General features: G+C 43.9%; 74 protein-coding genes, 5 tRNA genes and 2 pseudogenes. 28 read left to right on the top strand and 53 right to left on the bottom strand.

Annotated features, from left to right (window positions below; translation table 11 throughout):
- Window positions 1-68: 68 nt before the first annotated feature.
- The 6 genes from AB4263_RS04725 to orn form a co-directional block, all read right to left on the bottom strand.
- A tRNA-Met gene (locus tag AB4263_RS04725) sits at window positions 69-145 on the bottom strand.
- A 35-nt stretch (window positions 146-180) separates the two neighbouring features.
- Window positions 181-256: transfer RNA gene (locus tag AB4263_RS04720), tRNA-Gly, on the bottom strand.
- A 56-nt stretch (window positions 257-312) separates the two neighbouring features.
- Window positions 313-389 (bottom strand) — tRNA-Met (locus tag AB4263_RS04715).
- A 51-nt stretch (window positions 390-440) separates the two neighbouring features.
- A tRNA-Gly gene (locus AB4263_RS04710) sits at window positions 441-516 on the bottom strand.
- Window positions 517-569: 53 nt separating this feature from the next.
- A tRNA-Gly gene (locus AB4263_RS04705) sits at window positions 570-645 on the bottom strand.
- 180 nt (window positions 646-825) lie between these two features.
- The gene (gene orn, locus AB4263_RS04700) at window positions 826-1,371 is read right to left on the bottom strand and encodes an oligoribonuclease (RefSeq protein ID WP_010434065.1); all 546 of its coding nucleotides are present in this window, start codon (window positions 1,369-1,371) and stop codon (window positions 826-828) included.
- A 150-nt stretch (window positions 1,372-1,521) separates the two neighbouring features.
- Here orn and rsgA point away from each other — a divergent pair, with 150 nt between their 5' ends.
- From rsgA to AB4263_RS04675, 5 genes are all read left to right on the top strand, one after another.
- The gene (gene rsgA, locus AB4263_RS04695; protein WP_017061306.1) at window positions 1,522-2,577 is read left to right on the top strand and encodes a small ribosomal subunit biogenesis GTPase RsgA; all 1,056 of its coding nucleotides are present in this window, start codon (window positions 1,522-1,524) and stop codon (window positions 2,575-2,577) included.
- A 125-nt stretch (window positions 2,578-2,702) separates the two neighbouring features.
- Window positions 2,703-3,623 (top strand): archaetidylserine decarboxylase, encoded by a 921-nt coding sequence (asd, locus tag AB4263_RS04690; protein WP_017063172.1) that lies wholly within the window; start codon window positions 2,703-2,705, stop codon window positions 3,621-3,623.
- A gap of 308 nt (window positions 3,624-3,931) precedes the next feature.
- Window positions 3,932-5,347 carry a DASS family sodium-coupled anion symporter gene (locus tag AB4263_RS04685; RefSeq protein WP_017061303.1) on the top strand — a complete coding sequence of 472 codons (1,416 nt, stop codon included), beginning with the start codon at window positions 3,932-3,934 and terminating at the stop codon, window positions 5,345-5,347.
- Window positions 5,348-5,639: 292 nt separating this feature from the next.
- Entirely contained in the window at window positions 5,640-7,520 is a 1,881-nt protein-coding gene (locus AB4263_RS04680; protein WP_372097716.1) for a methyl-accepting chemotaxis protein, read from the top strand.
- 162 nt (window positions 7,521-7,682) lie between these two features.
- On the top strand, window positions 7,683-8,570 hold the full coding sequence (locus tag AB4263_RS04675) for a DMT family transporter (RefSeq protein ID WP_017071213.1): 888 nt from the start codon (window positions 7,683-7,685) through the stop codon (window positions 8,568-8,570).
- An 85-nt stretch (window positions 8,571-8,655) separates the two neighbouring features.
- On the opposite strand, the gene epmA is transcribed toward AB4263_RS04675, so the two are convergent.
- Window positions 8,656-9,627 carry an elongation factor P--(R)-beta-lysine ligase gene (gene epmA, locus AB4263_RS04670; protein ID WP_371725427.1) on the bottom strand — a complete coding sequence of 324 codons (972 nt, stop codon included), beginning with the start codon at window positions 9,625-9,627 and terminating at the stop codon, window positions 8,656-8,658.
- A 451-nt stretch (window positions 9,628-10,078) separates the two neighbouring features.
- Here epmA and frdA point away from each other — a divergent pair, with 451 nt between their 5' ends.
- From frdA to frdD, 4 genes are read left to right on the top strand one after another with little or no spacing between them, the layout of a single operon-like run.
- A complete protein-coding gene (frdA, locus tag AB4263_RS04665; protein ID WP_017063169.1) occupies window positions 10,079-11,920 on the top strand; it encodes a fumarate reductase (quinol) flavoprotein subunit in 1,842 nt (613 codons plus the stop codon).
- Window positions 11,920-12,684: a succinate dehydrogenase/fumarate reductase iron-sulfur subunit gene (locus tag AB4263_RS04660; RefSeq protein WP_009847917.1), complete on the top strand. Its 765-nt coding sequence runs from the start codon at window positions 11,920-11,922 to the stop codon at window positions 12,682-12,684. The genes frdA and AB4263_RS04660 overlap by 1 nt, the downstream gene beginning before the upstream one ends.
- Before the next feature lies 1 nt (window position 12,685).
- Complete coding sequence (gene frdC, locus AB4263_RS04655) at window positions 12,686-13,069, top strand: fumarate reductase subunit FrdC (protein ID WP_017061300.1); 384 nt, start codon at window positions 12,686-12,688, stop codon at window positions 13,067-13,069.
- Window positions 13,070-13,081: 12 nt separating this feature from the next.
- Window positions 13,082-13,468: a fumarate reductase subunit FrdD gene (frdD, locus tag AB4263_RS04650; RefSeq protein WP_017063167.1), complete on the top strand. Its 387-nt coding sequence runs from the start codon at window positions 13,082-13,084 to the stop codon at window positions 13,466-13,468.
- Between the two features lie 76 nt (window positions 13,469-13,544).
- Here frdD and AB4263_RS04645 read toward each other — a convergent pair whose 3' ends face one another.
- The gene (locus AB4263_RS04645) at window positions 13,545-19,361 is read right to left on the bottom strand and encodes a hypothetical protein (protein ID WP_372097713.1); all 5,817 of its coding nucleotides are present in this window, start codon (window positions 19,359-19,361) and stop codon (window positions 13,545-13,547) included.
- Window positions 19,362-19,784: 423 nt separating this feature from the next.
- A complete protein-coding gene (gene efp, locus AB4263_RS04640; protein ID WP_017067165.1) occupies window positions 19,785-20,351 on the bottom strand; it encodes an elongation factor P in 567 nt (188 codons plus the stop codon).
- A gap of 33 nt (window positions 20,352-20,384) precedes the next feature.
- Between efp and epmB the strand changes: the two genes are divergently transcribed.
- From epmB to AB4263_RS04625, 3 genes are all read left to right on the top strand, one after another.
- On the top strand, window positions 20,385-21,407 hold the full coding sequence (gene epmB, locus AB4263_RS04635) for an EF-P beta-lysylation protein EpmB (RefSeq protein WP_136987099.1): 1,023 nt from the start codon (window positions 20,385-20,387) through the stop codon (window positions 21,405-21,407).
- 13 nt (window positions 21,408-21,420) lie between these two features.
- Entirely contained in the window at window positions 21,421-21,948 is a 528-nt protein-coding gene (locus AB4263_RS04630; protein WP_372097711.1) for a prepilin-type N-terminal cleavage/methylation domain-containing protein, read from the top strand.
- A gap of 105 nt (window positions 21,949-22,053) precedes the next feature.
- The gene (locus AB4263_RS04625) at window positions 22,054-22,542 is read left to right on the top strand and encodes an MgtC/SapB family protein (RefSeq protein ID WP_004733333.1); all 489 of its coding nucleotides are present in this window, start codon (window positions 22,054-22,056) and stop codon (window positions 22,540-22,542) included.
- 65 nt (window positions 22,543-22,607) lie between these two features.
- On the opposite strand, the gene AB4263_RS04620 is transcribed toward AB4263_RS04625, so the two are convergent.
- Window positions 22,608-24,086: a diguanylate cyclase gene (locus AB4263_RS04620; protein WP_372097709.1), complete on the bottom strand. Its 1,479-nt coding sequence runs from the start codon at window positions 24,084-24,086 to the stop codon at window positions 22,608-22,610.
- Window positions 24,087-24,278: 192 nt separating this feature from the next.
- Window positions 24,279-24,836: a VC2662 family protein gene (locus tag AB4263_RS04615; protein ID WP_017068001.1), complete on the bottom strand. Its 558-nt coding sequence runs from the start codon at window positions 24,834-24,836 to the stop codon at window positions 24,279-24,281.
- 441 nt (window positions 24,837-25,277) lie between these two features.
- On the opposite strand from AB4263_RS04615, the gene AB4263_RS04610 reads away from it, so the two are divergent.
- The gene (locus AB4263_RS04610; protein WP_136975773.1) at window positions 25,278-27,698 is read left to right on the top strand and encodes an ATP-binding protein; all 2,421 of its coding nucleotides are present in this window, start codon (window positions 25,278-25,280) and stop codon (window positions 27,696-27,698) included.
- 269 nt (window positions 27,699-27,967) lie between these two features.
- Here AB4263_RS04610 and ltrA (AB4263_RS04605) read toward each other — a convergent pair whose 3' ends face one another.
- The 3 genes from ltrA (AB4263_RS04605) to AB4263_RS04595 form a co-directional block, all read right to left on the bottom strand.
- Entirely contained in the window at window positions 27,968-29,620 is a 1,653-nt protein-coding gene (ltrA, locus tag AB4263_RS04605) for a group II intron reverse transcriptase/maturase (protein ID WP_372097707.1), read from the bottom strand.
- Window positions 29,621-30,752: 1,132 nt separating this feature from the next.
- Window positions 30,753-32,390 (bottom strand): chaperonin GroEL, encoded by a 1,638-nt coding sequence (groL, locus tag AB4263_RS04600; protein ID WP_371722035.1) that lies wholly within the window; start codon window positions 32,388-32,390, stop codon window positions 30,753-30,755.
- 206 nt (window positions 32,391-32,596) lie between these two features.
- Entirely contained in the window at window positions 32,597-32,887 is a 291-nt protein-coding gene (locus tag AB4263_RS04595; protein ID WP_010433998.1) for a co-chaperone GroES, read from the bottom strand.
- A 218-nt stretch (window positions 32,888-33,105) separates the two neighbouring features.
- Here AB4263_RS04595 and AB4263_RS04590 point away from each other — a divergent pair, with 218 nt between their 5' ends.
- Window positions 33,106-34,455: an MATE family efflux transporter gene (locus AB4263_RS04590; protein ID WP_102320023.1), complete on the top strand. Its 1,350-nt coding sequence runs from the start codon at window positions 33,106-33,108 to the stop codon at window positions 34,453-34,455.
- Window positions 34,456-34,517: 62 nt separating this feature from the next.
- Here AB4263_RS04590 and AB4263_RS04585 read toward each other — a convergent pair whose 3' ends face one another.
- Both AB4263_RS04585 and AB4263_RS04580 read right to left on the bottom strand, forming a co-directional pair.
- Window positions 34,518-34,814, bottom strand: coding sequence for a HigA family addiction module antitoxin (locus AB4263_RS04585; RefSeq protein WP_017067998.1), 297 nt, complete (start codon window positions 34,812-34,814; stop codon window positions 34,518-34,520).
- Entirely contained in the window at window positions 34,814-35,092 is a 279-nt protein-coding gene (locus AB4263_RS04580; RefSeq protein WP_017067997.1) for a type II toxin-antitoxin system RelE/ParE family toxin, read from the bottom strand. Before AB4263_RS04580 ends, AB4263_RS04585 begins: the two co-directional genes overlap by 1 nt.
- A gap of 155 nt (window positions 35,093-35,247) precedes the next feature.
- Between AB4263_RS04580 and AB4263_RS04575 the strand changes: the two genes are divergently transcribed.
- A complete protein-coding gene (locus AB4263_RS04575) occupies window positions 35,248-35,733 on the top strand; it encodes a methylated-DNA--[protein]-cysteine S-methyltransferase (RefSeq protein ID WP_372097704.1) in 486 nt (161 codons plus the stop codon).
- A 171-nt stretch (window positions 35,734-35,904) separates the two neighbouring features.
- Complete coding sequence (locus AB4263_RS04570) at window positions 35,905-36,030, top strand: hypothetical protein (RefSeq protein ID WP_258183539.1); 126 nt, start codon at window positions 35,905-35,907, stop codon at window positions 36,028-36,030.
- Window positions 36,031-36,045: 15 nt separating this feature from the next.
- On the opposite strand, the gene AB4263_RS04565 is transcribed toward AB4263_RS04570, so the two are convergent.
- The 3 genes from AB4263_RS04565 to gpmM form a co-directional block, all read right to left on the bottom strand.
- Window positions 36,046-36,369, bottom strand: a complete 324-nt coding sequence (locus tag AB4263_RS04565) for a nucleotidyltransferase family protein (protein ID WP_102427676.1) — start codon at window positions 36,367-36,369, stop codon at window positions 36,046-36,048.
- On the bottom strand, window positions 36,359-36,805 hold the full coding sequence (locus tag AB4263_RS04560) for an HI0074 family nucleotidyltransferase substrate-binding subunit (RefSeq protein WP_372097702.1): 447 nt from the start codon (window positions 36,803-36,805) through the stop codon (window positions 36,359-36,361). Before AB4263_RS04560 ends, AB4263_RS04565 begins: the two co-directional genes overlap by 11 nt.
- Before the next feature lie 350 nt (window positions 36,806-37,155).
- Window positions 37,156-38,688, bottom strand: a complete 1,533-nt coding sequence (gene gpmM, locus AB4263_RS04555; RefSeq protein WP_372097700.1) for a 2,3-bisphosphoglycerate-independent phosphoglycerate mutase — start codon at window positions 38,686-38,688, stop codon at window positions 37,156-37,158.
- A 350-nt stretch (window positions 38,689-39,038) separates the two neighbouring features.
- Between gpmM and wecA (AB4263_RS04550) the strand changes: the two genes are divergently transcribed.
- Window positions 39,039-40,103, top strand: a complete 1,065-nt coding sequence (wecA, locus tag AB4263_RS04550; protein WP_372051586.1) for a UDP-N-acetylglucosamine--undecaprenyl-phosphate N-acetylglucosaminephosphotransferase — start codon at window positions 39,039-39,041, stop codon at window positions 40,101-40,103.
- Between the two features lie 408 nt (window positions 40,104-40,511).
- Complete coding sequence (locus tag AB4263_RS04545) at window positions 40,512-40,709, top strand: hypothetical protein (RefSeq protein ID WP_372097698.1); 198 nt, start codon at window positions 40,512-40,514, stop codon at window positions 40,707-40,709.
- A 67-nt stretch (window positions 40,710-40,776) separates the two neighbouring features.
- On the opposite strand, the gene AB4263_RS04540 is transcribed toward AB4263_RS04545, so the two are convergent.
- Entirely contained in the window at window positions 40,777-40,935 is a 159-nt protein-coding gene (locus AB4263_RS04540) for a hypothetical protein (protein WP_170962346.1), read from the bottom strand.
- Window positions 40,936-41,292: 357 nt separating this feature from the next.
- Here AB4263_RS04540 and AB4263_RS04535 point away from each other — a divergent pair, with 357 nt between their 5' ends.
- From AB4263_RS04535 to AB4263_RS04515, 5 genes are all read left to right on the top strand, one after another.
- Window positions 41,293-41,508, top strand: a complete 216-nt coding sequence (locus tag AB4263_RS04535; protein WP_017070995.1) for a type II toxin-antitoxin system RelE/ParE family toxin — start codon at window positions 41,293-41,295, stop codon at window positions 41,506-41,508.
- Window positions 41,509-41,510: 2 nt separating this feature from the next.
- Complete coding sequence (gene nadS, locus AB4263_RS04530) at window positions 41,511-41,795, top strand: NadS family protein (protein WP_017067989.1); 285 nt, start codon at window positions 41,511-41,513, stop codon at window positions 41,793-41,795.
- A gap of 696 nt (window positions 41,796-42,491) precedes the next feature.
- Window positions 42,492-44,123, top strand: a complete 1,632-nt coding sequence (locus AB4263_RS04525) for a site-specific integrase (protein ID WP_102420256.1) — start codon at window positions 42,492-42,494, stop codon at window positions 44,121-44,123.
- Window positions 44,120-47,044 carry a hypothetical protein gene (locus AB4263_RS04520; RefSeq protein WP_372097696.1) on the top strand — a complete coding sequence of 975 codons (2,925 nt, stop codon included), beginning with the start codon at window positions 44,120-44,122 and terminating at the stop codon, window positions 47,042-47,044. The genes AB4263_RS04525 and AB4263_RS04520 overlap by 4 nt, the downstream gene beginning before the upstream one ends.
- The gene (locus AB4263_RS04515; protein WP_104216288.1) at window positions 47,041-48,270 is read left to right on the top strand and encodes a hypothetical protein; all 1,230 of its coding nucleotides are present in this window, start codon (window positions 47,041-47,043) and stop codon (window positions 48,268-48,270) included. The genes AB4263_RS04520 and AB4263_RS04515 overlap by 4 nt, the downstream gene beginning before the upstream one ends.
- A 268-nt stretch (window positions 48,271-48,538) precedes the next feature.
- Here AB4263_RS04515 and AB4263_RS04510 read toward each other — a convergent pair whose 3' ends face one another.
- Window positions 48,539-49,045, bottom strand: a complete 507-nt coding sequence (locus AB4263_RS04510; RefSeq protein WP_372097694.1) for a GNAT family N-acetyltransferase — start codon at window positions 49,043-49,045, stop codon at window positions 48,539-48,541.
- Window positions 49,036-49,302 carry a DUF1778 domain-containing protein gene (locus AB4263_RS04505; RefSeq protein ID WP_102449476.1) on the bottom strand — a complete coding sequence of 89 codons (267 nt, stop codon included), beginning with the start codon at window positions 49,300-49,302 and terminating at the stop codon, window positions 49,036-49,038. Before AB4263_RS04505 ends, AB4263_RS04510 begins: the two co-directional genes overlap by 10 nt.
- A gap of 583 nt (window positions 49,303-49,885) precedes the next feature.
- On the opposite strand from AB4263_RS04505, the gene AB4263_RS04500 reads away from it, so the two are divergent.
- Together AB4263_RS04500 and AB4263_RS04495 are read left to right on the top strand one after the other, a co-directional pair.
- Window positions 49,886-51,049: a tyrosine-type recombinase/integrase gene (locus AB4263_RS04500; protein ID WP_372097692.1), complete on the top strand. Its 1,164-nt coding sequence runs from the start codon at window positions 49,886-49,888 to the stop codon at window positions 51,047-51,049.
- The gene (locus tag AB4263_RS04495) at window positions 51,046-51,633 is read left to right on the top strand and encodes a hypothetical protein (RefSeq protein WP_136975782.1); all 588 of its coding nucleotides are present in this window, start codon (window positions 51,046-51,048) and stop codon (window positions 51,631-51,633) included. Before AB4263_RS04500 ends, AB4263_RS04495 begins: the two co-directional genes overlap by 4 nt.
- 126 nt (window positions 51,634-51,759) lie before the next feature.
- On the opposite strand, the gene wecA (AB4263_RS04490) is transcribed toward AB4263_RS04495, so the two are convergent.
- The 24 genes and pseudogenes from wecA (AB4263_RS04490) to AB4263_RS04375 form a co-directional block, all read right to left on the bottom strand.
- The gene (wecA, locus tag AB4263_RS04490; protein ID WP_372097690.1) at window positions 51,760-52,839 is read right to left on the bottom strand and encodes a UDP-N-acetylglucosamine--undecaprenyl-phosphate N-acetylglucosaminephosphotransferase; all 1,080 of its coding nucleotides are present in this window, start codon (window positions 52,837-52,839) and stop codon (window positions 51,760-51,762) included.
- A 102-nt stretch (window positions 52,840-52,941) separates the two neighbouring features.
- Entirely contained in the window at window positions 52,942-53,808 is an 867-nt protein-coding gene (gene galU / locus AB4263_RS04485; protein ID WP_372097688.1) for a UTP--glucose-1-phosphate uridylyltransferase GalU, read from the bottom strand.
- 185 nt (window positions 53,809-53,993) lie between these two features.
- Complete coding sequence (locus AB4263_RS04480) at window positions 53,994-54,998, bottom strand: NAD-dependent epimerase (RefSeq protein ID WP_372097686.1); 1,005 nt, start codon at window positions 54,996-54,998, stop codon at window positions 53,994-53,996.
- A 10-nt stretch (window positions 54,999-55,008) separates the two neighbouring features.
- A complete protein-coding gene (locus AB4263_RS04475) occupies window positions 55,009-56,175 on the bottom strand; it encodes a nucleotide sugar dehydrogenase (protein WP_372097684.1) in 1,167 nt (388 codons plus the stop codon).
- 498 nt (window positions 56,176-56,673) lie between these two features.
- Window positions 56,674-56,889, bottom strand: a pseudogene (locus tag AB4263_RS04470) (transposase); the annotation flags it as partial.
- A gap of 79 nt (window positions 56,890-56,968) precedes the next feature.
- Window positions 56,969-57,190 carry a group II intron maturase-specific domain-containing protein gene (locus tag AB4263_RS04465; RefSeq protein ID WP_372097682.1) on the bottom strand — a complete coding sequence of 74 codons (222 nt, stop codon included), beginning with the start codon at window positions 57,188-57,190 and terminating at the stop codon, window positions 56,969-56,971.
- A gap of 5 nt (window positions 57,191-57,195) precedes the next feature.
- Window positions 57,196-58,026, bottom strand: coding sequence for a group II intron reverse transcriptase/maturase (gene ltrA, locus AB4263_RS04460; RefSeq protein WP_372097680.1), 831 nt, complete (start codon window positions 58,024-58,026; stop codon window positions 57,196-57,198).
- Window positions 58,026-58,226, bottom strand: a complete 201-nt coding sequence (locus AB4263_RS04455) for a hypothetical protein (RefSeq protein ID WP_241815097.1) — start codon at window positions 58,224-58,226, stop codon at window positions 58,026-58,028. The genes ltrA (AB4263_RS04460) and AB4263_RS04455 overlap by 1 nt, the downstream gene beginning before the upstream one ends.
- Window positions 58,227-58,517: 291 nt before the next feature.
- A pseudogene (locus AB4263_RS04450) lies at window positions 58,518-59,429 on the bottom strand (ISAs1 family transposase); the annotation flags it as partial.
- Window positions 59,430-59,989: 560 nt separating this feature from the next.
- A complete protein-coding gene (locus AB4263_RS04445) occupies window positions 59,990-60,748 on the bottom strand; it encodes a glycosyltransferase family 2 protein (protein WP_372097678.1) in 759 nt (252 codons plus the stop codon).
- Window positions 60,745-61,740 (bottom strand): acyltransferase family protein, encoded by a 996-nt coding sequence (locus AB4263_RS04440; protein ID WP_372097676.1) that lies wholly within the window; start codon window positions 61,738-61,740, stop codon window positions 60,745-60,747. Before AB4263_RS04440 ends, AB4263_RS04445 begins: the two co-directional genes overlap by 4 nt.
- The gene (locus AB4263_RS04435) at window positions 61,724-62,812 is read right to left on the bottom strand and encodes a glycosyltransferase (protein ID WP_372097674.1); all 1,089 of its coding nucleotides are present in this window, start codon (window positions 62,810-62,812) and stop codon (window positions 61,724-61,726) included. The genes AB4263_RS04440 and AB4263_RS04435 overlap by 17 nt, the downstream gene beginning before the upstream one ends.
- Window positions 62,796-63,872, bottom strand: coding sequence for a glycosyltransferase (locus AB4263_RS04430; RefSeq protein WP_372097672.1), 1,077 nt, complete (start codon window positions 63,870-63,872; stop codon window positions 62,796-62,798). The genes AB4263_RS04435 and AB4263_RS04430 overlap by 17 nt, the downstream gene beginning before the upstream one ends.
- Window positions 63,872-64,936 (bottom strand): EpsG family protein, encoded by a 1,065-nt coding sequence (locus tag AB4263_RS04425; RefSeq protein ID WP_372097670.1) that lies wholly within the window; start codon window positions 64,934-64,936, stop codon window positions 63,872-63,874. Before AB4263_RS04425 ends, AB4263_RS04430 begins: the two co-directional genes overlap by 1 nt.
- Before the next feature lie 2 nt (window positions 64,937-64,938).
- Window positions 64,939-65,436 carry a serine O-acetyltransferase gene (locus tag AB4263_RS04420; RefSeq protein WP_372097668.1) on the bottom strand — a complete coding sequence of 166 codons (498 nt, stop codon included), beginning with the start codon at window positions 65,434-65,436 and terminating at the stop codon, window positions 64,939-64,941.
- A complete protein-coding gene (locus AB4263_RS04415; RefSeq protein ID WP_372097666.1) occupies window positions 65,405-66,676 on the bottom strand; it encodes a polysaccharide biosynthesis C-terminal domain-containing protein in 1,272 nt (423 codons plus the stop codon). The genes AB4263_RS04420 and AB4263_RS04415 overlap by 32 nt, the downstream gene beginning before the upstream one ends.
- Window positions 66,663-67,589, bottom strand: coding sequence for a UDP-N-acetylmuramate dehydrogenase (gene murB / locus AB4263_RS04410; protein ID WP_372097664.1), 927 nt, complete (start codon window positions 67,587-67,589; stop codon window positions 66,663-66,665). Before murB ends, AB4263_RS04415 begins: the two co-directional genes overlap by 14 nt.
- Window positions 67,590-67,627: 38 nt before the next feature.
- Window positions 67,628-68,908, bottom strand: coding sequence for a UDP-N-acetylglucosamine 1-carboxyvinyltransferase (locus AB4263_RS04405; RefSeq protein WP_372097662.1), 1,281 nt, complete (start codon window positions 68,906-68,908; stop codon window positions 67,628-67,630).
- A complete protein-coding gene (gene rfbC, locus AB4263_RS04400; protein ID WP_146493051.1) occupies window positions 68,883-69,419 on the bottom strand; it encodes a dTDP-4-dehydrorhamnose 3,5-epimerase in 537 nt (178 codons plus the stop codon). The genes AB4263_RS04405 and rfbC overlap by 26 nt, the downstream gene beginning before the upstream one ends.
- A 4-nt stretch (window positions 69,420-69,423) precedes the next feature.
- Window positions 69,424-70,305, bottom strand: a complete 882-nt coding sequence (gene rfbD / locus AB4263_RS04395) for a dTDP-4-dehydrorhamnose reductase (RefSeq protein WP_372097660.1) — start codon at window positions 70,303-70,305, stop codon at window positions 69,424-69,426.
- Entirely contained in the window at window positions 70,305-71,192 is an 888-nt protein-coding gene (gene rfbA, locus AB4263_RS04390; protein WP_372097658.1) for a glucose-1-phosphate thymidylyltransferase RfbA, read from the bottom strand. Before rfbA ends, rfbD begins: the two co-directional genes overlap by 1 nt.
- Window positions 71,192-72,289, bottom strand: a complete 1,098-nt coding sequence (gene rfbB, locus AB4263_RS04385; protein ID WP_372097656.1) for a dTDP-glucose 4,6-dehydratase — start codon at window positions 72,287-72,289, stop codon at window positions 71,192-71,194. Before rfbB ends, rfbA begins: the two co-directional genes overlap by 1 nt.
- Window positions 72,290-72,702: 413 nt before the next feature.
- The gene (locus tag AB4263_RS04380) at window positions 72,703-73,023 is read right to left on the bottom strand and encodes a hypothetical protein (RefSeq protein ID WP_372097654.1); all 321 of its coding nucleotides are present in this window, start codon (window positions 73,021-73,023) and stop codon (window positions 72,703-72,705) included.
- A gap of 167 nt (window positions 73,024-73,190) precedes the next feature.
- Window positions 73,191-74,273 (bottom strand): helix-turn-helix domain-containing protein, encoded by a 1,083-nt coding sequence (locus AB4263_RS04375; RefSeq protein WP_372097652.1) that lies wholly within the window; start codon window positions 74,271-74,273, stop codon window positions 73,191-73,193.
- A 286-nt stretch (window positions 74,274-74,559) separates the two neighbouring features.
- On the opposite strand from AB4263_RS04375, the gene AB4263_RS04370 reads away from it, so the two are divergent.
- From AB4263_RS04370 to AB4263_RS04360, 3 genes are all read left to right on the top strand, one after another.
- Window positions 74,560-75,033 carry a hypothetical protein gene (locus AB4263_RS04370; protein WP_372097650.1) on the top strand — a complete coding sequence of 158 codons (474 nt, stop codon included), beginning with the start codon at window positions 74,560-74,562 and terminating at the stop codon, window positions 75,031-75,033.
- Window positions 74,985-75,590, top strand: a complete 606-nt coding sequence (locus AB4263_RS04365; RefSeq protein WP_171732249.1) for an N-acetylmuramoyl-L-alanine amidase — start codon at window positions 74,985-74,987, stop codon at window positions 75,588-75,590. The genes AB4263_RS04370 and AB4263_RS04365 overlap by 49 nt, the downstream gene beginning before the upstream one ends.
- Window positions 75,591-76,381: 791 nt before the next feature.
- Window positions 76,382-76,717: a hypothetical protein gene (locus AB4263_RS04360; RefSeq protein ID WP_004733275.1), complete on the top strand. Its 336-nt coding sequence runs from the start codon at window positions 76,382-76,384 to the stop codon at window positions 76,715-76,717.
- A 464-nt stretch (window positions 76,718-77,181) separates the two neighbouring features.
- Here AB4263_RS04360 and AB4263_RS04355 read toward each other — a convergent pair whose 3' ends face one another.
- The 7 genes from AB4263_RS04355 to AB4263_RS04325 all read right to left on the bottom strand — a co-directional run bounded on the left by AB4263_RS04355 (window position 77,182) and on the right by AB4263_RS04325 (window position 86,157).
- On the bottom strand, window positions 77,182-79,350 hold the full coding sequence (locus AB4263_RS04355) for a polysaccharide biosynthesis tyrosine autokinase (RefSeq protein ID WP_372097648.1): 2,169 nt from the start codon (window positions 79,348-79,350) through the stop codon (window positions 77,182-77,184).
- A 141-nt stretch (window positions 79,351-79,491) separates the two neighbouring features.
- Window positions 79,492-79,932, bottom strand: coding sequence for a low molecular weight protein-tyrosine-phosphatase (locus AB4263_RS04350; protein WP_372097646.1), 441 nt, complete (start codon window positions 79,930-79,932; stop codon window positions 79,492-79,494).
- Window positions 79,933-80,015: 83 nt separating this feature from the next.
- Complete coding sequence (locus tag AB4263_RS04345; RefSeq protein ID WP_372097644.1) at window positions 80,016-81,149, bottom strand: polysaccharide export protein; 1,134 nt, start codon at window positions 81,147-81,149, stop codon at window positions 80,016-80,018.
- Between the two features lie 733 nt (window positions 81,150-81,882).
- Complete coding sequence (locus AB4263_RS04340) at window positions 81,883-84,147, bottom strand: YjbH domain-containing protein (protein WP_372097642.1); 2,265 nt, start codon at window positions 84,145-84,147, stop codon at window positions 81,883-81,885.
- Window positions 84,147-85,073 carry a capsule biosynthesis GfcC family protein gene (locus AB4263_RS04335; protein ID WP_198598970.1) on the bottom strand — a complete coding sequence of 309 codons (927 nt, stop codon included), beginning with the start codon at window positions 85,071-85,073 and terminating at the stop codon, window positions 84,147-84,149. Before AB4263_RS04335 ends, AB4263_RS04340 begins: the two co-directional genes overlap by 1 nt.
- 21 nt (window positions 85,074-85,094) lie before the next feature.
- Window positions 85,095-85,799, bottom strand: coding sequence for a YjbF family lipoprotein (locus tag AB4263_RS04330; RefSeq protein ID WP_372097640.1), 705 nt, complete (start codon window positions 85,797-85,799; stop codon window positions 85,095-85,097).
- Between the two features lie 112 nt (window positions 85,800-85,911).
- Window positions 85,912-86,157: a hypothetical protein gene (locus AB4263_RS04325; protein ID WP_372097638.1), complete on the bottom strand. Its 246-nt coding sequence runs from the start codon at window positions 86,155-86,157 to the stop codon at window positions 85,912-85,914.
- Window positions 86,158-86,407: the final 250 nt, after the last annotated feature.

Raw genomic sequence — 86,407 nt, 5'->3', positions numbered from 1 at the left:
AGCTAGTATCGCATTAGTTATTCGCTGCTCTTACTGCCTTGGGCAACAGATAGCGCTTAACTGTAATGTGGTTGCGGGAGCCGGATTTGAACCGACGACCTTCGGGTTATGAGCCCGACGAGCTACCAAACTGCTCCATCCCGCGTCCGGATGCATTGTTTAAGACAATGAGGCTTAAATTGGAGCGATACATCGGGTTCGAACCGATGACCTCAACCTTGGCAAGGTTGCGCTCTACCAACTGAGCTAGTATCGCATTAGTTAATCGCTGCTCTTACTGCCTTGGACAACAGATAGCGCTTAACTGTAATGTGGTTGCGGGAGCCGGATTTGAACCGACGACCTTCGGGTTATGAGCCCGACGAGCTACCAAACTGCTCCATCCCGCGTCCGGATGCATTGTTTAAGACAATGAGACTTTTCTCTAACCGAGAAGTATTTGGAGCGATACATCGGGTTCGAACCGATGACCTCAACCTTGGCAAGGTTGCGCTCTACCAACTGAGCTAGTATCGCATTATAAAAGGTCTTTCACCTTTCGATTACCGCTTTCGCCGTAACCTACAAATTGGAGCGATACATCGGGTTCGAACCGATGACCTCAACCTTGGCAAGGTTGCGCTCTACCAACTGAGCTAGTATCGCAATCTGAAAACGTCTTTCGCCGTTCAGGGCTGCGAATTATAAGAGCATTTTTTTGTGATGCAAGTCCTTAATGCAAAATTACGAAACTTTTTACTCAACTGCTGTAAAAGCACACAGATTTGCAAAAAAAACGGCTCTTATGTCCCTGAAAAGTTAGATAAACGTGATCATTTTATTCGACTAGATGTTAATAATCGTTTTTCGGTAGTACTGCAGCTCGGCGATCGACTCTCGAATATCGTCTAACGCAAGGTGACTTCCCGACTTAGAAAAACCATCTAACACTTCAGGTTTCCAACGACGAGTCAGCTCTTTCAGAGTGCTTACGTCAACATAGCGGTAGTGGAAGTACTCTTCTAACTCTGGCATGTGCTTGTATAGGAAACGGCGGTCTTGACCAATGCTGTTGCCACAAATTGGTGACTTACCTTTTGGTACCCATTTTTCAAGAAACTCAATCGTTTGTTGGATGGCATCTTGCTCTGAAACCGTGCTTTCTTGAATTCGCTTCACGAGGCCGCTGCCAGTGTGAGTCGTTGTGCACCACTCATCCATCTTGTCCAATTCACTCTGAGGTTGGTGAATAGCCAAAACAGGTCCTTCAGCCAGGATGTTAAGCTCACTATCAGTAACGATAGTAGCAATTTCAATGATTTTATGAGTTTCAGGATCAAGTCCTGTCATCTCTAGATCAACCCAAATAAGGTTCTGATCGCTAAAGGACATAAGGCGTCGCCTATTTGTTTATGTGTAAAAGAGGTACTATACCCAAATAACTATACTCAAACTAGCTTTAGGACCATCGAAATCACGTGGTACCAGCAACATCCTGTTTGAGTCCCCAATCATCAAGTTAGATGTGTTAAGTGAAAAATTGTGGCTAAAAAAAAGAAGTTAACCAAAGGTCAAGTACGTCGTGTACGTAGCAACCAGAACAAGCGACTCAAGAAAGAAGATTCTATCCAATGGGATGAGAACATGCTTGGCGGAACCAAAAGCGGACTCGTGATTACGCGCTTTGGCCAACATGCTGATATCGAAGATCTTGAAACTAACGAAGTTCATCGTTGTAACTTACGCCGTAGTATCGAGACTTTAGTTTCTGGTGACCGAGTGACTTGGCGCGCAGGCTTAGAATCAATGGCCGGTATTTCTGGCGTTGTGGAAGCGGTTGAGCCGAGAACTTCAATGCTGACTCGCCCTGATTACTACGATGGCCTAAAGCCAGTAGCTGCGAACGTCGACCAAATGGTTATCGTATCGGCTGTGCTACCAGAGCTATCACTTAATATTATCGACCGTTACCTAATTGCTTCAGAAACGGTAAACATCGCGCCGCTTGTTGTACTGAACAAGGTCGATCTACTGACTGATGAGCAGATTGCTGAATACCGTGAAACACTTAAAGAGTACGAGAAGATCGGCTATAAAGTGATGTTCGTGAGTAAAGAGTCTGGCTACGGCATCAAAGAGCTGGAAGCTGAACTCAAAGACCGTATCAACATCTTTGTTGGTCAATCGGGTGTGGGTAAATCAAGCCTAGTGAATGCATTAATGCCTACGCTAGACATTGAAGAAGGCGAAGTCTCTGAGAACTCAGGTCTTGGTCAGCACACAACCACGGCAGCTCGTTTATACCACTTCCCTTCTGGTGGTGATCTGATTGATTCACCAGGAGTGCGTGAATTCGGCCTATGGCACCTAGAGGCCGACGAAATCACTGAAGCCTTTATCGAGTTCAAGCCTTACCTTGGCGGTTGTAAGTTCCGTGACTGTAAACACATTGATGACCCAGGCTGCATCCTGCGCGAAGCGGTAGAAAACGGAAAGATCAGTCGATTACGTTTCGACAACTACCACCGCATCATTGAAAGCATGGCGAGTAACAAAGATAACCGTCAGTATTCACGCAACAAAAAAGCCGATCTCTAATCGCGTTTTTGTGAACAAATGTGTGCATTTACTGACAATTGGCGCGAATTTAAGTAACATCTCGCGCCCTAAACCGTCATCGACAGATTTAATTGAAAAACAATTAGCATTGGAAAATTAATACAATGGATAAGATTAAAGTTGGATTGCAGTACTGGATTCCACAACATGGATTAACTCGCCTAGTCGGCAAACTTGCGTCTGCTAAAGCGGGCGGCTTAACGACAGCGATCATCAACTGGTTCATCAAGCAATACAAAGTGAACATGGATGAAGCTCTGCATAGCGATCCAAAACACTTTAAAACATTCAATGAATTCTTCGTGCGTGAATTGAAAGAAGGCATGCGCCCTATCGCCGAAGGTGAATCTGTTATTGTTCACCCTGCAGATGCACGTGTGAGCCAATTTGGCCCAATTACTGACGGTCAACTGATTCAAGCGAAAGGCCATAACTACTCAGCTCGCGAGCTATTGGGTGGTGATGCTGCGCTAGCGGATGAATTTAAAGACGGTGAATTCGCAACGCTTTACCTGTCTCCAAGTGATTACCACCGCGTGCACATGCCATGCGACGGCACACTGCGCCAGATGATCTACGTTCCAGGTGACCTTTTCTCAGTTAACCCGTTAACGGCAGAAAACGTTCCAAACCTATTCGCACGTAATGAGCGTGTCGTTTGTATCTTCGATACGGAATTTGGCCCAATGGCACAAGTGCTGGTTGGCGCAACGATCGTAGGTAGCATCGAGCAAGTATGGGCAGGTACCATCACCCCACCTCGTGGTAACTCGGTTTACAAATGGGATTACCCTGCACAAGGTGACAAAGCAATCATCTTGAAGAAAGGCGAAGAGATGGGCCGCTTTAAGCTTGGTTCAACCGTTATCAACCTGTTCGCTAAAGATGCGATCAAGTTTGACGACACTATGCAAAATGGCGAGAAAACGGTTCTTGGTACACCTTTCGCGCACATTGCTGGCAAAGAAGCGCAAGCAAATGACGATGTTGTTACCGATTCTGCTGAGAACACTGACCAAGCTTAACAATTTGAGTTAACTCATTTAAGCTTTCAAGGCGCGTTACTTTTTCTATTTCAGAGAAGAACGCGCCTTTTTCTTAACTCTACCGATTCATTTGCTACTCAAGCTCTAACAACTCAATCTTTCAAACCCTGCCCAGCCACCTGCTGCTTCTCACTCTTGTCTCTAATTGCCCAGATAAAAGATTGACCAAAAACAAAACAACTGTCGAAACCTTAAACAACTTTTTGATTTTCCAACCCGTCTCCAAGTACCAGAAATCCAGATAACTTACTCTATTTGAAGATATTTTATTTATAGGGTCTTTGTACATGCCTAAACTCAATGTTGGCGTTCTGGTCAAGCTGTTGATTTGTTTTGCGATTCCCTTAGGCGTGTTATTCATGCCGATAGATTCAATACCAATCGATGATCTCACGCTGATTCAACACCGCCTGTTGGCGATATTCTTATTAGCAGCCCTGCTGTGGGTGCTTGAACCTGTTCCGGTATTCGCCACTTCCATTTTGATCATTGCGCTTGAACTGGTGATGATATCTGACAAAGGTTTACACCTATTTAGAAATCCACCAGCGGGGCACGACCTCGGTGAGTTAATCAAATATACCGACATCTTCGGTGCATTTTCGTCACCGATCATCATCCTTTTCATGGGTGGTTTTGCTCTTGCGATATCCGCATCCAAGTATGAACTCGATAACAACCTAGCTCGAGTGCTACTTAAACCATTTGGTACAGAACCGCGCTTCATTATGCTCGGCTTAATGCTGATCACCGCCGTGTTCTCAATGTTCATGTCAAATACCGCAACGACGGTAATGATGCTTGCGCTGCTCGGCCCTATCGTGGCATCTGCACCAAAAGGCGATATGGGTATCAAAGCGCTCGTGTTGTGTATTCCAATTGCTGCCAATACTGGCGGTATCGCAACCCCAATCGGTACACCGCCCAATGCCATCGCGCTGCAATACCTAACGGGTGAAAATACCATCGACTTCCTCAGCTGGATGATGATGGGCTTACCCTTTGTGATCATCCAACTCACCATCGCTTGGTTTCTTCTACAAAAACTCTTCCCTTCTAAAGAAAGAAACATGGTGCTCAAGCTTGATGGACAATTTAGAAAGAGCTGGCGAGCGATTGTGGTTTACATCACCTTCGCTGCGACAATCTTATTGTGGATGACCACCAAACTGCACGGCATGAACACCTATGTCGTGTCTATCATTCCACTGGCTGTGTTTACGCTCACTGGCATCATGGGCAAAGAAGAACTCAAGCTGATTAACTGGGATGTGTTGTGGCTGGTCGCAGGTGGTATTGCGATTGGTATTGGCTTAGATAAAACAGGCTTAGCCGCTGCACTCGCACACGCAATTGACTATGAATCGCTGTCTCCTGCAGCTGTGGTACTGACATTGTCTATCGTGTGTTGGTTAATGGCGAACTTCATGTCAAACACTGCGACGGCCAACTTGCTGATGCCGATAGCCGCTGCAATTGGTGCTTCCATGGAAAGCCTAGTTGCGATTGGTGGTCTGCAAGGCTTGCTGGTTGTGGTCGCCTTCTCTGCGTCACTTGGCATGATTCTGCCAGTATCGACACCACCAAACTCACTGGCCTACTCGACCGGGCTTATCGAAAGCAAAGACATGGCGAAGATGGGCATCATCTTAGGTATTGTCGGCTTGCTGATGGTTTACCTCGCCCTGTTTATCATCACCTAGTAAGCGTTAACGCTCCCCTTTAATCCTAACTAAAGCGCTGAATGTAAATTTGGCGCTTTTTTCGATCTATACCACTCCACCTCAAGCAATTAACTGACATTTCAATCAATAGGTAACTGTGATATTACTTCACTGTTTTACAAAAAGCAGAGTAAATATATTTAGAATTTATGATTTTAAACACAGTCATTCAACTTAAGACAGCGGCACTATACGCCAATCAAAGACACATCAATTCATTATTAAGTACGTCAACGTAGTTAGGTTTTGTCTAATCAGAGAGGAATGGACCTTGAGACATACTATTAAGTTTAAAATTCAGATCGCCATTGCGATCATTATCGCCGTCGTGAGTGGTACCCAAGCTTGGATATCAGTTACCCAGCTCACTCAAGAGACTGAAGTCGCGATCAACCAAGAAATGAAAAATGTCAGTGCTGGCACGACGAATTATATTGCCGATTGGCTCTCGACTCGCAGCGATATGATGCTTGCTAATGAACCGACCATTTCAAGCAACAGTAACTCTGACCGCGAGTTGCTAATCACCAAACAAGCTGGACAATTCTTGTCTGTTTATGCCGGATTCAGCGACGGCACTATCGCGTATGGCGACAAAGGTGAAGATTGGCCAGCAGGCTACGACCCACGCGCCCGCCCTTGGTATAAAGATGCCAACGCAACATCAGACCTCGTCATTACTGAACCTTATCAAGACTTTGACGGCAGCATTGTCATCAGCTTTGCAAAAGCATTCAACGGTGAAAGACAAGGTGTCCTCGCGGCAGACCTAACTGTAACCAGCATTATCGACACCGTACTCAACGTGAAACTGGATAACGATGGCTTTGCGTTTTTAGTTGACGGTAACAACAACATCGTTGCCTACAGTGATGAAGAGCTAAGTCAGAAACCACTGACCAGTTTGAATCCGGAACTAACAGCCAACAAAGTGTCACAACTGATCCAAGGCCAAATGATCACTACGCTAACTTGGCCTGGCCAAGAGGATAAAATGGTCTACATTGCCAATGTCCCGAATACCGATTGGTCACTGGGTATTGTTATCGATAAGGAAATGGCGTTTTCCGCAGTATCTGACGCGATTCAGTTCATCGCTCTTACTTCTTTGATTTTGTATATCGTCATTTCGATTGCGAGCACAGTGGTGATCAACCGCCTGCTTTCCCCACTACAAACCTTGTCTGACGCACTGACTCAGCTGGCTCAAGGCAGAGGTGACCTCACTCAACGCATTGATATCACACGCATGGATGAGATCGGTAAGCTTGCCGAGCTCGTAAACCAATTCTTGAGTCAGATGCAAAGCATGCTGAAAGGCGTTATCGAGCACAGCCATGATTTAAATAATCACGCAGAAAAAGCCAACCAATTGGCCACTCAATCCTCCATTCGAGTGGAGAATCAACAAAACGATATCAACCAGATAGCGACCGCGATTCATGAGATGTCAGCCACGGCAGCAGAGGTGGCGAGTCATGCAGAATTAACCGCATCCGCTTCTCAAGCTTCGGCGACCGCGTGTAACGATGGCCAAGAGGTTATTCAACAAAACCGCGACGCTATCACTAGCCTTGCGAGCCAAGTGGAAGACGCTGCCAATGTTATCCGAGAGCTGGAAAACAACGCGCAAAGCATCAACCAGATCCTGTCCACCATTCAAGGCATTGCCGAACAAACCAATCTATTGGCATTAAATGCTGCAATTGAAGCGGCTCGTGCAGGTGAACAAGGTCGTGGGTTTGCGGTTGTCGCCGATGAAGTGCGAGTGCTTAGCCAAAGAACGCATGGCTCGACCGAAGAAATCCGCGTGATGATTGATACGTTACAGAAGAATACCGAACATGCCGTTGAAAGCATGACCACCAGCACCCAACTGGCAGAGAACAGCGTTGGCTTCGCAGAGCAAGCTCATGGCAGCCTCTCTAAAATCACCCAAGCGATCACTGAAATCAACGATATGGCGCTGCAAATAGCGAGTGCTGCAGAAGAGCAACGCGCAGTAAGCGAAGACATCAGTCGTAATACGCAAGGAATCAAGGATGCCTCCGACGATCTTGCACAACAAGCTGAAAGCAGCCGCAATAGCTCAAATGAAATGAGTAACGCTGCCGAGTCGATGCGCCGAGATGTGGAGCGCTTTAAGGTATAACTCATCTCAAGCAACATAAGTTAAACCTCACCACCAAGCGGCAGGTGACGTAAACCGATAACTGAAACAAAGTGACTCTTTTCACAAGAATCACTTTGTTCTCAGTCCGGTTTAATGCATATTGATGAGCTAATTTATCCCAGACACAAGGATGTTATTCAGATGGGATTCGAATGGTTGGCTCTTGCTGCCGCTTTTCTTTGGGCTATCGCGAGCCTGATGTCAGTAAAGCCTGCTCAACACTTAGGTTCTTTCGCCTATAGCCGTTGGCGCATGGGTTGCACTGCTATCATCTTATCGAGCATGGCTTGGTTTACTGGTGGCTGGTCAACGGTCGAAGCAGACCTAGTCACGCCGATGATGCTGTCTGGGCTAATTGGCATCTTCATTGGTGATACCGCCCTATTTGCTTGTTTGAACAGAATGGGACCGCGCCAAGCAGGTTTGCTGTTCTCTTGTCACGCCGTGTTCTCGGCAATTCTTGGTTACTTCCTATTTAGCGAAAGCATGACTTCGGTGGAGCTGATTGGCTCGGCTTTGGTGTTCAGTGGCGTTTTAACCGCGATATTCTTTGGTCGTCGAGGACAAGCCAACAACCAACTCGAAACCATCAAGGGCACCGTGTGGATTGGTGTAGCTCTCGGAATCACTGCCGCTATTTGCCAAGCCTTGGGCGGTATTATTGCAAAACCCGTGATGCAAACCAGCATAGACCCTGTTGCCGCTTCAGCGATTCGTATGATTACCGCTTTTGTTGCTCACTCCGCATTTCGTCTAACTGGCGCTAAGCTCTCACGCGCAATTAACCCGATGAATGGTCAAATATTCGCGATTACCGCAGTGAACGGCTTTCTTGCTATGGCGGTGGGAATGACGCTGATTTTGTATGCACTGCAAGAAGGAAATGTCGGCATGGTTGCTCTGTTGTCTTCAACCACACCTATCATGTTGTTACCAATACTTTGGCTGTACACCAAACAGAGACCAAATGCCTACGCTTGGATCGGTGCCATTGTTGCCGTAGTGGGTACTGGTATTCTAGTCAGCTAGCTAGTGAAGTTAATTGGCAGCTGATTGGAAACTGAGAGTGAATAGCTAATGACTATTCACTCTCAGTAAAAACAAAAGCAAAAAGTTAAGAACGTGGGAAAGGAAAAGCCGTCACGTCATCGATGTGGTCATAACCTAACGCCAGCATGATCAGACGATCAATACCTAAAGCAACACCCGCACAGTCTGGTAAGCCCGCTTTTAATGCCTCAATCAAGTGATGGTCAATCGGTTGAGGCGATAAACCCATCTCAATACGTTTGGCATTGTCATCTTCAAAGCGCTTGAGCTGCTCTTGTGGTTTATCTAGCTCATGGAAGCCGTTTGCTAACTCGATGCCTTTGAAATACACCTCAAAGCGATCCGCCACTCGCGAATCCTCAGGATTAATCTTAGCCAATGCCGCTTGTGAAGCCGGAAAGTCATAAACAAACGCAGGGACTTGTTGGCCTATTTTGGCTTCAACCCCAATACTAAACAGCAACTGCAGCAAGGTGTCACGGTCTTGTTCTGGATCTGCAATGTCGCTGAGCCCAAGTTTTGCTGCGGCTTGCTTTAGCGTAGCCATCGAATCTTCCAGTGGACACACACCTAACACGTCAATAAAGGCTTGTTGGTAAGTCATTCGCTCTGCTGAGCCCGATTTAAGTACCTGCTGTAACAGCAAATCCATTTCATCCATCAGGTCATGGTGATCAAAGCCAACGCGATACCACTCCAACATGGTGAACTCAGGGTTGTGGTAACGGCCATTTTCTTCGTTACGGAAAGACTTACAAATTTGGTAAATACAGCCACTGCCCGCCGCTAATAGACGTTTCATATGAAACTCAGGGCTAGTCATAAAGAACAGAGGCTGACCGTGCGCATAACCCGGCCCTACGAATTCAGTTTTGAAAGTATGCAAATGCACGTCCGTCACCGTGGCGTGGCTCATCGCAGGCGTATCCACTTCCATCACGTTTCGCTCAGCAAAGAACTGACGAATTTGATTAAGGATATCAGCACGTTGCTTTAACTGTTTAATGGTTGCGGCCGGTTGCCATGTAGAGTGCATTATTGAGTTCCATATTACTGAATTCTAGGCGACGAAAATTACCACCTTTCATCGCTTTTGTAAGCTTCTATCTTTCTATTCGTGAAAGCAAAATGTTGTTTTAATGAAGCCAGAAAATTACGTTCTACAATACAATTATCAATACAGATTTCACATCAACATTGATAACAAAAATCATACTCAACAAGCCGTTAACACCCGTCCTGTGGGTTAATCGTTATCAACGATTCATTGCCGTGATTGCAGTCACATAACCTATAATTTCTATGCCTCCATATGCATTACCGACCTAAAAACCCAAATGCATCAACTTTTCGAATACCTTCCTCTCTTACACTGAACCTACCACTTAAGGCTTAGGGGTGCTAAATGGTTCCTACAATTTAGAACCTCCTAAATAGGCTTTTTATAATAACAAGCGGAATACTCCGCATCACACTGGAGAATAACTGTGAAGACAATTACCACAGATATCGCAGTCATCGGCGCAGGCGGCGCTGGTCTTCGTACAGCTATTGCTGCGGCTGAAGCTAATCCTGAACTGGAAGTAGCACTGATTTCTAAAGTTTACCCAATGCGTTCGCACACGGTAGCGGCAGAAGGCGGTTCAGCAGCGGTAATTAAAGACGAAGATAGCCTAGATAACCACTTCAACGATACTGTTGGCGGTGGCGACTGGCTATGTGAACAGGATGTTGTTGAATACTTTGTTGAAAACTCGACTCGCGAAATGATCCAAATGGAACAATGGGGCTGCCCATGGAGTCGTAAAGAAAACGGTGAAGTAAACGTACGCCGATTCGGCGGTATGAAAGTAGAGAGAACGTGGTTCGCAGCGGATAAAACCGGCTTCCACATGCTTCATACTCTGTTCCAGACTTCGATGAAGTACGACACAATCAAACGATTTGATGAGTACTTTGTGGTGGACCTTCTCGTAGAAAACCAGAGCGGCGTTGAAGATGGCGAAGTACAAGGCCTAATCGCGATTCACATGTCTGAAGGTGAACTTGTTACGATCAAAGCGAAATCTGTTGTGTTAGCAACCGGTGGCGCAGGTCGTGTTTACCACTGCAATACCAACGGCGGCATCGTAACGGGCGACGGTATGGCAATGGCTTATCGCCACGGTGTGCCACTGCGTGATATGGAGTTCGTTCAATACCACCCAACAGGCCTACCGGGCACTGGCATCTTGATGACCGAAGGTTGTCGTGGTGAAGGCGGTATCATCGTCAACAAGAACGGCTACCGTTACCTGCAAGATTACGGCATGGGCCCTGAAACTCCAGTGGGCGAGCCGAAAAACAAATACATGGAACTGGGTCCACGTGACAAAGTTTCTCAAGCATTCTGGCACGAGCAGCAGAAAGGCAACACCATCAAGCACCCACTTGGTGATGTCGTGCACCTTGACCTTCGCCACCTTGGTGAAGAGTACCTGCAAGAGCGTCTACCGTTCATCTGTGAGCTTGCAAAAGCGTACGTAAACGTAGACCCAGCAAAAGAGCCAATCCCAATTCGCCCGACCGTTCACTACACCATGGGTGGTATTGAGACTAACGGTACCTGTGAAACTCGTATTAAAGGCCTATTCGCCGTTGGTGAATGTGCTTCAGTTGGCCTACACGGTGCAAACCGCCTAGGTTCTAACTCACTGGCTGAGTTCGTAGTATTTGGCCGCGTTGCTGGTGAAGAAGCGGTGAAACGCGCTGCTGAATTCAAAGGCTGGAACGAAGAGTCTATCGCTAAGCAAGTGAAAGCGGTTGAAGAGCGCATCGCAGGTCTACTAAACCAAGAAGGCGACGAGAACTGGGCTGACATCCGTACTGAAATGGGTCACACCATGGAAGCGGGTTGTGGTATCTACCGTCAAGAAGACTTGATGCAAAAGACCATCGACAAAATCACTGAACTGAAAGCTCGCTACAAGAAGATCAGCATTAAAGACAAAGGCAAAGTATTCAACACTGACCTACTTTACGCTATCGAAGTGGGTTACGGTCTTGAAGTTGCAGAAGCGATGGTTCACTCAGCGATCCTTCGTAAAGAGTCTCGCGGTGCACACCAACGTCTAGACGACAACTGCACAGAACGTGATGACGTAAACTTCCTGAAACACTCTCTATCTTTCTACAACGAAGATGCAGCACCAACCATCGACTACAGCGGCGTTAAGATCACCAAATCTCAACCTAAAGCTCGTCTGTACGGTGAAGCTGCAGAGAAAGCCGCTGCCGCTGAAAAAGCAGCAGAAGAGAATGCTAAGAAGAGCGAAGAGGAGCAAGCATAATGTCAGCGAATCGAATCCAAAAAATTGAAATCCTGCGTTATGACCCTGAGCACGATGCAGAACCTCACTTTCAAACCTTTGAAGTTCCGTTTGATGAAACCATGTCAGTACTTGATGCGATTGGTTACATCAAAGATAACCTAGATAAAGACCTGTCTTACCGTTGGTCTTGTCGTATGGCGATTTGTGGTTCTTGCGGCATCATGGTTGATGGCGTGCCAAAACTGGCATGTAAGAGCTTCTTACGTGATTACCCGAATGGCTTCAAGATTGAGCCTTTGGCTAACTTCCCAATCGAAAAAGATTTGATTGTCGACATGACGCCGTTCATCGAGCGCCTTGAAGCGATCAAGCCTTACATCATTGGTAACGACCGTAAGCCAGAAGACGGCACGAACATCCAAACTCCAGAGCAAATGGCGAAATACAAGCAGTTCGCTGGCTGCATCAACTGTGGTTTGTGTTACGCAGCATGTCCTCAGTTTGGTCTAAACCCTGAGTTCATCGGCCCTGCGGCACTTGCTCTTGCTCACCGCTACAACCTAGATAGCCGTGACAATGGTAAAGCCGAACGTATGAAGCTTATCAATGGCGACAATGGCGCTTGGGGCTGTACGTTTGTAGGTTACTGTTCTGACGTATGTCCGAAGAAAGTAGACCCAGCAGCGGCAGTAAACCAAGGCAAAGTTGAGTCTTCAATGGACTTCGTTATCTCGATGTTCAAGCCAGACGGATCGCAAGTAAAAACAGCAGAGGAGGCATAATATGAGCAATCGTAAGCCTTATGTTCGTGAGATGAAGAGAACGTGGTGGAGCAACCATCCGTTCTACCGCTTCTACATGCTACGTGAAGCGACTGTACTGCCTTTGATTCTATTCACTCTGTTCCTAACCTTCGGTTTGGGTGCACTAGTGAAAGGCCCTGAAGCTTGGGCTGGTTGGTTGAGCTTTATGGCTAACCCTATCGTTGTTGGTATCAACATCGTGGCACTGCTAGGCAGCTTACTGCACGCTCAGACCTTCTTCAGCATGATGCCTCAAGTAATGCCAATCCGTCTTAAAGGCAAATTGGTTGATAAAAAAATCATCGTACTGACCCAGTGGGCAGCGGTGGCTTTTATTTCTTTAATCGTTCTTGTTGTGGTGTAAGGAGCTTTCGTTATGAACACAAATTACAAAGTAAAACCTGTTAACCACAACCCACAACGCTCTGATGAGCCAATCTGGTGGGGTCTATTCGGCGCTGGTGGTACTTGGTTCGCGATGATCACACCAATCACGGTTCTAGTGTTAGGTATCTTAGTGCCAATGGGCATCATCGATGCGGACGCAATGAGCTACGAGCGTGTGTCTGAATTTGCCACCAGCATTATCGGTGCGCTATTCATCATCGGTACGCTAGCACTGCCAATGTGGCACGCAATGCACCGCCTTCACCACGGCATGCACGACCTTAAGTTCCATGTCGGTGTTGCGGGTAAAGTTGGCTGCTACTTCGTTGCAGGCCTAATCAGCGCATTGTCTGTTATCTTCATTTTTATGATTTAACAGTTAAATAGAAAACGCCTAGGTTTGACCCTAGGCGTTTATTCTATGCTAGATGATAAGTCTATATGCGTTACGGCTATTCAAACCCCACAAATCGCATCACACCTGAGGTTATCTCCGCTTCTCCCTCTGCCGGCGCAGGGTTGCTCCAGGTTGGATCGCTCCAGAAGGATTTAGTCGTAATATACTCTCCATCTTGATCAACCTTATTCCAGGTGTCTTTGGCTCCTATAAATTCCTCTTCGGTTATGGTTAAGGTCACCTCACCATTCAAAATCACCCAATCGAACCCGAACAATCCCTCATCATCGTCAAAGTAGCCAGTACCGTTACTATGGAACACAACCTCTTCTTCAACTACAGCCATGACGGTGCCATTTATCTCCCAAAGATCGATGAGCTCCCAACGAGAACTTTCACTGCCATTACCTGTGAAATCAGACTCTATAAACTGAGCACCACCAACGGTACAGTTGGCGACTGCGCTGTCATAGTCCGAACGAGTGCCAAAGTCAGAGGGTTGGTCCGTAAAATCATCCCACGGTGAATCACCATCCTCACAGACCGTTACTGTTCCCTCGTAGGTAACATTTGTAAGCACCTCCTCGGAACCATCCCTAGAGATACTTAATTCGTCATCAGTTTGTGATACAAGTACCCATTGCTCGGTTGAGGTATTTTCATAAGTTACCACCATGGTATTAGCTGAAGTTTGCATCCAACTGTTCCCATAGGTCTCAGTGCCGTCATTGCCGATGTAACTCATACTGCCATCAGCATGGAAGAAGAAGTTGTTACTATCGTACTCCCTCAATACCAAGTTAGTCGGGTCAAACTGCAGAGCGTTTCTATCTTGTTGCACCACGGTATCTGCCCATATCCAACTTTCAGTCACACCGCCTAACGTTTCTTCCTCGAAGAACTTAATTGACCAAGTTTGCTCCATTGACTCTAATAACGCCCAGTAAGTCGTGAAGCTCTCCGATTCATCAGAATAGCTAACCTTAATAAAGCCATCTTCTATGGCCCAGTCATCGATATAGTCACCACCCTCACTCTTCAATACATGTACAGTACCATCAGCATTGAACAAGTAATCACGAGTATCTCCATTGCCTTTAACGCGTTGGAAGTTTAGACCCTCGACCATCTCACTGGTAATGTGAGTTCGACCGCCACAATCCGTGATCGCCGTTTCATAGTCACTCATACTCGGGATAGGTTGCCCCTCAACAGGTTCTGCATCACCGATGTAGCACTCTTCAAGCACAATCGGACGATCTTGTTGAATAATAGTATCCATCCAGATATAGCTACTTGATTGACCGTCCACAACTTCGTTCTCATAGAACTTGATTGACCACGTATCATCCAACGAATCTAACAGTGCCCAGTAAGTCGTGAAGCTCTCCGATTCATCAGAATAGCTGATCTTAACCAAGCCATCTTCTATGACCCAATCGTCAGTATAGTTACCGCCCTCTCCCTTCAATACATGCACTGTGCCATCAGCATTGAACAAGTAGTCACGAGTATTTCCATTGCCTTTAACGCGTTGGAAGTTTAGACCCTCGACCATTTCGCTGGTAATGTGAGTTCGACCGCCACAATCCGTAATCGCAAGCTCATAGTCAGCCATGATTGGGCTTGACTGATCATCGCTATCACCCAAGTAGCAGGTAAATAGGTAATCGCTCAACACTACACCATCTTCTATAGACTGTGCGGCAATACCATTGAAAGCGTACATAGTATCGTCCGACGGTTCAGCACTTGGCGCCTCAATCTCACCTACCGTAAGTTCACCATTGTACATGCTAAAGATCATGGTAGGCGTATCCCCCTCTCCCATGTAGGGCATAGCCTCAACTGGTACGGTAAATTCGACGATATCTTCACCGTGTAATGTGTAACGTAAGTAATCCGCAGTAGCGACGCGACTTGCCGTTCCTGCGTCCCAATCAAAGAAGTAATAATGCGCCGTGCCATCACTCACTAACTCGATATCAAAGTCTAGATAGAGGCCAACAGAGGTAGTAAGATCTGTGGAAACCGACTCACCGACCGACTGCGACACAATAATGTCGTCCAGACTTGTAATAGAGCTACCATCCGTATCATAACCGACGTCAGAGAACCTCACGTACGGACTACCACCCTCCCATAGGAAGTACTGGTTTACGGCTGGAGAGAAGGTAAACATTACCGCTTGTGAGCCTTCAGCGAACCTCGCCTCTTCCATGAAGTCGAACCACTCAAAGTAGACTTCATACAATGCCATACCCGATAGGTTTACCACTTCTGATTCTACTGAATAATAGAAACTGGAATTGTCTTCTGGATAGGCAATAAGTTGCTCTCCAGAGAAGTCTATCGTATAACCTACCGGAGTTTGCCAGCCGTTTTCAGTGAGCTGTACGTCCCCCTCAGCTTCAAGTGGTAGCTGGATAAAGGATTGATCACCACGGTACTGTATGAGTTCTGTAAGGGTTAACGTATCACCGCCATAACTCAAGGTTTCTTTAAACAGAATATCTACGAACGATAGTTCGCTCCAATCGCTGAAGAATCCGTAAAGAGTCCCCTCTTGCTCCGCAAACTCTTGGGCGGTAATAGTCCACTTATTTGGGTCGGTTGGATAAAGGTCTTCACCGTCATAAACGCCGTCTTCATCTGAATCAGCATTATTCGGATCTAAACCTTCGGTTGCATTCTCATGGTTATCGCCTAAACCATCACTATCAGAATCCGCCCACTCTAATGAGTCATAAGGGAAGGCATCGCTATTGTCGCCAACATAGTCACCATCACTATCATCCCATTCATTTGGATCATTAGGGAAAGCATCCTCGTAGTCTTTAAAGCCATCGTCGTCGCTATCTTGATTTAAAAACTCTGCAAGATAATCTTGCGCAGCTGTCTCGTCTAAGAAGAACACTCCTAGACTGTTATGCCAACTAAACGCTTCCTCCGTTAGATCCATGCTCCAAGTGTCTATGCCCCTGCGATAGTAAGCATTGTGCCAAGGCCAAGGATTCTCAACATCCGGGACCATAAGCACCATATCAACGTCATTCACTCCGGTGAACGAACCAGGAACCACACCACTATCACCAAGATCCAGTGTAACCAGTGTTGGAATACCAGTATCAGTGAACAGATAGTCTTGTGTTACGACGTGCCATTGAATTGGCCCATTGTCATCGTATTGGAAACTGCTTGTAGGTAACAGCGTAGCGTATCGGCTCAGGCCTGGAATGATTTGGTCATCAATAAGCTCCAACTCTGTGCCAGCAACACGGGCATCCTCTACCTGTTGTGGTAGATCCACAACAGCTTGTGTTCCCCACTCATCAAATGAGGTAGCAACCCAAAGGCCATTAGATTGTTTCTGGTAAACGCGATAGGCCTGTCCGACGTTATCTGTGTCAGTCGTAAATGAATAATCCGCTAATGGGTAGTGCTGCCACTCTATGTGTTTATTTTTTTCCACATCACTGACAGAACGAGACACGGCATTCCATTCTTGGAACAAGGTATTGATTGGATCACTATCGACAATGAGTAGTGTGTTCGTTTCCTCGTTTAGAACCGAACGCTCTCCACTTTCAAGAACATCACCATTGATTAGCACCTCTTTGCGGTAATAGTTCCAGTACGAGGTGAGCTCGTCCCACTTACCATCGTTAAAGTTAAAATCGGCGTATTCATGGAACTCACCATCCTCCGGATTCGCCCATACTGGTGTCGAATATTCGTAGACATAGCTGCCATCAAGATGACTTGTAAAGCGAAGTTCAACGTTGATATTGCCGTCTGCATCCCAATCCTGCTTAGACTCCACGAAACTCTGCACGTAATCCTGCGTTACAGTGGTTAAAGTCTGAGCCCATTGAGCTTGATGGGTTTGAACATCGTCGATATCAAAGCCATTTACCGTGTATTCGGTTAACGTTTCGACCGCTTGAACGCCCTCTGCGACGTCCTCAAATTCCACTGATACACTATGTATTGTATCTATTTGAGATAAGTCATTTGGGTGAACTCTAGATGTTAAGGCTACGCCTTGTTCATAGACACGACCATTACCGCCGAAACCGCCCTCAAGAGATGCATCACCCTCATCGATATAGCGCCAATACGTCTCGCTTGTTTCGGTTCTAGTACCAATTTCAAGAGACATGCCTTCGTAACGTGCAGTACCATCGAGGTTATAGTCGTACGCAAAGGTCTGGATACGAGTAAAGTCATCATTTAACAGGTGATCGACACTTTGTGTCGTGCCATATACCACGTCATCAGCAGTAATATATTGAGTAGTTATGGTGGTAACAATCTCTCCGCTATTCAGTGTCTCAACCATTTCTTCGACCTCAATATCCAGTGTAATGATATCGCGATCTGTTATGTTTAAAACTGCTACATCAGTTGCACTAACATTGGCCACAACATCAGCAATTGACTTATTTCCATCCTCTGGATGAACATCGGCATTATTACCAACGCCATCACCGTCCACATCGACCCATTCGGTCGCATCGGTTGGGAATTCATCAACATCATTGTTGTAACTGTCGTTATCCGTATCGTTTGGATACGGGTCATCCTCGTTATCGCCTAAGCCATCATCATCCGTATCTGCCCATTCGGTCGCATCGGTTGGGAATTCATCGGCATTATTACCAACGCCATCACCGTCCGTATCTAAGGACTCGTTGGGATCCGATGGGAATTTATCGGCATTATTACCAACACCATCACCGTCCGTATCTGCCCATTCGGTTGGGTCATTATCAAATACATCTTGATTGTCACCATAGCCATCAGAGTCATTATCAGCCCACTCAGTTGGATCTTGTGGGAAGACATCATCAATACTGTCTACCCCATCCGAGTCATGGTCACCAGCACGAGAACGATCCGTTGGAAACGCATCATTGGCATCAGGGTAGATGTCATCTTCTCCGTCCACCGTATCATCATTTAGGTCGGCATTATTGCCGATCTCATCACCATCGGAGTCCAGACTTTCATCGGGATCATTCGGAAAGTCATCTAAGTCATTGGGGACGCCGTCATCATCTGTGTCATTAGAAAAATCGACACCCTCTGTCGCACCACCAACATTATCAAATGTCTTATCGCTATCACCTGCAACTTCTTCAATTTTCTTTTTGATTTCATTATTCACAGATGCAGTCACAGAGAGAAACTTAGTCCCTTTATCTTCACTTTCAGCAACTTCTTGCAACTCTTGAGGAGATGAAGGCAAAACATTTGAATCAACCAAGTTTTCAGCGGCATAAGCGGCAGCCTCAACACCTGACTCAACAAAATCACCTAAGATTTCATCTTCATCTAAGCCTAGCTGATCAGCGACTTGCTGAATGGCAGCTTGCTTTGCTGCTTCAACCGCAGCAGCATCGTCAGAATCTGTAGTGTTTTGCTCGATCAATACGTGAACTAGCGTACTCAAAGGGGTGACATATTTTTCACCTGGAGGGGCTGACATAATATAGTCGTCAGACACCGTAACATCAGGTTCATCTTCATCAATCGTCTGCCCGGAGATCGCTTGCACAACGACAGGGTACTGTTCAGGGTTGTCGACATCGGTGACGTCTAAATCTGCAACTCCGCCATCACCAGAAATAGCATTAGGCTCACCGTCGTCTAAGACGTAGTTACCGTTAAGGTCTAACCAAATTCGAGCATGACGTAAATAACCATCAATTGCAGTCACACTGTATTTAGTCGTTTCAGCTGGGGAGCTGGGAGTCGAGGGAGTCTCACTCGGAGTCGTGGTTGACACGGTTGTATCATCGTCATCACATCCTGAAAGCCCGACGATACTAACCAAACCAAGAGCCAACGTAATTGCATTAAGTCTCATATTAATATCCACATAGTTGCTTAATAACATCGCGTATAAAGCTAGTAGACTCTACTCATTCTAACAATATTGTAATCAGCTTCCCTTTCCACCACACATATTCACAAAATCAATATTAAACAGTCACATATTGAATTGAGCGATTTTTGTTGCGATATATAAACGCCAACAACACCTTGTAAATCTATAAGTTAGATAAAATTTTTGATTTTCATCCAGAATACAACCAAAATATGACACTAGTCACACAATGTAGCCTTGTAACCAAGGTGAATCGCATCTGGCTTACTCACTCTTGATTTTCCAGCTCTTCGTATCTCGCATCCCGCATCTCGTTTACGCGTGTCTGCTCTTCTGCTTTTCCCCGATCTCCAGATACAAAAAAGGCCGCCTAAGCGACCTTTTTCAGATACTTGAAGTCAATTACTTCACACGACCAACGTATTCGCCAGTACGAGTATCAACTTTAACAACTTCACCGATTGCGATGAATAGAGGTACGCGAACTACCGCGCCTGTTGCTAGAGTTGCAGGCTTACCGCCAGTACCTTGTGTGTCGCCTTTAAGGCCAGGATCGGTTTCTGTTACTGCGATCTCAACAAAGTTTGGTGGAGTTACTGTGATAGGGTTATCATTCCACAACGTTAGAGTACATACGTCGTTTTCAACTAACCATTTAGAAGTCTCGCCTACTGCTTTTGCATCAGCAGCGATTTGCTCGAATGTTTCGTTGTTCATGAAGTGGTAGAATTCGCCATCGCTGTATAGGTAGCCTAGTTCAACGTCTACAACGTCCGCTAGTTCTACTGTATCGCCTGACTTAAATGTTTTCTCTAACACTTTGCCTGACAGCAGTTTACGAAGTTTAACACGGTTAAACGCTTGGCCTTTACCTGGCTTAACGTATTCATTTTCGATAATTGAGCAAGGCTCGTTATCCATCATGAATTTTAAACCGCCTTTGAATTCATTGGTGCTTACTGACGCCATGATTTTCTCTTCCACATCTTTGAGTTAATTTCAATGCCGCATATCATAACCCGAAAAGTCGAATCTGTTGAGCAAAACTGGCTCAAACAACTATCGAATGCGATCTCTGACCCGACAAAACTGCTTGAGGCATTGGAAATAGACCCAACACCATGGCAAGCAGGCTTCGCTGCTCGTGAGTTATTTGCACTTCGGGTACCTCTTAGCTTTGTCGAACGAATGGAAAAAGGCAACCCACACGATCCATTGCTACGACAAATTTTACCGCTAAGCGAAGAGTTTGAGGTACACCAAGGCTATTCCGCTGATCCACTGGAAGAGCAAGACAACGCCATTCCTGGGCTACTGCACAAATACAAGAACCGTGCACTGATGATTGTGAAAGGCGGTTGTGCGATTAACTGCCGCTACTGCTTTCGTCGTCACTTCCCTTACCAAGATAACAAGGGCTCGAAGTCGGTTTGGCAAACCAGTCTCGACTATGTGGCGGCTCACCCAGAGATCAACGAAGTTATCTTGTCGGGTGGCGATCCACTGATGGCAAAAGACAGCGAACTAGAGTGGCTAATTCATGCTATCGCACAAATTCCACATGTGAAAACAGTTCGAATTCATAGCCGATTACCGGTTGTGATTCCCGCTCGAGTAACGGATGAACTATGCCAATTGTTAGCTCAAACTCGCCTTAATGTGGTGATGGTGAGTCATATTAACCATGCCAACGAAATTAACTTAGAGCTCAAACAAGCTTTCCACAAGCTTAAGTTAAGTGGTGCGACTCTGCTCAACCAAGGCGTGATGCTTAAAGGCGTAAACAACAGCGCTAACTCATTGAAAGAATTAAGCGAAAAGCTATTCGACGCCGGTATTTTACCTTACTATATGCATGTACTTGATAAGGTTCAGGGCGCAGCGCACTTCTATATTTCAGATGAAGAGGCGAAGCATCACTTTAAAGGATTAATCTCTGAGGTTTCTGGCTACCTAGTACCTAAGTTAACCCGTGAAATTGGCGGACGCAGCAGCAAGACACCGCTCGACCTACATATTGAATAAAGAAGTCGTATCAATGAATCCCAATGCCTTAAACGCTCGCTCACAATCACAGACTCAACAGAAAGGCTTCACCATTATCGAACTGGTTGTGGTGATCGTGATTCTAGGCATTGTGTCGGTCACTGCAGCTTCTAAGTTCCTCAACCTGCAAACTGATGCGCGCATCTCGACATTAAATGGCCTTAAGGGCGGAATGGAGGGCGCAAGTGCTATGCTTTATGGTAAGACATCAGCATTGGGCTTAGATAAAGCAGCTAGCGCATCGATTAATGTTGAGGGTGACAATATCTCAGTGGTCTATGGTTATCCTGCAGCGATGAACGATCAAACTTGGTCACAGCTCATCGAATCAACCTTTCTAGATGCTGTTTGGGATACGGGTCGAGCTGACTGGTTCTTTACCAACACAGATGCAAATGATGGCATTATTCTTTATGCGCCTTCTAGCCGAAAAAAACAGGCTGATAACTGCTACCTTGAGTACCAAGAAGCGACAGAGACCACGACACCAGCCTTCACCTTAACAACAAGCGGCTGCTAGGTTTTAAGTAATCTTTATCAATCGTTAAGACAAAAAGTTTTTGTTCGATCGTCCGGTCTATTATTAGCATACTCGGCTCTATTCTAAATTTTTAGGAGGGGTGATATGTCACAATTTATAGAACAAACTCTCAACCTTGCCCCCTTTAGCTGGGCAGGCCTCGCTGCATGCATGCTGTGTGGTTCTTTAATCGGAATCGAAAGGCAAACACGCGGTAAACCCGTCGGAATCCGAACGTCGATTCTGATCATCAGTGGTACCTATTTCTTCCTCACCATGGCGATCAGCCTATCACCCAACACACTCGATCAAGCTCGTGTGCTTGGTCAGATAATTACGGGTGTTGGATTTCTTGGGGCTGGTGTAATGATGACACTGGATGGCAAGATTCATGGCGTGACTTCAGCCGCAATTATCTGGGTACTCGCAGCATTAGGTATGATGATCGCACTAGGGCATCTTTCCCAATCAGTCATCATCACTCTAATGGCACTTGTGATACTGCTTGGTGTCGATAAAGTGGAAAACAGCTTCCAGAGCCTGCGTCGTGGTGTGCATCAGAAGTGGATGAGAAAAGGCCGCGTGAAGAAGTAACCTCAACCTGAAACAGACATTAAAAAGGCCTAGTCACACGACTAGGCCTTTGTGTATCCAACTAATTAATACACCTGAATACACACCTGGTTCTTACCTGCAGCCTTTGCCTTATAGAGCTGCTCATCAGACGAACGAATACTCTGGTTTTCCCACAAGTGCCCTACGCTGTCGAACTTATACAAAGAGTAAAGCGTCGCGCCACCAGACACTGAGATACTAATCTTGTCACCCGTAGGGCATCGATAACTCTGTAGGCTAATGTCGTTTTGAATTCGCTCAAAGATCGATGAAAGCAACTCAGAAGATTCACCCGTGAGCGCGACAACAAACTCTTCGCCACCAAACCGTGCCACGATATCTTGCTGTCTAACGCTATTCAGCATCACCTGAGCAACATGGCAAATCACCTCGTCCCCCACTTTATGGCCATGCTGATCATTAACGACTTTGAAATCATCAATATCAAACACGCCAACACCAATAATCGGATCCTCATCCAGCGCCAGCAATCGAGCTTCAAAGCCACGTCGATTCAGTAAGCCCGTTAGTGGGTCGCGCATTGCAAGATCATTTAGACGCTGGTGCTCTTGTCTTGTATAGAAGCGCCATAGCCATAAAACCGAGAGCAAGTACAAAACCAACAGTATCGAAAGCTGAATCTTCTCCATCTCTAAGACATGCAGAAAGTGCTCGCTCTTATCTTCTTCAATACTCAGATATAGCTGGGTGTCAATGTCATCAACGTACAGAGGCTTGGAATACGTAAAATCCATAAACCCGTATTTGTTTGCGCCTCGAGTACTTGTGACTTTATAGCCATGGGTAGGGTTCGATACTAGGTTCGAGACATAACCATCGACACCCAATACCCCTTTAAACTCACCATTAACGTAGATTCCTTTGGTTAAGGTCACCACTTTCTGACCTGTTAAGTAATCATCATATTGGCCGGTATACACCACTTGGTCTTGCCCTTGAGCTAAGCCAAAGCGAATCGTGTTCACCCAATAAGGCCTGCTATTCACAACCGAATCAAAGGTGTCGCCCTTAATGTAACTGGCAAAATCAGAAGGCGAAGAGATAATGAATTTCTCTTTTGAAATGAAATAAATCGCAGAGATGGTATCAATGGTATTGGCAAAATAAGCCATGGTCGGCGCGATGAACAGGCGCTTACCCGCTTCGGTATAAAGGTCCGATTCCGGGTTGCACATCTCGCGAGGGCCAGAGAACATAAAATCAAAACGAGGGGCATGTTGCTCCTCACTGGTGAAGTAACACGTCTCACCCTCGATCTTTTTGTCATGCGAGAATACGTAGGTATCCCCATGCAGTGGATAAAGCGCAGTGATGTTGTACTCAAGCGCATTTATGATCTGTGTGAGCTCCGCTAAAGAGCGTGTTACGCCTTGGTTTTCCATTCCATACTGTTTATCTGATTCTTCCGCTGAATCAACGAGCAACAAGCTCAAAACTACTAAAAAACTGGCGGTCAGGCCTAAGAAAGCCTTTTTAAAATCGACGGTATGGTGGTTAATCAAAGCATATAAATCATCATTGGGAATTTATCGCACATTGTACTCATAAGTAAAAATACTGCAATAGAATATATAAAACAATATGCTTATCTATTTTGGAGGGGCGTTTGGATATCTATAAGAAAATGTTGAGTTGCAATAACGCCTAAGTCAGATGCACTTAGGCGTTATGAATCACTATAGTAACACTAAGCCTTACTTAGCAAAGTTTACAATCGGGAAGCACGGGAAGAAACCGTTGTCAGCACAGTTGATCAGACCAACTTGTACGCCTTCGATTTTGTTGGTTTTGTTGAAGATACCAACCTGAACCGTAGACACTTCTGAAAGGTTCGCTGCACCAACATCAACCATAGTGTTACCTTCTGAGTAGTTTACAAAACTCACGTTCGCGCCTTTCACATCATTAGTAATGTTCACAGCACCCAGGTTAACACCGGTTGTTTTACCCGTATTCCAGTTGAAGAAACCCAGAGATGCACCGGTCATTTCTTGGTTCACTTTTGATGCACCAAAAATACCAAGGTTCACACCTGTGGTCGTTTGCGTCTCAGACATACCAACAACGGCAAGATCGACACCTTTAAGGTCGTTTACTTGTCCGTGAAGCAGAGCCAAACGCACACCGCCAACCGCATCTGAATCAGGTGCGTTGAAACCGTTAATCGTTGAAAACATAACAGGCGAAGAAGCAAATGCTGCCGGTGCCATTACTGCTGCCGACACAGCAAGTACTGAAAGTAGTTTTTTCATTGGGGAGTCTCCACTGACTTATTGTTAACTTGATTAATCCATTTTTAATCAAGCATTTATTGTCCTTTATTCAACAGCTACCCATGTTAAATCAATGTAATAACTGTACTGTTGAATATAAGCCGCTAAATCATAAAGAGCAATGGTTAAGAGCAGATGCGGGATTCGAGTGAACGAGATGCGAAAAGCAAAAAAAACAGAGACCGAAACCTCCGCTCTAACGCTTATTATTCCAAACAAAAATCTAGGCGAGAAAATCAACATGTTTCACAAGCTTATAGCCCACACACTTATTGCCGCATCTAAAGCGATGTCATCCTAAAAAATTTATTGATAAAAGCTCAACAGACCTCAGGTATTCAAAAACTAATGTTCGTAAAATTCTGAAAATAAACTAAATTCTAATATAGGAATAGAACGATATGAAACAGCGGGAATAGCATGATTAAGGAACCTACGAATAAACAGACCATTAAAGCGATTATTTCGCGTGGTTTTTTGGCTATCGTGTTATTTTTAGGCCTCTATATCTATGTTAGCCATGCTCTGAAGAACAAAGAGCAGGACATGATTAATCTCCAGCTCAGTCTTTCTGAAGCTTATAGCGTTATGCTCTCTGTCAGACGACAAGAGCAGCAGTTTGTTTCCACAAGGCAACCAGAGATTCAAGAACAACTCAATATAAAGCGAAGTCAGCTGATCGAAAAGCTGGCTGAGATCGATGGGAAAATCGTACGAAGCGACCTCAATATTTCTTTTAATTATGCCAAAGTTGTCGAGTATCTCGACGAGTACCACACCGCCTTTACATTATTAGCCCTTGAGTTAGTCAGCATACATGGCAAGAGGGACCAAATTGGGCTCATTGAGAAACTAAAAAATGCAGCGTTGACACTTGAGCGCTTCGTACATGAATCCAATAATGTGCAGCTTGAAGAATTGACTTTAGAAACACAAGATCTCATGTATCAGTTCTTTACCGATTTTGATCAGACAACATTAGATAAGATTGTCGATTCATTGTTCAAAATCCAAGATGAAATAGAACAGAATTCCCGAACGATCAGTGCATTAGCTTCGTTTAATAATTTTAAACGCCACTTTTGGCGATTGCAGCGAGGGTTAAAGAGTGTCGGGTACAGCTCTGATAGCGGCCTCAAAGGAGAACTCACCAGCAGTATTTATCATGTTGAAGATGAGCTCAACTTACTTTTCACCGAAACACCCAAGCAGATCGCAGAGAGCCTGACGCAGATAAAGTCGTACAGCTACTTATCGACAGCCGCATTAGGAGGGGTGACGTTACTGGTGCTGCTTTATGTTGTGTGGCGTGCCAGTCAACTTGAAACTCAATTGATTGTTTCACAAGAGAAAGCACGACAAGCAAACCGTGCAAAAAGTGCCTTTCTTGCCAATATGTCTCATGAGATACGGACACCGCTTAATGGCGTGATTGGTATGTCAGAAATACTGGCAGAAACCAAACTATCCGCAGAACAGAAAGACTGCCTTGGGACTATCTATACCTCTTCTCAAACCTTACTTATGTTGATCAACGATGTTCTCGATCTGTCCAAAATTGAATCGGGTAAACTGGAAATTAATCCACATACGACAGACTTAAGAGAGCTGCTGTTTGATAGCGTGACTCTGATTTCTTCTAAAGCTTATCAAAAGCAGATTAAGTTGGAAGTTGAAATTGATGGCGAGCTCCCAGAGTACATTCATGTTGATGGGAATAAAATTCGCCAAGTGTTGATGAATTTAGCCTCAAATGCGATCAAATTTACAGAACAAGGCTCTATCGTATTCACCGCTAAACGGCTTCCATCATTGGAAACAGAGTGTGTGGTCGAGTTTTCTGTTCGAGATACGGGTATTGGTATCGCAGCAGACCAACAAGAGCACATTTTCAAAGCGTTTTGCCAAGAAGATACCAACATCACCTCCAATATTGCGGGGACCGGATTAGGGCTTAGTATTTCGTCACGTATGGTGGAAATGATGGGAGGCTCGATAAACGTTGAGTCAGAGAAGGACGTGGGCAGTTGCTTTCATTTCCAATTAACCGTAGTGCCATCAGATCATTCTGAACATAAAAATCGTAAACAAACCGTTGTCTATTATTCAGATGCGCCATCGAAACTTTTACTCGATGACTTGTTCCGCCTTGGTTACTCACCACAACTAAAATCAATCGAAACAAACTTGGCGGCAACTGACCTCCCAGAGATCGCTTTGATGGAAGATATTAACCAAGCCAAAACACTGCATCGCTTAGCACCAGAGGTGAAAATCATCATAGTGAAAGATAATCTTAGTGATCCTATGAGTGAGTGTCATTTTATCTCAGGCTATGTGACTCTTCCTATGCTCGGTTCCCGCTTAAGTAGCATGTTGAACTCCGTGCTTGAAAGGTCACAGCCACAACCCCCTCAACATCAACCTGAGCCGATAGAAGCGACTGTACGTCAAAAAGTCCTCATAGTTGAAGATAACCGCGTAAATCAGAAGGTGGTATGTATCAATTTAGATAAGTTAGGGATTGACTATTTGATTGCCAATGATGGACAAGAAGCGATTGATTTATATCGAGAGCATCATCAAGACATCGGCCTTGTTTTGATGGACTGCATGATGCCGAATGTAGATGGCTTTGAGGCAACAGAGCGAATCAGGCGCTATGAAGAAAACCTGCAACTTCAGGCAACACATATCCTCGCTTTAACGGCATCCGTGCTCGATGATGATATTAAACGTTGCTTCGAGTGTGGAATGAACGATTATCTTCCAAAACCATTTAAGCGTGACATGATGCTGCAAAAAATTGATGAACAACAGTTTACGCACAAGGCAGGCTGACCAAGGAGCTTTGGAAAAAAGAGTGATGGTGAAGCTGAGATACAGATACGGGATGCGAATAAATAAGACTTTAAGAGCAAAAAAAACGGAGACCGAAGTCTCCGTTTTCTAAAGCTTATGTGTGACTTTCTCTGCTATAGAGAAAGGGGGATGATGTAGGGTAGCAGCGACGCATTACTGCGACACCGCCCCCTAAGAACCGTACGTGCGAGTTTCCCCGCATACGGCTCAAGCCTTTATAAGCACCTACCTAAGTAAATGCCAGCAACTCAAACATGTAATTGCCTATGACAATTAATATGCAACATCATAAGATTTTCGCTATTGTCCGAACCACCATCGACTCGTCGAATGATATGGTGAACATCCCATTCATCTTCAGAGGCAAACTGCCGGTGGCATACCGCACACTGGAAACCCTGCCTTTCGGCAATCTTCCAAAGCTTCATGTTACCTGATAAAGATTTCTTCAATCTTCTGATCGTCAAACTTTCAAAATATTGCTCATCTTCTGGTAAGTAACAATTCGCTAATGCCTTAATCTTTACATGCTTGTCGATTTTCACTCTCGATGCGTAAAGCAAACGGTAGTAGCCATCTTCCTCTTTTGGTCTTGGTGCACTGAATACCCAACTCCTATCCCCTACTGACTTAAAGTATTTATCTTTAATCCAGCGTTTTCGGCGATTAGAATGGATACGTCGACACCAACGCCAAAGCATCTTCCAGATTCGGTAATCTACATACTTGAATGTCTCACTAGCACAGATCCAACGATGGTAATTACACCACCCTCTGATCATCGGGTTCAACTTGGCAATGATTGCACTCGCTGGAGCCGTTTTGTGACTATCGAGATAATCTTTTATGTTTTTCAAAAAGACTTTCACATTCTTTTTCGCAGGCTTGATTAACATCTTGCCTTTGTATTTCCGAACGTTCTGCCCTAGGAAATCAAACCCATTCTCTATATGTGTGATTAATGTTTTTTCCTTCGACAGTTCTAACCCACGATCCGCCATAAAGGCTTCAACTATTGGCAGTACTTCTTGCTCTAACAACTCTTTCGAGATGCCAGTGATGACGAAGTCGTCAGCATATCGCACATAGTTAACCTTAGTTTTATAACTAGCTTTGGTGTTTTTCTTCCCGAAATGAGATTCCAGCACCGCATCTAGCCCGTCTAAAGCCATATTCGCAAGTACAGGAGAAATAATTCCTCCTTGCGGTGTACCTGCTTCTGTTGGATTCCAACTTCCAGATTCCATAAATCCGGATTTAAGCCACTTCTTGAGTATCACTTTATCCATAGGGATATTAGCGATTAACCAATCGTGACTAATGAAATCAAAACACCCTTTAATATCCCCCTCTAATACCCATTGGGCACTACTCTTGCGACTGAGGTTTACGAAACATTGTTCAATAGCATCAGCACAATTGCGGTGAGGACGAAATCCATAGCTATGTCTGTCCGCTTTGGTTTCCGATACAGGTTCTAGCGCTAACAGGTGCAGTGCCTGCATTGCTCTATCACGCATGGTCGGTATTCCTAGCGGACGTTCTTTACCATTAGATTTAGGAATGTAAACCCTCCTTAACGGCATTGGCTTGTAGCCTTTACTCGTTAGAGATTGAATAGCATCCCATTTCAAAGTTGGTGTATTCCAAAGTACTTTGTCGACACCTGATGTTTTCTTTCCACGGTTTTCGGTTACCCGTTTTACCGCTATCGCTTTGGCAGAAAAAGAGCGTATTAACATGCGCTGTAGCTTTTTAATTTGCCTGTTATCGCCGTGTTTAGTTGCCTTCGCAATCCGTACTTGTAGCTTCTTTACTCTTTGATGGCATAGCTTCCAATTAATGGTTTGCCAGCTATCGTTCGAGTATGAGAATGCAGGTAGACACTGTGCCTTACTCATCTTGCTTTCCTCATGGTGGATCCCCCATGTGGAGTGAAGATAGATCTCCCCTAAGGGTGAAGTATCATTCACCCTTAGGGGGACAAGTATCAACCAGCGAACGAAGTTCGCTAGTCATCCTTCGGCTTTACAAGCCTTCTTACGATTAAAGACCTAATGGAAGTCTGCACTCTTTCAAGTTGAGGCAAAGTCTGAACCTCTATCTTGGCGATTACAGCCAAGCATTCGCTTTATCCATCGCTCCCATACCCACTCATCCAACAGCTCCCCTTACGGGTTACCTGCCTCGAGGGCGAATAATTGGGCTTACCAAGTTCCTGTATTTGTACAATTAGTTACTTAGGTTCTACCTATTCAACGGTGGCACAACAGTAGCGTAATCCCAGATGTAAAAGGAATAACCTGTCCACATACCTTTTGGTCAGAGCGCCTTGCAGTAATCAACCTAGATTGATTGCTACAAACAAAGACATTTCGCTCGTCGCGGCTGACGTTGTTTATCAGTAGTTCACATACGTTAACCTTATAACCAAGCCTAGCCTCTCAATCGGTCGTCATTACCGATATCTGTATTATTTGCTCGCGCAAACGACACACCTTTTCAGGGAGTACATTGTCAGGAAGCTTCGCACCAATCCGTTACCAGATTCGCACTATCCCTAGGCTACTACTTGCTACAAAGTAGGTCTTATCACTCAAACTGTTGTTGAGAGTAAGACAATACAAACACAAGCTTCAGTCAATTGACTGTTGAAGCACCTCTTCTTGTTCTGTCAGTGAGGAGTACTCACTTTCAGCTAAGAAGCCGAGAGCTGCAGTTTATGAGGGCATGCCAAACCATTGGCATGTCGGTCCCATGTCTTTCCTTTTTAAAGGCAGTTTCCTGCGCGTTGGTGCCAAAGATTATTACTTTGAATGCACATCGGCATAGTTAACTAAGAGGCAGCACGCTGCCTCTGACATATTTCCGTTTCGAAGACCCTTTCGGGTATGGAGGTTGGGTGAGAGGAACTCTAGGCAGAGCGTTATCATTACATCCTCGGAGTTGATAACTAGGGCGGTTATATCCAACGATATTTCCGCCCACCTCAGTACATTATCCTAAGGAACAGTCAATGCGACCCTTGTCGCACTACATCATGCCACCCATACCGCCCATGCCACCCATATCAGGCATTGCAGGGCCAGAATCTTGTGGCTTATCAGTGATCATCGCTTCTGTTGTGATCATAAGACCAGCAACTGACGCTGCGAACTGAAGTGCAGAGCGAGTTACCTTAGTTGGATCTAGGATACCCATTGCAATCATGTCGCCGTATTCGCCAGTCGCCGCGTTGTAACCGTAGTTACCTTCGCCAGCACGAACGTTGTTAGCAACAACAGATTCTTCATCACCTGCGTTCTTAGTGATTTGACGGATAGGCGCTTCCATTGCACGTAGTGCAACACGGATACCGACGTTTTGCTCTTCGTTGTCGCCTTCAAGGCCAGCAACTTTAGATGCAGCGCGGATAAGTGCAACACCACCACCAGCAACCACACCTTCTTCAACGGCAGCGCGAGTTGCGTGAAGTGCATCTTCAACGCGGTCTTTCTTCTCTTTCATCTCAACTTCAGTTGCAGCGCCCACTTTGATTACTGCAACACCGCCAGCTAGCTTAGCTACGCGCTCTTGAAGTTTCTCTTTGTCGTAGTCAGACGTTGCATCTTCGATTTGTTGACGGATTTGAGAAACACGACCTTGGATCATTGTTTCTTCGCCCGCGCCATCGATGATGGTTGAGTTTTCTTTAGTGATAGTTACACGCTTAGCTTGACCTAGGTCTTCTAGCGTTACTTTCTCTAGGTCTAGGCCGATCTCTTCAGAGATAACCGTACCGCCAGTTAGGATAGCGATGTCTTGCAGCATAGACTTACGACGGTCACCGAAACCAGGCGCTTTAACAGCAGCCACTTTAACGATGCCACGCATGTTGTTCACAACTAGAGTTGCAAGCGCTTCGCCTTCTACATCTTCAGCGATGATAAGAAGTGGACGAGATGCCTTAGCAACCGCTTCTAGAGTCGGAAGAAGTTCACGGATGTTCGAAACTTTCTTGTCGATAAGAAGAATGAATGGGCTTTCTAGATCAACAGAACCCGCTTCTTGGTTGTTGATGAAGTAAGGAGATAGGTAACCACGGTCGAACTGCATACCTTCAACTACGTCTAGCTCGTCTTGTAGAGCCTGACCTTCTTCAACCGTGATTACGCCATCACGACCTACTTTTTCCATCGCTTCAGCAATGATGTTACCTACTGTCGAATCAGAGTTCGCAGAGATAGTACCTACTTGCGCGATAGCTTTTGTATCTGCACATGGAACAGAAAGGCCTTTTAGCTCTTCAACTGCAGCGATAACTGCTTTGTCGATACCGCGCTTAAGATCCATTGGATTCATGCCAGCAGCAACGGCTTTTAAGCCTTCAGTGATGATTGCTTGAGCAAGAACTGTTGCTGTAGTCGTACCGTCGCCCGCCGCGTCATTCGCTTGCGAAGCCACTTCTTTAACCATTTGCGCGCCCATGTTTTGGAACTTGTCTTCAAGTTCGATTTCACGTGCAACTGAAACACCATCTTTAGTGATCGTTGGTGCGCCAAATGATTTGTCTAGAACAACGTTACGGCCTTTAGGACCTAGCGTTACTTTTACTGCGTCAGCCAGAACGTTTACACCTTCTAGCATTTTAATACGTGCGTCATTACCAAATTTAACGTCTTTAGCAGCCATCTTAATTTCCTTTCAAATTCTTTGTTTCGGGGCGTCTCAGCGTTATCGCGTCATTCTGAACAGTGAGGGACGAACGTGATTCAGAATCTACTCAAATCGCACTCTGTTTAGATTCCAGATAATTCGTTCCTCATTTCTGGAATGACGATATGAATCATCCAATACTGGCTCTGATAACTTTTACTGAGAGTTAAATGAAAAATAGATTACTCGACGATCGCCATGATGTCGTTTTCAGACATAATCAGAACTTCTTTGCCGTCGATTTTTTCAGTTTTCGTGCCGTAACCTTCAGCAAAGATAACGGTATCGCCAACTTTTACGTCCAACGGTTGCACTGAACCGTTTTCTAGAATGCGGCCTTTGCCGACAGCTAGAATGATACCGCGAGTCGATTTTTCTGCGGCAGAACCAGTTAGAACGATGCCACCAGCAGATTTAGATTCAACTTCTTGGCGCTCAACGATAACTCGGTCATGTAGAGGACGGATATTCATCGGTCTTATCTCCTGATAATTTCCATTTAAATTTTGATAGTTGCCACGATTAGCGTGGGTCAAACAATATGTTGGGGGCGATGTGAAAGATCCCAAGGGGGGAACGAAAAAATTGTGAGCTAAAGTGCAGATTCTCACCCCTCATCTTTCCCTGCTTTTCGTTTACTCGTATCCCGCATCTGTTTATCCTACGCTTTTGGTTTCTATCGGCGTTTTGCATGCAAGATAAGCACGGGCTATTAACTGCCCCAATTGAGAGTACATTGCGTACCATGACCATACCGACCATATTCGGTATGGTGGCGATCTTGATGTTTAACCTCGTCGATACTTTCTTCATCTCATTGCTTGGCACCCAAGCCTTAGCCGCGGTGAGTTTTACCTTTCCAGTCACCTTTGCGATTAACTGCATCACCATGGGGATTGGTATTGGCTTATCGACATGTATCGGTCGATTGCTTGGCCAAGGCAGCGCACAAAATGCAGCACGCTTTACCTGTCATGGCTTATTGCTGGCTCTGCTTCTGGTCGGCTGCGCGTCTACATTAGGCATTATCGCCTTAGAACCTATGTTTACCCTGTTAGGGGCAAAGCAAGAGTTGCTGCCGCTGATATCGGAATACATGTCGGTGTGGTATCTCGCGATCCCATTGTTGGTCATCCCTATGGCAGGCAACAGCGCGATTCGAGCGACCGGTGATACGAAAACACCCGCCAAGATCATGCTACTGGCTGGGCTTATCAATGGCGTTTTAGATCCGCTACTCATCTTCGGGTATGGGCCTTTTCCTGAACTGGGGATTCAAGGCGCTGCGATTGCCAGTGGTTTCAGTTGGTTTGGTGCTTTGTGTGGCTCACTCTACGTATTGATGGTGCGAGAAAAACTGCTTGCGCCGCCTAAGCTGACAAACATCGTCAGTGACTGGCGACAGATCTTAAAAATAGGCACCCCAGCGGCTTTGTCTAACGCTCTGAACCCACTTGCCGGCGCTATCATCATGATGATGCTGGCCAAACAAGGGACTGAAGCCGTGGCGGCGTATGGCGCAGCGCAACGTATCGAGTCCATTCTTATCATTGTGTTGATGTCTCTTACTTCGGCGCTTACGCCTTTCATGGCGCAGAACTTTGGCGCAAACAACCCACAACGCAGTTTTAAGGCACTGTTTCTGAGTATGCGTTTTGCTGTGATGTTCCAAGGTTTGATTTTCTTAATGATGGTGCCGTTGAGCATTCCTTTGGCTGCCCTGTTCTCTCAAGAAGAATCCGTCCGAGGCATTTTGTGGCATTACTTGTTGGTCGTCCCCTTTAGCTATGGATTCCAAGGTATTGTGATGATGCTGATCAGTGGAATGAATGCCATGCATCAACCACTCAAAGCCTTTCAATGGAGCTTCATGCGTTTGTTTGTGTTTACCTTGCCCTTTGCGTGGATAGGCAGCCAAATTGATGGTGTCGAAGGGTTGTTTATTGGTTTAGCCTTGGGGAACATCATGGGTGGTATTTCAGGGTATTGCTTTGCACTTCGTGTGAGGGCTAAAGCAGATGCGGGATACGAAGAGGGATAGTACAAACCAAAAACTGAAAGACAAACGCTGACTACGCAGCGCTTAGTCCATCTTCGTTATATTTATGTCGCTAGAGCAAAGTTGATCGTATTTACCTTCGCTAGATTAACGTTCTGTTTTGCTTGCCACAGATCATAGTGATCCTGCATTGTTAACCAACTCTCCGGGGTTCTACCCAGTGACTTAGAAAGACGTAAAGCCATTTCAGGAGAAACTGCACTTTGGCCTTTAAGAACACGATTCAGCGTAGAAGGGGATACATCAAGCTGCTTTGCAACAAAACGACAGCTATAACCAAACGGTTCCATATATAGGTCATAAATAAACTCACCTGGGTGAGGAGGGTTGTGCATACTCATTAGTGATAATCCTCATAATTTAAAATATAGGCATTACCATCAATAAATTCGAAAGTAATACGCCAATTACCATTTACTGTGATTGACCAAATACCATCTCTATCCCCTTTTAATGGGTGAAGCTTAAAGCCAGGTAGATCAACATCATCAATAATGGTTGCAGTATCTATAGCTGCCAACTGCATCCTAAGCTTACGCTCATGCTTAGCTTGAATACCGGCTTTACTGCCAGTCTCAAAAAACTTTTTGAGACCTTTATGCTTGAATGTTTTAATCATACAGAGAGTGTAGCGTGTTGCGCATCATGAATCAAATTTCAAGCAGCTTAAGAGCAGATGCGAGATTCGGGTAAACGGGATGCGAAGAGCCTCAAAAACAGATACGAGATTCGAAGAGCTTGAGAGCAGAAAAAGACTAAAAGAAGGAAGATGACATGGAAGACACCACTTACAAAATGCTTTATGACGCACCAATTGGCAAGATGATCATTGTGAGCAATGGTGTGTCGATTATTGAAATTGACCATATAAATCATGAAGAACTCATTACTAACAATCCAGATGACCTTTGCCAACTGGCAGCGAAACAGTTAGATGAGTACTTCGCAGGTCAACGAATAGAATTCGATTTGCCATTAAGAGCGATAAAAGGCACTGAGTTTCAAAAAGTAGCTTGGCAGGCTTTAACAACCATTCCTTATGGCGAAACCATCAGTTACGGTGAACAAGCAAAGAGAATGGACAACCCAAAAGCAGTAAGAGCTGTGGGTGGTGCAAATGGCAAGAACCCATTTAGTATTGTTGTACCTTGCCATCGAGTCATCGGCGCAAATGGCACATTAACCGGCTACACCGGCGGCATGAACCGCAAAGAGTGGTTACTGGATTTTGAGCGTTCGGTTGTAGATAGAACGCAATAAGCCTTACCTCGCTAGATCAATAATATAAAGTTTCACCATCAAGAAGCGCCATTATCACCAGACAACATATAGTCTATATTTAAAATTTCATACAAAGAGGTGATGGTAATGTCCACTGATACGATTGAATCTTATGAAGATCGAAAGCGTAGAGATGGAGCTATAGCGCTAATGAAACTATTATCGTTTTCTATTGATGATAAAAAACATGGCCGAGTCAATTCAGGTACTCAGATTCGAGATAAACTGGCAAAACGTAAACAATCGGTTCAAGAATCAACATCACCGTTACGCTGATAATAATACGTTCGGTTACTTTAGTTTAATCCCATAAGTGTCAATATGGGCAAGTAACTCGCTTGATGTAATTCTATGCTTAACGAGCAAGTCAACCTTGAATGGAAGCGACGACTGTTCTAAACGATCTTGCAAGCCTGCGACGACACTTAACGAAATCCCATGCCCCTCGATAACAATATCGATGTCGGAGTTATCTTTATAAGTTCCAAGGGCTCTAGAACCGAATACCCAGGCATGAATGACTGAGACATGGTTCAAAACAATATCCTCAATCAGCTGATACTGATGAGGCTTAAGGCCGACCGAGTCTGGTTTACCCAAATAACTATCGATCACATTTAACCTCTTGTTCGCATTGACCCTCTTGATCACATTTAAGCTTTAAATAGAGTGTGACTTGCCCTATCACTGGTGAAAATGACTCTAAGATCAGTGACTGAGCTTCACGGACATTTTCCTCATCATAGGTGTGGGACAATAAATTTCGTTTTATGAGTGCTTCAAGCATAATCTCACACTGCTCCGAAGACAGGTGCTTAGCTTCTAAGGCCGTACGAAAAACGCTCCTCGGCGAAGCCACATCAAACCCTTCAAACTCAAGTAAGTCTTTAAGGGTCTTCCATGTCAGTTCGAAAGAAAATTCAAAAGTTTGTACTAACCCAGCGAGCTCTAACTCATTGTAGCTATCTTGTGAGCACGCTCTCTCAAGCCTTTGCTGCGCTTTCATTAAGTTTTGCAGTCGTTGCTTCCAACGGTCTGGGTTTGAGTTCATATAAACAGCCTAAATATAAGGTAAAAGACAAGTATAGTATGAGCCTTAAGCTACCTAATCATTCAAGAAATGTCACTCTTTCGATATTCATCAAGACTGTTCTTTTCGTCTTTTGTTTAAGGTCGTGCCCTTATGTTCTCCCCTGCATGTTTTTCTTACCCAATACCTGTCCTTAAGCTCTTCGCTACTCGTTTACCCGTATCTCACATCACGCATCCGTTCTTAAGCTCTTCTCATCTCGCTTACTCGTATCTCACATCTATAAAAAAGCCCGCACTTTGAAGTGCGGGCTTTCAAAATCGTTAAAGCTCAACGTGAGCCGCTGAGCCAAACAACTATTTAACTACTGACTATTTAACGATCACATCGCCTGACATCTCAGCCGGAATTGCGATACCAGACAGAGAAAGCATCGTTGGTGCTAAGTCAGACAGTTTACCGCCCTCTTTGAACTCAACGTCTTTGTTACCTACATAGATAAGTGGAACAGGTAGGTTAGTGTGCGCTGTGTGGATGCCGCCCGTTTCTGGGTTAACCATCATTTCTGCGTTACCGTGGTCCGCTGTGATAAGCAGTTGGCCGTCCGCTTCTTTGATTGCTTCAACCACTTTACCAAGACATTCGTCTAGCGACTCTACCGCTTTAACTGCTGCATCGTAAACGCCAGTGTGGCCAACCATGTCACAGTTAGGGAAGTTACAAACGATAGCGTCGTATTTGCCGCCTTTGATTGCGGCAACAAGCTTTTCAGTTAGCTCTGGTGCGCTCATTTCTGGCTGTAGGTCGTAAGTTGCTACTTTTGGAGAAGCAACAAGTTGACGCTCTTCACCTTCGAACTCGTCTTCGATACCGCCATTGAAGAAGAAAGTAACGTGCGCGTATTTCTCTGTTTCAGAGATACGTAGCTGCGTTTTACCTTCCTTCGATAGCCATTCACCGTAAGTGTTCTCTAGAGAAGCCGGTGGGAATGCACATAGAAGCGGGATGTCTGCTGCGTATTGAGTCAGCATCACGAAATCGATCGCTGGGAACACGTTACGAGCAAAACCATCGAAATCAGGAACGAATGCACGTGTAATTTCACGAGCACGGTCGGCACGGTAGTTCATGAAGATAACTGCATCGCCATCTACGATAGCGGCAGACTCTTCGCCTTCTGCTTTGATTTCAGTCGCTTTTACAAACTCATCGTTTTCATCACGAGCGTAAGCCGCTTCTAGGCCAGCAACCGCTGTGTCGAATGTGAATTCTGCTTTTGCTTGAGTCAGCAGGTCGTAAGACTCTTGAACGCGATCCCAGTTGTTATCACGGTCCATTGCGTAGTAACGACCAATAAGCGAAGCCACACGGCCTTTGCCTAGCTTAGCGAATAGCTCTTGGAAACGTGCAAGTGTATTTTCAGCGCTACGTGGCGGCGTATCACGGCCGTCTAGGAATGCATGCAGGTAGATTTTCTCTGCGCCACGCTCTGCTGCCATTTCAACAGCCGCGTAGATGTGATCTTCATGAGAGTGAACGCCACCTGGAGACATAAGGCCCATGATGTGAACCGCTTTCTCAGCTTTCACCGCTTTATCGATAGCGTTCACTAGCGTTTCAGTTTGGCCGAACTCACCATCTGAAATTGACTTAGTAATACGAGTAAGATCTTGGTATACCACGCGACCCGCACCAATGTTGGTGTGACCTACTTCAGAGTTACCCATTTGGCCATCAGGTAGGCCTACATCTAAGCCAGAAGCCGAGATTAGCGTGTTAGGTTGGTTAGCAATAAGACCGTCTAATACTGGTGTATTAGCGTTCGCGATAGCGTTGTCTTGGTTGTCTTCACGGTAACCGTAACCGTCAAGGATCACTAGAGCCATTGGCTTCTTAGCTGACATAGGACTGACCTCGTTCAATTCAAAATAAATCGGTATAAAAACAAATTAGCGTAATTTTACTACAGTTTACAGTCAAAACTGTAGCGGAAGATCAAGAAAGGGCGCAGGTAGGATGATCGAATGTGAAAAAAAGCGTCATTTTGTGTTTAAGGCACCTACAAAGCTTAAGCAATAATACTAGCCAAAACATCGTAGCCACCATTCTTAATCAACGTTCAATTACATACTAAAACCAAATGTCACATTCAAAATGCACAGAACAAAACATACTCAACCAGGTGTACATATTGATAGTTTTAGCGTAAGATACACGCAAATAAACTCCTACAAAAAATTGGCTAGAGTTCATCATGTTATTAGAGCTATCATTTGTTGGCTTCTTCTCCTTTTCCTCACTCTTTTTGATGAGAAAAGTGGCAAAATCCATTGGCTTAGTGGATAAACCGAATGAGAGAAAGTTACACACTGGTGCGATCCCATTGGTAGGTGGTATAGCGATCAGCTTAACCATTGGCCAATTCATCGTTACCCATCCAGACGTCATCCCGCATAGCCCACTCTTTTTAGCTTCTGTTATTGCTCTTATTATTATCGGGGCGCTTGATGACAAATTCGACATTAGCTTCAAAATACGACTGGTGGTGCAAGCAATTCTCTCCATCGGCATGATGTATTTCGCCGACATTCGATTAGATAACATTGGTAACCTGTTTGGTACTGGCGACCTGCATTTAGGCTTCCTGAGCCCTGTAGTAACCATACTCGCAGTGATTGGCGCGATTAACGCGTTCAATATGGTCGACGGCATTGATGGATTGTTAGGTGGGCTTGCTATTGTAACTTTTGGCGGTATCGCCGTTTTACTTCAAGTCGACAGCCAACATGGCTTAGCGTATTTATGCGTGGTGTTCATTGTCGCAACCATTCCTTATATCTTAATGAACTTAGGCATTCTTGGGCGAGAGCGTAAGGTCTTTATGGGCGACGCTGGCAGCATGATGATTGGCTTTACTGTGATTTGGTTACTGCTGGGCGCAAGCCAAGATCCATCAGAAGCTATGATGCGACCGATTACTGCACTGTGGTTAATTGCTGTTCCGCTGATGGACATGGCTGCCATCATGTTCAGACGCGTACGCCGCGGTGACTCCCCTTTCAAGCCCGACCGTGAACACCTACACCACATCTTCCAACGCCTTGGTTTTACATCGCGTCAAACGCTCGCCATCATTTGTGCTATCGCAAGTAGCTTCGCTGGCTTCGGTATCTACGGAGAGTTCCTAGAAATTGCTGAATCGACCATGTTCATCCTGTTTATGATTTGTTTTGCTTCATACACTGTAGCTATGAGCTATGTTTGGCGCATCACCAGCTGGATTAGAAGTTTGCGTAACCTTCCAGAAAAAGTCTACTAGTGATTAACAGTGTATTAATAGTTTAGTTTCCAGAAAGCACGTTCAATGAACGAGCTTTCAAATCAAAACTTCTTAAGCAAAACGTAAAAAGGGCCCAACCTCATATTGAGATTGGGCCCTTTTTCTGTGTTTATTTTGGTTTAAGCGATTGTGATTTAACTCTGAAGCACGTCACGATGACGAAGAACACACTAAGCTCTGGCACTTGGAAGTATTCATCTCATAGGCCCAACGTTGAATAAACTAATAGCAACAAGCAAATCAAAACTAAAGACCCGCGTGGAGTAAAACTTGCGCCGTTAAGCCGCTATGCTAATCTCATTTTGTTAGGTGGTTACTCGGCCCTCAGGTAACCTTCAGTGAAAATCGAGCGTTGGTGATAGGCGCTTACATCAAGAGGACAACATCATGTTAGCCCCAATTCTCAGTGCGTTGTTAATGACGATTCCCTTTATCGCGGTCAGTGATAAGGTTCCTTCTTGGCTCAATGTCACCGGCTGGACGTTGATCGTATTGATGCTGTTGCTAGGCTGGGCAACATTAAAAGCCGATAACATCATCGCTTGGTGTGAAAAGCAACGGGATAACGACCGCCCGACTCGTTAACACGAAGGCTTACCTTTTACTCACATTAACGTATCGAAAGCCGCCGCCTTAAAACGGCGCATTTTCGCTAGGGCTTGTCTTTCACGTCTTGTATTTTCTTCTCTTCAGCGGCATCGGGGCGTCTTGAACACACCTCTTCAAATTGATTTAACGTCGTTTCATCGATCGCGCCTGATTGGTGTAAATCATTGACGGTCTCACTCACTGTCTTCAATACATCGCTCATCTCATCCTCACTTTGATGCTCACAACCTTTGCTTTTGTCCTCTGAGCTTAACAGAAACGATACCAAAACGAACTCATAAGATCAGTCGCAACTGGCAAAGTGAATCAGCGCTTTTCAACGTTAAATAAACCTTAACTTAAAGACTCAAGTTTGCGACAGAACCGCGGATTCGCAAGAATACGGCGTTGATATGTGTCTTAATCAAAACTTGCAAAAAAGTAATCCATTGGCTTACACTTCATTTATGCAATCGTTGAATTACCCGAATACAAGAAACGAGTTGAAAAGCTCCTTTCTGAGGAAGAGAACAAGCAAATCATTAATTATCTAGCAGAGCACCCGAAAGCCGGTGTGTTAATGCAAGGGACAGGTGGAATTCGTAAGCTCAGGTGGGCAAAAGAGGGCAGTGGTAAAAGTGGTGGTGTAAGAGTTATCTATTACTACCATAGTGAAGAAATACCATTGTTTATGCTTTCTCTCTTTGGCAAAAACGAGAAAGCTAACTTATCTAAAGCTGAATGTAATGTTCTTAATAAACTAACCAAAATACTTGCAGACAGTTACGGGAGGTAATCATGACTAATGCATTTGAAAGTATCCAGCAAGGTCTCATGGAAGCCATTGAATTCGCAGATGGCGAAAACAAAGAGGCTACAGTTCACAAGTTTGACTCTGTTGACGTTAAAGCGGTGCGTAATAATGTAGCAATGACTCAGACTGAGTTTGCATCTACATTTGGTATCAGTCTAGGTACATTACGTCACTGGGAGCGTGGAGATAGAACACCAAGAGGTCCTGCTTTAGTGTTACTGAATGTACTTGCGAAAGATCCCCAAGCAGTAATCAGAGCTCTTGCTTGAACTACTACACCTCTAAAGGAGTATTAATCCCTATCGCTCTACCATTAGAATTGAATCGGCTTACATTGTCTCTTATAGGCGTTTAACGTGTTGGTCGTCCCTACCACCAAAAGATTTATGCTGGTGACCTTAACCCCTCAAGTGGAAGCGGGTACACCTAAAATGCAATGAGATTAAATGCATTGCAATGCAATGTGACATCACACATAAAACACAGATAACGGCTTGACGTCACCACTGAACATTGGCTAACTTTATAAAAACAGCCGTACACGGTTGTCTTTAAACTCAATATTGCCATGTTCTGGCACTAAGCGAGATAAGTATTGCGGTCTCGCTTCAACCTCGCCATTAAGGTACTGCCTTATAAATAACGGGAAATGGCCGTCCCCTTTACACTCAACTGCACCATGACCGCACCTCTTTGTGCGTCATGCAGTGTCACTCGCGAGACTTTCATACTCTCGCTCACTAACTGGCGACACCGCTTGTATTGCTGTGTTGCAGTACTGCTGATTGTTACTCAGCGCTGAGATGGGATTGCCCATCAAGGACCTGATAACCTCACACGCAGACTTGATCATGTTCCATCCTGATCACACTTAACTCTCTATTTTCTTACTGAAACGTACAGCATTCGGATTATCGAATCACGTACGTTCGGCTTACTTTTATCATGCCTAAAGGATTTTACTTATGGGTAGACAATCAAATGAAAAAAAGCGCAACCGAGCCAACAATGCTGGCGGCGTTCCCGTCGATGCGTATAACGTCGGCCTTGCCATCGCCAATGTATTGCATGAACTCAGACCCAAGACGTCGGGCGTGCTGACTGAACCCACGACACCCCTCAACCTTTATCACATTTACTTTCTGTATTTATGGATCGCAGGCCACCTGTCTGGCATCGAAAGAGAACAGGATATTCCCGATCTGGTGTTGGTCTCAGGGCGAGTCGATTGTGCGCTTCATCACCTTCGCCGAGTGCGTGAAGGTGGCGTTTCATGGGTCGAATATGCCATACCTTGCGCCTTGGCAAAGGAAACCGTGTATTTATGGCAACCCATGCCAGACGCGCTCAATGCCGTCTTTAGCTATTGGCTTACTCATCATGACACGGAGCTTCACCTCAATAAAATGCAAAAGAAACAGCTCTTTTGGCGATTAAAAAAGAGAAAGCTACGCACGCCGGAGGCGCTCAGAAGCCAACTTGTGCTGCGAAAAGACCTCTTGTATTCCTACATCGAGCGAATGGCACATTGCGATCCTTATCTCTCACTTCCAGCCCAAAAACTCATCACCGCCAAGAAAGTCCACCATCACAGTGCACTGAGTTACCAAATGTTGAACTGCGATCAAATTCGCTATGAGATTTTTTGTGCGCACAACCGCTATTTGCAGAGACTCATTCCCCAAATAAACCAGCGTCATATTAAACCCTTTTGTGATGTCAGGCTTCCCACCACTGGCGCACTTATTCCCGTCTTTACAACGCTTAACGAGCGTCCCCCTTACCTGAAAAAAGCAGGCGCGATCGTGGCTTTCACTCTCGAACTGACCGAGGGCGCTCGAACCTATATTCCAATACCGCCCATCTCCATTGGCTCTACGCGCGCGATCCCGATTCCCAAGCTGAGTCTCTTCTTTGGTCACCTTCGCCAACAACTGGCAACGGCGCCAGAAAAAAACGCCTCCCAAGACGCGCTTCGTGAGTATTACAACGCGCGCACCTACGAACTGGCGTTGTTATTTGTCCTTCTTACCGGCACTCGCCCTACTCACCACATCTCGATAGAACGGGAAGCCTGCTTTGATTTACAACGCGCCCTTATCAAAGACAAGGGACGCTATCGCCTTATTGATATTCCGAACTACTTACGACAAGCGATTGAGTCTTACCTTAAACTTCAAGCGCGCGTGCTCCAAACGTTAGCGCCCAATGGCGCCTCTGCCATGGGCCCCCTATGGTACTTGATTGATGAGAACAACGTCGCCGTCCCCCTCACCGCAAAAACCTTGAGGTTGTTTATGCATGCACAGTGGCAGCATTGCTTTCAACAAAGGTTGGGTTCCCCCGAAGAAAAAGTCGTCCCTTACCAGCTTCGTCACAGCTTTGCCCAACACGCCTTGATGGCCACTCACCCACGCTTAACCACCCAACAAATTGATGTCCTGATGGGCCACAGCGAACTGGGTGAACACCTTGGCAGCGCTTATGCTTTTCAAGCTTGCAACCAAACATTGATTGCACATTTGAACCATTGGCCATCGCGGCTGCAGCTCTCTGCCATTACGCCCTGCCCTTCAAAAAAGGACCGTGCCTTATGAACCGTCAAAGCCACACCGCAAAACACATCCATCACTTCTACCAACAGCAGTCGCTAGCGTGCGCTGAAGTTGACGCCTTCGAGGCCTTCTTAACGCTGCTTTCCCAAGAGAGGGGCCAAGAAAGTGAGCATGAACGCCAATTGACCGAGTCACAAATGGCCTCGATAAACCGAGCCATTTCAGGCATCCCAACAGGCAGGCAAAGAGCTTTAAAACGGGCGCGTGATGAGACCCTTTACTACCTAAACCAGGTGTGCGGCTGGGACTTACCACCGGTAAAGGTGCAACAATTTAACGATCATGAACACTTGTGGTTGGTCTCGCTGTATCAACAAAGTGCAAGGGCCCATGCTATCTCTTTGCATTACCAACAAGAGAGCCTGCATCGTATCAAGCACAGAGGTAGCCCAAACTTGGCGTGGACCGTGTTGACCTTGATGAGAGAAGTGGCGCCTCTGCCGCTCAACGCTTGGTGTGAAAGACTCAATGATCCTACCCCGCTGGAGCGCATTGGCGATCAACTCACCCTAACCATCACGCACCCTGTTAACCTATCGTATTTTGATGATACCGAACCCGTCAGTTTTACGCGCTACGCCGTATCACCGCTTGCTGCCCGCGCCTTCTATGACTGGCAGTGCCAGCAAGAGCCGGGCAACCCAAAGGTGACACTTAACCGATTGCTCAACTCACTCGATGATTTTTATCCCTCTGCGCAGCGCAAAGCGCTTACCCCTCATCAATGGCAACAATCTGTCCAAACCTTATGGCTTCATCGCTTCGCCATCCCCCCTGAAATATTAAAAGATTTCTCTGATCCCATGCGCCATGTAAGTGCGTTACCACAAGAGGCGGCCTCATCGCGCGTAGCCAAAGCGCAAGATATTTATCAGCCGCCATCGTTTGCAAAGATAAAACCCAAAGATGCGAACCAAGAGACTCCGTTTCATCGCTGGCCTCACGCCATGCTCATCAAGTCGCTCAATACGCCCCAACAAGCTGCGCCCACTCAGCCCGAGTGGCAAGCCGACAACCTGTTACCCCGCTTATTGTTTGATTATGTGCAAGAGCTGAAGCAATTTGGCGGCGTGAAAAAAAACACCCTCAGCCCCGCCACCTTGCTGCGCTACACCAGTTTTAAAAATGAACTGTCGACGACCCCACTCCCTCTCTCGATCGCCAATGACAGGGAAGCCCTGCAACAATGGGCCAAAGACCGATACCGCCTCATCCAAGACGAGACAATGGAAAAATGGACTCTGTATCAATTCTTCCGTTTTCTCACTCAGCAATCCATCACTGAGCACTTAGATCTCTCGACTTTCATCAAACCGACCCAAAGCCTAAAAATTGATGCCCTTTCTCTTAGCGCTGAAGAGGTGCACCACCTGGTCACTCAGTTATTAACGCACAGCCTGTCCCCGATGCAGGCGTTATTTGCGAGTGTCAGCGCGTTATTGAGTTATTACGGCGCCCTTCGACGAGGGGAACTCTTACGCCTGCGCCTTCAAGATATTCGATGCACCCACGAAAAAGGTCAGTTATTTGCGATCTACATTACCAATACAGAGGAAGGCAAAACAAAAAGCGGAGACGCGCGCATGGTTCAGGTTGTGATGCCCGAAATCGGCGCCAAATTAATACGGTTGTTACTGGCGTTCAAAGCCAACCGTCCTCCTAGCGAGCCATTCATTGGCTTTGAAGGCGAGTCCATCCATTTACGAGCGCGCCACTACCTTTTGCCTATCACGAAAGTGCTCAAACAATTACACGGTAAAAAAGCGCGCTTTCATCACCTTCGCCACAGTGGCGCCAAGCTGCTCTATCAACAAGCACTTTGCCTTGCTAACGGTGCGGCGCCAAAGGCTTGGCATAAAACGCATCAACCCGTCACCGCGTCTCTCTTCTCAACATCCGTTGTAGAGCAACGATTTCAATACTGGTTGCAAGGGCGTTCATTTTCAGAGTTAAACAATATGCTGCTGTTTGATGAAATCGGTCGAATGCTGGGCCATCAACACTATGCGACAACCCGACTGCATTACCTGCATGGCATGGAATGGGTCGCGCCTGCCTTTCTCCCTCAACAGCGAGAATACACACATGCCGAGCTGAGATACCTCTGGGGAATGAAACCAGGTTCCAATGACATCACTCGTCTTCTGATGAGACTCAGCCCTCAATACGCCCAGCTTTCACCCTCTGAAAAGCAGCGCCACCTGCCGAGCTTTACTCATGCACAGCTGGCGGAGGCTCTGAGCCAACGTTTGGGCAGCAAGCGCAAACCAAGTGGTGCTCAAGAACGACTTCAAAAGGCGGAGTCAAACGACAACGAGTGGATTGGACTTTGGACAAAAGGCGTCTCAAGTGTAGCCCAAACCCGCCCTTATCGTTTTCAGTGGGAAACTCGAGAACAAATCAAACGCTTAAAAGAAACGCCTTTGGCTTTTTCCATGGTGAGTGACGCATGGCGCGCCTTTGGGCAATACCAAGGCATTGAATGGAATAAAGCCGCACGAACCGCCCTACGTCCCCTTGGCGAACTACACCTCGAAGAAAAACCGCCGCAAAGCAATGACGAGGGAATGAACAACGGCAAGCAATTGTACTTTCTTAGCCCATGCAACCAAAAGGTGGAAAAAGCGCTCCACACCCTCAAGCAATCACCGCTCAAATACCATTGTCATATCACGCTGCATCAAAACCGAAAACGTCTCGACAGTAAAAAATGGGACTTTATACAGGCGGCTTTACTCACAGCAAAAGACACCGCGAATAAAATCATCATCCCCACCGGTCGCACTCAACTCAAGATAGCGTTGGGGTTAGAGGTCACCGATCCACTTCTTCTAGAGCAATTTCAAACATGGTGGAACACCATGATACTTAACGCCTCACAGCAAAAAGGACACACATTATGAACACACTGAACTTTCAACCAGAAGTACACGCACGCATTACCGAGCTAGTTAGCGGCATCAAAAAAGGCAGCGAGCACCCCTTTGTCACCTTCATTGTCACTGATAAATCGCTTCACCTCATTGGCGGCGCGACGGAGAAGCTCATCATGACCACGTTGGACAGAGCGTCGGATTGCACATTGGACAACGCTGCTTTCTCGTTTAGCGCCACCGCTTTTGCCAACCTATGGCTGTGCCAAACCAATCATATCGTCCAAAAAGAAACGATTTCATTGCAGCTCCGTCATGACAACCAACAAGACGGCGTCGTGCTGGAAGGGCGAACCGAACTGAACTCCTTTCGCTACGCCCTCGCGCAGCCCGCTTGTGAACATCATCTGGCCTTCTTTGATAGCGTCATGACGCACCCCAAGCAAATTATTGAGACCAAGCAAGCGCTGGCGATATGTCAACTGGCCAATACCTGCACCCCTTTCTCAGTGTTTGAGGTCAACAAAGACAGCAACCGCGTTCAAATAGAGCGAGACAACGACATCATTCCTTTCGCGCTCCCTAAGGGTATGAACATCGACATCGATATGGCCCTGACTCCAGAGGCCAAGCACTCACTGGAATCGATCGCGCAAACAACACAAAGCGAGACCTTGTCTGTCTATATCGATGATGAGCAAGCGATGTTTAGCGATGGAGAGCAGGTGTATTGCCACTCCCTGGCGCCATTGCGCGCCTACCGAGAAAGACAGCAGCAACATTTTGAGTTAGAAGCCAAAGTGGTGATTGATGTTCTTGAATTTAAAGCCGAAAGGGACAATTTTCAAAAAATCGAAGAGATTAAAAAAACCAACCAAGCCTTACTTTACCTCACCCCTGAAAGTATGTATTTCGCGAGCTTAGCACCCAAAGTGGGCGCCTTAATGGCACTCACGACCAAGAGTATCATTACTTCACAAGAACAACTGTATAGCGTCAACCTCAACGCCTTATCAAATGTACGTATCAAAGACATCACATCGGCTGATCAAGTCAAGATGACGGTGCTGCGCAGCGCGCAAGGTGAACTCAAATTGGGGTTTCACAATGACGAAGATGGGAAGCACCCTTATTACAGTGTGCCTTTGGAGCGTGCTTTGCCACTCTTACCTGAGCTAAAACGGATCATCGATATCTCACAGCTCTCAAGTGATAAGCCTGAACAAAACGATCTGTTTGGATTTGATGACGTGTAATGCCATTAATGATAGTCAGTAAGTGCTCAGACGTCGCGCTGGGAAAAGGCTTGATAACAAGATCGGGGGCGTCGATAAGTAATGATTCTACAATCAACATGCTAACGAAGTTATCAAGTGTTTTACCCGCTATTTGTGGGCATTATTTACTGCAATTGGGATTTGGATGAGCGTTTTACTGTTCAATAAACCAGCAAGCCTTTTCCGGGGCGCTAGAGAGCGCCTCAACGCTGTCCTCGATAGCGCTACTCGACTTTCACGTTTATACTCAGGGGGCCTGGAGTGATTGGGTTAAATCGCTGATTCTTGCCATCAGCACCAACCTATCTATACTCGATTCTTTAAAGCCAAATTTTGTATAGAAGGACTGAGCTTCATCGTCTAAAGCATGAACTAATATACCTGCCCCACCGACCACTTCCATTGCTGCCATAGAGCGCAAAATACAATCTTTGAGCAAACCAACAGCGATATGTTTACCTTGATATTTCAAATCAACGGCAAGTCTCGCCAATACAACCATTGGTATTGGATCGGGGCTATTGCGTTTTAAAGCACTAAAAGCGATATCTCTTGATACCGACCCCATTGCGATAGCGTAGTAACCCACTACCACGTTTCTTTCTGAATCAATGACGACATAAGTTTTCGCACTACCACGGTTTTGACTTTTTAGCGCTTGTTTCTTAAGCCACAGATCGAGAGATTCAACACCACAACAAAAGGAATTGATGTGATCACTGCCTGTAAGTAAGCGAGGTTTAATCAATCCCAAGGCGACTTCCTTTGGAATAAATCTTGAACACCCTCAAGAATTTTAGGTGGTTCATCAAACGCTTTTTCAAAAGCATCAAATGCCGCTTGTTCTAATCTAAAATCTTTCTGATCTGCCAGTATTTTTTGAGCTTCATTCAAAGCGGCTTGCTGAATGAATACGGTTCTATCCACTTTCTGTAGGCTTGCCGCTGCATCAATAACATCACGGACGGAAGGAAATACTCGCATATTGATCGGGGCTGATTTGGTAGCCATAATAATTACCTGTGTATATCTATCACGTATACAAGCATATCACCACAAACCGTATAGTCAATAGATACACAACCTATCAACTATGCATACTTTTACCGTTCTTGAACATCAAGCTTTTTAGCCGAGCCCACCGCACAGCGAAATTTGACACCAAACCGTACTCAGGGCCCAAAAAACGTCAAGAGAAAATAGACGAAGACGGAGAACAGGCTGACATATTTGGGTTTGATGGCACATCAGCGGCGCACCAATGAACCGTCATTTCTGATGAAAAAACCACCAAAGCACTGGACATCGATCCAGTAAACTACTAGAGTCAATATTGAACGTTTTATAGGCTATCGGAAGAAATAGGCGTGAAGACACGCTTTAGGATTTGGAAGATACCGTGAAATACGTTGGCAGATGATGACCTTGCGTCACACCGCCACACACAATATGCAGTTGGGATAGGAAGGCGGCAACCTCCCTACCCCGTACCGGCTGCGACACGTTTAAGCACACCCAGCCGATGGCTCGATTCTAGCGAATTCCATTGGTGAGGGACAGATCTATTTAAGATCTGATATCAATGGAGGCCGCTATGGCTCATCTTCGCATCCGTCCTAACGGGCGCATTCAGTTCGATCTTCATTTGTACGGCCAACGCTTTCGCGAAGGTACCCAGCAAATGGCCACCCCAAAAAATGTCAGGCTTGCTCAAGCCACGCTCAAACAAATGAACGCCGAGATTGACCTTGGCACCTTTCAATACCGTGATTACTTTCCACACAGTAAAAAAGTGGCCTTGTTTGAACGCTTACAGCGCGAGAAGTACCCCGACCACCTGTATCCTTTTTTCAATGACTTTGCGAATCAGTGGTATGAGCGTCAAAAAGGCAATTGGAAAGCCAGTTATAAAGGCGTGGTAAAAAACACCCTTGAGTACTACCTCATTCCGCACTTTGGCAATACCTTAGTCTCTGAAGTGTCGCTCTCTCAAGTGGAATTTTTTCGTCAGACCCTGCAAGAAGCTCGTAAGGCCAATGGCGAGCGACAACTCACCAACAAGCGCATCAATAATATTTTATGGCCGCTGATTGCCATTCTGAGCCTCGCCGCCGAAGAGCATCACTTTGATTACCCATTTCGACGCTACAAATCCCTGAAAGAGGAAAAAGCGGATTCGAAACCGCTGACCATGGATGAAGTCCGTACTTTCTTAGAATGCTGTGATGAGCAATGGCATGATTATTTTTTACTGCGATTTTGGACGGGCATGCGAAGTTGTGAAGTGCATGGCCTGTATTGGGAGCACATTGATTTTGACCATCGATTGATTCGCGTGAGACAAAATTATGTGAATGGAGAGATTTGTGATGTGAAGACGCCGAAGTCACGTCGTGATTTGCAGATGTGCGACACCTTGTTCGCGGCGTTAAAACGTCAGTGGGAAAAGAGAGATGAGTGCAGCTCATTTGTGTTTGCCTCAAAAAGTGGGCGTGGTCTTGATACCCATTACGTTAGCCGAAAGATATGGCACCCCACATTGAAAAAGGCCGGTCTTAAACCTCGCCGCGCCTACGAGACACGCCATACGGCTGCGGTACTGCACATTGCCGCGCATGAAAATCCGATCTATATCTCACACAAACTCGGGCACAGCGACACCAAATTGCTGTTTGAGGTCTACGCCCCGTACGTGGCGAACGCTGCTGGTCAAGATGGACTGGCGTTCAATGACATGATGTTAGGAGGCGAAGCATGATGATACTGACCTTTAACCGCGCTCAATACTTCCATCAAAACCTAACCGATAATGATCAACTGTGCGCCTTTGCATTAGGCTCTGAACTGCCTTCGGTTTATACACTCATCGGCAACAAACAAGAAATGGCGTTAAGTTCATTGAGCGAACAACACCGTTTAGAAGCGATAGCCAAGCAATGTTATGAGCGTTTTATGGAAGATCCAGCGTTGCAATCGGTACTCGATAAGTACGCCGACAGTATGATGACCTCAGGCATGGTTATGTTTCACGATGTTCGATTACACGCTCAGTCCCCTGGGCTGACTTTAGCGAAGTACTATTACGCACTTAAACAAACAGATGGGCATTTGGATAGGTCAATAGTGTGGGAAAAACACCTTCAATGGTGCCAAACGTTATCTTTTGCTTTATATGAACATTGCCAAGATCCACGCAGTGATATTTGTTATGGCGAGAAGACCGTCATTATCGATAAGCCGCATAACAGGCAGTGTTACAGCTATACGACCATTAAGAAACCGGTGTCGTTTCAGCTCAACCGATATCAGTACAGGCAGCAGCCTTGGCAGTGGCAAGACTAACGATACCGATAGGATAGCGATAACAAGGGCTAGTGCTTTCTAGCCCTGATTCACCCGAGATCAAATAGCAGGCGAATCATCGTCGTTTCACCGAGTTATTTAAGTTATTAGGTGCTGGCTATTAAGTTATTTTGCAGCGGGCTTCTTCCACTTTCTTACTATCTTCGCCATCTTAAATGAGTGGGTCATCGCATAAGTGTGGCATAAGAAACACACAACAATGGTGTAGAACATGATGTATTCTGGCACTTGGAAGTATTCGCCCAATAACCCCAACGTTGAGTACAGCAACTGCACCAAACAGATCACCACTAACGACTCACGAGGGGTAAAGCCGATACGCTGCATAATGTGGTGAAAATGCTCGCGGTCAGGTTGGAACGGAGAGTGCCCTTTTCGAATACGACGGATCATAATGGCCATCATATCAATCAAAGGCACCGCAATTAACCACAATGCCGTCACCGGACGAATCGTATAGTGGCCGTGTTCAGGCTGTGTTCCTCGGATTAAAATCCAGATCACGAGAAAGCCGATCATCATGCTACCGGCATCGCCCATAAACACTTTACGTAGTTTGCCAAAATACCCCAAATTAAACAGCACGAAGGGAAGTAAGATAACCACCATCACTGCCATAAAGAAGGTATAAAACTCAAGGCCATGGGCATAGAACAGCACACCTAACGAGGCAAACACCACTATGCTTAAACCACCCAATAGCCCGTCAATACCATCAACCATGTTAAAAGCGTTAATTGCACCGATCACAGCTAATATGGTAACAACATAATCGATGGCAACCGGAAAGTCCCAAACACCAAACCCAAACGCATTACCAACATGAGAAAGCGTTAGCCCGGTATAATGCATTACGATCAGCGTCAAGACAGCTTGCACACCCATGCGAAGTTTAAAACTGATATCGAAGCGGTCATCTGCCACACCGATCAGCACCAGTATCGTTAAGCACGTGGCGATTACCTCTATGTTATTGATTTCTGACGCACTCACGTAGAAGAAGTACAACAAGGTAATACAAAGGGAAATACCGCCCACCAAAGGGACCACACCCTCATGATGTTTTCTAGCATTCGGTTTATCAACTAAGCCAATGGCGTAGCCCACTTTGCGCATGCAGTACAACACCGCCAACGAAAGAAAGAAGAACAGAGAAAGTTCGACAAAGTATTCAAACAATGACATTAATTTAAGCCTTGGGGTTTGTTAGAAAAAGGTGATTCCGTGGAACAATGAAGCGACAGCAATAAAGATAAAAACTATCACGATTGATCGAACTTATATGCGCTACACCTTTTCAGTAGCGGTTTGATCCATTTCAGCTTTGCTGCCTTTCAGATAGACATTTTTATAACAGTAGTTCGTCGCCTCGATGTAGCCATCGACGCTACCGCAATCAAAACGCTTACCTTTAAACTTGTACGCAATCACACAACCATTTTTGGCTTGCTCTAAAAGCGCATCCGTAATTTGGATTTCGCCGCCTTTACCCGGCTGCGTTTCTTCCAAAATATCGAAGATATCTGGTGTTAGAATATAACGACCAATGATCGCGAGGTTACTTGGCGCTGTACCTTGCTCAGGCTTTTCAACCATATCGGTAATGCGAATCAAATCATCACTTAAGTGCTCACCGGCAATCACACCGTACTTATGCGTTTCCGATTCTGGTACTTCTTCCACCGCAACAATAGAGCAGCGGAACTGACGATACAACGCCGCCATTTGTGCTAACACACCTATATCATCATTAATGCAAAGGTCGTCAGCTAGAACCACAGCAAATGGGTTATCACCCACCAGTTCTTTGCCTGTTAAAATGGCGTGCCCTAGCCCTTTCATTTCACGCTGGCGAATAAAAGAGAACTGCGCCGAATCAATCAGAGAGCGAATATCATCCAATAAAGGCTCTTTATTGGTGCCTTGAATTTGGTGCTCAAGCTCGTAGTTCTTATCAAAGTGATCCATTAACGAGCTTTTACCACGGCCAGTAACAACGGCCATGCTGGTCATGCCCGCTTGAATCGCCTCGTCAACGCCATATTCAATAAGCGGCTTGTTAACGATAGGCATCATTTCTTTTGGCATGGATTTAGTTGCAGGTAAAAAGCGCGTGCCATAACCGGCTGCAGGGAATAAGCAGTGTTTGATCATTATTTAAATTCTTATGTGTTATTAACTAACGTATATATAAAAATATTGCGGATAAAACAGATATAACGAAGAAAAGTGCCTCTAACCAGTATGGAATGAGGCACTTTAGGTATCAGAAGGTGTTATTGGTAGACAGGGTATTACTTGGAACAAAGCGAGTCGTTTCCAAGTGGAGACTTGAAACTCTACTTGTTGTAGAACTCGCGGTACCACTGAATAAACTCAGCGACGCCTTCTTTAACGGTAACTTTAGGCGTGTAACCCGTTGCTACAAACAAGTCTTGGGTGTCGGCATAAGTTTGGTATACATCACCAGGCTGCATTTCACGGAAGTTTTTCTTCGCTTCAATGCCTAGCTCGTCTTCAATCGCCTTAACAAAATCCATTAAATTGATTGGAGAGCCGTGACCAATGTTATACACCGCATAAGGCGCAGAGCTGGTTGCTGGAGAGCCCGCTTCTACTGTCCAATCGTTATCACGTGTTGGTACCACATCCGCGATGCGCACCACGCCTTCAACAATATCATTGACGTGAGTAAAATCACGCCACATGTCACCGTTGTTGTTGATATCGATTGTGTCGCCATCCAAAATCTTCTTAGTGAAGATAAACGGCGCCATATCAGGGCGGCCCCATGAGCCATAAACCGTGAAGAAACGCAGGCCTGTGGTTGGAATGTCGTATAAGTGAGAATAGCTGTGCGCCATCAGCTCATTAGACTTCTTGGTCGCTGCGTACAATGAAACGGGGTGATCCACCGAATCTGACGTTGCAAACGGTGTTTTAGCATTCAACCCGTATACAGAACTTGAAGAGGCATAAACCAAGTGCTTCACTTTATTATGACGACACCCTTCAAGAATGTTCAAATGACCGACTAAGTTGGAATCCGCATACGCGTGTGGGTTTTCAATGGAATAGCGAACACCCGCTTGTGCAGCCAAGTGAATCACTTGATCAAATTGCTCAGCGTCAAACAAGCTAGCTACGCCATCACGATCGGCGATATCCAAATGAACCAATTTGAAGTCGTCATGCTGGATGCGATTCAAGCGCGCTTCTTTCAAAGCGACATCGTAGTAATCATTTAGGTTATCAACACCAACAACTTGATGGCCTTTTGCAGTTAACTGTTCTACCACAGCACTGCCAATAAAACCCGCTGCGCCTGTTACCAAATACTTCATTACTTAATCCTTAATCTGAACCGAATAGATCACGTGTATACACTTTGTCTTTTACATCCGCTAACTCTTGAGCCATGCGGTTTGAGACAATTACATCACAGCTTGACTTAAACTGCTCGAAATCCGTTAACACTAATGAGCGAAAGAACTCTTTTTCTTTAAGTTCGGGTTCGAACACCACTACTTCAATGCCTTTTGCTTTAAGGCGCTTCATAATGCCTTGAATACTCGAAGCGCGGAAATTGTCAGAGCCAGACTTCATCACTAATCGGTAAATACCAACGCGTCTTGGGTTTCTTTTAATAATAGAGTCGGCAATAAAATCTTTACGTGTAGTATTAGAATCGACAATCGCGCCAATAATATTATTTGGAACATCAGAGTAGTTAGCACGTAGTTGCTTGGTGTCTTTTGGTAAGCAGTAACCACCGTAACCAAATGAAGGGTTGTTGTAGTGCGAACCAATGCGAGGGTCTAAACTAACACCATCGATAATCTGTCGCGTATCTAACCCGTGGGATTCTGCGTAAGTATCTAGCTCATTAAAGTAAGCGACACGAAGTGCCAAATAGGTGTTAGAGAACAGCTTTACCGCTTCGGCTTCGGTTGAATCGGTATACAAGATTTCAACGTCTTTTTTAACCGCGCCTTCTAACAACAGGTTCGCAAAAACTTGTGCACGTTCAGAGCGCTCACCAACTACAATGCGAGACGGGTGCAGGTTATCGTATAACGCTTTACCTTCACGTAAAAACTCCGGTGAGAACATCAGGTTTTCACATTCAAGTTCCGCTTTAATACGGGCGGTATAACCCACAGGCACGGTAGATTTGATCACCATCACCGCATTTGGGTTAATCGCCATCACATCTTTAATTACCGCTTCAACGGATGAAGTGTTGAAGTAGTTGGTTTCAACATCATAATCCGTGGGTGTCGCAATGATGACGTACTCCGCATTGGAATAAGCCAACTCTTTATCGAGCGTCGCAGTGAAGTTTAATAGCTTGTTCGCCAAGAAATCTTCAATTTCAGCGTCAACGATTGGAGATAATTTATCGTTAAGTAATCTTACTTTCTCTTCGATAATATCGACCGCGATAACATCATGATGCTGTGATAACAGCATCGCATTTGATAAGCCTACATAGCCTGTACCGGCAATTGCAATTTTCATATATTAAGCCAACTGTTTAAAGTATGATTAGTCTAAAATTTATAACAAGTATTTCCTTACCTATATCCTCATTTTGTAACAAAGGGAGTAAGGGAACTAGTTATTAGAAATACCACCGCATAATGAGCTAAAAGTTGCAAGTCGTCATTAAGCGCTTACCCGATACCCAAGCTTTTTGAGTGTAAAAGGCATAGATTTCGAGTTTTTTTTGAACCCGAAGCACAACTAAATTACCACCAACGTTTAGCCACTCTTCGACATTCATATTTCCTCTTAGTCAAAGACCGACCTTTGACTAAGAAGAAATAACCTCACTTGTTCGGACGAATTACTTAACCTAATGCTTTAGCAAGGGTTTTATTGATTTCTGCCTTAGGTTTTAACTTACCATCGAGTGAAAGATTCACAAACCAATACGCTTTGTATTAAGCAATCTAACTCTGAGCGACCTATTTGCAGCACCAGCCGTATTAATATACACACCAAATCAGGGCAAGATTACGAAGCCCCTTGCCCTGCAAGGACTTGCGAAAGGTAAGCGTTATTGCGGTTCGCTTTTTTCTGCTTTCTTTTGATCCCTGCTTTGAAGCTGATTTCTTCCGTCAGCAGATTTAAAGCTATATGTCTTATAACTGCTAAATTCTCACCGGCTTGCTCTCGACGTATCCGACATTCATCTTCTTTAAAACCAACGTCTAATCGCCAGTGCATCTGATGGTGAGTAGACCGCAGGAACTCCCCCTGCAGCCTCTCGCAAAACGGTACGTGAACCTCTCAGTTCATACCGCTTCCATTAGGCAAACGATCCTCTCATTCCATGCCTCCAATGGGCAAACAACCACGGATTCTGCTTAGCTATCCTTTCCAAGAACAGCGTTGCTCGAGTCTTATGGCGACGAAGTTTTTTGTATTTGCGTCTCGCCCACCTAATCAGAGCTTTGTTGATGTGTCTAAACACTGGGTATAGCGACGACCGATAGTACTTACCATAGTACCCAATCCAGCCATTTATCATTGGATTTAACCAACCTGATATCTGTGCGATGTTGAGATCTGTTCGGCTTCTTCTTTGCTTTTGCAATGAACCAGCCCATCATCCGCATATCGACACCAAGGTATACCGCGGTAATGCTTGTGTAACCATTTATCGAAGACATAATGTAAAAAGAGATTGGCGAGAACAGGACTGATTACCCCTCCTTGAGGTGTTCCCATATCCCTTGCTTTCAACTCTCCATCTGGCATTTTCATCGGTGCTGTTAACCAACGTTTGATATATAACCTTACCCACTTTTCTGTGCAGTGTTTATCGACTGCTTTCATCAGTAGGTCGTGCGGTATTTTATCAAACAATGCCCTAATATCGAACTCAAGGCACCAGTCATAGTCCCAACACCGTCTTCGAGTTACACCTATAGCATCTAGAACCGATTTCTTTGGTCTGTATCCATACGAATCTGGCAAGAAGTGCGGTTCTACTTGGGGTTCAAATGTCAGTTTGACCACCATCTGTGCGATGCGGTCACTGACGGTTGGTATACCAAGTATCCTCTCGCCTCCGGCTTTCTTTGGAATGGCTACAGCCAGTACTGGCGGAGGGAAGTAGGTTCCCGATGCCAATCGGTTCCAAATTTTATAGAGATTTCCTTTTAAGTTCCTGTCAAATTCGGCCAGTGTTTCATTATCAACCCCTGCCGCGCCTGCATTTGCTTTCACCAACTTGTATGCGTTGACTACTTGCCATTTTGAAATGTTGAATTGTTTTGTCTTAACCTCTGCCTCCTCCTGACTTATTGTCAGTTGGGCAGAACTTAACGACGGCCTAACGCTACCCCTTCGCTCCACAACCATTACAGCTGTTTCCTCACTACTACAGATAGCTCCGTCCCAGTGCTGTGCATCGGTACTCTAATACTCGCCAATTCAGTGGCTTGTATGTCTTCCTTAGGCATCACAACGACTGGTTCCCGCAGTTCCCAAAAAGAGCCTGATATAGATTCACGCCCACTATACGCCGGACACCGTCTATGCAGCATTCGGAGTTTACTCATAGACTTATCCCAAGAGATAGAAACGCCCTTGGTTTTGATGTCAATCTCTGGATTACGACGCGTCCACATGGGTTCGGGTTAACTCGTCTCTCTATATCGTACCTGCCGAACTTTCGTTCGCACTTTGACTCCAACGCTCATGACCATAGCTCTTAACTACAGCCACTTGGAGTGGTTTGAAGCCAGCTTCCGACAGCAGACTTCGGTGGGCCTACCACCATCTCTTCCTGAGCTTATGCCTTGAGTCATAGCATCTCCTTATGCTGCTAACTTCAGTGCCTGCGGCACACTTTCAATGCTCCAATGTGCTCGCGTGCTCTCTAGTAAAGCTTTAGCCGTTAGTTTTACTGAGCTTATGTAGTGCTTGATTTGCATTGTTTCTGCTGGCTTATCACCTTCTTGACGAATTGAAACGACCATACCAATTGTGGAGAGTTCAGCCCAATCAAACGCTATATAGCCTAAGAAATCTGTATTGTGAACAACCATACTCAAACGCGTTTCTGTACGACCATGCCCTTTCTCTTGAGTGACGTATTTATCACCTTCAAAACTATTAATCATACTAGAATTAAACACTTGGCTAATCGCTTGCTCCAATCGTTTTTGATTACCTTTTACCGCTAAGAGATAATCTGCATCTTGAGCGACTATCTTTTCAGTTATATCCTTCTGGCATCCCATAGCATCAATAGTCACTAAACAACCTCGCAAGGAAAGCATTTCAAGCAGTTCAGGGATCGCTTTTATTTCATTGCTTTTATCCGCAGTCTTCACTTGTCCTAGTACAACTTGGTTTGCTGCACTAAAGGCACTAACCATATGGATTGCACCACAACGCTTGTCTTTGTTGTATGTGCCTCTGAGAGTTTTGCCGTCGATAGCAATCACTTCACCCTCTGTCGTCTCATGACAGTCTTTCATCCACGCAGTAAAGCATCGTTGCAGTTACTTGGCGGAAATAAGATTGATAACTCGGGCAATGGTATCGTGTACTGGTATGCCTTGTTTGAAATCACCATACTGCCTAAGCCATTCCAAGTTATCTTCACCAAAATCTTCAATATCCTCCCAACCTTCAGCACCAGCAATCACTGCTGCAATTGTTAAGAAGATAATGTCGGTTAGCGTGTGCTCTATTTTCCAAGCTTGGCGAGGGTCTCGAATAACTGAAATATGGTCCAAAAGGCTTAATCCATTCATTATGGCTAAATATCTGCTGTTAAAAAACAGTATATGATCACACCTAAATCTGATCATCAAATCGATCTTGAATGTATTGAATTTGTTGTGACTTCAGTGTACAAATTAGTGGAAACATCACTTCACGCTACCCCTTATTCCATATGGGTTTTTCATGATCTTGCCCTGCACACCAAATAGTAGTGATTCGACATAATGACACAGGTACATACATCAATCGCAAACACTTAGCCTAGCAAACGCATGCGTTCGACCAACTAAAACCGAAATTCTCAAAGTTTTGCTCAGAATGATGGCCTTCATCGCACAAGAAATCTCGATGTACGCTCAATAAAAGAAAGTGATAACAAACCATGTCTTGCAGGAATACTTGAGCTAAACGTGCTTGAGTCATCCTGACCCAAAATGTGCACAATCTAAACAGATAAATTAGCTTAGTAGATGATTAAATAAAGAACCGTCAAATAAATAAGTATCCAGAATCTTCCCAAAGTATTTATATTATTTGAAAATTTCATTAACAATTTAAAAAATAACCATGTAATTTCAAAGCGATATAATTAATAAAACCGAGCCTTGAATAGAAATCGGAAACTCCCTTTTAAATGCCAGTAAAAATGGCGAGAAAAAACTTTTCTATTACTAGATTGAGCAAAGTGAACTGCCTTTATATCCCTAAAGAAGGTAACTGGTGAAGATAGCTTGAAACTTCTGTAACAGATATCAATATCCTCGCAATACATAAAGTACTTTGTATCAAATCCCCTCAGCTTTTCATAATGTCCGGCTCTGAAACAAAGAAAAGATCCAGCAGCCCAATCAACAGTAGAAATAGGCGGCAGCAGAGATTTATCTAAAATACTATCATTCCCGAGGCCAATAATGGAACGAACGAAAGTCAAAAAACTAGGAAACCTTCTCACGCTTGGATCAAATTTAGTCATTGATTTATCCACATAGAGGTTAATAGCACCCAAATCTAACTTATCAGATGCCATAGTTTCTAATAGGTTTGTAATAGAATCAACATCGATAACCACATCAGGGTTTAAAACTAGGAAATAATCGTTTTCACCTAAACCTAAATATTCCTGACAAAAGTTAAAAACAATATTATTATTTTCACCGAACCCCTTACTATACAAATCTTCATCATTGATAAATACTATTTTGCTATCCTTAACATACCTCTCGATCTCCTGATCATGAACATTATTTTTTACAACAACAGTAAAGTGTTCTGACAATGTACTTAACGTATCAATATTAGATATTAATTTACCATGCCCATGGGATACAACAGAAATAAAAGCTTTCATATACAACGCCTAACTAATTTTTTCCCAAATTTTATAGATGGAGATTCGATAAATTTCCAACTACACAAAGACAAAAAAACAAGAACAAATACAAATACAAAAAAAGCAACTAAACCTTCGGCGAAAGGGTAACCCGAAGCAATACTTAGTTGTAAAAGTGGAAAATGGATAATATACATACCGTACGAAACATCCCCAACCTTATCTAGGGAAACTATTTGTGGTAATCCAAATGAAAACCAAAGAACAAAGAAACTTACAAAAAGCAGTCTAACAATCAGTACATCAGGTAAAAATAAGTACAACAAAAAAGAAAGTAAAAAAGCGACATTGAGACCGGCGCGTGAATAATAGTCACGCATTTCGAAAAGAATAACTCCCAAACCAAAATAACAGAAAACAAATGGAATTTGGTTTACAATTGACTTAGAAAGATTAAATTTTAAAAATTCAACTGAAATATTTAGAAGTAAAGATATTAATGTGAGAAAAACTACAATCTTTAATGCCTTGCTCTTTTTAATAAAAAACATCGCTGCTATGAAAATATAATACATAAATTCTACTTTCAATGTCCACAACGATCCATTTAGAGCGTTAATGTTAGTTTCGGATGTAACTTGCGAAATTGTAGTATGCATAAACCCTAGTAGCGCAGCATTCCATAGATAATAATAAAATGATTCTAGAAAAGCACCAGGCTCTAGAAGTAAAGCCCAAAGACAGGTGATTAAAAGTATAATCAAGAGTGCTGGAAACAATCGAAGCATGCGTGCAATAATAAAGCTTCGGATAGAGTCGCTACGCTGCATACTATTCCAGATTAGAAAGCCGCTTAAAAAAAAGAAACTCTTAACAGCTACATCTGAGTCAATTATGTTGAAAAAAAAACCTAAGCTAATTTCATTACCGGTTAAAAAAACATAATGATAATATACCACTGAAAATGACAATATCACTCGTAAAAGGTCAATATTATTTGCCCGACTCATTATACACTCCTAACAATCGTGCGTACTTCTCAACAGCTGAAGTAAGTGTATATTCTAGTGGTACAGAAACGTCATCATATTTGCACTCTGAAGAACAAGCTACCGCTCGTTCTAAAGCACGATAAAAGTCATCATCATCAACGAACAAATGTCCATTTACTCCTTCAAAAACTATTTCACTATTCGCATCGATGTCTCTTGCTAACACAGGCACCCCAAGAGATAGTGACTCAAGCATAGCTCTAGATACACCTTCCGATAATGAAGGCAAAACAAAGAGATCAGATTTACTTATGATAGATAAAGGATTGGACATCTCCCCATAAAAATTAACATCATCATTTAAAGATTTACTTTTAGCTAGCTCTTTCAAATCTAGCTTAAGGTCACCATCTCCGATAATATTAACCCTAATAGGAAAACTAAAACTAGATCTTAATTTTGGAATTGATTCAATTAATAAATCAATTCTTTTTCTACCTACTAAATTACCAACAAAGCAAATATTAAAAACATTACTATCAAACTTTCTACAGTTCAAATCATTATCGTCAAAAATAGGCTTGTCAATAAAATTGCCTATGAACACGATCTTATCCTTAGATACAACGAATTTAGATACGTCTTTTACCATCACCTTACTTATAGCAATAACCTTATCAAAAAAATTAAATAGCATATAATGGAAGAAAGCTAATGGTAAACCTAAAAAGCCATAGTCCATATGGTAATTTTTAAAATTATTAGCTCTGACGCTAGTTATTTTCTTTGCTGTTTTTCCAAGTAATAAATTAAAGACGTCAGCTGAAAAACAAAATGACACTCTATAATCAAAATCATGATATCTTTTTCCAAATAGCTTTGCCTTAGAATATAATCCACCGTTATTTCCTAAACGAATTACATCACCACTAAACTTTAGCTCTTTATCGGAAGTCTCTTTTAGGACAACAAGCGTGCATTTCACACCTATATCAGACAATAAATTATAGAGTGCTATCGCACCTTTGACAGGCCCTTTATTATTTAGTGCTGGTATTATGATAGCGCATTTACTATTTAAATTGTTCATAGAGTCTCATATTATCATTAATATAGTATTCATACGTATACTTTTGGGATGCTTCAAGCAATTGTGCAGCACTGTGATCAACTTGATTAATTGCTTCTATCAAACTTGATTCAATATCTTTCTCGTCTAAAGAAGTAACCAAACCATTTGACTCATTGAAAATAAACTTTTCCTTCGACTGACCAGTATCAGATAGAACAACAAAATTCTTAAGATAAATTGCTTCTAATACAGATTGTGACGGGTAGTTATCGGGAGATATTAAAGAAACAAATATTTTCGAACGAGCAAGCTTTTTAGAAAGATCATTGCTTCTTCCGAGAAAACTGATGTTTTTATTCTGCGAAGAATGGACCATATTTTCAACAGTATTCTCTAAAGGCCCACTCCCATAAATTTCAAAATTCCAATTTGGAAATTTATTTGCTACAGACAAAAATACTCGAGCTGCCTTAATGGGATTTTTTCTTTCAATTAACCGATGAGCGTACACTACCGTATTAACCTTATCAACTAAGAGAGACTCATTACAATTATCATTTCTTGGCTCAACATAAGGATAATTCCTCAACAGAATATCACTAATTTCTTTTATTCCAGACTCTTTCAATCTATTATCTACTGACTCACTGACACTAATTAACTTTAAACTTCTAATTAGCTTAGCTGCAATATATGTAACCTTAGATATAGCGACATCCGGACTCGTAACTTCAAAAATAAATGATTTCTTTGATTTTAGACCCGATATTGTATGAAAGGGACTAAATATTGCCGTGTGACAAATATCAAAATCATGACAGAAGAGTATTTTCATGTTACATAGAAAAAGAGAGAATAAATATAACGTTTTTGAAATTCCGGTTCTCCCGATGTCATTTACAATCATAAAATTCAAACGAGAAATGTCATAACCTCTCAATAAGAAATCATTATATAGGCTCTTTCTGATAACAACTGTTGTATTTAAACCATAACTCGACATGCCAATTGCGGTCATTAGGAGTCTTTTTTCTGCACCAGATGCTTTAACACCACCAATAAAGTAAATTATTTTCATTAAAATATTCCAACTGTCCCTAAACCACCAAGAATTATATTATTACTAAGAATCAAAACACCATATAACCAAGCTAAGAAGTATCCATATTTCGAACTAAAACAGTTCATAATGAATGGTACCAAAATACACTCTACACAAAAAAGAATTGAAGATACTCGGGCAGCTAATATAGCAAGATCACTGAATGTAATAAGGAAACAGGTTGCTCCGATATAAAATAAAAAACTTAGAGTCAAAAATGCATTATCTTTAATTTTATGAAAATAAACGATTGAAAGTACAGATATCAAGACGGCTCTTAGTACACTAGGAGAAAAAATCCCGATTTCAAAATTATACTTATCCCATTCTGAATACATTAAAACTTGTTGTGGGACAAGACTAGGGAACAACTGCGATATGAAAGCAAATCCTCCCATAACATTAAACGAAACAGATAAACCAAGGCACACAAGAGCAAGCAACCTAAACTTATGCTTTGAAACTAGTTTATACATTACTATCGGCGCGAATGAAAAAATAGAAGAGCTGTGACTAAGAACCATTAAGCTCAAACTACCTGTAGTTCTCACCTTACTATTTTTAGATAAGTAATAAATAGCTAATAATGCAAAAGCAGTAGCAAGGCCGGCGCGTCGTTGTATCATTTCCTTATTGATAAATGAGTGACTTAAATATATAAATATTGATAAAGCGGGTACAGGTGAGGTTTTTACCACAACAAAACAAACAATAGAGATAGAAATTAATCCGATACATCCAAAAACGAACCAAGGCTCAAAGCCCATAGAGTTAGACAGTGCAGATAAGAAGAAAAAGGTAAAGTCACCATGTAAACCCTCTGTACTTCCTGATAGATAATCATCAAAACTACCTACCTCATTAACTATATAAATGTAACTACTATAGTCCGGTGTTTCAAAATTAAAAGCTATGATAAATGTACCAAACACCACCGTGTAAATAAATACGAAAAAGTTTAACTTTAAGTCATCAGCTCCAAACTTCGTCGTAGTCCATAATGCCAAGACTAAAATCGTAAATATAAATAAAATAATCATAGCTAGCTACTAATAATGTTTCTATTACAAGATATTATCGCAGGAACACCTTTAGCTATCGTTCCTGCTGGCATATCTTTTAAAACAACAGCATTTGCTGCTATTATACAATCATTACCGATTTTTACATTCCCTAGTATTACGGCTCCTGTATAAACAGTGATATTATTTCCTAACGTAGGATAAAGGTTAACCTTACCCTCACCCAACCTTCTAGCACCAATAGTCACATTTTGATATATTGTAACGTTAGAACCTATTTTTACGCCATCCCCTATAACGATACCAATTGGGTGTTTAAACATTAAATTACTCCCAAACTGACATCGACTAGAAATGTTAGAGGCATATTTTGATTGAATCTTCCTTTTGATATTCTCTAATCGAACTTTATTAACAAAGCCATTTCTGCCAATTGACGAAGATTCATATACTAGTTCTTCAAGGCTAGAACCATGAATAATAAACTTAACTACGGATTTTAACTTTTTTAATATCATTGTATTTCAACACTACTACATCATATAATGAACAATTTTGTGTTTTACAAAAGTAAATGGTAATTACAATCGAACTTATAATATAACTAAATGAAGAACTTATAGCAGCACCTCTTGCTCCTAAGCTAGGAATTAGGTTGTAATTCATTAAGACATTAACCAATACTGCCAAACCCATAACTACAATTGAAACTTTAGGGTTTCCTTTCCCCGCATAATATGAGTTTATTGTTTTAAAAAGGGAACACAATATTATGCCAGGCGAAAGTATTACAAATATACCATAAACTTCAGAATACTCACGCCCTAATATGTAATTAGTTAAAGGGGATAATAAAAATAAAGAAATAACTGTTATCGTAAGACAAACGAATAGTGTTGTTCTACTTGAAATACATATTAACTCTTCATTATTCCCTTGTGAATTAGCAACCTTAGATAGTAAAACTAAAACGACAGCACTGGGGACTTGCCATATAACATCAACAATTTGAGATGTAACTGCATATATTCCTAATTCGTATTTATTAGACCAGATAGAAAGCATCATCAGATCTAATTTATAGTTAGCTTGAATCAAGAAAAAACCAATAGAATAAAGGAAGCCTTTTTTCATCATTATTATTACAAAACGATGATCATACTCAAATTTTAATTTATCTCTTCTCCAAAGGTAATAGACAACTTGTAATAGGCTAATTAATTCCGTAAGCACCGTAATCATTACTATTCTTAACAGGCTCATTTCATTACATACATATAGAACCACAATGATTAAACTTGCTATTAGCTTTGAATACCACAATGAATGATTAAATAGTTTTATTAATCCTAGGCCTAATAACACTCCTTTATACCCGTTCAAAAACAATGATATTGGTATAATCAAAGATGCGATCATTACAATTGATAGAGAGAAGTTACCTTGATACTCCATCAAATAGTAACAAAGAGAAAACCCTATGAATGAAGCAATAATATTATATATATACAAGGATGAGCTTATATAACTTAAATTATCATGGCATTTACCGATAAAAAAAACTGAAGATTGTCTCATGCCACCTTCAGTAAATGCGGTAATCAGTTGTGGGAAAACCAAAATTGCAGCATAAGCACCTCTAGTTTCAACACCTAGACCTCTTGCAATAAGAACCATATTTATCATCGCTAAGGCAAGAGTCCCAACCTTTGCAATAATTATACTAACTGTTTCTAATAGTGTTTTATTTTTTTTCATTTGAAACAAATTCATCAAGTCGAAGATTAGGTATGCCATTAGAAATAAACAACGCCTCCGACCTTAACTTCGGCATGCCCTTATTCTCTAGGTTATCATTTATCAATCGCACCAAGGCTAAAACATCTGCAGCAGAAGAACCACCATTATTGACTATAAAGTTAGCATGTTCTGGAGATATTTGAGCACCTCCAACAATGACACCCTTTAATCCTAAATCTTCAATTACCTTCCCTGGAGGGCCAAATTTAAAATACATTTCAGGATGGCTAATAAAAACAGACCCACAGCTTGGCTTCTTCCTCGGGAACTTACGGCTTCTTTCTCTTAGGATAGAGAGGCATTCAGAAAGAATTTTACGCTTATTTCCTAGGTTACATTCTAACTCTACAGATAGTATTAGTTCACTTTTATTTTGAAAAGTACTCTCTCTATAATCGAACTGGCATTCGTTTATATTACGAACTATCAATTTACCACTTTTATCTATTGATGTCACTGACTTAACTAGGCTTGAAATTGTTTTACGTTGACTTCCACCATTCATGCATATAAGGCCACCAAGTGTGGCTGGTATTCCAACTATATGTTCAAAACCTGTTAAAGAAAAGTCTTTAGCTTTTTTTGCCAAATAAGGACAATATACATTTGCACCAACAACCAAATTTTCACCATTATAATCTATGGTAGAAAATGCTTCACCAAGTTTGATAAGTGCTATATTTAAAAACCCATCATTGAATAAAACATTTGTCGTATTACCAATAATTACAGGTTTCAAATAATTACGAGTACAGTACTCTAATGCTGATACATAGTCACTTATTGCATCAACTTGTATTAGAGAGTGTGCGACCCCACCAATTTTCCAATTAGAGTAGTTGGATAAGGGGATATTATTTTCAATTTTCATAAGTAACAGCCCGAAAAATCGGGCCCTCTGTAGCTAGCTTAAATTTCTTTTATTTTTGCACCCAAAGAAGTGAGTTTTTCTAATATCTTGTTATAACCACGCTTGATTTGCCATGAATCACTAATAATAGTCTCTCCCTCAGCCACCATCCCTAGCATCAAGAGTGCAATGCCAGCTCTCAAATCAAGAGCTTTTACCTCAGCACCTTTGATATCATCACTACCATTAACAACGAACAAATCACCATTAATAGTCGTATTGATGTTCATTTTTTTCATTTCTTCCCCATATGCATAACGACCAGGGAATCGCAAGTCAATAATATGACTCGTACCATTACACATTGATGCAAACGCCGCAAATAAAGGTTGCATATCAGAATTAATACCCGGGTATGGACCAGTACTAATTTCAATAGGATAGCACTCACCTTCTGCAACAATAGCGCTATCATTACATCTGTATAAGTTAACTCCGCTCTCTCGAAGATGAATTAATGGTATTTCAAGGTCTTTAAAAGGGAAGTTTTCAATTTTAATTTCACTTTTCGTCATTGTTGCCAAAATAACCCACGTTAATGCTTCCATATTGTCTGGCATTACACAATGACGAATCGAAGATAGGGAATTAACCCCATTAATCTCAATTCTTTCTTGACCAAAAGCTTTAATATTTGCTCCTGATTTATTCAAAAAATCAATTAAGTCGATAATTTCAGGGCGAATGTGGGGATTATATATTCGTGTAATGCCACTTGCTAAACAACCAGCGAGAATAGCATTTTCCGTAGCACCAGTAGATCGCATTCGAAGGTGAATGTCACAGCCTTTTAGCCTTTCTTTTGATTCGGCTACTAAATAATCCCCATCTTCAGATATTTTTGCACCGAGCGATTCAAGTACATGAACATGAATATCATATTTACGCTCTCCTAATTTACACCCGCCAGGTAGCGGTACACGACCGTAACCATACTTAGCTACTGACGCACCTAGGATCAACAGGGTGTTTCGGATTGAGCGATCATGCCATTCGAGATTCGTACTAATATCACTATCTTGTGAAATTACAACACTATCACCATCAACGACAACAGACTTCCCCAAGTACCGCAACATATCCTCATGAATCTGCACATCTAAAAGGTTGCTTGGATAGTTTGTCAATTCCACATTTTGGTCAAATAGAATAGATGCCGCAAGCAAACGTAAAACACTATTTTTTGCACCACTAACTGTAACACTGCCTTTCAATTGACTTTTTTCGATTACAAATTTCTTATCGTACATACTTTTAAAACTCACTAAATTTAATTGCATTTAAATCTTTATTTGATAGCAGTGGTTCACACTCAATAGGCCACATGACGGCAAGTACTGAATCATCCCATCTAATCGAAATTTCGGCACTAGGATTATAATAATCTGTACACTTATAAACAAACTCCGCCTCTTCACTCGTCACGTAAAACCCATGAGCAAACCCTTCTGGCACCCACAATTGACGTTTGTTTTCAGCTGATAAGTACTCTCCTACCCACTGCCCAAAAGTTGGCGAGCCTTTTCGAATATCAACGGCCACATCAAACACTTCACCAGAAACGACACGAACTAACTTGCCTTGGGTGTTTTCAGTTTGGTAATGCAGGCCGCGTAAGATACCTTTCTTCGATTTAGAGTGATTATCTTGTACAAATTGAGTCGGCTTTCCCGTTACTAGCTCTTCAAATTGCTTTTGATTCCAGGTTTCCATAAAGAAACCACGCTCATCACCAAATACACTTGGCTCTATGATTTTCACATCAGGAATACGAGTGTCGATTACTTTCATTTTATTATTCCGTATACGCTTGAATATTGTTTAACGCGGCCTTCCAATCACTCGCTTTAACCGAGAAACCTAGCGTGATTTTTTCGGTACTTAATCGAGAATTGCTTGGGCGTTTGGCGGGGGTTGGGTATTGGTCAGTGGTAATACTCGTTAAGCTTGGCTTATTTGCAAGCACTCCTTGCTTAACCGCAATATCAAAAATGGTATCAGCAAAGTCAAACCAACTGACGTGAGGCAAACCCGAGTAATGGTAAACACCGTAATCAACCGTATCACCCAGAATAATTTTCTGCGCTATTTGAATCAATGTGTTGGCAATATCTCCGGCATACGTAGGCCCGCCAAATTGGTCACCCACAATACTCAGTGCATCTCTATTTTCACCTAAACGCAACATGGTTTTGACGAAATTATTGCCGCTCTCACCAAATACCCATGCTGTACGAAGGATAATGTGTTTATCACACGCTTGTGCCACGGCGATTTCACCGGCGAGCTTACTTTCACCGTAAACACCTTGTGGATTGGTAGCATCCGTTTCCACATACTCGCCTGCATTATTGCCTTCAAAGACATAATCGGTCGAGATATGCAAAATGGCAGCACCAACACTTTGTGCAGCTTGTGCAAGGTATTTTGGACCATCACGGTTTATCGCGTAAGAAAGGTCGACTTCCTCTTCTGCCTTATCAACCGCTGTATGTGCCGCCGCATTAATAATGATGCTTGGCTTAAACTCAGCCACCGCTGCATTGACAGCATCTTGACTGGTGATATCAAGATGCTCTCTATCAAGCGCTAACACTTCAGTATTCTCATGGCTCGCTAACTGCTCGGTTAGACTTGAACCCACTTGACCATGGCACCCCGTAATTAAGATACGCATTAGCTCACTGCCTTTTTCTGAGTTTCAGTCACTAGACGCGTCAAATACTGCCCGTATTCGTTTTTCATCATCGGCTTAGCCAGCGTCAATACTTGCTCATCACTCAACCAACCGTTGCGCCATGCAATTTCTTCTAGACACGCGACTTTTAAGCCTTGAACATTCTCAATCGTTTGTACGAAAGACGAGGCTTCATGCAGGCTTTCGTGTGTGCCAGTATCTAGCCACGCAAAACCACGGCCTAATAACTCAACGTCTAGGGAACCATCGTTAAGGTACATTTCGTTAAGCGTGGTAATTTCTAGTTCACCGCGATGAGATGGTTTCACTTGCTTGGCCATTTCAACCACGCGATTGTCGTAGAAATACAAGCCTGTTACTGCATAGTTGGACTTTGGTGCTTCTGGCTTTTCTTCAATAGATACTGCTTTCATGTTCTCATCAAATTCAACGACACCAAAACGATCCGGATCTTTAACTTGATAACCAAAAACTGTTGCACCAGACTCTCTTGAAGCTGCACTTTGTAGTGTTTTCGAAAACGACTGACCGTAGAAGATGTTATCACCTAGTACTAAACACACACTGTCATCACCAATAAACTCTTCGCCAATGATAAACGCTTGCGCTAAGCCATCAGGACTTGGCTGAATCGCATATTCAAAGTTTACACCGAAATCAGAGCCATCACCCAGTAGGCGTTGAAAGCCAGCATTATCTTCAGGTGTAGTGATAATCAAAATATCTTTGATGCCCGCAAGCATTAGTGTCGAGATTGGGTAAAACACCATTGGTTTATCGTAAATCGGCAAGAGTTGCTTGGATACGCCACGGGTCAATGGGTATAAACGCGTGCCAGAGCCACCCGCTAGTACAATCCCTTTCATTATTGATTTCCCTTTGATTCTGTTGTGTCTACACCTAAACGCTCACGTTGGTAGCTACCATCTTGCACATTTTGACACCATACCGAGTTATCTAAATACCATTGCACTGTTTTGCGAAGGCCGGTTTCGAACGTTTCTTCAGGCGTCCAATTTAGTTCACGCTGCATTTTGCTCGAGTCAATCGCATATCGACGGTCGTGACCTGGGCGGTCTTGAACATACGTAATTTGCTCTGCATACGCTGACTCTTTAGGTACTAATGTATCTAGAATGTCACAAATCGTGTTTACAACTTCGAGGTTTTTCTTCTCGTTGTGGCCACCGATGTTGTAGGTCTCGCCTACTTTACCTTCCGTCACCACTTTGTAGAGTGCTCGAGCGTGATCTTCAACAAACAGCCAGTCGCGGATTTGGTCGCCTTTACCGTAAATAGGCAAATCTTTGCCTTCTAGCGCATTAAGGATAACCAATGGGATCAGCTTTTCAGGGAAGTGGTAAGGACCATAATTATTCGAGCAGTTGGTTACGATGGTTGGCAGGCCGTAAGTACGTAACCATGCACGCACAAGGTGATCGCTCGATGCTTTTGACGCCGAGTATGGACTTGATGGCTCATACGAGGTTGTTTCTAAAAACATCGGCAGGTCTGTGCCTTCAGGAACCTCATCTGGATGCGGAAGGTCACCGTAAACTTCATCCGTTGAAATATGGTGGAAGCGGAAATCAGTTTTTGCACTGCCTTCAAGCGTATTCCAGTACTCGCGAGTTGCTTCTAACAGAGTGTAAGTGCCAACAATATTGGTTTCAATAAACGCCGCAGGGCCAGTGATTGAACGGTCAACATGCGACTCAGCCGCTAGGTGCATCACCGCATCCGGTTGGTGATCGGCAAACACTCGATCAAGCTCTGCTCGGTTGCAAATATCGACTTGTTCAAAGGCATAGCGTTCAGACGAATCGACTTCTAAAAGAGACTCTAAATTACCTGCGTAAGTGAGCTTATCAACGTTGATCACGCTGTCAGAAGTATGATTGATGATATGACGAATAACAGCTGAGCCGATAAAACCAGCACCACCAGTGACGAGGATTTTCATAATATTCTCTTGTAGTATCATGCTTAGAACACCTCACGAACGTGAAGATGCTGTTTGTAAATGAGGAATTTAATCACACAAACATCTCAGTAATATGAAAGCGACTGAGACACTTTTTATTCATTTTGAGACAGTCGATTCTCGCCCATCCCTTATAAAACCTAGGTTTTGCTTACTTTTTAAAAACCGCCCCAATAGGCCACAAAAAAACAGTCTTCAGAGGCTTACCGCACTTTTAAACTTGCTAGCCAGTCGCATTTGGGTATGCTACCGCCCTTAGGTTTGGCTCCTAAAGGCAATAGTTACAATTTGTACGCTTTATGCGGTTTTCATACGGTTTTAATTTGCTGAGTATTCTAGCAAAGTAAGTGCATATTGACTAGTTTGGAATTTACTCTATTTGGACAAGCCTCTCACCATGCGTTAACCCAGCGAAAGCATTGTATGTCTTGTAGATACTGAGTCCCTATGTGGTAGCGGTTTTCTTGTGCTGCCTTACAATAGCGCTTTTCTATATCAATAAAAATGTTGCCGTTTCGGTACAGTGACACGAAGCTTGGGTTGTTGTTTACCGCCAATAACGCTTTAATCTCTGTGCGTGTTAGCCCTTGTGGATAGTGGTTAACCAGCAGTTTCAAGAACTCGCCAATACGCCCTTCCACTCGCGCTATCTCTTTCTCTAAAATGGTAACTTTTTCTTCCGTTGTCAGTTTTTTTAGGCTGATATCGTCCATTTGCCCTCTCCCTAATTCTACTTTTGTTTCTTGACGTTTTTTGTCTGTATTCGCGCTTGGTCTGCCCTAGCCTTTTGGTTTCCCTAAGCTTTTCGCTTCCTAAATTATTGGTTTTCAATAGCTTTTAGCTGTGTGAGCAAGCGCTTAGTCTGTGAAAAATCGAATGGTCACTTTTTAGAATCCGTGCAGGGCGATTTGGATTGAACGAGGGCCTTGATACGCGCTTCGAACGGGTTGGTGGTGCTTTTGGCTTTGTAGTCCGCTAGGGCCTGAGAGACAGGCGTGGGTTGTTTGTGAACCATGGGCTTGGCTGCCGGTTGGGTTTTAGCTTCCTTGGTCGATGTAGAAGCAGAAGCCCTTGCTGGTTTAGCCGCTTTTGTTTGCTTAGCCGCTCTAGCCTGCTTAAAGACTGGCGATGAGTCTCGCTTCGCTTTGGCTTGGGCGCTTCTTCTTAGCCAGCCATTCACAAAGTGGCCAATGTGCTCAAAGGGTTTGCGCTTATCGGGGTTGATGTACAGCCACGCTTGCATGGCATGCAGTTCTTGCAGCACATCTAACTTTGGGTAGGTGCGTTCTAATATGGTGGTGAACTCTTGATAAATCGGTGCACTGCCCTCTTTAGTGAGCAGGTGAATCACGGCTTCATTCTGTTGGCTTATGGGGTTTGTGACGTTGGTTTTAGGTGTCGAGATCTCATGTTGTTCAGAACCGCTTGGGGGAGCAAGAACATCGGCGGCGTATGAACTTCCGTTTTTCAAGCTCAACTCTGTTTTATGTTCTTTATGAAAGATTATGTGTGCCAGGTGATCACTCTCCGTGGTGGATCTTGAGTCACCCAGGGGAGTGTCTGAATGGTCGGTTTTCTGCGCATGTTCTGTCTTCTGGGGGTATTCCGACGAAGCTGACGGTAAACCTGTTTGTTCTACATTCGTGTTCTCTTGATTCGCTTGGTCTAGATCGATCTGTTGAATGTGGCTGTCGCTGGGAAGGCGCAGCTGATATATGTTGCTGCGCTGGCGTCCTGAATCATCAAACCGCTTTATCCGCTTCACAAAACCTTGTTTTTCGAGCTCGTTAACGTGTCGTTTCACGGTTCTTACCGACACTTCGCAATATTGCGCCAAGTAATTGAGGGAAGGAAAACACACGCCGCGCGCGTCTGCGTTATCGGCTAATTTCAATAGCACTAACTTGCTTATTGGCGAGCCAGTTTTTAATGGGATGAAAGAAAGAATTAGAGAAACACACATGGTTAACGCTCCTTGTTAATTAGTCATTCGTATAGAAATCCATTGATATACAGAGCATTAACAACACTTTTTGGCGCTTTAGGGGCGAAAGGCCCATGAGATAAGTTGTAAGAAAAGATGTTTGGTTAATCGCCTCGGATAGATATGCAACATCAACCTTATTAAGCAATGACTTTTCGAAGCACCTCTCATTTTTCTGTATTCCTCTGTTTTAGTGTTATTCCCGCCAACCCCAATCAAGAATGTTGAAGTACATTGCCCTCCCCATGCAGCAATAAGGTGCTTAATGAAGGCGATAGTTTCTCTTTTTATTTCAGTGTATCAACCCGGAATGGCGAGCATCGAGTGCCGTGCTAACTCCCTCACTCAATCACGTCAGCCGTTATTTTTTAGTGATAGTGATGGGTTTGGCCAAGTACTGAGCTATGAAGTTAACGGTTATAAAGAAAGCCATTTAGAAGGTTGTTATTTTAATGAGGATGAATGCGGTGACACCCCCAGCTATGACGATATTTGTTGGATGATCAGCCGAGCACGGCGTAAGCAGCCTCTGGGTTATTACGTGATGTATTTACGTTATGTCAGCCACCACCCCGGCTATGAAAAAACCGTAGCCACCAGTCTGCGACAACACATCGCATTGCACCCTGATTTAAATGAATCGCTATCAACGTCTTTAATCGCCTATTTACAACAACACGAGGATTTATTTTGTCAAACACTCCACCAGCAACTGATCGAGTTCCAAATCAGCCGTTAGAAGCGTCTGTTTTACAAGAGCGGGCTGACACCAAAGAACGAATTGATTCGGAAGAGCAGGCTAGCAAGATGGAGCTTATCCCTTCGTTAGAGCCTTGTTTACCTTCAGCATCCTATTCATTCAGCCTGGTTTCGGTTTTACTCCGCTTACCTCATTGCCCGCCATATTCCTTTATTACTGTGCATTGCAGCGCCACGCCGCCACAGCAAGATGTAGGCGTAGCCGAGATTCGCCAATGGCATAAAAAGAGAGGCTGGCGCGATGTGGGGTATCACTTTGTTATTCGTCGCAATGGGGATGTCGAACTTGGCAGGCCACTGTCGCAAACTGGCGCGCATGTGAAAGGACATAACAAGGGCAATATTGGGGTTTGTTTGGTTGGCGGTTGTAATGCCGAGCTGCAACCAGAAGATAACTTCACACTTGCGCAGCGCAAGGCACTGTTTGGTTTGATGGCTGCACTGCAAGAGCAGTTCTTGATTTCAGATGAGAATGTTAAAGGGCATAAAGATTGGGGCGTGAATAAGGCGTGTCCTGTTTTGAAGATAAAAGCTTAAGAGCAGATGCGGGATTCGAAAGGTGAGGAAAATAAAGTGAGAGTGGTGCTTTTAGCTCCTCCCCTTTATCACGACTGTTACTTGGCAAAAAATATCCTATACAAGGGGAGGCTGGGAGGGGTTGGTTAGGCATCGCTAGCAACCCCCTCTAACTCCCCCTTCTATTAACACCATCCACTCACAATAGTCCGGTGTTCAAGGGGGAGGACCAAAAGCTAAGTCTTCGAATAATTTGAAGAGCAGTTGCGGGATTCGAGTGACGGGTAAACGAGTAGCGAAGAGATTAAGAGCGAGGAGAAGAAGATGGTTGTTGCGCTTTTAGCTCATCCCCTTTATCACGACTGTTACTTGGCAGAAAATATCAATATAAGGGGAGGCTGGGAGGGGTTGGTTAGGCATTAGCTAGCAACCCCCTCTAACTCCCCCTTTTATTAACATCACCACTCACAATAGTCCGGTGTTCAAGGGGGAGGACCAAAAGCTAAGTCTTAGAATAATTTGAAGAGCAGTTGCGGGATTCGAGTAAGCGAGATGCGAAGAGACTAAAAGCGGATTCCAGATACTTCGTTCCTCGCCTCTAAAGCAACAGAATGGCGGAATGACGGAGTCGTGAGATTATTCACTTAATAAAAGTAGTCGTCATTCCCTACAGTGAGGGAATGACGTGATAGGGAATCTAATTCAACGGATAAATGGCGGAGCAGAGGGCTCGCTAAGGTTGTCGAACCGTAAGGTTATACAGTCAAAGGCTATACATGCGGTCAAAGCCAATCAATAAACCAAGGAGCAGTATGACATTGTTCGGAAGAATATTCGGGAGCCAGTCTTCGATTAGCAAGGGGTTAGATGCACTCACCAACACAGGAGATGCGATGTTTTTTACTGATGAAGAAAAAGCGAAGCACAAGCTGGCACTGCTTAAAGCGTATGAACCTTTTAAGTTGGTACAGCGCTACATTGTGTTGTTGTTCACCATTCCTTATGTGGCACTGCATGTGATGGTTATTTTAGGTTGCATGCACGGCTACGATTGGAAACCATTAGGGGAAATGACCAATGAAGCGTTTGGTTATCCGGTGTTAGCGGCAATTGGATTGTATTTAACGGGTGGCGTGGTGAAGAAGTAGAAAAGCAGATTCGAGTAGCGGGTAAACGAGATGCGGAGAGATTAAGAGCGAGGAGAAGAAGATGGTTGTTGTGCTTTTAGCTCCTCCCCTTTATCACGACTGTTACTTGGCAGAAAATATCAATATAAGGGGAGGCTGGGAGGGGTTGATTAGGCATCGCTAGCAACCCCCTCTAACCCCCCCCCTTCTATTAACACCATCACTCACAATAGTCCGGTGTTCAAGGGGGAGAACCAAAAGCTAAGTCTTCGAATAATTTGAAGATTGGATAAAGAATAGATTCGAGTGGCGGGTAGACGGGATTCGAAGAGCTAAAAGAGCAGATTCGAGCAGCGGGTAAACGAGTAACAAGAGATGAAGAACGGATTCGAGTAGCGCTTTTCGTATCTCGCCACTCGCATCCCGTTACTGTCTTTAGCTCTTCGTTTACCCGGTTACTCGCATCTCGTTACTGCTCTTTAACTTTATTTCTTGTCGCTCGAATATGCGTAATTATAGTAACCGTAGCCGTATGAGCTTGATGCTTTCTTCTCGATGGCGTTGAAGATAACGCCTTTCACTTCGATACCCGATTGCTCGAAGCGGTTACGAGCCACATCGATCTCTTTAATGGTGTTTTGGCCATAACGCGCAACCATTAATGTGGTACCCGCAAAGGCGCCAACAATACTTGGGTCGGTTACCGCAAGTACTGGTGGGGTATCAACAATCACCAAATCATACTCTTTCGATGCCCATGCCATCAGTTCTGCAAAGCGTGGGTGCATCAGCAGCTCAGAGGGGTTAGGTGGCACTTGGCCGCGAGTAATAATGTCTAGGTTCTCTACCGGTGTGGTTTTCACTGATTGAGCGAACTCTTGCTTGCCGCTCAGCACATCAGAAAGGCCGTTGTCCCATTTCACACCAAAGCTTTGTTGTAGGTAACCTTTACGCATATCGGCATCAATCAACAATACTTTCTGGCCTGTTTTGGCGGCTACTGCGGCAAAGTTGGTCGAGATGAATGATTTACCAATGCCTGGCGCGGGGCCAGAAATCATCAGAATATTGTTTTTCGCTTCTAGCATCGCGAAGTGCAAGCTGGTACGAAGGCCACGTAGTGCTTCAACTGAAAGATCCGCCGGGCTAGATTCAGCAAGCAGCGCTTGAGTCCCTTTAGTTTGCTTCTTCTTCGATTTAAAACGGTTAGTGAGCTCTACCTGCAAATCAGATTTTGGTACCGCTGCATAAACAGGCAGGCCAATTTGTTCAATTTGGTCTGGGCTTTCAACACCTCGGTGGAACGCTGCTTTTACTAACACAAACGCGACACTTAGCATGCCACCCAATAGCGTTGCTAACACAACAATCAGCGGCTTCTTGGGCTCTATCGCACCTGCATACGCTTGTGCATCATCTAAGATACGAACGTTACCTACAGTCCCAGCTTTGATAATATTCAACTCTTGAACCTTATTTAAAAGCTGAATGTAGATCTGTTGGTTTACTTCAACATCGCGCGTCATACGTAGTATTTCACGCTGTGTTTTAGGTAACTTTTGAACTTGTTTATTTAAACGTTCTTTTTCTTCAAGAAGAATATTTCTTTTATCCAATAAAGATTTATATGTAGGGTGATCCTTAGTAAAACGCTGGCTGATTTCACTTTCTTTAAACGTTAGCTCATTCAATTGCGCCTCTAGCCCAACCACCAGCCTCAATGTTGTCTGCGCTTCTAAACCTAAATCAATGGAGTCGTTTTTTTGACGGTAGCTATTTAACGTATCTTCATAGCTGTTTAATTGAGACTTAATCCCAGGTAGGTGACTTTTTAAGAAAGAAAGACTCTTCTCTGCTTCCGCCGAATTACGCTGAACGTTTTGTAAAAAATAGGTTTGACTAATGTGGTTGAGTATTTCAGAAATTTGTTGTTTGTTCTCACCTGCAAAACTCAAATTAAGAATACCTGTTTGTCTACCTTGTTCAGACAAAGATAAGGATGCCTTTAACCACCCAATGGCCGCAAGGCGACTACGTTTAACAATAGAAAACTCAAACCCATTACTTGAGTCAAAACCGGTTACAAATAGGCTATAGTCGCCATCTGTCGCAAGCTCACCTACTTTACCCTCCAAAACAACGTGGTCTTCACCACGAATCAGTTGATAAGTGCCTTGCTCAGCATCCAAAATTTTAATTTTGTGATCTTCCGCTGTATACAATGGAAGAACAAAACGACTGACTTTAATGTGGTTGATGTCGCCTGTTAAACGTGCAATACCTTTACCTATATAAGGTACATAGATAGGTGACGTAACTGTCGTCAAATTGAATTTATCTACCGTTTCTCCCAAGATCATACGAGATTGGATGATCTCGATTTCAGCCGCAACAGAGGATTCCTGAGAGAACATATCTCCCATATCCCCTACCATAGATGAAATTCCGCCAGAGCTCTTTTGTTCTATTTGAATCAGAGAATCCGCTTTGTATATCGGCGTAGAAAGCAGAGCAAACGCAATACCAAGCACAGTAAAAAAAAATGTGGTAATTATAATTAGCCATTTAGCATCCAGCAGGATACCAAACAACTTCTCTAAATCTATTACATCAGGGCTATTTGAAGACGGTTGCTGAGATGTTTGTATTGTCATCAGATTGCTACTTCCTAAACTAGTATTTTGGAGAGAAGTTAAACACGGCTTGTATACCTTCTCTCTCATGTGATTCTATTGCTGGCGACAAAACTGAACTGCTGAACTGCTTAAGTAAAGAGTATCTAAATAAAATGACAGTTACAGTTTTTTCGCCCAAGCTTGTGCTGCTTCGTCAATAAGCTTATAGGCATATTCAAAAGCTTCACGACTTTGACGATACGGGTCGGGAATGTCTGTTTGGCCAATCCACTGACCAAACAGCATGGTTTTACCACGCGCTTCCGGTGATATTTGAGTGAGCGCTTCCATATGGCCCTTCTCCATAACCAATATCAAATCATACTGGGCACAAAGCTGTGGTGTAACTTGCTGCGACTGATGATTTTCAACATCGACACCATTTTCAGCGGCAATTAAAATCGCCGTGTCGTCTGCTGGCTTGCCGATTAAACGACTTTTTTCAGCAGCGATACCGGCAGAGGCCACTTCCTTGTTGGGAAGCAAGTTTTGTAAAACTCGCTCTCCAGTCGGGGAGCGACAAATGTTGCCCACGCATACGACTAAAATTTTATTAAACATAACTGACTTCTAACTGTAATGTATTTATAAGTATAAAAAAATCAGGTTACACAACATGTAACCTGATTATCAATATGGACTATTTACCAATCACGAACACGCAATACAGATTCAGATAGTTCATTGAAGCCGGAAATGGTTGGGAGCAACTGACTTATCACTCGGTTCCAACGGATAACAGGTGCAGCAGTAACATAAACGATATCATATGGCTTTAAATCAAATTCGGTGCCTATCACCAATGCCGAGACATCTTCCATATTCAGTTGGTAGATATCCGCCATACGTTCCGATTTATCATCTGAAGTACGAATAACAAATACACCTGTAGCATCGGCTGCCAGCTGATCAATACCACCGACATTACTCAAAGCTTCTGTTAAGCTCATACCTGCACGGTCAATCTTCAACAATTTAGGATCGTTCACTTCACCCATAACAAATATTTTTTGAGCATCATTGCGAGGAACGTGAACAATATCACCGGCTTGAAGTAATCTATTTTGAGTCAAATCACCCTTTTGCATTAGCGCATATAAAGAAACATATTCTTGCGTACCATTACGGGTTAATGAAACATTTCGCCAATCAGCCTCTTCAGCCAAACCACCTGAACGATTTACTGCATCCAGTAATGTTAAAGGGATATTAGTAATCGCTTGTTGCCCTGGAGAATCTACTTCCCCTGTAATGTAAGTTCTTTGAGAACGAAAACCCGCGACATTGACATCTACTTGCGGACTTTCAATATATTGTGAGAGACGTTTAGCAACGTCAGTTCGAATCTCATCTACCGTCTTACCTAAAACATTAACGCTACCAATGTATGGGTAAAAGATAGTGCCGTTTGAACGAACCCAATTACCCGCCTCTTCAGCGCTACGGTACGAACCTGCTGGAATGGTCAATTCAGGGTGATCCCAAATGGTAATATTTAGAATATCACCGACACCCACTTGGTATTCATATTTTGCAATTTCAATATCTAATGAAGGATTAGCTTGAGAAGCTGATAGAGGTTCACTTCGGTAGCTTGATACCGATTGAGCCGTGAGTGGGTAAAGGTTAACCACGTCAGAAACATCAGACTCTTGCTGTTCCTCTGACGGCTGAATCACAGTCTTATTGTCAGTTGAAAGGTGAGTTCCTGGAGTCGTACAACCTGCGAGCAATGCAGGAAGGAGCGCTATAAGGAGACGGTTTTTATTAATCTTCATGTTAACCAAGTCATAGAAACGGAGTGTGTCGTGATATCCCAAAGGACACCCAAAGAAGTTAGAGCGAATAATTTTATCAGCTACGCAGGATTTAATAGAGTTAAGGAAGGCTACTATTGTGACTTCGCTTCCACTTAACATCAAAATAGGGACGCTACCGCCCCTTGATATTCCGCGAGATCACACTGCGTAGTTAATCTGCCCCTAGCAATATTGAACTTGCATAGGCGAATTTCATCTAAAACGTAGCAAAAAAAAGAGCGCTTGCTTCGGTTAGTTTAATCCGTAAGCATTATCCACAATCTGTGGTTATTATCAACCTAGTTGAATGGTCTTAAGGTTAAATAGCTTAAGAGCAGATGCGGGATGCGAGTGAACTAGATGCGAAAAGCTAAAGGGCAGATGAGAGTAGCGAGATACGAGTAAACGAAGAGCCTAAAGCCGTGTCGGGATGCTTTTAGCTCCTCCCCTTTATCACAACTGTTGCTTGGCAGAAAATACCAACATAAGGGGAGGCTGGGAGGGGTTGGTAACACATAGATTAATATCCCCCTCTAACTCCCCCTTTGATGAACATCACCGATCAAAAACGAACGGCGTTCAAGGGGGAGAACCAAAAGCTAGACCCAATGAATATCACGATATCTTAAGCTATTCGTTATTCGATTATTCGAGACTGCTCTTTCCCCGCTCTTCGTATCCCGCTTACTCGTCACCCGCATCTGCTTTCGATCTACTTAACGCTACTCGGCCTTTGGAACCAAGGTGAGCGCGCATCGGTTTGATCGAACAAGTTGTACTGCTTGTTCAGCACTTGGCCGCCGTCACGCGTGATCGGTAACCAGGTAAAACCAGCGCGGCTTGAGCTTGGTTTCACGGTGACTAAATCAAACGGAATCGATACGTAGAAGCCTTTGGTGTAGCTGCCTTCACCGTATTCTTCAGTTGTCATGTCGGTTAGGCTGACAAACGCGCCAGCAATCACACCGCTCTTGAACTGCTTAGAGAAGTCGACACGAGTCCCGACATCACCAGCAAGGAATTTACCGACACCCACTTTGAGTAAGGTATCGCTCAAGAAATCCCATTGTGGGGTGTAGTAGCCGGTAATAAAGCCAGTTGTGCCTTTATCAATCACCTTGTAGTAAGCCTGATCTTTTTCATGGTATTGCAGTTCTTCATCAAACGTACCAAACCAGCTTTCTGGATCTCGCTGGCTGATCGCCGTCATGTCTGCACCAATCGCCCAGTTTTGGTTAAATGGTCGATACAGAATTTCACCGCCGGCGCCAGCAAACATACTCTCTAGGTAACCACCGTAGGCTTGGGTGTAGATACCGTGACCGTAATCCTCAAACCAAGTCAGTTGTAAGCGATCTAAGCGAATGGCTTCGTCTGCATATGAACGGAAAAGTGTTCTTACTCGTGCGGTTTGAGCTGTGCCATCTGTTGGAATTTCGTAATTAAACTTGTCATAGTTATCTATCAAATTCACATACAGAGAACCGGACAATTCGATACTATTTGACGCCCAGAACGAAGCATTGGTGTATAAACCCAAACTGTATAGGTAGAAGTTTTCAGATGAACCAAACGACTGGGCAAGGTGCGGTGTAATCGACACATCGAATCGCTCTCGCCCATCGTGATAAATAACGGATTTCTTACGCTTTAGTTCGTGAGTGTTTGTTGCATCACTGGTTTGAGCATTAAGGTAACGGTTGTTTGCCGCCGCTTTGAATGCTTGTGCATCTACCGTTGTCTCGGTGAGTTCCATCGATTTGTCGTTTTCAATGATTTTGTAGGTGTCTATGTAACTCGGGACCGCGTTGGCAATCACGGTCGCACCGCGCTCAAGGGCGATACCTCTGTCTCGGTATTTAACCTGAGTGCCCTTTACTACAATGCTGTTATCGTCGACCAAGATCTGCGCTTGTTCATAGCCAGCGATCGTTTCAAGTTGGCCTGCAAGGGCCGCCATATCAATGTCATCAACAGTCTCGACACCACTTGGGCGCAACTCTGCTGTTTCGGTATCTCTCCACACGGAATACATTTCATTAAAGTTGGTCGAGAGGTCGAAGCCAAGGGTTAAAGTATCACCTCGCTCGTAACTCACTTTAGCTGAACCCCAATCAGTGAAACGGTACACAGCACCCACATTCCATGGCGTGTGTTGTGTCATGTCGACACCACCGCGTACTACTGGGAAGTCTTGAGAATAATCATTGCCATCGTATTCAAGCTTCAAAGTTAACGGCTTATAAGGGGTTTGATATTCAAAGCCGCCATAAATTGCCGCATCGCCTTTAAACCAGCGTTCAAAGTCAACACTGCCGCCATTGCCTTTATAATCAGACGGGCGTTCACAATACTTGTCACTGGCTTTACACAATGGGTTAGTGAAATTGCCACTGGTGCCCATGTATCCCCAAGCCATGCCCAAGGTAAAATCAACAGGGCCAAAGCGTTTGGTCGCTGCAACAAACTCGCCATCGAACAAGCCAGTACCACCGAAGTCACGCACGCCTACTGACACTTCTGGTAAGTAGTACCCTTCTTCGATTAAACGCAGTTTAAAGTCGATGCCTTTATCTGTGTATTTAGTACAGCCACTGAATGAGTTTTGAGAGCAATCTTGATTGCCACCACCGCTATAAAAGAGATCTTGTACTTGTGTATAACGAATGGTGGTTTCAAGCCAAGGCATCACCTGTAGGCTGACGTTATAAAAGTAGTATTCGTTATTAAACGAGGCGCTAAAGTTGAATTCACCTTCTGGTGCCATTCGGCCTGTTGGCATTTGCATTAAGCCAACACCACCAAAGTTCATTTGCGACGTTCTGTATTCTGTGTCGTCGAATGGTGATTTTTCTGCTCGAATCGAAGAGGAATCAATGACTGTCTCTGCTCGAATCGACATGCTATTGGTCATTAATAAAGCACAAGTAACCGATGTGCACACTGCCGATAGAGGGAATGATTTCTGTTTCAGCATTACAGGCCAACCTTATGACGTAGCAAATCGACAATATCTTGGTTCAACGTTGAGTATTCCGATGGCAAAGAGTAGAACGCCATAAATACGATGGCACCTGGTGCTAAGTAAACCGGCTGTTCGTTCCAGTATGCGTATTGAATGGTTTGTACCACGCCATCTGGCTGAACAACATAAGCCACACTTTTATCTGCAGATTCACCAATAAAGCCATTCGGCAATGCATCGAGATAATCATTCAACGTTCCATGCTCAATCAGATTCATTGTTACCGACTCTTTCATTGCCCCCATCAACTGAATTGACGTTGGTCGTTGTGGTAAGTACAGAGAAAAGGCTTGAGTTTGACTGTCTGACGGCTTGTTAGTATGAGAACTTGAAACAAGCAGTGGGTTCTTATCTGATTGAGAGATAACGGCATTACGGTCTAGCTCAATAAAAACTCGATTGAGATATTGGAAAGAGGCTAACTGTTGGCGCACTAAGTTTGCTTCTGGCTCTTCTACTGCGAAAGCTTCAAGCTGGTTCAGTACATTGCGCTTTTTGGCTTCGATAGCTTGGTTAGCTTCTTTAAATCCAGTAACTGCAGTCGCTTCAGTATTGGTTATATCAAACAGTTGAGCCGAAAGGGGGAAGTAACCAATAGTACCGTTAGCGTTAGAGCTCGCATTCGCGTTTGCGTCGTCTAATACACGAAGCAGTCGAACGTTAGTTTGATACTCAAGCGTCACACCTTGAAGAGGAAGCTCGATTGTTGTTTTAATCGACGAAGAGCGTTCAGGCGTAACAAGATCAGAAGCCGAAGAAGCGGAGCTCAAAGCAAACAAAGCGCTGATCATTAACAGAGCTCTCATCGTTAATAAAGTTCTCACCAATGGCAACCGACGTCCCATCATTTTTGATGTATGACTCATATAATTCATCATTTTAGTTCATTACCCTGTTCGTTAATTGCTTTGATAATGCTTAAGGACGGTTAACTCAAGCCTTGTCATATCAGGGCCTAAATACTGTATGGTTTTTACCACTTTGCCTTCGCTGTCGACCCAATATTCGTTGGTGATGTCTTGTTCTAATATTGGGAATTGAATTTTTTCTTGGAACTTCTTGGTATCGATAGACGCTAACGGTGTTTCTACCGTTTGATTCCCCGCATACGTCTGGGTGATGTTTGCTTTGTAGCCAAATCGATAGTTGGGTTGCCAGTCGTAAACCGCTTGCCACTTTTGGGCACCGGGGTTAGCTGACACATCAAACGCATAAGCAGAGTCTGGCGACGAGCTGTTTGCAGAAGAGAATGCATTCAACGGTTGGAATGCCAAACCAGATAGGTTTTCGTAAGGAAGCAATAGCGTTTGTACAATACGTCCATTTTCAGTGACGATCATCGCTTTGTCAGAAGACATCCACTTTAACTGCTCTGCGCCCGTTTGCGGGTTTTCACCGACGTACGCCAAAACCATAAAGATTTTGCCTTGGTCGTTTACTTCTGCATAAATGCTGGAATACGGTAAGGTTTGAATGTATTCCTTAGACAGCTCAACATCGGAGCTTCCAAAAAAAGCTTCATCAAAAGTGTAATTAACGTCTTGAAACTGCTGAGAACAACCAGCAAGAAAAAGACCAAGGGATATGATTAGAGGTTTAAGCATGACGAGTTCTGCTTCCTAGCAATCTGGTTGCTGATTCCAATATAAAAATCTGATATAAAAAAACCACTTTATGCTTTCACATAAAATGGTTTATACGCCCGACAACAAAAAACTAGTTAGTTGTTGTCGTTACTGTTGCGCCGCCATCGTTAGAAGCAACCGCTACTGCTGCTGCAGCCGCTACTGCTGCTGTCGCTACTGCAACTGTTGTTGCTGTGCCAGCTGCTGCTGCAGATGCACCAGCGCCTGCTGCTGCACCTGAGCTTGCGCCAGTGCCAGCTGCCGCTGTAGTTTCAGCTGCAAATGCAACACCTGAGAAGCTAACTGCCAACGCAGCTACTAAAGCCATCTTTTTCATAATGATTTCCATTAATATAAACGTTTATATGCAGAAGGTGATTTTCACACCCTCAAACAGTTGCTCAGCTTAAACAACTGATTGATCATCATAGATAATAACCACAATCAAGTAAATGGATAAATCATAAGCAATACCTTATAAAGCAATATTTAGGAAATAGCGTCACATAAATATGAGTGCAAAGCAGAAATCTATCCCAATGCTTATGCTTATGCTTATGCTTATGCAAGGTAAGGTAAGGTAAGGT

It is taken from the genome of Vibrio sp. 10N.261.55.C5, from assembly GCF_041470505.1.
GTDB classification, from domain to species: domain Bacteria; phylum Pseudomonadota; class Gammaproteobacteria; order Enterobacterales; family Vibrionaceae; genus Vibrio; species Vibrio crassostreae_C.
The sequence above is the reverse complement of the archived record's forward strand: the minus strand, read 5'-3'. Positions and strand labels throughout refer to the sequence as shown.

Bases quoted from the DNA above. Each gene is read 5' to 3' on its own strand.
- orn (WP_010434065.1), bottom strand. From the start codon at position 1,371: ATGTCCTTTAGCGATCAGAACCTTATTTGGGTTGATCTAGAGATGACA.
- asd (WP_017063172.1), top strand. From the start codon at position 2,703: ATGGATAAGATTAAAGTTGGATTGCAGTACTGGATTCCACAACATGGA.
- AB4263_RS04685 (WP_017061303.1), top strand. From the start codon at position 3,932: ATGCCTAAACTCAATGTTGGCGTTCTGGTCAAGCTGTTGATTTGTTTT.
- AB4263_RS04675 (WP_017071213.1), top strand. From the start codon at position 7,683: ATGGGATTCGAATGGTTGGCTCTTGCTGCCGCTTTTCTTTGGGCTATC.
- epmA (WP_371725427.1), bottom strand. From the start codon at position 9,627: ATGCACTCTACATGGCAACCGGCCGCAACCATTAAACAGTTAAAGCAA.
- AB4263_RS04660 (WP_009847917.1), top strand. From the start codon at position 11,920: ATGTCAGCGAATCGAATCCAAAAAATTGAAATCCTGCGTTATGACCCT.
- frdC (WP_017061300.1), top strand. From the start codon at position 12,686: ATGAGCAATCGTAAGCCTTATGTTCGTGAGATGAAGAGAACGTGGTGG.
- frdD (WP_017063167.1), top strand. From the start codon at position 13,082: ATGAACACAAATTACAAAGTAAAACCTGTTAACCACAACCCACAACGC.
- AB4263_RS04645 (WP_372097713.1), bottom strand. From the start codon at position 19,361: ATGAGACTTAATGCAATTACGTTGGCTCTTGGTTTGGTTAGTATCGTC.
- efp (WP_017067165.1), bottom strand. From the start codon at position 20,351: ATGGCGTCAGTAAGCACCAATGAATTCAAAGGCGGTTTAAAATTCATG.
- epmB (WP_136987099.1), top strand. From the start codon at position 20,385: ATGCCGCATATCATAACCCGAAAAGTCGAATCTGTTGAGCAAAACTGG.
- AB4263_RS04630 (WP_372097711.1), top strand. From the start codon at position 21,421: ATGAATCCCAATGCCTTAAACGCTCGCTCACAATCACAGACTCAACAG.
- AB4263_RS04625 (WP_004733333.1), top strand. From the start codon at position 22,054: ATGTCACAATTTATAGAACAAACTCTCAACCTTGCCCCCTTTAGCTGG.
- AB4263_RS04615 (WP_017068001.1), bottom strand. From the start codon at position 24,836: ATGAAAAAACTACTTTCAGTACTTGCTGTGTCGGCAGCAGTAATGGCA.
- AB4263_RS04610 (WP_136975773.1), top strand. From the start codon at position 25,278: ATGATTAAGGAACCTACGAATAAACAGACCATTAAAGCGATTATTTCG.
- ltrA (WP_372097707.1), bottom strand. From the start codon at position 29,620: ATGAGTAAGGCACAGTGTCTACCTGCATTCTCATACTCGAACGATAGC.
- groL (WP_371722035.1), bottom strand. From the start codon at position 32,390: ATGGCTGCTAAAGACGTTAAATTTGGTAATGACGCACGTATTAAAATG.
- AB4263_RS04595 (WP_010433998.1), bottom strand. From the start codon at position 32,887: ATGAATATCCGTCCTCTACATGACCGAGTTATCGTTGAGCGCCAAGAA.
- AB4263_RS04590 (WP_102320023.1), top strand. From the start codon at position 33,106: ATGCAAGATAAGCACGGGCTATTAACTGCCCCAATTGAGAGTACATTG.
- AB4263_RS04585 (WP_017067998.1), bottom strand. From the start codon at position 34,814: ATGAGTATGCACAACCCTCCTCACCCAGGTGAGTTTATTTATGACCTA.
- AB4263_RS04580 (WP_017067997.1), bottom strand. From the start codon at position 35,092: ATGATTAAAACATTCAAGCATAAAGGTCTCAAAAAGTTTTTTGAGACT.
- AB4263_RS04575 (WP_372097704.1), top strand. From the start codon at position 35,248: ATGGAAGACACCACTTACAAAATGCTTTATGACGCACCAATTGGCAAG.
- AB4263_RS04570 (WP_258183539.1), top strand. From the start codon at position 35,905: ATGAAACTATTATCGTTTTCTATTGATGATAAAAAACATGGCCGAGTC.
- AB4263_RS04560 (WP_372097702.1), bottom strand. From the start codon at position 36,805: ATGAACTCAAACCCAGACCGTTGGAAGCAACGACTGCAAAACTTAATG.
- gpmM (WP_372097700.1), bottom strand. From the start codon at position 38,688: ATGTCAGCTAAGAAGCCAATGGCTCTAGTGATCCTTGACGGTTACGGT.
- wecA (WP_372051586.1), top strand. From the start codon at position 39,039: ATGTTATTAGAGCTATCATTTGTTGGCTTCTTCTCCTTTTCCTCACTC.
- AB4263_RS04545 (WP_372097698.1), top strand. From the start codon at position 40,512: ATGTTAGCCCCAATTCTCAGTGCGTTGTTAATGACGATTCCCTTTATC.
- AB4263_RS04540 (WP_170962346.1), bottom strand. From the start codon at position 40,935: ATGAGCGATGTATTGAAGACAGTGAGTGAGACCGTCAATGATTTACAC.
- AB4263_RS04535 (WP_017070995.1), top strand. From the start codon at position 41,293: ATGCAAGGGACAGGTGGAATTCGTAAGCTCAGGTGGGCAAAAGAGGGC.
- nadS (WP_017067989.1), top strand. From the start codon at position 41,511: ATGACTAATGCATTTGAAAGTATCCAGCAAGGTCTCATGGAAGCCATT.
- AB4263_RS04525 (WP_102420256.1), top strand. From the start codon at position 42,492: ATGGGTAGACAATCAAATGAAAAAAAGCGCAACCGAGCCAACAATGCT.
- AB4263_RS04520 (WP_372097696.1), top strand. From the start codon at position 44,120: ATGAACCGTCAAAGCCACACCGCAAAACACATCCATCACTTCTACCAA.
- AB4263_RS04515 (WP_104216288.1), top strand. From the start codon at position 47,041: ATGAACACACTGAACTTTCAACCAGAAGTACACGCACGCATTACCGAG.
- AB4263_RS04505 (WP_102449476.1), bottom strand. From the start codon at position 49,302: ATGGCTACCAAATCAGCCCCGATCAATATGCGAGTATTTCCTTCCGTC.
- AB4263_RS04500 (WP_372097692.1), top strand. From the start codon at position 49,886: ATGGCTCATCTTCGCATCCGTCCTAACGGGCGCATTCAGTTCGATCTT.
- AB4263_RS04495 (WP_136975782.1), top strand. From the start codon at position 51,046: ATGATGATACTGACCTTTAACCGCGCTCAATACTTCCATCAAAACCTA.
- wecA (WP_372097690.1), bottom strand. From the start codon at position 52,839: ATGTCATTGTTTGAATACTTTGTCGAACTTTCTCTGTTCTTCTTTCTT.
- galU (WP_372097688.1), bottom strand. From the start codon at position 53,808: ATGATCAAACACTGCTTATTCCCTGCAGCCGGTTATGGCACGCGCTTT.
- AB4263_RS04480 (WP_372097686.1), bottom strand. From the start codon at position 54,998: ATGAAGTATTTGGTAACAGGCGCAGCGGGTTTTATTGGCAGTGCTGTG.
- AB4263_RS04475 (WP_372097684.1), bottom strand. From the start codon at position 56,175: ATGAAAATTGCAATTGCCGGTACAGGCTATGTAGGCTTATCAAATGCG.
- AB4263_RS04465 (WP_372097682.1), bottom strand. From the start codon at position 57,190: ATGATAAATGGCTGGATTGGGTACTATGGTAAGTACTATCGGTCGTCG.
- ltrA (WP_372097680.1), bottom strand. From the start codon at position 58,026: ATGGTTGTGGAGCGAAGGGGTAGCGTTAGGCCGTCGTTAAGTTCTGCC.
- AB4263_RS04455 (WP_241815097.1), bottom strand. From the start codon at position 58,226: ATGAGTAAACTCCGAATGCTGCATAGACGGTGTCCGGCGTATAGTGGG.
- AB4263_RS04445 (WP_372097678.1), bottom strand. From the start codon at position 60,748: ATGAAAGCTTTTATTTCTGTTGTATCCCATGGGCATGGTAAATTAATA.
- AB4263_RS04440 (WP_372097676.1), bottom strand. From the start codon at position 61,740: ATGAGTCGGGCAAATAATATTGACCTTTTACGAGTGATATTGTCATTT.
- AB4263_RS04435 (WP_372097674.1), bottom strand. From the start codon at position 62,812: ATGAACAATTTAAATAGTAAATGCGCTATCATAATACCAGCACTAAAT.
- AB4263_RS04430 (WP_372097672.1), bottom strand. From the start codon at position 63,872: ATGAAAATAATTTACTTTATTGGTGGTGTTAAAGCATCTGGTGCAGAA.
- AB4263_RS04425 (WP_372097670.1), bottom strand. From the start codon at position 64,936: ATGATTATTTTATTTATATTTACGATTTTAGTCTTGGCATTATGGACT.
- AB4263_RS04420 (WP_372097668.1), bottom strand. From the start codon at position 65,436: ATGATATTAAAAAAGTTAAAATCCGTAGTTAAGTTTATTATTCATGGT.
- AB4263_RS04415 (WP_372097666.1), bottom strand. From the start codon at position 66,676: ATGAAAAAAAATAAAACACTATTAGAAACAGTTAGTATAATTATTGCA.
- murB (WP_372097664.1), bottom strand. From the start codon at position 67,589: ATGAAAATTGAAAATAATATCCCCTTATCCAACTACTCTAATTGGAAA.
- AB4263_RS04405 (WP_372097662.1), bottom strand. From the start codon at position 68,908: ATGCAATTAAATTTAGTGAGTTTTAAAAGTATGTACGATAAGAAATTT.
- rfbC (WP_146493051.1), bottom strand. From the start codon at position 69,419: ATGAAAGTAATCGACACTCGTATTCCTGATGTGAAAATCATAGAGCCA.
- rfbD (WP_372097660.1), bottom strand. From the start codon at position 70,305: ATGCGTATCTTAATTACGGGGTGCCATGGTCAAGTGGGTTCAAGTCTA.
- rfbA (WP_372097658.1), bottom strand. From the start codon at position 71,192: ATGAAAGGGATTGTACTAGCGGGTGGCTCTGGCACGCGTTTATACCCA.
- rfbB (WP_372097656.1), bottom strand. From the start codon at position 72,289: ATGAAAATCCTCGTCACTGGTGGTGCTGGTTTTATCGGCTCAGCTGTT.
- AB4263_RS04380 (WP_372097654.1), bottom strand. From the start codon at position 73,023: ATGGACGATATCAGCCTAAAAAAACTGACAACGGAAGAAAAAGTTACC.
- AB4263_RS04375 (WP_372097652.1), bottom strand. From the start codon at position 74,273: ATGTGTGTTTCTCTAATTCTTTCTTTCATCCCATTAAAAACTGGCTCG.
- AB4263_RS04370 (WP_372097650.1), top strand. From the start codon at position 74,560: ATGAAGGCGATAGTTTCTCTTTTTATTTCAGTGTATCAACCCGGAATG.
- AB4263_RS04360 (WP_004733275.1), top strand. From the start codon at position 76,382: ATGACATTGTTCGGAAGAATATTCGGGAGCCAGTCTTCGATTAGCAAG.
- AB4263_RS04355 (WP_372097648.1), bottom strand. From the start codon at position 79,350: ATGACAATACAAACATCTCAGCAACCGTCTTCAAATAGCCCTGATGTA.
- AB4263_RS04350 (WP_372097646.1), bottom strand. From the start codon at position 79,932: ATGTTTAATAAAATTTTAGTCGTATGCGTGGGCAACATTTGTCGCTCC.
- AB4263_RS04345 (WP_372097644.1), bottom strand. From the start codon at position 81,149: ATGAAGATTAATAAAAACCGTCTCCTTATAGCGCTCCTTCCTGCATTG.
- AB4263_RS04340 (WP_372097642.1), bottom strand. From the start codon at position 84,147: ATGCTGAAACAGAAATCATTCCCTCTATCGGCAGTGTGCACATCGGTT.
- AB4263_RS04335 (WP_198598970.1), bottom strand. From the start codon at position 85,073: ATGATGAATTATATGAGTCATACATCAAAAATGATGGGACGTCGGTTG.
- AB4263_RS04330 (WP_372097640.1), bottom strand. From the start codon at position 85,799: ATGCTTAAACCTCTAATCATATCCCTTGGTCTTTTTCTTGCTGGTTGT.
- AB4263_RS04325 (WP_372097638.1), bottom strand. From the start codon at position 86,157: ATGAAAAAGATGGCTTTAGTAGCTGCGTTGGCAGTTAGCTTCTCAGGT.